102 protein-coding genes and 9 pseudogenes (1 of these 111 cut by a window edge) are annotated in these 111,748 nt (G+C 71.5%); 55 read left to right on the top strand and 56 right to left on the bottom strand.

The features are described 5' to 3' along the window. Positions 1-1,138, bottom strand: the 5' portion of a protein-coding gene (locus tag ACZ4UV_RS20465; RefSeq protein ID WP_451019612.1) for an alpha-N-arabinofuranosidase. 386 nt of this gene lie to the left of the window's left edge; the window shows 1,138 of its 1,524 coding nt (coding positions 1-1,138); the start codon lies at positions 1,136-1,138; the stop codon falls past the left edge of the window. A 180-nt stretch (positions 1,139-1,318) separates the two neighbouring features. Beyond that, positions 1,319-2,764 (bottom strand): glyceraldehyde-3-phosphate dehydrogenase, encoded by a 1,446-nt coding sequence (locus tag ACZ4UV_RS20460; protein ID WP_451019613.1) that lies wholly within the window; start codon positions 2,762-2,764, stop codon positions 1,319-1,321. A 176-nt stretch (positions 2,765-2,940) separates the two neighbouring features. On the opposite strand from ACZ4UV_RS20460, the gene ACZ4UV_RS20455 reads away from it, so the two are divergent. Continuing rightward, entirely contained in the window at positions 2,941-4,134 is a 1,194-nt protein-coding gene (locus tag ACZ4UV_RS20455) for a hypothetical protein (protein ID WP_451019614.1), read from the top strand. On the opposite strand, the gene ACZ4UV_RS20450 is transcribed toward ACZ4UV_RS20455, so the two are convergent. Beyond that, positions 4,123-5,058, bottom strand: coding sequence for a LysR family transcriptional regulator (locus ACZ4UV_RS20450; protein WP_467839565.1), 936 nt, complete (start codon positions 5,056-5,058; stop codon positions 4,123-4,125). The two genes, ACZ4UV_RS20455 and ACZ4UV_RS20450, sit on opposite strands and share 12 nt — an antisense overlap. A 111-nt stretch (positions 5,059-5,169) precedes the next feature. Between ACZ4UV_RS20450 and ACZ4UV_RS20445 the strand changes: the two genes are divergently transcribed. Further along, positions 5,170-5,799, top strand: a complete 630-nt coding sequence (locus ACZ4UV_RS20445; protein WP_467839562.1) for a LysE family translocator — start codon at positions 5,170-5,172, stop codon at positions 5,797-5,799. Positions 5,800-5,922: 123 nt separating this feature from the next. Here the strand turns inward: ACZ4UV_RS20445 and ACZ4UV_RS20440 are convergent, their stop codons facing one another. The 3 genes from ACZ4UV_RS20440 to ACZ4UV_RS20430 all read right to left on the bottom strand — a co-directional run bounded on the left by ACZ4UV_RS20440 (position 5,923) and on the right by ACZ4UV_RS20430 (position 7,253). Continuing rightward, a complete protein-coding gene (locus ACZ4UV_RS20440) occupies positions 5,923-6,237 on the bottom strand; it encodes a hypothetical protein (RefSeq protein WP_451017871.1) in 315 nt (104 codons plus the stop codon). A 203-nt stretch (positions 6,238-6,440) separates the two neighbouring features. Then, a complete protein-coding gene (locus ACZ4UV_RS20435; RefSeq protein ID WP_467839559.1) occupies positions 6,441-6,629 on the bottom strand; it encodes a hypothetical protein in 189 nt (62 codons plus the stop codon). Positions 6,630-6,866: 237 nt separating this feature from the next. Next, positions 6,867-7,253: an FG-GAP repeat domain-containing protein gene (locus ACZ4UV_RS20430; RefSeq protein ID WP_467840688.1), complete on the bottom strand. Its 387-nt coding sequence runs from the start codon at positions 7,251-7,253 to the stop codon at positions 6,867-6,869. Positions 7,254-7,678: 425 nt separating this feature from the next. On the opposite strand from ACZ4UV_RS20430, the gene ACZ4UV_RS20425 reads away from it, so the two are divergent. From ACZ4UV_RS20425 to ACZ4UV_RS20405, 5 genes are read left to right on the top strand one after another with little or no spacing between them, the layout of a single operon-like run. Further along, positions 7,679-8,875 carry an exo-beta-N-acetylmuramidase NamZ family protein gene (locus ACZ4UV_RS20425; protein WP_467839556.1) on the top strand — a complete coding sequence of 399 codons (1,197 nt, stop codon included), beginning with the start codon at positions 7,679-7,681 and terminating at the stop codon, positions 8,873-8,875. 55 nt (positions 8,876-8,930) lie between these two features. Then, entirely contained in the window at positions 8,931-9,920 is a 990-nt protein-coding gene (locus ACZ4UV_RS20420; protein ID WP_451017874.1) for a GNAT family N-acetyltransferase, read from the top strand. Continuing rightward, positions 9,917-11,242: an ABC transporter substrate-binding protein gene (locus ACZ4UV_RS20415; protein ID WP_467839553.1), complete on the top strand. Its 1,326-nt coding sequence runs from the start codon at positions 9,917-9,919 to the stop codon at positions 11,240-11,242. The genes ACZ4UV_RS20420 and ACZ4UV_RS20415 overlap by 4 nt, the downstream gene beginning before the upstream one ends. Next, positions 11,236-12,198 (top strand): carbohydrate ABC transporter permease, encoded by a 963-nt coding sequence (locus ACZ4UV_RS20410; protein WP_390044795.1) that lies wholly within the window; start codon positions 11,236-11,238, stop codon positions 12,196-12,198. Before ACZ4UV_RS20415 ends, ACZ4UV_RS20410 begins: the two co-directional genes overlap by 7 nt. Then, positions 12,195-13,064 carry a carbohydrate ABC transporter permease gene (locus ACZ4UV_RS20405; protein WP_451017876.1) on the top strand — a complete coding sequence of 290 codons (870 nt, stop codon included), beginning with the start codon at positions 12,195-12,197 and terminating at the stop codon, positions 13,062-13,064. The genes ACZ4UV_RS20410 and ACZ4UV_RS20405 overlap by 4 nt, the downstream gene beginning before the upstream one ends. Here ACZ4UV_RS20405 and ACZ4UV_RS20400 read toward each other — a convergent pair. Continuing rightward, entirely contained in the window at positions 13,057-14,109 is a 1,053-nt protein-coding gene (locus ACZ4UV_RS20400; protein WP_467839548.1) for a Glu/Leu/Phe/Val dehydrogenase dimerization domain-containing protein, read from the bottom strand. The two genes, ACZ4UV_RS20405 and ACZ4UV_RS20400, sit on opposite strands and share 8 nt — an antisense overlap. Positions 14,110-14,188: 79 nt before the next feature. On the opposite strand from ACZ4UV_RS20400, the gene ACZ4UV_RS20395 reads away from it, so the two are divergent. Further along, positions 14,189-14,665, top strand: a complete 477-nt coding sequence (locus tag ACZ4UV_RS20395; RefSeq protein WP_451017879.1) for an Lrp/AsnC family transcriptional regulator — start codon at positions 14,189-14,191, stop codon at positions 14,663-14,665. A 54-nt stretch (positions 14,666-14,719) separates the two neighbouring features. On the opposite strand, the gene dmpG is transcribed toward ACZ4UV_RS20395, so the two are convergent. Genes dmpG through ACZ4UV_RS20380 form a run of 3 tightly spaced genes read right to left on the bottom strand, consistent with a single transcriptional unit; the run spans position 14,720 to position 17,510 of the window. After that, complete coding sequence (gene dmpG / locus ACZ4UV_RS20390; RefSeq protein ID WP_467839544.1) at positions 14,720-15,739, bottom strand: 4-hydroxy-2-oxovalerate aldolase; 1,020 nt, start codon at positions 15,737-15,739, stop codon at positions 14,720-14,722. Continuing rightward, positions 15,736-16,677, bottom strand: a complete 942-nt coding sequence (locus ACZ4UV_RS20385; RefSeq protein WP_467839541.1) for an acetaldehyde dehydrogenase (acetylating) — start codon at positions 16,675-16,677, stop codon at positions 15,736-15,738. Before ACZ4UV_RS20385 ends, dmpG begins: the two co-directional genes overlap by 4 nt. After that, positions 16,674-17,510, bottom strand: coding sequence for a 2-keto-4-pentenoate hydratase (locus ACZ4UV_RS20380; protein WP_467839538.1), 837 nt, complete (start codon positions 17,508-17,510; stop codon positions 16,674-16,676). The genes ACZ4UV_RS20385 and ACZ4UV_RS20380 overlap by 4 nt, the downstream gene beginning before the upstream one ends. 105 nt (positions 17,511-17,615) lie before the next feature. Between ACZ4UV_RS20380 and ACZ4UV_RS20375 the strand changes: the two genes are divergently transcribed. Further along, complete coding sequence (locus tag ACZ4UV_RS20375; RefSeq protein ID WP_451017894.1) at positions 17,616-18,350, top strand: IclR family transcriptional regulator; 735 nt, start codon at positions 17,616-17,618, stop codon at positions 18,348-18,350. 25 nt (positions 18,351-18,375) lie between these two features. On the opposite strand, the gene ACZ4UV_RS20370 is transcribed toward ACZ4UV_RS20375, so the two are convergent. Both ACZ4UV_RS20370 and ACZ4UV_RS20365 read right to left on the bottom strand, forming a co-directional pair. After that, entirely contained in the window at positions 18,376-19,425 is a 1,050-nt protein-coding gene (locus tag ACZ4UV_RS20370) for an amidohydrolase family protein (protein ID WP_467839535.1), read from the bottom strand. A 233-nt stretch (positions 19,426-19,658) separates the two neighbouring features. Further along, positions 19,659-20,327, bottom strand: coding sequence for a TetR/AcrR family transcriptional regulator (locus ACZ4UV_RS20365; protein WP_451017884.1), 669 nt, complete (start codon positions 20,325-20,327; stop codon positions 19,659-19,661). Positions 20,328-20,451: 124 nt separating this feature from the next. On the opposite strand from ACZ4UV_RS20365, the gene ACZ4UV_RS20360 reads away from it, so the two are divergent. From ACZ4UV_RS20360 to ACZ4UV_RS20340, 5 genes are all read left to right on the top strand, one after another. Further along, complete coding sequence (locus ACZ4UV_RS20360) at positions 20,452-22,038, top strand: bifunctional 3-(3-hydroxy-phenyl)propionate/3-hydroxycinnamic acid hydroxylase (RefSeq protein ID WP_451017885.1); 1,587 nt, start codon at positions 20,452-20,454, stop codon at positions 22,036-22,038. An 8-nt stretch (positions 22,039-22,046) separates the two neighbouring features. Next, positions 22,047-22,910 carry an alpha/beta fold hydrolase gene (locus tag ACZ4UV_RS20355; RefSeq protein ID WP_451017886.1) on the top strand — a complete coding sequence of 288 codons (864 nt, stop codon included), beginning with the start codon at positions 22,047-22,049 and terminating at the stop codon, positions 22,908-22,910. Beyond that, on the top strand, positions 22,907-23,920 hold the full coding sequence (locus ACZ4UV_RS20350; protein ID WP_451017887.1) for a VOC family protein: 1,014 nt from the start codon (positions 22,907-22,909) through the stop codon (positions 23,918-23,920). The genes ACZ4UV_RS20355 and ACZ4UV_RS20350 overlap by 4 nt, the downstream gene beginning before the upstream one ends. 286 nt (positions 23,921-24,206) lie before the next feature. After that, on the top strand, positions 24,207-24,746 hold the full coding sequence (locus ACZ4UV_RS20345) for an AMIN-like domain-containing (lipo)protein (protein ID WP_451017888.1): 540 nt from the start codon (positions 24,207-24,209) through the stop codon (positions 24,744-24,746). A 129-nt stretch (positions 24,747-24,875) separates the two neighbouring features. Then, positions 24,876-26,027, top strand: a complete 1,152-nt coding sequence (locus ACZ4UV_RS20340) for an MFS transporter (protein WP_451017895.1) — start codon at positions 24,876-24,878, stop codon at positions 26,025-26,027. 12 nt (positions 26,028-26,039) lie between these two features. On the opposite strand, the gene ACZ4UV_RS20335 is transcribed toward ACZ4UV_RS20340, so the two are convergent. Both ACZ4UV_RS20335 and ACZ4UV_RS20330 read right to left on the bottom strand, forming a co-directional pair. Then, positions 26,040-26,660, bottom strand: coding sequence for a DedA family protein (locus ACZ4UV_RS20335; protein WP_451017889.1), 621 nt, complete (start codon positions 26,658-26,660; stop codon positions 26,040-26,042). 70 nt (positions 26,661-26,730) lie between these two features. Next, positions 26,731-27,336: a GOLPH3/VPS74 family protein gene (locus ACZ4UV_RS20330; RefSeq protein ID WP_467839529.1), complete on the bottom strand. Its 606-nt coding sequence runs from the start codon at positions 27,334-27,336 to the stop codon at positions 26,731-26,733. A 287-nt stretch (positions 27,337-27,623) separates the two neighbouring features. On the opposite strand from ACZ4UV_RS20330, the gene ACZ4UV_RS20325 reads away from it, so the two are divergent. After that, complete coding sequence (locus ACZ4UV_RS20325; RefSeq protein WP_451017891.1) at positions 27,624-28,478, top strand: PaaX family transcriptional regulator; 855 nt, start codon at positions 27,624-27,626, stop codon at positions 28,476-28,478. Positions 28,479-28,540: 62 nt separating this feature from the next. Here the strand turns inward: ACZ4UV_RS20325 and ACZ4UV_RS20320 are convergent, their stop codons facing one another. From ACZ4UV_RS20320 to ACZ4UV_RS20310, 3 genes are all read right to left on the bottom strand, one after another. After that, positions 28,541-29,863: a DUF3500 domain-containing protein gene (locus ACZ4UV_RS20320; protein WP_467839526.1), complete on the bottom strand. Its 1,323-nt coding sequence runs from the start codon at positions 29,861-29,863 to the stop codon at positions 28,541-28,543. Between the two features lie 147 nt (positions 29,864-30,010). Continuing rightward, a complete protein-coding gene (locus tag ACZ4UV_RS20315; RefSeq protein WP_467839523.1) occupies positions 30,011-31,504 on the bottom strand; it encodes a sensor histidine kinase in 1,494 nt (497 codons plus the stop codon). Further along, positions 31,501-32,226 (bottom strand): response regulator transcription factor, encoded by a 726-nt coding sequence (locus tag ACZ4UV_RS20310; RefSeq protein WP_351495953.1) that lies wholly within the window; start codon positions 32,224-32,226, stop codon positions 31,501-31,503. Before ACZ4UV_RS20310 ends, ACZ4UV_RS20315 begins: the two co-directional genes overlap by 4 nt. A 392-nt stretch (positions 32,227-32,618) precedes the next feature. Between ACZ4UV_RS20310 and ACZ4UV_RS20305 the strand changes: the two genes are divergently transcribed. After that, positions 32,619-33,140: a transglycosylase SLT domain-containing protein gene (locus tag ACZ4UV_RS20305; RefSeq protein WP_390044767.1), complete on the top strand. Its 522-nt coding sequence runs from the start codon at positions 32,619-32,621 to the stop codon at positions 33,138-33,140. Positions 33,141-33,262: 122 nt separating this feature from the next. On the opposite strand, the gene ACZ4UV_RS20300 is transcribed toward ACZ4UV_RS20305, so the two are convergent. Then, positions 33,263-34,714, bottom strand: coding sequence for a purine-cytosine permease family protein (locus ACZ4UV_RS20300; RefSeq protein ID WP_451017867.1), 1,452 nt, complete (start codon positions 34,712-34,714; stop codon positions 33,263-33,265). A gap of 288 nt (positions 34,715-35,002) precedes the next feature. Here ACZ4UV_RS20300 and ACZ4UV_RS20295 point away from each other — a divergent pair, with 288 nt between their 5' ends. Next, a complete protein-coding gene (locus ACZ4UV_RS20295; RefSeq protein ID WP_467839519.1) occupies positions 35,003-35,806 on the top strand; it encodes a serine hydrolase in 804 nt (267 codons plus the stop codon). 86 nt (positions 35,807-35,892) lie between these two features. Continuing rightward, complete coding sequence (locus tag ACZ4UV_RS20290) at positions 35,893-37,071, top strand: AI-2E family transporter (RefSeq protein ID WP_467839516.1); 1,179 nt, start codon at positions 35,893-35,895, stop codon at positions 37,069-37,071. Between the two features lie 16 nt (positions 37,072-37,087). Here the strand turns inward: ACZ4UV_RS20290 and ACZ4UV_RS20285 are convergent, their stop codons facing one another. The 3 genes from ACZ4UV_RS20285 to ACZ4UV_RS20275 form a co-directional block, all read right to left on the bottom strand. Further along, positions 37,088-39,394, bottom strand: coding sequence for a nitrate- and nitrite sensing domain-containing protein (locus ACZ4UV_RS20285; protein ID WP_467839513.1), 2,307 nt, complete (start codon positions 39,392-39,394; stop codon positions 37,088-37,090). Positions 39,395-39,668: 274 nt separating this feature from the next. Beyond that, a complete protein-coding gene (locus ACZ4UV_RS20280) occupies positions 39,669-40,154 on the bottom strand; it encodes a DUF5990 family protein (protein WP_467840684.1) in 486 nt (161 codons plus the stop codon). Between the two features lie 89 nt (positions 40,155-40,243). Continuing rightward, positions 40,244-41,581: a jacalin-like lectin gene (locus ACZ4UV_RS20275; RefSeq protein WP_451018428.1), complete on the bottom strand. Its 1,338-nt coding sequence runs from the start codon at positions 41,579-41,581 to the stop codon at positions 40,244-40,246. 494 nt (positions 41,582-42,075) lie between these two features. On the opposite strand from ACZ4UV_RS20275, the gene ACZ4UV_RS20270 reads away from it, so the two are divergent. Continuing rightward, positions 42,076-42,756 (top strand): lamin tail domain-containing protein, encoded by a 681-nt coding sequence (locus ACZ4UV_RS20270; protein ID WP_467839509.1) that lies wholly within the window; start codon positions 42,076-42,078, stop codon positions 42,754-42,756. Between the two features lie 71 nt (positions 42,757-42,827). Here the strand turns inward: ACZ4UV_RS20270 and ACZ4UV_RS20265 are convergent, their stop codons facing one another. Continuing rightward, the gene (locus tag ACZ4UV_RS20265; RefSeq protein WP_451018430.1) at positions 42,828-43,784 is read right to left on the bottom strand and encodes a ScbA/BarX family gamma-butyrolactone biosynthesis protein; all 957 of its coding nucleotides are present in this window, start codon (positions 43,782-43,784) and stop codon (positions 42,828-42,830) included. Between the two features lie 393 nt (positions 43,785-44,177). Here ACZ4UV_RS20265 and ACZ4UV_RS20260 point away from each other — a divergent pair, with 393 nt between their 5' ends. The 5 genes from ACZ4UV_RS20260 to ACZ4UV_RS20240 all read left to right on the top strand — a co-directional run bounded on the left by ACZ4UV_RS20260 (position 44,178) and on the right by ACZ4UV_RS20240 (position 47,726). Next, the gene (locus ACZ4UV_RS20260; protein ID WP_451018431.1) at positions 44,178-44,909 is read left to right on the top strand and encodes an HAD family phosphatase; all 732 of its coding nucleotides are present in this window, start codon (positions 44,178-44,180) and stop codon (positions 44,907-44,909) included. Positions 44,910-44,934: 25 nt separating this feature from the next. Next, on the top strand, positions 44,935-45,117 hold the full coding sequence (locus ACZ4UV_RS20255; protein ID WP_451018432.1) for a hypothetical protein: 183 nt from the start codon (positions 44,935-44,937) through the stop codon (positions 45,115-45,117). Positions 45,118-45,282: 165 nt separating this feature from the next. Further along, on the top strand, positions 45,283-45,948 hold the full coding sequence (locus ACZ4UV_RS20250; protein ID WP_351497159.1) for a ScbR family autoregulator-binding transcription factor: 666 nt from the start codon (positions 45,283-45,285) through the stop codon (positions 45,946-45,948). A 213-nt stretch (positions 45,949-46,161) separates the two neighbouring features. Then, positions 46,162-46,842, top strand: a complete 681-nt coding sequence (locus tag ACZ4UV_RS20245; protein ID WP_467839504.1) for a ScbR family autoregulator-binding transcription factor — start codon at positions 46,162-46,164, stop codon at positions 46,840-46,842. Between the two features lie 59 nt (positions 46,843-46,901). Further along, positions 46,902-47,726 (top strand): AfsR/SARP family transcriptional regulator, encoded by an 825-nt coding sequence (locus tag ACZ4UV_RS20240; RefSeq protein ID WP_467839502.1) that lies wholly within the window; start codon positions 46,902-46,904, stop codon positions 47,724-47,726. A gap of 30 nt (positions 47,727-47,756) precedes the next feature. Here ACZ4UV_RS20240 and ACZ4UV_RS20235 read toward each other — a convergent pair whose 3' ends face one another. Next, the gene (locus tag ACZ4UV_RS20235; RefSeq protein WP_451018435.1) at positions 47,757-49,028 is read right to left on the bottom strand and encodes an FAD-dependent oxidoreductase; all 1,272 of its coding nucleotides are present in this window, start codon (positions 49,026-49,028) and stop codon (positions 47,757-47,759) included. 584 nt (positions 49,029-49,612) lie between these two features. Here ACZ4UV_RS20235 and ACZ4UV_RS20230 point away from each other — a divergent pair. The 8 genes from ACZ4UV_RS20230 to ACZ4UV_RS20195 all read left to right on the top strand — a co-directional run bounded on the left by ACZ4UV_RS20230 (position 49,613) and on the right by ACZ4UV_RS20195 (position 58,826). Next, the gene (locus ACZ4UV_RS20230; RefSeq protein WP_451018436.1) at positions 49,613-50,551 is read left to right on the top strand and encodes a DMT family transporter; all 939 of its coding nucleotides are present in this window, start codon (positions 49,613-49,615) and stop codon (positions 50,549-50,551) included. 290 nt (positions 50,552-50,841) lie between these two features. Then, a complete protein-coding gene (locus ACZ4UV_RS20225) occupies positions 50,842-51,699 on the top strand; it encodes an AfsR/SARP family transcriptional regulator (RefSeq protein ID WP_451018448.1) in 858 nt (285 codons plus the stop codon). Positions 51,700-51,949: 250 nt separating this feature from the next. Then, positions 51,950-53,158 (top strand): ROK family transcriptional regulator, encoded by a 1,209-nt coding sequence (locus ACZ4UV_RS20220; RefSeq protein ID WP_451018437.1) that lies wholly within the window; start codon positions 51,950-51,952, stop codon positions 53,156-53,158. A 150-nt stretch (positions 53,159-53,308) separates the two neighbouring features. After that, complete coding sequence (locus tag ACZ4UV_RS20215) at positions 53,309-54,634, top strand: ABC transporter substrate-binding protein (protein ID WP_451018438.1); 1,326 nt, start codon at positions 53,309-53,311, stop codon at positions 54,632-54,634. 2 nt (positions 54,635-54,636) lie between these two features. Then, positions 54,637-55,635 carry a carbohydrate ABC transporter permease gene (locus ACZ4UV_RS20210; RefSeq protein WP_451018439.1) on the top strand — a complete coding sequence of 333 codons (999 nt, stop codon included), beginning with the start codon at positions 54,637-54,639 and terminating at the stop codon, positions 55,633-55,635. Continuing rightward, on the top strand, positions 55,632-56,489 hold the full coding sequence (locus ACZ4UV_RS20205; RefSeq protein WP_467839496.1) for a carbohydrate ABC transporter permease: 858 nt from the start codon (positions 55,632-55,634) through the stop codon (positions 56,487-56,489). The genes ACZ4UV_RS20210 and ACZ4UV_RS20205 overlap by 4 nt, the downstream gene beginning before the upstream one ends. A gap of 59 nt (positions 56,490-56,548) precedes the next feature. Continuing rightward, the gene (locus tag ACZ4UV_RS20200) at positions 56,549-57,832 is read left to right on the top strand and encodes a 6-phospho-beta-glucosidase (protein WP_451018441.1); all 1,284 of its coding nucleotides are present in this window, start codon (positions 56,549-56,551) and stop codon (positions 57,830-57,832) included. Then, on the top strand, positions 57,825-58,826 hold the full coding sequence (locus ACZ4UV_RS20195; protein WP_451018442.1) for an N-acetylglucosamine kinase: 1,002 nt from the start codon (positions 57,825-57,827) through the stop codon (positions 58,824-58,826). Before ACZ4UV_RS20200 ends, ACZ4UV_RS20195 begins: the two co-directional genes overlap by 8 nt. Positions 58,827-59,063: 237 nt before the next feature. Here the strand turns inward: ACZ4UV_RS20195 and ACZ4UV_RS20190 are convergent, their stop codons facing one another. Together ACZ4UV_RS20190 and ACZ4UV_RS20185 are read right to left on the bottom strand one after the other, a co-directional pair. After that, complete coding sequence (locus ACZ4UV_RS20190; protein ID WP_451018443.1) at positions 59,064-60,986, bottom strand: glycoside hydrolase family 5 protein; 1,923 nt, start codon at positions 60,984-60,986, stop codon at positions 59,064-59,066. Positions 60,987-61,059: 73 nt separating this feature from the next. Continuing rightward, complete coding sequence (locus ACZ4UV_RS20185) at positions 61,060-61,764, bottom strand: alpha/beta fold hydrolase (RefSeq protein ID WP_451018444.1); 705 nt, start codon at positions 61,762-61,764, stop codon at positions 61,060-61,062. 159 nt (positions 61,765-61,923) lie between these two features. Here ACZ4UV_RS20185 and ACZ4UV_RS20180 point away from each other — a divergent pair, with 159 nt between their 5' ends. Then, on the top strand, positions 61,924-62,613 hold the full coding sequence (locus ACZ4UV_RS20180; RefSeq protein WP_451018445.1) for a DUF6215 domain-containing protein: 690 nt from the start codon (positions 61,924-61,926) through the stop codon (positions 62,611-62,613). A gap of 90 nt (positions 62,614-62,703) precedes the next feature. Here the strand turns inward: ACZ4UV_RS20180 and ACZ4UV_RS20175 are convergent, their stop codons facing one another. After that, positions 62,704-63,303: a hypothetical protein gene (locus ACZ4UV_RS20175; protein ID WP_451018446.1), complete on the bottom strand. Its 600-nt coding sequence runs from the start codon at positions 63,301-63,303 to the stop codon at positions 62,704-62,706. A gap of 495 nt (positions 63,304-63,798) precedes the next feature. Here ACZ4UV_RS20175 and ACZ4UV_RS20170 point away from each other — a divergent pair, with 495 nt between their 5' ends. Further along, positions 63,799-64,383 (top strand): TetR/AcrR family transcriptional regulator, encoded by a 585-nt coding sequence (locus ACZ4UV_RS20170; RefSeq protein ID WP_451023372.1) that lies wholly within the window; start codon positions 63,799-63,801, stop codon positions 64,381-64,383. A 117-nt stretch (positions 64,384-64,500) separates the two neighbouring features. After that, a complete protein-coding gene (locus ACZ4UV_RS20165; protein WP_451023371.1) occupies positions 64,501-64,965 on the top strand; it encodes a PaaI family thioesterase in 465 nt (154 codons plus the stop codon). Positions 64,966-65,046: 81 nt separating this feature from the next. Here the strand turns inward: ACZ4UV_RS20165 and ACZ4UV_RS20160 are convergent, their stop codons facing one another. The 3 genes from ACZ4UV_RS20160 to ACZ4UV_RS20150 form a co-directional block, all read right to left on the bottom strand. Next, a complete protein-coding gene (locus ACZ4UV_RS20160; RefSeq protein ID WP_467840681.1) occupies positions 65,047-67,077 on the bottom strand; it encodes an NAD(+) synthase in 2,031 nt (676 codons plus the stop codon). A gap of 183 nt (positions 67,078-67,260) precedes the next feature. Next, positions 67,261-68,097 carry a PaaX family transcriptional regulator gene (locus ACZ4UV_RS20155; RefSeq protein ID WP_467839490.1) on the bottom strand — a complete coding sequence of 279 codons (837 nt, stop codon included), beginning with the start codon at positions 68,095-68,097 and terminating at the stop codon, positions 67,261-67,263. A gap of 153 nt (positions 68,098-68,250) precedes the next feature. Then, positions 68,251-69,243, bottom strand: coding sequence for a phospholipase D-like domain-containing protein (locus ACZ4UV_RS20150; RefSeq protein WP_351497125.1), 993 nt, complete (start codon positions 69,241-69,243; stop codon positions 68,251-68,253). A 425-nt stretch (positions 69,244-69,668) separates the two neighbouring features. Between ACZ4UV_RS20150 and ACZ4UV_RS20145 the strand changes: the two genes are divergently transcribed. Both ACZ4UV_RS20145 and ACZ4UV_RS20140 read left to right on the top strand, forming a co-directional pair. Further along, a complete protein-coding gene (locus ACZ4UV_RS20145; protein ID WP_451019722.1) occupies positions 69,669-72,053 on the top strand; it encodes an ATP-binding cassette domain-containing protein in 2,385 nt (794 codons plus the stop codon). A 91-nt stretch (positions 72,054-72,144) separates the two neighbouring features. Next, positions 72,145-72,651 (top strand): MarR family winged helix-turn-helix transcriptional regulator, encoded by a 507-nt coding sequence (locus ACZ4UV_RS20140; protein WP_451019723.1) that lies wholly within the window; start codon positions 72,145-72,147, stop codon positions 72,649-72,651. A gap of 103 nt (positions 72,652-72,754) precedes the next feature. On the opposite strand, the gene ACZ4UV_RS20135 is transcribed toward ACZ4UV_RS20140, so the two are convergent. The 6 genes from ACZ4UV_RS20135 to ACZ4UV_RS20110 all read right to left on the bottom strand — a co-directional run bounded on the left by ACZ4UV_RS20135 (position 72,755) and on the right by ACZ4UV_RS20110 (position 76,743). After that, entirely contained in the window at positions 72,755-73,192 is a 438-nt protein-coding gene (locus ACZ4UV_RS20135) for a universal stress protein (protein WP_351497119.1), read from the bottom strand. 240 nt (positions 73,193-73,432) lie between these two features. After that, positions 73,433-74,290 (bottom strand): DMT family transporter, encoded by an 858-nt coding sequence (locus tag ACZ4UV_RS20130; RefSeq protein ID WP_390044707.1) that lies wholly within the window; start codon positions 74,288-74,290, stop codon positions 73,433-73,435. A 71-nt stretch (positions 74,291-74,361) separates the two neighbouring features. Continuing rightward, positions 74,362-75,282, bottom strand: coding sequence for an NADP-dependent oxidoreductase (locus tag ACZ4UV_RS20125; protein ID WP_451019725.1), 921 nt, complete (start codon positions 75,280-75,282; stop codon positions 74,362-74,364). Between the two features lie 149 nt (positions 75,283-75,431). After that, a complete protein-coding gene (locus ACZ4UV_RS20120) occupies positions 75,432-75,791 on the bottom strand; it encodes a PfkB family carbohydrate kinase (protein WP_451019726.1) in 360 nt (119 codons plus the stop codon). Next, positions 75,788-76,396: a PfkB family carbohydrate kinase gene (locus tag ACZ4UV_RS20115; RefSeq protein ID WP_451019727.1), complete on the bottom strand. Its 609-nt coding sequence runs from the start codon at positions 76,394-76,396 to the stop codon at positions 75,788-75,790. The genes ACZ4UV_RS20120 and ACZ4UV_RS20115 overlap by 4 nt, the downstream gene beginning before the upstream one ends. Continuing rightward, positions 76,393-76,743: a hypothetical protein gene (locus ACZ4UV_RS20110; RefSeq protein ID WP_467839482.1), complete on the bottom strand. Its 351-nt coding sequence runs from the start codon at positions 76,741-76,743 to the stop codon at positions 76,393-76,395. The genes ACZ4UV_RS20115 and ACZ4UV_RS20110 overlap by 4 nt, the downstream gene beginning before the upstream one ends. A 571-nt stretch (positions 76,744-77,314) precedes the next feature. Between ACZ4UV_RS20110 and ACZ4UV_RS20105 the strand changes: the two genes are divergently transcribed. Together ACZ4UV_RS20105 and ACZ4UV_RS20100 are read left to right on the top strand one after the other, a co-directional pair. Next, positions 77,315-78,550 (top strand): MFS transporter, encoded by a 1,236-nt coding sequence (locus tag ACZ4UV_RS20105; RefSeq protein ID WP_451019729.1) that lies wholly within the window; start codon positions 77,315-77,317, stop codon positions 78,548-78,550. A 203-nt stretch (positions 78,551-78,753) separates the two neighbouring features. Beyond that, positions 78,754-79,236, top strand: a complete 483-nt coding sequence (locus ACZ4UV_RS20100; protein WP_467839479.1) for a hemerythrin domain-containing protein — start codon at positions 78,754-78,756, stop codon at positions 79,234-79,236. A gap of 38 nt (positions 79,237-79,274) precedes the next feature. Here ACZ4UV_RS20100 and ACZ4UV_RS20095 read toward each other — a convergent pair whose 3' ends face one another. The 5 genes from ACZ4UV_RS20095 to ACZ4UV_RS20075 all read right to left on the bottom strand — a co-directional run bounded on the left by ACZ4UV_RS20095 (position 79,275) and on the right by ACZ4UV_RS20075 (position 84,441). Continuing rightward, complete coding sequence (locus tag ACZ4UV_RS20095; RefSeq protein ID WP_451019731.1) at positions 79,275-80,252, bottom strand: hypothetical protein; 978 nt, start codon at positions 80,250-80,252, stop codon at positions 79,275-79,277. A 103-nt stretch (positions 80,253-80,355) separates the two neighbouring features. Beyond that, entirely contained in the window at positions 80,356-82,077 is a 1,722-nt protein-coding gene (locus tag ACZ4UV_RS20090) for an MFS transporter (protein ID WP_451019732.1), read from the bottom strand. An 83-nt stretch (positions 82,078-82,160) separates the two neighbouring features. Next, positions 82,161-82,565: a MarR family winged helix-turn-helix transcriptional regulator gene (locus tag ACZ4UV_RS20085; protein ID WP_467840678.1), complete on the bottom strand. Its 405-nt coding sequence runs from the start codon at positions 82,563-82,565 to the stop codon at positions 82,161-82,163. Between the two features lie 161 nt (positions 82,566-82,726). Further along, positions 82,727-83,683 (bottom strand): ornithine cyclodeaminase family protein, encoded by a 957-nt coding sequence (locus tag ACZ4UV_RS20080; protein ID WP_467839475.1) that lies wholly within the window; start codon positions 83,681-83,683, stop codon positions 82,727-82,729. Beyond that, a complete protein-coding gene (locus ACZ4UV_RS20075; RefSeq protein WP_451019734.1) occupies positions 83,680-84,441 on the bottom strand; it encodes an IclR family transcriptional regulator in 762 nt (253 codons plus the stop codon). Before ACZ4UV_RS20075 ends, ACZ4UV_RS20080 begins: the two co-directional genes overlap by 4 nt. A gap of 182 nt (positions 84,442-84,623) precedes the next feature. On the opposite strand from ACZ4UV_RS20075, the gene ACZ4UV_RS20070 reads away from it, so the two are divergent. The 3 genes from ACZ4UV_RS20070 to ACZ4UV_RS20060 are packed head-to-tail and all read left to right on the top strand — an operon-like array spanning position 84,624 to position 86,331. After that, positions 84,624-85,937 (top strand): amidohydrolase family protein, encoded by a 1,314-nt coding sequence (locus ACZ4UV_RS20070; RefSeq protein WP_467839471.1) that lies wholly within the window; start codon positions 84,624-84,626, stop codon positions 85,935-85,937. Continuing rightward, complete coding sequence (locus ACZ4UV_RS20065) at positions 85,934-86,056, top strand: hypothetical protein (RefSeq protein WP_451018937.1); 123 nt, start codon at positions 85,934-85,936, stop codon at positions 86,054-86,056. The genes ACZ4UV_RS20070 and ACZ4UV_RS20065 overlap by 4 nt, the downstream gene beginning before the upstream one ends. 5 nt (positions 86,057-86,061) lie before the next feature. Then, a complete protein-coding gene (locus ACZ4UV_RS20060) occupies positions 86,062-86,331 on the top strand; it encodes a hypothetical protein (protein WP_451018936.1) in 270 nt (89 codons plus the stop codon). 123 nt (positions 86,332-86,454) lie between these two features. On the opposite strand, the pseudogene ACZ4UV_RS20055 reads toward ACZ4UV_RS20060, so the two are convergent. Continuing rightward, positions 86,455-86,847, bottom strand: a pseudogene (locus ACZ4UV_RS20055) (TraM recognition domain-containing protein); the annotation flags it as partial. Between the two features lie 376 nt (positions 86,848-87,223). On the opposite strand from ACZ4UV_RS20055, the pseudogene ACZ4UV_RS20050 reads away from it, so the two are divergent. From ACZ4UV_RS20050 to ACZ4UV_RS20030, 5 genes and pseudogenes are all read left to right on the top strand, one after another. Continuing rightward, a pseudogene (locus tag ACZ4UV_RS20050) lies at positions 87,224-87,505 on the top strand (DUF5994 family protein); the annotation flags it as partial. Positions 87,506-87,651: 146 nt separating this feature from the next. After that, entirely contained in the window at positions 87,652-88,626 is a 975-nt protein-coding gene (locus ACZ4UV_RS20045) for a magnesium transporter CorA family protein (RefSeq protein ID WP_451018934.1), read from the top strand. Between the two features lie 1,379 nt (positions 88,627-90,005). Next, positions 90,006-91,007 (top strand): acyl-CoA desaturase, encoded by a 1,002-nt coding sequence (locus tag ACZ4UV_RS20040; RefSeq protein ID WP_467839466.1) that lies wholly within the window; start codon positions 90,006-90,008, stop codon positions 91,005-91,007. Positions 91,008-91,040: 33 nt separating this feature from the next. Next, complete coding sequence (locus ACZ4UV_RS20035; RefSeq protein ID WP_451018932.1) at positions 91,041-91,478, top strand: DUF5994 family protein; 438 nt, start codon at positions 91,041-91,043, stop codon at positions 91,476-91,478. A gap of 709 nt (positions 91,479-92,187) precedes the next feature. After that, a complete protein-coding gene (locus ACZ4UV_RS20030) occupies positions 92,188-93,168 on the top strand; it encodes a slipin family protein (protein WP_451018931.1) in 981 nt (326 codons plus the stop codon). 125 nt (positions 93,169-93,293) lie between these two features. Here ACZ4UV_RS20030 and ACZ4UV_RS20025 read toward each other — a convergent pair. The 5 genes and pseudogenes from ACZ4UV_RS20025 to ACZ4UV_RS20005 all read right to left on the bottom strand — a co-directional run. Further along, positions 93,294-93,601 (bottom strand): annotated as a pseudogene (locus ACZ4UV_RS20025) (phosphoketolase family protein); the annotation flags it as partial. Positions 93,602-93,888: 287 nt separating this feature from the next. Beyond that, positions 93,889-95,067: an AI-2E family transporter gene (locus tag ACZ4UV_RS20020; protein ID WP_451018930.1), complete on the bottom strand. Its 1,179-nt coding sequence runs from the start codon at positions 95,065-95,067 to the stop codon at positions 93,889-93,891. Positions 95,068-95,270: 203 nt separating this feature from the next. Continuing rightward, positions 95,271-96,234: pseudogene (locus ACZ4UV_RS20015) on the bottom strand (iron-containing redox enzyme family protein); the annotation flags it as partial. Next, positions 96,231-96,404 (bottom strand): CDGSH iron-sulfur domain-containing protein, encoded by a 174-nt coding sequence (locus tag ACZ4UV_RS20010; protein WP_451018940.1) that lies wholly within the window; start codon positions 96,402-96,404, stop codon positions 96,231-96,233. The pseudogene ACZ4UV_RS20015 and the gene ACZ4UV_RS20010, both read right to left, overlap by 4 nt. A gap of 19 nt (positions 96,405-96,423) precedes the next feature. Beyond that, positions 96,424-97,111, bottom strand: a pseudogene (locus ACZ4UV_RS20005) (HemK2/MTQ2 family protein methyltransferase). 256 nt (positions 97,112-97,367) lie between these two features. Here ACZ4UV_RS20005 and ACZ4UV_RS20000 point away from each other — a divergent pair. Beyond that, positions 97,368-97,856, top strand: a complete 489-nt coding sequence (locus ACZ4UV_RS20000) for a flavin reductase family protein (protein WP_467839461.1) — start codon at positions 97,368-97,370, stop codon at positions 97,854-97,856. A 467-nt stretch (positions 97,857-98,323) separates the two neighbouring features. Here ACZ4UV_RS20000 and ACZ4UV_RS19995 read toward each other — a convergent pair. The 5 genes and pseudogenes from ACZ4UV_RS19995 to ACZ4UV_RS19975 form a co-directional block, all read right to left on the bottom strand. Next, positions 98,324-98,527, bottom strand: a pseudogene (locus ACZ4UV_RS19995) (PRC-barrel domain containing protein); the annotation flags it as partial. Between the two features lie 192 nt (positions 98,528-98,719). Continuing rightward, positions 98,720-98,881, bottom strand: a complete 162-nt coding sequence (locus ACZ4UV_RS19990) for a hydrophobic protein (RefSeq protein ID WP_451018929.1) — start codon at positions 98,879-98,881, stop codon at positions 98,720-98,722. Positions 98,882-99,199: 318 nt separating this feature from the next. Continuing rightward, positions 99,200-99,958, bottom strand: a complete 759-nt coding sequence (locus ACZ4UV_RS19985) for an ANTAR domain-containing protein (protein ID WP_390044675.1) — start codon at positions 99,956-99,958, stop codon at positions 99,200-99,202. Between the two features lie 5 nt (positions 99,959-99,963). Beyond that, on the bottom strand, positions 99,964-100,689 hold the full coding sequence (locus ACZ4UV_RS19980) for a GAF and ANTAR domain-containing protein (RefSeq protein ID WP_451018928.1): 726 nt from the start codon (positions 100,687-100,689) through the stop codon (positions 99,964-99,966). Then, complete coding sequence (locus ACZ4UV_RS19975; RefSeq protein WP_467839457.1) at positions 100,686-101,012, bottom strand: STAS domain-containing protein; 327 nt, start codon at positions 101,010-101,012, stop codon at positions 100,686-100,688. Before ACZ4UV_RS19975 ends, ACZ4UV_RS19980 begins: the two co-directional genes overlap by 4 nt. Before the next feature lie 657 nt (positions 101,013-101,669). On the opposite strand from ACZ4UV_RS19975, the pseudogene ACZ4UV_RS19970 reads away from it, so the two are divergent. After that, a pseudogene (locus ACZ4UV_RS19970) lies at positions 101,670-101,909 on the top strand (hemerythrin domain-containing protein); the annotation flags it as partial. 122 nt (positions 101,910-102,031) lie between these two features. On the opposite strand, the pseudogene ACZ4UV_RS19965 reads toward ACZ4UV_RS19970, so the two are convergent. Then, positions 102,032-102,348 (bottom strand): annotated as a pseudogene (locus tag ACZ4UV_RS19965) (MFS transporter); the annotation flags it as partial. Between ACZ4UV_RS19965 and ACZ4UV_RS19960 the strand changes: the two are divergent. Then, positions 102,326-102,733: pseudogene (locus ACZ4UV_RS19960) on the top strand (helix-turn-helix transcriptional regulator); the annotation flags it as partial. The pseudogenes ACZ4UV_RS19965 and ACZ4UV_RS19960 sit on opposite strands and share 23 nt — an antisense overlap. Positions 102,734-102,803: 70 nt before the next feature. Here the strand turns inward: ACZ4UV_RS19960 and ACZ4UV_RS19955 are convergent. Then, positions 102,804-104,213, bottom strand: coding sequence for an RICIN domain-containing protein (locus ACZ4UV_RS19955; RefSeq protein ID WP_467839454.1), 1,410 nt, complete (start codon positions 104,211-104,213; stop codon positions 102,804-102,806). Between the two features lie 161 nt (positions 104,214-104,374). Here ACZ4UV_RS19955 and ACZ4UV_RS19950 point away from each other — a divergent pair, with 161 nt between their 5' ends. Further along, a complete protein-coding gene (locus ACZ4UV_RS19950) occupies positions 104,375-105,289 on the top strand; it encodes an amidohydrolase family protein (RefSeq protein ID WP_390044669.1) in 915 nt (304 codons plus the stop codon). Between the two features lie 43 nt (positions 105,290-105,332). Here the strand turns inward: ACZ4UV_RS19950 and ACZ4UV_RS19945 are convergent, their stop codons facing one another. Genes ACZ4UV_RS19945 through ACZ4UV_RS19935 form a run of 3 tightly spaced genes read right to left on the bottom strand, consistent with a single transcriptional unit; the run spans position 105,333 to position 107,247 of the window. After that, the gene (locus ACZ4UV_RS19945) at positions 105,333-105,857 is read right to left on the bottom strand and encodes a hypothetical protein (protein WP_467839451.1); all 525 of its coding nucleotides are present in this window, start codon (positions 105,855-105,857) and stop codon (positions 105,333-105,335) included. Positions 105,858-105,901: 44 nt separating this feature from the next. Next, on the bottom strand, positions 105,902-106,567 hold the full coding sequence (locus ACZ4UV_RS19940; RefSeq protein ID WP_467839448.1) for a nitroreductase: 666 nt from the start codon (positions 106,565-106,567) through the stop codon (positions 105,902-105,904). Positions 106,568-106,617: 50 nt separating this feature from the next. Continuing rightward, positions 106,618-107,247, bottom strand: a complete 630-nt coding sequence (locus ACZ4UV_RS19935) for a TetR/AcrR family transcriptional regulator (RefSeq protein WP_390044663.1) — start codon at positions 107,245-107,247, stop codon at positions 106,618-106,620. Between the two features lie 83 nt (positions 107,248-107,330). Here ACZ4UV_RS19935 and ACZ4UV_RS19930 point away from each other — a divergent pair, with 83 nt between their 5' ends. From ACZ4UV_RS19930 to ACZ4UV_RS19915, 4 genes are all read left to right on the top strand, one after another. Next, positions 107,331-108,128: a sugar phosphate isomerase/epimerase family protein gene (locus ACZ4UV_RS19930; RefSeq protein ID WP_467839445.1), complete on the top strand. Its 798-nt coding sequence runs from the start codon at positions 107,331-107,333 to the stop codon at positions 108,126-108,128. Continuing rightward, a complete protein-coding gene (locus ACZ4UV_RS19925) occupies positions 108,128-109,246 on the top strand; it encodes a Gfo/Idh/MocA family protein (protein ID WP_467839442.1) in 1,119 nt (372 codons plus the stop codon). Before ACZ4UV_RS19930 ends, ACZ4UV_RS19925 begins: the two co-directional genes overlap by 1 nt. Positions 109,247-109,462: 216 nt before the next feature. Then, the gene (locus ACZ4UV_RS19920; RefSeq protein WP_390044657.1) at positions 109,463-110,191 is read left to right on the top strand and encodes a FadR/GntR family transcriptional regulator; all 729 of its coding nucleotides are present in this window, start codon (positions 109,463-109,465) and stop codon (positions 110,189-110,191) included. Positions 110,192-110,428: 237 nt separating this feature from the next. Then, complete coding sequence (locus ACZ4UV_RS19915; RefSeq protein ID WP_467839439.1) at positions 110,429-111,589, top strand: DUF3103 family protein; 1,161 nt, start codon at positions 110,429-110,431, stop codon at positions 111,587-111,589. Positions 111,590-111,748: the final 159 nt, after the last annotated feature.

The raw sequence follows: 111,748 nt of genomic DNA, 5'->3' as shown, positions 1-111,748 counted from the left end.
AGACGTGGTAGGTCGGGGTCAGGACCAGGGCGTCGCCGTCGGTGAGGATCATGGCCTGGAGCACGTTGACGGTCTGGGCGATGTTCGCCATGTGCAGGCGGGCCGCGTGCCTGTGGAAGATGTCGAAGTGGGTGCTCGCCACCAGCGCGTCGCGCAGGGTGTTCTGCTGGAAGAGGAAGCCGGGGTTGGTGCCGGGTTCCACGTCCCACCAGGTGCCCCACTCGTCCAGGACGAGGCCGACGGTACGCCCCGGGTCGTAGACGTCCATGACCGTCGAGTGGCCGGTGAGGATGCGGTCGATGCGGTGGGCCGACAGCATCGTGCGGTAGTAGTCCTCGGCGTCGAACTCCGTGGCGCTGCCCTTGGCCTCCCAGGGGCCCGCGAGGGTGTAGTAGTGGACGGACAGGCCCTGGAAGAAGTTCTTCGGGGTGGCCTCGCAGCCGAAGCAGCTGATCTGCTGCATCAGGGTCTCGGTCCACTTGTAGTCCGCGTCGGAGGCGCCCGAGGCGATCCGGTACAGCTTGTTGTCGCCGTGGTCGCGGCAGTAGGTGGCGTACTGGCGGGCCAGGTCGGCGGAGTACTCGGCGCGCATGTTGCCGCCGCAGCCCCAGGTCTCGTTGCCGATGCCCCAGTACTTCACCCGCCACGGCTCCTCGCGGCCGTTCTCCTTGCGCAGCCGCACCATCGGGCTGTCGCCGTCCCGGGTCAGGTACTCCACCCACTCGCTCATCTCGCGGACCGTGCCGGAGCCGACGTTGCCGCTGATGTAGGGCTCGGCGCCGAGGAGTTCGCACAGGGCCATGAACTCGTGGGTGCCGAAGTGGTTGTTCTCCTCGACGTTGCCCCAGTGCGTGTTGACCATCCGGGGCCGCTGCGCGCGCGGTCCGACGCCGTCCTGCCAGTGGTACTCGTCGGCGAAGCAGCCGCCCGGCCAGCGCAGGTTGGGGATGTCCAGGGCGCGCAGGGCCGCCACGACGTCGAGGCGGATGCCGCCCTCGTTGGGGACGGGGGAGTCCTCGCCGACCCAGAAGCCGCCGTAGACGCAGCGGCCGAGGTGTTCGGCGAAGTGGCCGTAGAGATGGCGGCTGATCGTCGGGCCCTCGATGTCGAGGTTGATGATCGCGGTGGCGGTGGGCACGCGGGGCACTCCTGTCCGTGAAGCCAACTGTTCGATATATGGAACGTCGTTCGTCGAGTCGATCGTGCGAACGCCTTTTGTATCGATAAAAAGCTGCCATCGGGCCGTGATCACGTCAAGAGGGCGGACAGCCCGGTTCCCTGTGGGCACAGGGAACCGGGCTGCCGGAGGCGAGGGGTGTCAGACCGCCGGGGACGGGAACGTCGGGTACTCCACGCCCGAGACGTGCTGGACGACCCGGACCACCTGGCAGGAGTAGCCGAACTCGTTGTCGTACCAGAGGTAGAGGATCGCGTTGTCGCCCTCCACCTTCAGGGCGCCGGCGTCGACGATCGACGCGTGGCGCGAGCCGATGAAGTCGCTGGAGACCGCGTCCGGGGCGGTGATGAAGTCGATCTGGCGCTTCAGCGGTGAGGTCAGCGACACCTCGCGGAGGTAGTCGAGGACCTCCTCGCGGGAGGCCTCGCGGGCCAGCTGGAGGTTGAGGATCGCGATCGACACGTCCGGGACCGGGACCCGGATCGAGCTGCCGGTGATCCGTGCCTTGAGGTCGGGCAGCGCCTTCGCCACGGCGGAGGCGGCGCCGGTCTCGGTGATCACCATGTTGAGCGGCGCGGACCGGCCGCGGCGCTCGGACTTGTGGTAGTTGTCCAGCAGGTTCTGGTCGTTGGTGAACGAGTGGACCGTCTCCACGTGGCCGCGCAGCACCCCGTACTCGTCGGCCATCGCCTTCAGCGGCGGCACGATCGCGTTGGTGGTGCAGGAGGCGCAGGACAGGATCTGCTCGTCCGGCTTGATGGTGTCGTGGTTGACGCCGTGCACGATGTTCGGGACGTCGCCCTTGCCCGGCGCGGTCAGGACGACCTTCTCGATACCGGGGCGCAGGTGCTTCGACAGACCCTCGCGGTCCCGCCACTTGCCCGTGTTGTCGATGAGGATCGCGTCCCGGATGCCGTACTCGGTGTAGTCCACGGCGCTCGGGTCGTCGGCGTAGATCACCTTGATCTCGTTGCCGTTGGCGAGGATCGTGCTGCTCTCCTCGTCCACGGTGATCGTGCCCTGGAACTGGCCGTGGATGGAGTCGCGGCGCAACAGCGAGGCGCGCTTCACGATGTCCTCGCCGCCCGCGCCGCGCACCACGATGGCCCGCAGGCGCAGGCCGTTGCCCGAGCCGGCCTTCTCGATGAGCAGCCGGGCGACCAGGCGGCCGATGCGGCCGAAGCCGTACAGGACGACGTCCCGCGGCTCACGCTGCTCGATCTTGTTGGCCCCGGTGGCCCCGGCGACCGCCTCCGCGGTGAACGCCTCGACGCTCAGACCCCGGTCGTCGGCCTTGTGGGTCGCGGCGAGCATGCCGATGTCGATCTGGGAGGGGCCGAGGTCGAGGGCGGTGAGCGCCCGCAGGAACGGCATCGTCTCGGTGACCGACAGCTCGGCACCGTCGATCTGGCGGGCGAAGCGGTGGGTCTTGAGGATGCTGACCACCGACTTGTTCACCAGGGAGCGGCTGTGGAGGAGGACCGTCACGTCCCGCTCCCGGTGCAGCTTCCCGATGAGCGGGATCATCGACTCCGCGATCTCCTCGCGGTTCTTCCAGTTGGTGAACGAGTCCTCGTTGACAGTCACAGACCTGAATCTCTCGATCGAGCTGGGTGGCGCTCATATGCTAAACCGACCGGTGAATGATCGATCAAGGGGGTCCGGGTGTGATGCGGGTCGCGAAGTTCTGAACCCGGGCGGAAGACCGTAAGAAGCCTCCGTGTCGTGTTGCGCCGTCGCGGGCCGCTGCCGAAGGTCGGAGCGTGAGCACGTCCTCCGTCCCGCGGCCCGAGTCCGCCGCGCAGACCGGTCCCGCCCGCCCCGCACCCGCCCGCCGCACCCCGTCCGGCCTGCTGCCCGTCCTCGTCCTGTTCACGGTCGTTCGGCTCGCCGGAGTCGCCGCCGTCGCCGCGGCGAACCACGCCATGGGGCGCCCCCTGGTCAGGAACCTGGCCCACGCGTGGGACGCCCGCTGGTACCTGCACATCGCCACCCACGGCTACGGCGACCTCATCGAGATCACCCGCAGGGGAGCCGTGCAGACCGACTGGGCGTTCTTCCCGCTGTACCCGGGGCTCATCCGCGCCGTGACGACGGTCCTGCCCCTCACCCCCGGCGAGGCCGCGCTGGCCCTCGCCTGGACCGCCGCCGTCGTGGCAGCGTGGGGCATCCACCGGATCGGCTGCCACCTGTACGGCCGGGCCGTCGCCGCCGCGCTCGTCGTCCTGTGGGCCGTACTGCCCCAGTCGGTCGAACTCACCATCGCGTACACCGAGTCCCTCTTCTCGGCCCTCGCGGCCTGGTCCCTGTACCGCGTGCTCAAGGGCCGCTGGCTGTGGGCCGGCTGCCTGGCCGCACTCGCCGGGCTGTCCCGCCCCAGCGGCTTCGCGGTCGCGGCCGCCGTCCTGGCCGCGGGCGCGTACGAAGCGGTACGGCGGCGAGGCCGCGTGCCGCTCGCCCTGTGGGCCGGCTGCCTGCTCGCCCCGCTCGGCTGGCTCGGCTACGTCCTGTGGGTCGGGTGGCGCACCGGAAACCTTCTGCACGGCTACTTCGAGGTGCAGCGCGCCTGGAGCTCGCGCTTCGACTTCGGCGCGGGTTCCCTGCGCTTCCTCAAGGGCCTGCTGCTGCACGGCGGCGGCTTCGTCTACGCGGCGGACCTGGTGATCGTCGCCGGGGGTCTGCTGCTCTTCTGCCTCCTCTGCCTGGACCGGGCCCCGCTGGTCCTGGTGGTCTTCGCGGGCGTCCTGGTCCTGGTGGTCGTGGGCGGCTCGGGCTCCTTCTCCTCCAAGCCCCGCTTCCTGCTCCCGGCCTTCCCTCTCCTGATCCCGCTCGCCCGCGCCCTGGTCGGCAGCCGCCGCGTGCGTCCCGCCCAGGCGGTTCTCGTCGTCGGCGCCCTCACCGCGGTCTCGCTGCTGTTCGGGGCCTACGTGATGACGGTCGCCCGCTCACCCCTGTGAGGTCCAGGCCCCCCTCAGGTCGGTGGCCACGTCGAGGAGCAGGGTCCGGAAGACGCCCGCCAGCGGGGTCAGCGTGGTGTCGGACCGGGTCACGGCGTGCAGGTCGCGGTGGAGCGGCGGGTCGGCCAGCGGGCGGTGCGTGGTGCCCGGGACCCGGGTGAGGGCCAGCCGGGAGACGAGCGCGACGCCGTAGCCGGTGCCGACGAGTGCCTGGGCCAGGTCGTACGACGCCGTCTGGAACCGGATCCTCGGCGTGAAGCCGGCCCCGATCGCCGCCCGGTCGAGCTGTTCGCGGGCGGCGTGTCCGGCCAGGATGGTCACCCAGGACTCGTCGCGGAGCTGCTCCAGCCGCAGCGGTGTGCCGTCGGGTGACCCGGTGACCAGGGGGTGGTCGTCGGGCAGGACGATGACCATGGGGTCCCGCAGCAGCGTGTGCGCGGTGATGTGCGGGGGCGGCTCCGGGGGCAGTGCCCAGGAGGCGATCACCGCGACGTCGAGTTCGCCCGCCGCGACCCGCTCGACGCCGCGGTCGGAGAGCAGGTCCTCCACCGACACGTCGGCGTTCGGATACCGGTGGCGCAGCGCGGTCAGGGCGGGCGGGAGCAGATGCAGGGCGGCGGCCAGGAACGCGCCCACCCGCAGTCGCAGCGACAGGTGGCCGAGGAGCGCGGCGAGCCGTTCGCCGGCCTGTTCCGTCTGCTCGTCGACGACCCGTCCGTGCTCCGCGAGCAGCGCCCCGGCCGCCGTGAGCGCCGCGCCGCGCGGCCCGCGCACCACCAGCGGCACCTTCCAGTCCCGCTCCGCCCGGGCCACCTGCTGGGTCACCGCGGCCGGCGTCACGCCGAGGGCGTGGGCGGCACCGGTGAGCGAACCGTGCCGGTCGATCATGGCGAGCAGGCGCAGCTGCCCCGGATCCGAGCTCATCACTCAATTAACTTAACGCTGGCCGCCATGGTGCTTACTTCTCTTCATGCATCCGTCGCGTCAGCCTGGTGACGGACCATCCGCCCCCTACCCGTGAGAAGGCCGCGACACGTGCCCGTCCATCTGCCCCTCTTCGTGCTCACCACCTGGCTGCTGGCCATGCTCCCGGGCGCCGGGCAGGCGCTGATGATCCGGCAGATCCTCGCGTTCGGCCCTCGGCCCGCCCGGGCCACCATCGCGGGCAACGCCACCGGGCTGCTCGTCTGGTCGACCGCCGCCGCCGTGGGCCTCTCCGCGGTGCTCCTGGCCAACCCGCACGCGTATCTGGTGGTACGTGTCGCCGGCGGGGCGGTGCTGTTCGCGCTGGGGCTCGGCACCCTCAGGGCGGCGGCGAAGGAGGGCGCCGCGGCGATCGGTCCGGACGGCGGGAGCGCCGGTCCCGGCGGGCTCCGGAGCGCGTACGGTGCCGGCCTGGGCACCACGCTGGGCAATCCCAAGGCCGGGGTGTTCGCCGTGTCGGTGCTGCCCCAGTTCGTCACGGCCGACGGTCCCGTCCTGCTGAGCAGCGTCGCGCTCGGCGTCCTGTGGGCCGTCGTCAACGCCTGCTGGTACCTGCTCTTCACCTGGGCCGTCGGCCGGGGCCGGGCCCTGGTCTCCCGGCCGGCGGTGCGACGCGCCCTGGACCTCGTCACCGGCGTGGTGCTGTGCGGGCTCGGTGTGGCGGTGGCCGGGGGAGTCTGACCGGAGCCGGTGGGCGTCGTACCGGAGAGCGCCGCCCGACGCGGGCGCCGAGAGGCGCACAAACCGGTGGCGCCGATCACCACGACGTGGTCGGCGCCACCGGAGGGCTGAACGGGCCGCGGTCTAGCGGGGGTTGAAGACCACGCTGGCGAAGCGCACGGTGCCGGCGGCCGAGTGCCCGGGGGCGACCCGGTGCGCGGTGCCCTTGCACTTGGGCTTGCTGTAGACGACGAGCGCCTTCTTCGTGGCGTTCTGCGGCCCGCGCGCCTCCTGCGCCATGTCGAGGCACTTGCGGTCCGGCGGGTTCTGGATGGCGTACGCCTTGCCCTGCGGCCCCACCCAGACGAACGTCCCTTGGGCGGCGGCCGCCGGACCCACGGTGATGACGGTGAGGGCAAGCCCGCCGAGAGCGACGGCGAGCGGACGGAGCAGACGCATCGTGAAATCCTTCGTGAAGTTCAACGGTGACAACGGTGACAACGGTGACAACGGTGACAAGGAGTCGCGGTGACGCCTGGGCACCGCGACATCACACACCGTCACCCCACCCGGACGGCCCGGCGACACGCATACGTCCCACGTCCGAGCGACACCCGTCGGCCTGCCGTGACGCCGGGTCCGGCCGGTGGGGGCGGGAGGGCTCACACGAAGGCCACCACCAGGGCGACCGCGACGGTGAGCGCCGACAGGCCGACCATCGCGGTCCGCCACACGAAACCCGGCGCCGGGCCCGGGGGCGGCGGATCCGGTACGCGCCCGTCCGGATGGCGACGGTCCGGCCGGCAGGCGTCCGACAGCTGGGCGGAGGGGGGAGTGTCGCTGAGGCCCATGTCTGTTCAAACGTCCCCGAGGCGCAAGGGAGTCGGCGTGACCGGTGTCGTCACACCATCGGGGCAACGGGTTCCCCGGACGGGCGCTCCCACGGGCTGGGCAGCGGCCGCGGCGAGGTCTGCCGGTCACGACCCGAAAGGCCATGACCGGCATCTTCAGCTGCCGCTACCTCCTCGCCCCGGCGGTTCCCGTGCTGATCCCGCTGCTGTTCCGCCACGGGGACCGGAAGGGGCGGCTCAGAACAACGCGTTGTAGCCGAAACCGCCGTCGTTGACCAGCACCCTGGGGCCGAACGTGCCCTTCCCGGTGCCGTTCTGCCGGTACAGGCGGTTGGCCGCGTCCCGGGCGACCAGGTCGGCCTTGCCGTCTCCGGTGACGTCCCCGACCCCGAGGACCACGTTGTACGAGGCGCCCCAGTCGGAGGCGATCTTCACCCGCGCGGAGAAGGTGCCGTTGCCCTTGCCGTAGTAGCGGTACAGGTTGTTCGACCTGTACCGGGCCAGCAGGTCGCCGATGCCGTCGCCGTTGAGGTCCCCGGCGCCGACGACCACGTCGTTGCAGCCGTCACCGCTCAGGTCGCCCATGGCCACGGGCCTGGCGGTGGTGGGCCGGCCGCTGCCCATCTGCCACACGTGGTTCAGCGTGCCGTAGTGGAGCCAGGTCCGGCCGTGGGCGTCGAGGGCGAGCAGGTCGCCGCCGCCGTCCGGCAGGCCGCCGGATCCGTCTCCGTAGACGTGGAAAGCCCCGTGCCCCCGAGGGCGAGTGAGACGGCGACCAGCGTCGTGGGGCCGCTGCGCGCAGGCGGCCCGACGGCATGGCAGATCTGCCCATGTGTGAGTTCCCTCCCCGTGGGGGCGTTTGCCCTGGTGCGCAGCTTAGGAGGTAAGTGGGGCAACAGTGACGGCAGTTGATCAGGCGGCGGGCGCGTGCGGGCGGGTGACACACGGGGCGCGTGAGCCGTCGGCGATTCATGGCCGGAATTACGGGACATAAGAGTAAATTCCTGGCTATTGCTTGAGAGAGGTGTCACCGGCAGACGGGGCAAGGGATGAGCACGGACGACCGCGTCACGGTGACGACCGGGATCGCACGGCTGCACGCGGCGCCCGCACTCGCCGGGCCCGGCCGCTTCGGGCTGGTGACCAACCACACCGGCGTCCTGCCCGGCCTGCGCCCGGCCGCACCCGCGCTGCTCGCGGCCGGCGCGCCGCTGGTCGCCCTGTTCGGTCCCGAACACGGACTGCACGGGACCGGTCAGGCCGGTGAGGGCGAGACCGCCCGGACCGACCCCGACACCGGGCTGCCGGTCCACGACACCTACCGGTGCGACGGCGAACGGCTCGACAAGCTGCTGATCGACAGCGGGGTCGACGCCCTGGTCCACGACCTCCAGGACATCGGCGCCCGGTACTACACCTACGTGTGGACCATGTTCGACCTGATGGTCTCGGCGGCCCGCACCGGCATCCGGTTCGTGGTCGCCGACCGGCCCAATCCGCTCGGCGGACTCGTCAGCGAGGGCCCACTGCTCGAACCGGCGTGGGCCAGCTTCGTCGGCCGCGCCCCGATCCCCGTTCGGCACGGTCTCACCTGCGGCGAACTCGCCCGGTACCTCAACGCCTCGGCCGTGCCCCGGGCGGCGGGCCGCGCGGCCGACCTGACGGTGATCCAGGCCCTCGGCTGGCGGCGCGCCATGGACACCGCCGCCACCGGGCTGCCCTGGATCGCGCCCTCGCCGAACATCCCGACACCCGCCACCGCCACCGTGTACCCCGGCACCTGCCTCTTCGAGGGCACCAACCTCTCCGAGGGCCGGGGCACCACCCAGCCCTTCGAGATGGTCGGCGCCCCCTATCTCGACGCCCGCTTCGCCCCCGCCCTCGCCGAACTCGGTCTGCCCGGCGTGCACTTCCGCGACCTGCGGTTCGTACCGGCCTTCCACAAACACGCCGGACGACCGCTGCGCGGGGTCCAGCTCCACGTCACCGACCGTGCGGCGTTCGCCCCCGTACGCACCGCCGTCGCGATGCTCGCCACGCTGCGGCGGCTGTACCCGGACGACTTCGCGTGGCACACCACGGACGGCGGCGCCGAGCGGACCGGCCACCGTCACCTCGTCGACCTGCTGTGGGGTTCCGACCGGCTGCGGCGCGCCGTCGACGCCGGCGACGACCCGCTGCCGCTGTGCGACCCGCCGGCCCCGCCCGGCCGCTGGGCCGGCGACGACGTGCTGCTCTACCCCTGACTCCCGCCGCTCCCTCCCCGACAGCCGCCGCCCCGCTCGGAAGGACACCCCGTCGATGACCGATCTCACGACTCTCACGACGACGACCCGGGCCGGGATCCGCGGCTTCCGCGCGGGCGACGGACCGCGGCTGGTGGAGACGTGGCGGCGGAGCGCGCCCGCCGACCCCGTCACCGCGGACCGGTTCCGCTCCCTGGTGCTCCTCGACCCCAACTTCGACCCGGACGGCCTACGGGTCGCCGTCGACGGCGAACGTGTCGTCGGCGCCGCCTACGCGGTGCGCCGGCTGACCCCGATGGCCGGCACCGACCTGGAGCCCGAACAGGGCTGGATCCCGTTCTTCTTCGTCGACCCGGACGCCCGCGGTCTCGGCCTCGGCCGCCGGCTGCTGACCGAGGCCCTCGAGTGGCTGCACGGCCACGGTCGTACCCGGGTGGACTTCTCCTCGTACACCCCGAACTACGTCTTCCCCGGCCTGGACGCGGAGGCCTACCCGGAGGCGGCCGGGCTTCTCGACTCCCTGGGCTTTCGCACCCTGTACGAGGCGGCGGCGATGGACCGCGTCCTGGTCGGCTACCGCCTCCCGGCGGACGTCGCGCTCCGGGTGGCCGAACTCACCGCGCGGGGCTACCGGTTCGGCACCCCGGCCGACGACGACCTGGTGGACCTGCTCGCGCTCGCCGGGGGCCACTTCGGGCCGGACTGGGCGGCCACGATCCGGGCGTGCCTGACCGCGGGCACGCCGCTCGACCGGATCGTCGTGGCCCGCGACCCCGGGGGCCGCATGGCCGGCTGGGCCATGCACGGCGCGTTCGACTCGGTCGACGAGCGGTTCGGCCCGATCGGCGTGCTGGAGGAACTGCGCGGCACCGGTCTCGGAGAGGTCCTGCTCCACCTGGTCCTGGAGCGGATGCGGGCGCTCCGCGCGCACTCCGCGTGGTTCCTGTGGACCGGCGCGCAGTCGCCGGCGGGCCACCTCTACCGCAAGAGCGGCTTCACCACCACCCGGGTGTTCCGGGTGATGCGCCGGGAGGCCGCCCGGTGACACCGTCACCGAGCCGGTCACCGGGCCGGTCGCTGAGCCGGCGTGGCTTCGCGCTCGGGCTGCCCTCGGCGCTCCTCGCGTCCGGGTGCGCCGCCCCGCACGAGGGGACCGGGCGGGCCGGTGATCCGGTCGTCCTCACCCTGCTCTCCCACTACGCGAGCGGGGAGCTGAAGAAGGCCCTACAGGGCCCGGTGGACGAGTGGAACGCCCTGCACGACCGGGTCAAGGTGCGGACGAAAGCCGTCGAGTTCACCGACCTGCTGACCACCTTCATGGTCCGGCAGGCCGCGGGCCAGGGCACGGACATCCTGCACCCGTACTGCCTGTGGAACGGCCAGCTCGTCCGGGCCGGAGTGCTGCGGCCCGCGCCGCCCGAGCACGCCGAGGAGATCCACCGCGGCTACGGCGCCGCCGCGGTCGGCTCCGCGTCGGTCGACGGCACGGTGTACGGCTACCCCACCGAGATGCAGACGTACGCCCTCTACTACAACAGGCGACTGCTGCGCGAGGCCGGCGTCGACGGCCCGCCGCGCACCTGGCCGGAGCTGGAGCAGACCGCGTACCGCACCGCCCGGCAGGACCGCTACGGCAACACGCTCGTCCAGGGGTTCGGCCTGTCGACCTTCGACGACTCCACGACCGTCGGCCAGACCCTCGCCCTGCTCAACGCGGCCGGCGGGCGGTTCGTGTCGGCGGACGGCAGGAGCACCGCCATCGACTCGCCGGCCGGCCGCGCCGTCCTCGACCTGGAGCGCCGCCTCGTGGACCGGCACGCGAGCGCCCCCGCCGTCAACGTCTACCAGGCGTTCGCCTCCGGCCAGGTCGCCATGGTGATCAGCGCCGGCTGGTGGACCGCGAACCTGAAGGCGCTGATGGGCACCGCCTACCGTGACGTCGGAGTCGCTCCCGTACCCCTGCCCGCAGCGGACGGCAGGCGCGCCACGCTCTCCACCGGCTTCATGCTCGGCGTCAACACGGCCAGCCGGCACCCGCGCGAGGCCTGGGAGTTCCTGCGCTGGCTCAACACCGAGAAGGTGCGCGGCACGACCCGGATGAGCGCCCTGCAGGCATCGGTCGGCTCCCTCACCGGCCGCGCCGACGACATGCGGAGACTCCTCGGCTCGGGCGGCGACCCGAACCTGCACCCGTTCCTGGACGCGCTGGCGTACGCCGTACCCGAACCGAACGTGCCGGGCGCGCAGCAGGCCAAGTCACTGCTGCGCAAGAACGTCGAGGCCCTGTGGACCGGTCAGCAGACGGTCGACGAGGCCTTGCGCTCCACCCGCCGCCAGGTCGACCAGGAGGTGTCGCGGTCATGGTGAACGCCACCCTGGCACCGGAGCCGACCGAACGGGCGGCGCGCGAGAGGTCCGCCGCCGACGGAGTCCGCGTCCGCGCCCGGAACCGGCGCCGCCAGGCCGTCGTCGCCTACCTCTTCCTGGCCCCGACGCTCCTGTTCTACGCCGTCTTCCTCGCCCTCCCGCTCGGCTTCGCGGTGCTGCTGTCGACGTCCCGGTGGGCCGGGTTCGACCTCGGTGACATCGACCCGGTCGGCCTGGACAACTTCGCCGGCCTGTTCACCGCCGGCTCGACGTTCCTGACGCCGGTCCTCACCAACACGCTGCTGTTCGCCCTGGGCACGGTGGTCCTCGCGCTCGCCGGCTCCGTGCTCGTCGCCACCTGCATCGACAAGCTACGGTTCCAGGGGCTGTGGCGCACCCTGTACTTCCTGCCGATCGTCACCACCGTCGTCGCCGTAGGCAACGTCTGGAAGTACATGTACCAGCCGGGCGGCCTCGTCAACGGTGTCCTCAACGCCGCCGGGCTCGGCTCGGTGGCCTTCCTCCAGGACCCGGACACCGCGCTGCCCTCGGTGGTGGTCGTCCAGGCCTGGGCCTCCGTCGGCTCGGCGATCCTCGTCCTGACCGCCGGGCTGAAGTCCATCCCCGAGTCGTACTACGAGGCCGCCGCGCTCGACGGCGCCGGGCCCGTGACCGTCTTCTGGCGGATCACGCTGCCGTTGCTGCGGCCGTCCCTGCTGTTCGTGTGCGTCACCCAGTTCCTCACCGGTCTCCAGTCCTTCGCGCTGATCATCGTGATGACCAAGGGCGGACCCGGGGACGCCACCGACGTGGCCGCCCTCGAGATGTACCGGCAGGCCTTCTCCTACGGTGACTGGGGCACCGCGAGCGCCGCCGCCTTCGTGCTGTTCACGGTCGTCCTCGCGGTCACGCTGGTGCAGTTGTGGCTCTTCCGGCGCAAAGGGGAGGACGCATGATCCGCCGCCGAGTCCCGTGGCTGTCGTATCTGCTGGTCGGCGCCGGCGCGGTGCTCACGGTGGTGCCGTTCGCCGACATGCTGATGACCTCCTTCAAGGGACCGGACGAGGCCGGCACGCTGCCGTACCGGTTCCTGCCGAAGGCGTTCGACCTGTCCAACTACCGGGCGGCGATCCAGCAGCTCGACCTTCCGGTGCTCTTCCGCAACAGCGTCGTCGCCACCGCCACGATCACCGGTTCGGTGCTGCTCACGTCGTCGCTCGCCGGCTACGCGCTCGCCAAACTCCGGTTTCCCGGCCGGGCCTTCGTCTTCCGTCTCGTGCTGTCGACGATGATGTTCCCGCCGTTCCTCTTCTTCATCCCGCACTTCCTGATCCTGGTGCACTGGCCGCTGGCCGGCGGCAACGACCTCCTCGGGCGCGGCGGCGCCGGACTGACCGTCAGCATCGTGGCGCTCGCCATGCCGTTCCTCGTCAGCAGCTTCGGGATCTTCCTGACCCGCCAGTTCATGGTCTCGATCCCGGACGAGGTCCTGGAGGCCGCGCGCATCGACGGCGCCGGCGAGTTCACCGTCTGGTGGCGGATCGTCGTCCCGCAGACCAAGCCGGTCCTGGTCACCCTCGGCCTGCTGACCTTCGTCGACGCCTGGAACGAGTACATCTGGGCCCTGCTCGTCTCGACCGCCAACCCCGACGTGATGACCCTGCCCGTCGGCATCCAGTTCCTCCAGGACTACGTCGACCCGACCCGCACCCTGCCCATCGTCATGGCCGGCCTGGTCCTGAGCGTCCTGCCGGTCCTGGTCCTCTTCCTGCTGCTCCAGAAGTACTACATCAGGGGTGTCATGCTCAGCGGCCTCAAGTAACGGGTGAGGCGGCGGCAGTGAGCCGGGCCCCGGCGATCTGCCGGGCGGCCCGCTGCGGGGTGACGCCGGTCGCACGCGCCAGGTCGAGAACACGGCCGACGGTGTCGCCGATGCCCTCCACCCGCCGGAGGGCGGCCTCGTGGCCGTGGTTCTCCGATTCCCGGCCGAGCGCGTAGACGATGCCTCCGGCACCGGCGACGTAGTCGGGGATCCAGACCACGCCGTGTGCCGCGAGGGCGTCGGCGACGGACTCGTCGGTGAGCTGGTTGTTGGCCGGGCCGACGACCAGGGGCGCGGCCAGCAGGGGGACGGTCGCCTCGCCGAGGACGCCGCCGACGGCCGCGGGAACGAAGATGTCGGCGGGTGCGGACAGCGCCCGGTCCGGCTCCGCCCATCCGTAACCGCTCGTCAGGGCGATGTCCTTGCGGGACGCGTCCACGTCCGACACCACGACGTGCGCACCCTCGGCGGCCAGGCCGGCCGCGATACGGCTGCCGACCGACCCGAATCCGCTGATCACCACCGTACGGCCGGCGCAGGAGGCGTCACCGAACACATGCCGGGCACCGGCGCGCAGCGCCGCCAGCACGCCGGTGGCGGTGGGACCGCCGGAATCGCCGGTCCCGCCGTGCTCCTCGGGCGCGCAGTACGCGTACGGCGAGAAGCGCTTCAGGACCACCATGTCGTCCGGGCCCGTGCCGATGTCGGGGCCGGTCCGGTACGACCCTTCCAGGGAGGCGATCAGCTCGCCCAGGTCCTCCAGGGCGGCCTGGCGCAGTTGCGCGGTGAGTTCGGTGTCCTTGCCGAGGGCGATCACGCTCTTGCCGCCGCCGAAGTCCAGACCGGCCACCGCGGCCTTGTAGGTCATGGCCTCCGACAGCCGCAGGGCGTCCGTCAGCCCGTCCTGCCAGCTCTCGTAGCGGCGCAGCCGGCACCCGCCGACCGCAGGGCCCAGAACCCGGGAGTGGACGGCGACGATCAGCGGCAGCCCCGAGCGGCTGCCGCGACGGATGACGACCTCTTCATGCGTACATGCTTGGCTCATACGCCTGAAGTTAGGGTGATGCACGGACCATATGGCGCTGCGCCGAACCAAATTCGGCGCTGGGGGCATGGAGGCAGTCGTGGACGAAGTTGATTCGGCGATCGTGCGCCATTTGCAGGTGGACGGTCGGCTCTCCAACCGCGCGCTCGCCGAGAAGCTCGGCATCGCACCGTCCACCTGCCTCGAACGCACCAGGCTGCTGCACAGGCGCGGCATCATCCAGGGGTACCGGGCCCAGGTCTCCCTGCGCGCGCTCAACCGCTCGGTACAGGCCATGGTGGCCACGCAGATCCGGCCGCTGCGCCGGGACGTCGTGGCGGCCTTCGAACAGTCGGTGACCCGGCTGCCGGAAGTCGTCTCCGTCTACACGATGGCCGGCAGCGACGACTTCCTCGTCCACGTCACGGCCCAGGACATCGACCACCTGCACGCCTTCCTCCTGGACCAGTTCACCGACCGCCGCGAGATCGTCAGCTTCCGCACGTCGATCATCTACCAGCACCTCACCAACCCGGTCCTCGACCCGCTGCCTCCCGTCGAGGAGCAACAGGCCTGAGATTCCCACCGGCACCCTCCTTTCTGACCGGAGAAAGGCCGGGCACCGGCCGGTTCACGCCGTGGCCTCCGCTCGTGCCACCAGGTCCAGCGCGATGTCGGTGATCATGTCCTCCTGGCCGCCCACCATGCCGCGTCGGCCGACCTCGACCAGGATGGTGCGGGTGTCGAGGCCGTAGCGGGCCGCGGCGGTCTCGGCGTGGCGCAGGAAGCTGGAGTAGACGCCGGCGTAGCCGAGGCTGAGGGTTTCGCGGTCGACCCGTACCTCGCGGTCCTGCAGCGGCCGTACGAGATCGTCGGCGGCGTCCATGAGCGGGAACAGATCGCAGGCGTGCTTCCAGCCCATCAGGTCGGCGACCGCGACGAACGCCTCCAGCGGGCAGTTGCCGGCGCCCGCGCCCTGTCCGGCGAGCGAGGCGTCGACGCGTACGGCGCCGTTCTCGACGGCGATCACGCTGTTGGCGACGCCGAGGGCGAGGTTGTGGTGGGCGTGGATGCCCAGCTCGGTGGCCGGGTCGAGGACGTCCCGGTAAGCGCGGAAGCGGTCGCGGACGCCGTCCATGGTGAGGCGGCCGCCGGAGTCGGTGACGTAGACGCAGTGCGCGCCGTAGGACTCCATGAGCTTGGCGTTCCGGGCGAGTTCGGCCGGTTCGGCCATGTGGGACATCATCAGGAAGCCGGCGACGTCCATACCCAGGTCGCGGGCGGCGGCGATGTGCTGGGCGGAGATGTCGGCCTCGGTGCAGTGGGTGGCGATGCGGACCGAGCGGATGCCCAGGGTGTGGGCCTGCCTGAGGTCGTGCAGGGTGCCGATGCCGGGCAGCAGCAGCGTGGTGGGCACCGCGTGGTGCGTGGCGTCGGTGACGGCCTCGATCCACTCCCAGTCGGTGTGGGCGCCGACGCCGTAGTTGATGCTGGAGCCGGCCAGTCCGTCGCCGTGGGCGATCTCGATGGCGGTCACACCGGCGGCGTCCAGGGCGGCGGCGATGGCGCGGGCCTGGGCGACGGTGTAGCGGTGCCGGACGGCGTGCATGCCGTCCCGCAGGGTCACGTCCTGGATGTACAGACGGGTCATCGCGCGGCCCTCTCGGCGGAGCGGTGGGCGGCCATGCGTTCCGCGGTGCGCAGCGCGGCCGAGGTCATGATGTCGAGGTTTCCGGCGTAGGCGGGCAGGTAGTGGGCGGCGCCCTCGACCTCCAGGAAGACCGACACCTTGAGGGGCTCGTCGGTGCCGGGGGCGAGGGTGCGCAGCGGGTCGTCGGCGGCGACCTTCTCGTACTGCACCTTCTGCTTGAGCCGGTATCCGGGCACGTACGCCTGGACGCGGCCGACCATCTCCTCGATCGACGCGGTGACGTCCTCAGTGGCGCAGTCGGCGACCAGGCAGTGCACGGTGTCCCGCATGATCAGCGGTGGTTCGGCCGGGTTGAGGACGATGATCGCCTTGCCGCGCGCGGCGCCGCCGACCTTCTCGACGGCCGAGGAGGTGGTCTCGGTGAACTCGTCGATGTTGGCGCGGGTGCCGGGGCCGGCCGAGCGGGAGGCGATGGACGCGACGATCTCCCCGTAGTGGACCGGGGTGACCGCGTTCAGCGCGGCGACGACCGGGATGGTGGCCTGGCCGCCGCAGGTGACCATGTTGACGTTGGGGGCGTCGAGGTGGGCGGTTCCGTTGACCGGCGGGACGACGTACGGGCCGATCGCGGCGGGGGTGAGGTCGACGAGGGTGCGGCCCAGGGGGCGCAGGATCTCGTCGTGGTGGCGGTGGGCGCCGGCCGAGGTGGCGTCGAAGACGATCTCCACATCGGCGAACTCGTCCAGTTCCACGAGCCCTTCGACGCCCTCGTGGGTCGTGGTCACTTTCAGCCGGCGGGCGCGGGCCAGGCCGTCGGAGTCCGGGTCGATGCCGGCCATCGCGGCGATCTCCAGGCTCTCCGACAGCCGCAGGATCTTGATCATCAGGTCGGTGCCGATGTTGCCCGAGCCGATGACGGCGACCTTCGTCCTGCTCACCGCTGGTCTCCTTCCTCGGCGAACCCGACCCGCACGGAGCCCAGGTCCGGAATGCGGGCCTCGAACGTGTCGCCCGGGGCAGCGGGGGCCATCGGGCCCAGCGCACCGGTCAGTACGAGGTCGCCGGCGCGCAGGGGGTCGCCGCGCTCGGCGAGGGCGGACGCCAGCCAGACCGCCGCATTCAGCGGGCTGCCGAGGCAGGCGGCGCCGGTGCCCTCGGAGGCGGCCTCGCCGTTGCGCTCCATCGTCATCGTCACGGCGCGCAGATCGACCCGGTCCAGCGGCACGGGAGTGCCACCGAGGACGTACAGACCGCAGGAGGCGTTGTCGGCGACCGTGTCGACGAGCGAGATGTCCCAGCCGGCGACCCGGCTGTCGACGATCTCCAGGGCGGGCAGCGCGAAGTCGACGGCGCGCAGGACGTCCACCAGGGTGCACTCGCGTTCCGGCAGGTCCCGCCCGAGGACGAGGGCGACCTCCGCCTCCACCTTGGGCTGCAACAGCCGCCCCGCGGGCACCTGGCCGCCGTCCGGCACGGCCATGTCGGCGAACAGGGCGCCGAAGTCGGGCTGGTCGACCCCGAGCTGGCGCTGGACGGCCGGCGAGGTGAGGCCGATCTTGCGGCCGACGATCCGGCGGCCCGCCTGCTGCCCCCGTCGGACGTTGACCTGCTGCACGGCGTAGGCGGTCTCCATGTCGCCCCCGCCGTCGAACAGGTGGCGCACGGGCGGGCAGGCGGCCCCGGAGCGGGCGGCCTCCGCCAGCAGGTCGGCGGCCTTGACCACGGCCGGGGGGACGGCGTCCGGACGAACGCCGTCGGTTGCGGTCGGCACGGATTACCTCCTGGAAGGAAGGGCGGCGGGTTGACATCGATATAGACAGGGTCTTCGAAAAGCGACAAACTCTGTTCCGTGACACGGAACAACGTGAGCGGCAGCATGCTGGAAAAGGCCGCGGTCATCCTGGATTGCTTCAGTCCGAGTGGCGGTCCATTCCGGTTGTCGGAACTTTCCGTGCTCACCGGTCTGCCCAAGCCCACCGTGCACCGGCTGGCGGCGGACCTGATCGGGCTGGGCTGGCTGGAGCGGTCCGGCAACCGGTACCGGCTCGGTGCGAAGCTGTTCGAGCTCGGCTCGTTGGTCCCGCACCGGCGTGATCTGCGTGAGACGGCGCTGCCGTTCCTCCAGGACCTGTTCGAGGCCACCCGCGAGACCGTCCACCTCGGCGTCCGCCAGGGCATGGACGTCGTCTATCTGGAGCGCATCCACGGCCACGAGGCGCTCCGGCTGCCGTCCCGCATCGGCGGCAGCCTGCCGCTGAGCTGCACCGGCGTCGGCAAGGCCCTGCTCGCCTTCTCCGGTGCCGAGCTGGCCGAGGAGGTGCTGTCCCGGCCGCTGCCGAGCCTCACGCCGTACTCGGTCACCGACCCGGCGCGGCTGCGCCTGGCCCTGGAGAAGATCCAGGTCTCGGGCCTCGCCTACGAGGAACAGGAGGCCGCTGTGGGCGTCAGCTGCATCGCTGCTCCGGTGTTCTCCGGCGGGAGCATGGTGGCGGCCCTCTCGGTGGCCGTGCCCTGCGCACGCTTCGGCCCGGCCCGGCTGGCCCCCGCGGTGCGGACGGCGGCGCTGGGCCTGTCGCGGGTCCTGCGCGGGGGCGGCACCGGCCCGCACTGAGGAGCCCGTGCACATCGCAAGTGGCTCAGTCGGTGCCGGGCTGGACGAGCTTGAAGAAGAGGCGGGCGCCGGCCCGCTGCGCGGATTGCCGCAGCCGCTCCGGGAGCGGACGCGTGGCGCGAGCGGTTGCGGGGGTGTCGGCCAGACGGGGGAAGAGGGCTTCGGCGTTGGCGCGGTTGACGGCGTGCCGGACGTCCGGGGTGAGCTCGGCGTCGAGCCCGTTGGCGAAGTACTGACCGGCGGCCGTGGGGGCGAACGGCCAGTCGCTGCCGAACAGGACGTGCCCGGGGCGGGCGAAGGCGAGCAGGGTGGGCAGGGCGGCGGGGCTGGAGGACAGGGCGGTGTCGAAGTAGAAGCCGCGGAGGTCGTCGAGGATGTCGAGCGGGCTGCGCCCGGTGTCGGCGGCGAGGGCGACGGCCATGCGGTGGGAGGCGTAGGGGACGAAGCCGCCCGCGTGGCTGAGGATGAAACGGATGCCGGGGTATCGGCGCACGATGCCGTTGCGGACCAGGAGGTGGGCGGCGCGCGTGGTGTCGAGGAGGAAGTCGGCGGCGAACGGGGGGATGCCGTCGACGGCGGGAGCGGGTAGCTCGGCCGGGTGGACGAAAACGACGGCACCGTGCGTGTCGAGGGTCCGCCACAGGGCGTCCTGGCCTTCGGCGCCCAGATAGGTGGCCTGGTTGTTGGCGAGCAGGGTGACCCCGTCGGCGCCGAGTTCGGTCAGGGCCCGCTCTGCTTCCTCCGCCGACGCGTCGGCGTCGGGCATGGGCAGGGTGGCGAACCAGCCGAAGCGGCCGGGGTGGTCGAGGGGGAGTCCCGCGCAGAAGTCGTTCAGACGGCGGGCCAGGCCGGCGGCCTCGGCCCGGTCGGCGAGGAAGCCCGTGCCGGGGGTGGACACGGAGAGGATCGCCGTCTCGGTGCCCAGCAGGTCCATCACCTCAAGGGCGGCCTCGGGGCTCCAGTCGGGCAGGACCCGGCCGCCCGCCTCGGCGATGCCGGACTTGGCCAGGGCATCGCGGTACAGGGCTGGGACCAGGTGCTGGTGGACATCGATGCGGCGGCGCGCGGTGGTCATGGGGCGACTTCTTTCGGGTGGGCGGAACGAGCGCCCCGTCGGTGGGGCGTCTTGCCGTGCGGTGGGTCGGAGGCGACACCCGGGCGTCGGATCACCTCGGGCATCGGGTCGGAGCTGCTGCAAACGATCGGCCGGGAGCCGGGAGCCGGGAGCCGGGAGCCGGGAGCCGGGAGCCGAGTCCGGGTCCGGTGGGTACCGGGGGCGCTGCCAGGACCGGGCGGATCGGACGAACGTCACCGACACGGGGCCGAGGGGGTCGGAGCGGGCCTCGACCCGCCGGCTCCCCGAAGCAGACGGGCCGCCGCGTCGAACACCGATCGTGCGTGCAGCTCGAACAGCGCCGGCAGGTCGACCGCGTCACCATGGATCTCCCGGTGGGTGAAGAGGCCGTCGGCGCCGGCGACCGCGTATGTGGTGAGGGTCCCCACGGCGTCCTCGCCCAGATCCGGGAACAGGCTCCTGATCACGTCCCCGACCCTTCCCAGGGAGACCTCGCGGACCTGGAGGAAGACCCTGCGGCCCAGCGGCTCGGTGGGGCGCCGCTCCAGAGCGAGCATCAGACCCAGGCGGAGGAAGTCCGGTGCGTCGACCAGCGACTTCGCGACGTCGGCGGCCATGATCAGGACGCGTTCCAGCGGAGTGCCGGTGCTGTCGTCGGGGAGTTCGAGGGTGTCGACCCAGGCATCGAAGCTGCGTTCGATGACAGCGGCGATCAGGTCGTCCTTGTCCTTGAAGTGCCAGTAGATCGAGCTGGCGGGCAGCCCGCATTTGGCGCTGACCGCGGCTATGGACGTGCCCTCGTATCCGCGCTCACCGGCGATCTCCACCGCCGCGTCGAGGATGCGCTGCCGCGACTCCACGCCGTTCGCGCGCTTCTTCGGCGCTGTCCGCGGCCTGGTCATGGAATCCGCCTCTGCCCTCGTCGTCGGCGCTTGACCGCCTTCTTCATCCAACCTACCGTAGCGGTTGCTCCAATTGGAGTAAACGCTACATCAAGAGCCGCGACAGGGACGGTGAGGTGGTCCGGTGAGCGAAATCAGGGCCGAGGACGACGCGTACGACGTGGCGGTGATCGGCTACGGGCCGACCGGTGTGACCGCGGCGAACCTGCTGGGGGCGACGGGCCTCAGAGTCGTCGTGGTGGAGCGGGACGCCGAGGTCTACTCCCGGGCGCGGGCGATCTCCACCGACGAGGAGGTCATCCGGATCTGGCAGCGCGTCGGGCTGGCCGACCGGCTCAAGCAGGACATGCTCGCCGAGCGCCCGCTGGACTTCGTCGACGCGCGGGGGCGTACGTTCCTCAGCGCCTGCCCCAGTCCGCGCGGCCATGGTCATCCGCCGCAGATGTTCATCTACCAGCCGGCCCTGGAGCAGGTCCTGCGCGAGGGCGTCGACCGGTACCCGAACGTGAAGGTGCTGCTGCGGCACGAGTGCCTGCGGCTGCGTCAGGACGCGGAGGGCGTCGAGCTGACGGTCGTGGGCGCCGACGACTCGGTACGACGGCTGCGCGCGAAGTACGTGATCGCGGCCGACGGCGGCTCCAGCCTCACCCGCGCGCAGCTGAACGTCGGCTACGAGGGGCGGACGTACGAGGACCGCTGGGTGGTCATCGACACGAAGATGCTCAAGCCGTGGCCGGACCACGACCGGCTGCGCTTCCGCTGCGACCCGGCGCGGCCGGCGGTCGACTGCCCGACCCCGCTCGGGCATCACCGCTGGGAGTTCCCGATCCTGCCCGGTGACGACGAGAAGCACCTGACCACCGACGACGCGATCCACGCGATGGTGTCCGAGTACGGGATCGGCCGGGACCAGATCAAGATCCTGCGCGCCACCGTGTACAGCCATCATGTCCGCTTCGCCGCCCGCTTCCGGGTGGGCAGGGTCTTCCTCGCCGGCGACGCCGCGCACGCGATGCCGCCGTGGATCGGGCAGGGCATGGCCGCCGGCGTGCGCGACGCGGCCAACCTGTGCTGGAAGCTCGCCGCCGTGCTGCGCGGCGAGCTGCCCGAGAACCTCCTCGACTCCTACGAGGCCGAACGCAAGCCGCACGTCAAGGAGGTCACCCGGCGTGCGGTGTCCGTCGGCCGGATCATCACCGAACGACGGCTCCCCGTGGCCCGCGCCCGGGACACCACGTTGCGCGCGCTGCTGCGGGCGACCGGCCTCAACTCCCGGCTGGTGGACTCCCACTGGATACCGGTCGCCCACTACGCCAGGGGGTTCCAGGCCGGCCCGCGCACCAAAGCCGTCGGGAAGCAGCTCCCGCAGCCCTGGGTCACCGACCCTTCCGGAACCCGCGTGCGCCTGGACGACGTGCTCGCCGGCCGCTGGCTGCTGCTGCACGTCGGACTGTCCCGCCCGCAGGTGCCGTGGGATCGCGCCGGTGTGTCCTCGCTGGCCGTGCTGCCGGCCGGCTCCCGCCCGGCCGAGGGCGCGGTCGTCGACAGCGAGGGGGTGCTGCTGCCCTGGCTGACCGGACACGGTGCGGCCACCGTCGCCCTGCGCCCCGACGCCTACGTCTACGCCGCCGCCGGACCGGGCTCCCCCCTCCCGCAGCCGCCCACCGGGTTCGCGCCGCTTGCGGGCGCGACCGTCCCGACCCTTTCGTGAGGACCGCCATGACCACACACGCGGCACCGCCCCCGATGCAGGAGTCGCTGCTCGACGTCGGCGGCAGGAAGATCTTCGTCGCGGAGACCGGTGACGGCCCGCCCGTCCTGCTGCTGCACGGCGGCGGCCCCGGCGCTTCCGGGGTCTCCAACTACTCGCGCAACATCGCCGAGCTGGCGAAGGAGTTCCGGGTCATCGTCCCCGACCTGCCCGGCTACGGTCGCAGCACCAAGGGTATCGACCTCACCGACCCGTTCGGGGCCCTCGCCACCGGCATCCGCGGCCTGCTGGACCGTCTCGGCCTGGACAAGGCGCACCTGGTGGGCAACTCCTACGGTGGCGCCTGCGCCCTGCGGCTCGCCCTGGACACCCCCGACCGGGTCGACCGCATGGTCCTGATGGGCCCCGGCGGCATCGGCACCACCCGCGCCCTGCCCACGCCGGGGCTGAACGCCCTGTTGAACTACTACACCGGGGACGGGCCCTCGCGGCTGAAGCTGGAGCGGTTCGTCCGCGACTACCTGGTCTTCAACGCGGCCCAGGTGCCCGAGTCGGTCATCGACGCGCGCTACCGGGACAGCATCGATCCGGAGGTCGTCGCCGACCCACCCCTGCGGCGCCCCAAGTCGGCGGCCGCCCTGTGGAAGATGGACTTCACCCGTGACAAGCGGCTGAGCCGGCTGGCCGTTCCCACGCTGGTCCTGTGGGGTGGCGCCGACAAGGTCAACCGGCCCACCGGCGGTCGGATGCTGGCCGGCCGCATGCCCGACTGCGACCTCTACGAGGTGGCCAACACCGGCCACTGGGTCCAGTGGGAGCGCGCCGACCTCTTCAACCACCTCTGCGCCGGCTTCCTGGCGGGCCGCCGGTGAACGACTACGACGCGTCCTCGGTCTTCGGTGCGGTCCACCTGGGTCACATCGTCATCGAGACCAACCGCTTCGCCGACTGGCGCCGCTTCGGTGAGGACGCCATCGGCATGCACTGCGACCAACTCGACATCGGCTTGATGCGGTTCCGCCTCGACGAGCAGGAGTGCCGCTTCCTGCTGCGGCGTGGACCGGCCGAGGACGTGGTCGCTACCGGCTGGCACGTCGACGACCACACCACCTTCGAGCGGATCGAGGCCCGCGTCCGCGCCCACGGCGTCCCCGTCGTGGCGGGCAGCGCCGAAGAGGCACGGCAGCGCGGTGTCGAACGTCTGCTGCGCTTCCAGGGCCCCAAGGGGATCGTCCAGGAGATCTGCACGACCCCGGTCACCTCGGCCGAACCCCTGCGGATGCTCTCGTCCGGATGGGTCACCGGAGACTCCGGCATGGGGCACGTCGCGATCACCTCGGCCAGACCGGCCCTGATGCGGGGCTACTTCAACACGGTCTTCGACGCCCGGCTGACCGACTACATCGACGAGACCATCAGCGGCGTCAAGCTCAAGATCCGCTTCCTGCGGGTCAACGAGCGCCACCACTCGGTGGCGATCGCCTCGGTCCGGGGCCTGCCGATCGACCCGATCCGCACCCGGGTGCAGCACCTGAACATCCAGGCGGCCGGCCTGGACGACGTCGCCCAGAGCTATGAACGGGTGCACCGGCTCGGCTTCGACATGGCCCTGTCCGTGGGACAGCACACCAACGACAAGGAGCTCTCCTACTACGCCCGCACCCCCTCGGGCTTCGAGTGGGAGGTCGGCTGGAACCCGATCGTCGTCGACGAAACCACCTGGGAGCCCTCCACCCACCAGGGCATCAGCATCTGGGGCCACAAGCCGGTCGGCCAGACCATCGTCGACAAGCTCGACCAGTTCCGCCTCGGCGCCCGCTCTCTGGCCCGCCCCGAGCGGACCGTTCCCGCGCTCAGCGGCGCCGGCATCCCCGACGACTGACCTTCCGGGCCGGACCGTTCCCGTTCCCGTCACCGGTCCGGCCCGGCCGTGTCATGCCGCGCCGCCTTCCGGCCGGAGTCGTCGTCACGCAATTCTGATGAGTTCATCATTTCTCCGGGTGGCGGCACGGCTCCTGATGGCAGCACGCTCGAAGTTCCGTACCTGCCGGCCGAGTACGACCTCGTACTGGAACCGGGCTGAAAAGGACTTCTCCGCCACGTACAACCTTTCGGAGGGCCGCCGGTCTGAACAGACACACACCTACGCGAGCTGCTGGGGGGTAGCCATGCGACGAATAGGTACTGCACTGGCCGCGATGATGCTGGCGGGCGGCGGGCTGTTGGCCGGCGCGGTTCCGGCGACGGCCGCGCCGACGGCCGTCGACTGTGCCGTGACGTGGGGAAGCCTGGACAAGACCGGTGACGCTGTCGCCTCCAGGCGGCTGACCGACGTGCGGACCGGACAGCACGAGTGCTTCGACCGGCTGGTCTTCGACGCCCAGGGCACGTCGGCCGACCCGATCGGCTACACCGTCCGCTACGTCGACGTACTGCACCAGGACCCGTCCGACGCCGTGGTGCCGATCAAGGGCGGAGCCATTCTGGAGATCTCGCTGTTCGCTCCGCGCTACGACCCGGCGACCGGAGTGCCCTACCCGCCGCTTCCGGCCGTCGACGTCACCGGGTACCGGACGTTCCGGGAGTTCAAGGTCACGGGTGGCTCGGAGGGGTACACCCAGGCGGGCCTGGGCGTCCGTGCCCGGCTGCCGTTCCGGGTCTTCCAGACGGCCAACCACCTCGTGGTGGACGTGGCTCACACCTGGTGACCCCGTACGGGCGGGGAGCGATCTCCCCCGGGTACGTTGGTCGGCGGGACGCAGGTGCTGGAAGCGGGTGAGGCCGGAGTGCAGACACCGGAGGTGGCGGTGACCGCGCGGCCCGCGCCGGAGCGGCAGATGTGGCCGCTGTACGCCGCGGGGTTCACCACCGCCTTCGGGGCGCACGGCATCGCCGCGAGCCTCGGCGGCGAGGCGCACATCTCGCTGCTGGTGCTGGGCGGGCTGCTCGCGCTGTACGACGGCGCCGAGGTGCTGCTGAAGCCGGTGTTCGGCACCCTCGCCGACCGGATCGGCGCCCGTCCGGTCCTGCTCGGCGGGCTGGTGTCCTTCGCCGTCGCGTCCGCGCTGTACGTCGCCGCCGACAGCCCCGGCTGGCTCTGGGCCGCGCGCCTCGGGCAGGGGGCCGCGGCCTCCGCCTTCTCGCCGTCGGCCTCCGCCCTGGTCGCCCGCCTCAACCCGGCCGCCAAGCACGGCCGTGCCTTCGGCGGTTACGGCTTCTACAAGTCCATCGGCTACACCCTCGGCCCGCTGCTCGGCGGAGTGCTGGTCCGGGTCGGCGGACTGCGACTGCTGTTCGCCGTCCTCGCGGTGCTGGGGGCGGCGGTCGCCGTATGGGCCGCGCTCGCCGTACCCGCCGTACCGCCGCTGTCCAAAGCCCGCCAGACGGTCCTCGACCTGGCCCGTCGGCTCGCCGACCCGGCGTTCCTCGCCCCCACCTCCGCGCTGGCCGCCGCCACCGCGGCACTCTCGGTCGGGGTCGGCTTCCTGCCCGTCTCCGGCCGCGCCGCCGGGCTGGACACGGTCGCCACCGGCGCCGCCGTCTCGCTGCTCGCCGCGACCGCCGCAGTGGTCCAGCCACGCGCCGGACGCGCCCTGGACGACGGGCGCCTGACCACGCGCACCGGCCTCGCCGCGGGACTGTCGGTCACCGCCGTGGGGCTGGCCTGCGCGATGCTGCCGGGACTGACCGGCATCCTCGTCGGGGCCGCCCTGATCGGCGCCGGTACCGGGCTGATCACCCCGCTCGGCTTCGCCGCGCTGGCCGCGAGCACTCCCGCCGAACGACTGGGGCAGACCATGGGTGCCGCCGAGCTTGGCCGCGAACTCGGCGACGCGGGGGGCCCGTTGCTCGTCGCCGCGGTCGCCTGGCTCGCCTCGCTCACCTACGGCTACGGGGCGCTCGCGGTCCTGACCGGGCTGGGCGCGGTGGTCGCGCTCGTCCGCCGTCGGACGGTGCCGGCCGTACCCGGGGGCGAGCCGGAAAGGTGAACGGTCTCCCGGTCAGTCCAGGCGCCGGCGGCGCAGGAGGTGCCGCAGGACGAGCGCGGCGACGAGCACGCCGAGGGCGATGAGCGCGTACAGCTGGTAGCGGCTGATCGTGTCGTAGACGGCGGTGATGTGGGTGCCCGTCACATAGGCGAGGCTCGCCCACAGGCCGACCCACAGTGCCGCGCCGAGGGCGTTGAAGACCAGGAAACGGCGCCAGGGCATACCGCTGGTGCCCGCGATGATGCCGTTGACCTGGCGGAGCCCTTCCACGAAGCGGGCCACCGCGACGATCTTGCCGCCATGGCGGGTGAAGAACTGCTCGGCCGTCCGGAAGCGCTCCGGGGTCAGGAACACATAGCGTCCCCAGCGGTGCACGAAGGCCCGGCCGCCGGTGTGGCCGATCAGATAGCCGATGTTGTCCCCGGCCACGGCGGCGGCGAACGCGATGACCGCGACGGCCACGCTGTTCAGTTGTCCGGCCCCCGCGTAGATGCCCGCGGCGATCAGGATGGTCTCCCCCGGGGCGGGGACTCCGAAGTCCTCCACCAGGACCACGGCACCGACGGCCCAGTAGCCGTAGTGGGTGAGCAGCGGGGCCAGATGAGCCAGCGGGCCCGGGAGCGGCGGCGCCATGCCCCCACCGTACGCGGCCGACGCGGTCGGAAGGTCCGGGCAGGAACCCCGGGGAGCCGGAGGGCTGCCGTTACAGGCCGCGCCAGACGTTGTCGAAGGCCGCGTCCTCGATCTCCCTGCGCTGGCGTACGGCGGCCAGTTCCGTCACGGCGTCGTCCACGGCGGCCACCACCGTCACGATCGCGTCGGAGACCGCACTCGCGAGGTCCTTGGCCGCCTCGTCCCGGATCCCCACCGCGGCCGCGAGGGCGGCGAGCACCGGCTCACCCGACGCCCAGCGCTCGTGCGCCTGCGCGCGCTCGGGCGAGTCGGCGGCCTCCGTCCGCCCGGTCGGCAGCGGCAGCCAGCGCCGCCGCTGCTGGGCCACGGTCCCGTCCGCCTCCAGGGCGTCCAGATAGGCGGCGCCCAGGCCGCGGCCCCGCCGCCACAGCCAGTCCTCGACCGACTCGTACGGCGTCTCCCGCCGCAGCGCCGCCGCAGCCTCGTCGAGGAGCCGGTCGACCGTCCCGCCCGCCGGTGCGGGCACGATGAGCTCGCCGTCGAGCGTGACCGCCCCGGCGTCGATGAGATCGACCAGTTCGGCTCCCGCGAGCGCCAGCGAGAGGTCACCCTGCTCGACGGGCCGCGCGGCGGCGTCGTACACGGTGACGAGGAACAGGTCCCGGGGTGTGGTCATGACGGACTCCCCAACAGAGGCGACGAAGGCACCAGAGCTATCTGAAGCACTAGAGGTATCAGAGGTATCTAGAGGTGTCAGGGACAACGACCGCGCCGGTGGACACGATGCCCGGCCGGACGCCCCCGCCCGTGCCGTACCACCACCATGTGCCGTCGGCAGCCGACCCGCAGCACGACGTGCGGGGCAGGGCCCGAGGCAGGGAGCCGCACCGCGGCTGCGGCTCCCGCACGCGCGGTAGGCTGCTGCGCGATCAGAAGGGTGACTTCGGCCGGAGGCGGGTGGGCGTGACAGCGCAGGTCGAGCCGTCGTCGGCCGTCGGCACGGGTGGCCGGGACAGCCGGCTGGGCCCGCTCATCGTCACCCTCTTCGCGCTGTATGCCCGGGGCGAGCACAACTGGCTCTCCGTCGCCGCCGTGATACGCCTGATGGCCGACCTCGGCGTGGAGGGCCAGGCCGTACGCTCGGCGGTCTCCCGGCTGAAGCGGCGCGGGGTGCTGCGTGGTGAGCGCCACGAGGGCGCCGCCGGGTACGCCGTCTCCGCGGGCACGCCGGAGGTGCTGGAGGACGGGGACGTGCGCGTGTTCGAACGGAACCGGGCCGCGGCCGGCGACGGCTGGCTCGTCGTCGTGTTCTCCGTGCCGGAGTCCGAGCGCGACAAGCGCCACGCCCTGCGCACCGCCCTGACCCGGCTGGGCTTCGGCACCGCGGCCCCCGGCGTGTGGGTGGCGCCCGGCATCCTGGCCGACGAGACCCGCCGCACCCTGCAACGCCTCGGGCTGACGCCGTACGTGGACATCTTCACCGGCGAGCACTTCGCCTTCGGTGACCTGTCGGCGAAGGTCCGCGAGTGGTGGGACCTCGACGGGCTCACCACGCTCTACGCGGACTTCCTGGAGCGGTACCGGCCGGTGCGCGAGCGCGCGGCGGCGGGCGCGATCCCGGCCCGGGAGGCGTTCGGGATCCATCTGCCGATGCTCACCGAGTGGCGCCGGCTCCCGTACCGTGATCCCGGGCTCCCGCTGTCCCTGCTGCCGCCGGGCTGGACCGGCGACACCGCCGGCGCGCTCGTCGAGGAGCTGGACAGGACCCTCCGGGGGCCCGCAGGCGCCCACGCCCTGTCGGTCGTCCACACCTGTTAGGGCGCACGGCGCCCGCGCCGACCTGGAGCGTCCACCTGCGGTGGAAGCCCGCGGGGGAGGGCCTACCGGTGGTGCGGTGACGTCAGGTAGTGCTGGCGGAGCAGTTCCTTTCCGTAGTCGTTGCCGTTGGGCGTGCGGATGATCGAGTGCACGTGCATCTGGGTCGGGACGCCCTCGGTGCCGCCGTAGGCGCCGCGCAGCGGGCCGGGCGCCTGGCAGTCGACCTCGACCCAGACCACCGGGCTGTGCACCCGGACGTAGAACGCGTCGTCCGCGCCCGTGCCGCCGGCCCACGTCACGTACGTGTCGTCGAGATGCGCCCGCACCTCGGCCATCCGCACCTTCGCCGCGTCCGCCCTGGCCCGGTCGACGAACGCCTCGACGATGCCGAGGAGCTTCTGCTTCTGCGCGCCGCCGAGGGCGTTGCCGCGCAGGCCCTCGTAGGCCTGGACCGCGTTGTCGGAGAAGGCGCCGGCCTTCATCGACTCGCTGGTCTTGGTCGCGGAGACGATCGCGACCGCCTGCTGGTCGGCGGTGAGCGAGCCGACGAACGCGAGGCTCGCCAGCACCTCCTCGTGGCAGACGGTGACCGTCTCGCCGTCGATCTCCATGGAGGTCGGCTCGGAGCCCCAGAAGCAGGGGCTCATGACGACCTGGTCACCGAGGACGAAGTAGTTGACGACGCAGTGGTGGCCGTCGAACTGGAAGCCCCAGGGCTCGCTGTCCGAGGGGGTGCCCATCAGGGTCCAGTAGTAGGCGTCCTCGTTGAACGAGGCGGTGTTGCCGATCGCCTCGCCGGCCGCCTGGTTGATCTTCCGTATCCTCTCCGTGGTCTCCAGGCCGTCCGCGCTGAGCGCGGCCTTCAGCAGGGCCGTCCCCAGGTCCTTCTGCGTGTCGGTGAGGTCCGCGAGCGACACGCCCTGCCGGCTGTAGGAGTCGACGTTGCTCCACAGCCGCCACTCGGTGGAGTGGACCGTGAACTGGGTCGCGGTCTTCTGGGTGTCGGTCAGCCCGGCCAGGAAGGCGTTCGCGGCGCTGATGACGGGGGCCGTGTCGACCCTGGTCGAGTGGACCGTGAACAGGTCGTCGATCCGCTTGCCGTCCGTCGTCAGACCGAAGAACTCCTCCGTCAGCGACTGGTTGCCCGGACCCCCGGCGCCCCCGCCCGGACCGCCGCTCGGCGCACCGCTGGGGGAGGGGCTCGCCGAGGCGTCGGCGGTGCCCGTGCCGTCGTCGGCGAGCGCTGTCCAGGCCCCCGCGCTGCCCATCGTCACGAGGGCCGTCGCCCCGGACGCGAAGAACACCTTGCGCATGAAGTTGCGGCGACTCGCCTCGGGCTGCTCCGGTACCCGCTCCGGACCCCCACCGGCGTCGATCTCGGGCATGCGGCTCCCTTCGTCATGGGCGCGTCCCGCGTGGACGGCCACCGGACGACCAGCCTGCTGCGCCTAACTGAGGCTGCGCTGAACCGAGTTGCCCACACGGGCCCGGAGGAGATCGTCGACCTGGGGTTATGTGAGGAAGCTGAGGATTCAGGAAGGCTTCAGGGAGATGTGCGCGGCGACGGCGTCCGCGAGCGGCAGTGTGACGGTGAACTCGGTGCGGCCGGGTGCGCTGTCCACCTCCACGCGGCCGCCGTGCGCCTGGGTGATCGCGGCCGCGATGGCCAGCCCGAGACCCGCCCCGCCCGCGGCGCCGGGGGCGCGGGAGCGGGAGGCGTCGCCCCGGGTGAAGCGGTCGAAGACCGTCGGCAGGAGATCGGCCGGGACACCCGGGCCGTCGTCGCGCACCCGGATCGCACAGTGCCCGTCGGCCGTCTCCGCGGTGACGGTGATCCGGGTCCCGGCGGGGGTGTGCACCCGGGCGTTGGCCAGCAGGTTGGCCACCACCTGGTGCAGCCGGGACGGGTCGCCGGTCACCGTGGCGGGCGCGTCCAGGCAGAGCACCAGCTGCCAGTGTTGGTCCGCCCCTGCCGCGCGGGCGTCCCACACCGCGTCCCCGACCAGGGTCGCCAGGTTCACCTCGGCGGCCTCCAGCGGTCTGCCCTCCTCCAGCCGGGCGAGCAGCAGCAGGTCCTCCACCAGCCCCGTCATCCGCGCCGACTGGTCCGAGACCCGGCGCCAGGCCAGCTCGGGTTCGATCTTCCGGGAGTCCACGCCCGTCAGCATCAGCTCGGCGTATCCGGCGATCGAGGCGAGCGGGGTGCGCAGCTCGTGGCTGGCATCGGCGAGGAAGCGCCGCATGTGCTCCTCGGCGCGCTGCCGTTCCGACAGGGACCACTCCACGTGGTCGATCAGCCGGTTCAGCGCGACGCCGACCTGGCCGACCTCGGTGCCCGGATCGGTGTCCGGCGCCGGCACCCGGGTGAGCCCGCTCACCTCGCCCCGGTCGAGCGGTGCGTGCGAGACCTCCACGGCGGTGGCGGCGACCCGCCGCAGCGGCCGCAGCTGACGCCGGACCGCCACGGCCGACACGGAACCCGCCAGTACCAGCCCGACCCCGGCGATGCCGGCCTCGATCACGACCAGGGAGTCGATCATCCGCTGCACGCCGTCCACGGGCAGCCCGGCCAGCATGGTGGTGCCGTCCTCGCTGACCGCCGTCAGCCGGTAGCTGCCCAGGCCCGGGACGGTCCGGGTACGCAGGGTCCCGTCGGCCGGGATGCCGTCGAGGGCGGCACACTGGGCCGCGGTCAGGGAGCGCGGGCCGTCGTCGGTCACCACCTCGGCCGTGGCGATCTTCTCGCCGTCCATCAGCGCGGCCAGGGTGCCGGTGTGCTGGCCGCGCTCGTTGAGGAAGCCGAGGTTCGCACCGGCCGGTGCGTGCTCCCGGCCGCCCTGGCTGTGCTCGGCGGCGTCGGTGACCCGCTGGTCCAGGTCCCTGATCAGGTAGTAGCGCTGGACGAGCACGGTCGCCACGGCCATCGCCGTGCACACGGCGGCCAGGGTGAGGGAGTGGACGAGGACCATCCGGGCCCGCAGCGAGCGCCCGCGCAGCCGGGCCAGGGCCCGTCCGACGGCGGTCATCCCTCGTCGTCCGCCGCTCTGATGACGTACCCGGCGCCGCGCACGGTGTGGATCATCGGCCGGCGCTCCTTGTCGATCTTCGCGCGCAGGCCGTAGACGTACACCTCCACCAGGTTCCCGCCGCCGTCGAACGAGCTGTTCCACACGTGGTCGAGGATCTGCGTCTTGCTGAGCACCTGGCGGGGGTGGTCCATCAGGAACCGCAGCAGGTCGAACTCCTTCGCGGTGAGCGAGATCGGCGTGCCGCCCCGGCGCACCTCGCGGGTCCGCTCACCCAGCACCAGGTCGCCGAGGACCCGTACCCCCTCCTCCGCGGCGACCTCGCCCGCCCCGGAGCGGCGCAGCAGCCCGCGCAGCCGGAGCATCACCTCCTCCAGGGAGAAGGGCTTGGTCACGTAGTCGTCGGCGCCGGTGGCGAGCCCGTCGAGGCGGTGCTCCACCGCGTCCCGGGCGGTCAGCATCAGCACCGGCAGCCTGGCGTTCTCGTACCGGAGCCGGCGCAGCACCTGGATCCCGTCCAGGTCGGGCAGCATGCCGTCCAGCACGACGGCGTGCGGTCCGCAGGCACGGGCGGTGCGCAGCGCGCCGTACCCGTTGCGGGCCACGTACGGCTGCCAGCCCGCCGCGCTGACCGCGACCGAGAGCAGTTCGGTCAGCTCGGGCTCGTCGTCGACGATCAGCACCCGGATCGCGCCCGGTGCCGGTGTGGGGGTGTCAGGCATGGACGGATGCTCTCGCGGCGGCCTGTACGAGAGCTGTGGAGCCCGCGGCGACCGTGCCGCGGACCCCGCGAAAGGGCCCCGGACGCGTGACACCCCCCATAGGAGCCAGATCACATCCTATCCGCCGTCGTAGGAACGGAGCGCCCTGAACTGGCGAAAAGATGCCCAAAAGGGGCATTGCGTTCATTAGTTCTTAAGTCGGGTAGTACGTCACATCATTGCGGCCCGCTCCGCCGACCGCTAACCATTGCTGTCGTCGCCGGGAGACGGGCGACGGGCCGAGCGGATCACGCCGGGCCCGCCCACTCCCGCCGGTAGTACGGGCTCCGCCCACCGCCGCCGCCCACCGCGGCCGGCGCCGACGCCGTCCCCCACCGGAGAGTTGCTTTCACATGACCACGATCAACCGCACCCGCATCGCCCGCCTGCGCACCATCGGCCTCACCGGCCTCGTCACGACGGGTGCCGCGGCCGCCGCCCTCACCCTGATGCCGGCGAACGCACAGGCTGCCGAGATGACGCAGGCGCACACCTCGACCGCGGTCACGGCCTCCTCCGGCGACAGCAGCCGCACCGCCTCGCAGACCGGTTCCGCCCACAACCTCGACGGCTGGATCAAGCAGTCCCTGCAGATCATGAAGTCCAAGGGCATCCCGGGCAGCTACGAGGGCCTCAAGCGCAACATCATGCGCGAGTCCGGCGGCAACCCGAGCGCCCAGAACAACTGGGACGTCAACGCCAAGAAGGGCACCCCCTCCAAGGGGCTGCTCCAGGTCATCGACCCCACCTTCAACGCGTACCACGTCGCCGGCACCTCGGGCAGCGTCACCGACCCGGTCGCCAACATCACCGCCGCGGCCAACTACGCCGCCCACCGGTACGGCTCCATCGACAACGTCAACTCCGCGTACTGACCCGGCCGTCGTGCCGTAGCAGGAACGAGTCGACGAGGGGGTCGGCAGACCCCTCGTCCGCCGGACCGGCCGACACCGGCACGCGGGAGCGGAGCGGACCCCGCCGCTGACGCCCGCCGCGGTCACGGCTCGCGGTGCTCGTGTGCCGCCTGTTCCAGGGCGGCGGCCTCCGCCTCGGCGATGCGGGTCTCCTCCTCGACGTCGATCGAGCGGGTCAGCCACCAGTACAGCAGCGCCGAGACCGGCAACCCGATGAACAGGGAGATGTCGGCGCCGTCGAGAGCCTTGGCGGCGGGACCGACATAGAGCGTGCCGACCGAGAAGAACGGGATCATGGCGGCGAACCCGACCAGGTACGAGACGATCCCCTGCCAGCCCCAGCGGCCGTAGATGCCGTTCGGCTTGAAGATCTCGGCGATCGCGTAGTGGCCCCGGCGCACCACGTAGTAGTCCATCAGGTTCACGGACGTCCACGGGATGAACAGGTAGAGCACCAGCAACAGGAAGTTGTTGAAGTTCGTCAGGAAGTTCGACGTCGCCGCCAGGGCGCCGATCAGGGAGAGCGCCGCGGTCACCACGAGGGTGACCAGACGCACGCCCAGGGTCGGCCGCACCCGTCGGAACGAGTCGATGGCGCTGATCAGCGTCAGCGAACCGCCGTACATGTTCAGGGCCGTGACGGAGATCAGGCCCAGCGCCGAGAACAGCAGCACGATCGCGCCGAAGCCGTCGAAGACCTTGTCGCCGGCGGCGTTGATCGACGGGATCGTGTCGAAGCTGTCACCCGCCCAGCCGGCCAGCAGCGTCCCCAGCACCATCAGCCAGATGCCGCCGAGCGCCGAGCCGAAGTAGGTCCAGTAGAAGGTCTTGCGGACGGTGACGTCCGGCGGCAGATAGCGCGAGTAGTCCGAGACGTAGATGGCCCAGCTGATCTGGTAGCCGGCGACCACGCCGAACTGCGCCAGGAACGGGGTGGCCTTGAAGGCGCCGAGGTCGAAGGAGCCCGCCGGGTAGTGCAGCGTCACCAGGACACCGACGGTGAAGATCCCGAAGACGACCAGGAACGTGTAGGTCAGGAACCGCTCGGCCTTGTGGATGACGTCGTACCCCACCAGCGCCACGACCAGCCCGATCACCGTGACCACGACCACCCACAGCTTCACCCCGCCGTGGATCGTGGTGTCCAGGGCCTGCCCGGCCAGGATGGTGTTGAACACGTTGAAGCCCGCGTACTGCACGTACGCGAACAGCCACACCAGCAGCGCCCCGACGTAACCGAACTGCGGGCGGGACTGGATCATCTGCGGCAGTCCCAGCTGCGGCCCCTGCGCCGAGTGGAACGCCATGAAGAACGTACCGATCAGCGTGCCCGCGACGATCGCCAGCAGCGACCAGATCAGGTTGCCGCCCTCCGTGATGCTGATCAGCCCCACCGCCAGGGTGGCGATCTGCGCGTTGGACATGAACCACAGCGGACCCAGATGCCACAGCTTGCCGTGCCGCTCGTCCAGCGGCACGTAGTCGATGGACCGGACCTCCAGACCGCTCACCCGCGGTTCCGCCGATGTGCTCATGGCACCTCCCAGGCCCAGGTCCGTCGCTCTGACCTCATTCTTCCCCCGGACCGATACGGATGAGGCCTGCGGAATCCGTGTTCCGTACACCGGAAGGCCCGTCTATCGCGCGGACCTGTCGTCCTGCCCGCACACGGCCTTGTCGCCCTGCTCACAGCCAGCCCTGTTGCCCTGCTCACAATCGGCCCCGAACCGCTCCAGGCGTGGCGGCGGTCATGTCGCAGGACGGACATTTTGTCTACGTTCGCAGGTCTGTGTCCCCCGACCCGAACTGCGAAGGTTCCCGCCATGCTCAACCGAACCCTGTCCGTCGTGGCCACGGTGGTGACCCTGCTCGCCGGAGCCGCGCCGGCGGCCATGGCGGCCGACACCGGATCCGGCACCACCGACTTCCGCACCGCCGTCCAGGCGCAGGGCCCGGCCCGCGTGACCGCCGCCGTCCTCGACCTGGACGGCGTCGGCGGGGAACCCGCCGTCTACGGCGACGACACGCCGTACGACACGGCGAGCATCGTCAAGGTCGACATCCTCGCCGCCATGCTCCTCCACGCGCGGGACCACCGGCGCGCCCTCACCGCCCGGGAGAGCGCCGAGGCGGAGGTGATGATCCGCGACAGCGACAACACCGCGGCCACCGCACTGTGGCGGGCCATCGGCGAGGCCCCCGGCCTGGCGTCGGCCAACGAACGGCTCGGACTGACCTCGACCCAGGGCGGCCCCGGTGGCCTGTGGGGACTCACCCGGACCACCGCCGCCGATCAGATACGACTGCTGCGCGCGATCTTCGGCACCGGCGCCACGCCCCTCGACACGGCGTCCCGGAACCGTATCGGCACCCTGATGACCGAGATCGCCACCGACCAGTCCTGGGGCGTCTCCGCCGCCGCCGACGCCGGGTGGGCGCTGAAGAACGGCTGGCTCATGCGCACCACGACCGGCCGGTGGGACATCAACAGCATCGGGCGCATCACGAGGGGCGGTCATCACTACCTCGTCGCGGTCCTCTCCGACGGCAACGCGTCCATGCCGGACGGCGTGAACCTGGTGGAACGAGCCGTCCGCACCGCCGTCTCCGAGACGGCCGCGCCCTGACCCCCTTGGCCCACCGCAACCCGCCCGCCGCCCGAAATACCCCTAACGTGCACTAGAGGCGACGGAGGCGGGCAACGGGAGGCAGGGTGGCGGGTGCGGGCGGGCCGACGGCCGGGCGGGGCCGCACGCGCCGGTGCCGCGGCGCGGCACCGTACAGCCGGGCCGCACGCGCGATCCGGATCCCGAAACGGGCCCGCGACCCGCGCGCCTCCGCCTCCGCCAGCGCGGTCGTGGTCCCCGCCCTGCGGATCGCAGCCGCCTACGCCTGGCGGCTCATCGTGGTCGGCATCGTCGTCTACGGCGTCTTCGTCGTCCTCGGCCGCTTCCAGCTGATCGCCGGCGCCGTGTTCCTGGCCCTGGTCATCACCTCGGTACTGCGCCCCCTCGCCGACCTGCTGGCCCGGTGGCTCCCCAGGCCGCTGTCCGTGGCGGTGAGCCTGGTCGGCAGCATCTGCCTGTTCTTCGGCCTGCTGGCCCTGGTGGGCAACGCGGTCGCGCAGGAGTCGGCGACGCTGGCCGACGAGTTCCGCGGCGGCATCCACCGCATCGAGGTATGGCTGCAGCGACCGCCCTTCCGGCTCGGCCCGGGCGCCCTGTCGCACCTCCAGCAGCAGATCGTCGACTACATCCAGGCCCACCGCTCCAACCTGGCGAGCAGGGCGCTCAGCGGCTTCGGCACCCTCGTCGAACTGGTCACCGGAGGCGCGCTCGCGCTCTTCACCTCGGTCTTCTTCATCCACTCCGGCGAACGGCTGTGGGCCTGGACGAGCAGCGAACTGCTGCCCGTCGGCGCCCGCGGCGCCTGGGACCGGGCGGGGCACGCGGCCTGGCGGACGTTCGCCGGATACACCCGCGGCATCATCATCGTGGCCGCCACCAACGCCGTCCTCGTCGGCATCGCCCTGCTCGTCCTGCGGGTGCCGCTCGCGCTGCCGCTCACCCTGCTGGAGTTCTTCGCCACGTTCGTCCCGCTGGTCGGCTCACCGGTCGCGCTGAGCGTGGCCACGGTGGTGGCGCTGGCCGGGCGCGGCCCGCTCACGGCCGCCGCCGTCCTCGTGCTCATCGTCGTCATCGGCCAGCTGGAGGGGCATGTGCTGCATCCGCTGGTGATGAGCTGGGCGGTACGGCTGCACCCCCTCGTCGTCGCCGTCTCCGTCATCGCGGGCAGCATCGTCGCGGGGGTGATCGGCGCCGTCGTGGCCGTGCCGTTCATCTCCGTCGTCTGGTCGGTGGCGCGGGCCCTGCGCCCGGTGCCGCCGCCCTGACCCGGGAGCCGGAAACTCAGCCCTCCTTGGCGGGGCGACGGCCGCGCTTCGACCCGCGCCGGGTACGACCGGACGGCGCGGAGGCGCCGGACGCGCCGGGGACGTCGGGCGCTGAGGCGAACTCGGATGCGGCCGGAGTGGCGGAGGGGCCGGGAACCCCGGCCGCGGCGGGCGCAGCGGACGGCACGGCAGGGCGGGGTGCCGGCATGCCGTCGTCCCAGGCCTCGTGCGCGCCGAAGGGATCGGCCGGCCCGTCCGCGAGCAGCGCCGCCAGCTCGGGCGTGGCGCGTGCCCTGACGGTCGCGAGCGCCAGCGTGTCGGCGTCGGACTCGGTGCCGCTGCGCCAGGTGACGGTGCCCGGGAGCATGACGAGGGAGGTCGTGCCGGACTCTGCGGCGGACGGCCGCAGCTGGACCCGGATGCCGTGCCGGTCGGCGAGTCTGCCCACCACGAACAGGCCCATGTACTGGTAGACGTCGGCGTCGGCGGTCGGGGGGTTCGCGAGCTTGTGGTTGATCAGCGCGAAGTCCTCGGGCGCGAGGCCGATGCCCTGGTCATGGATCTCGACCATGATCCGGGTGTCGGGCAGCCGGGTCGCCGTGACCCGGACCGTCGAGCGCGGCGAGGAGAACGAGGTGGCGTTCTCCAGCAGCTCGGCGAGCAGATGCACCAGGTCGGTGACGGCGCGGCCGTGGATCTCGGCCTCCGGGATGCCCTCCAGCTGGATCCGCTCGTACTGCTCCACCTCGGAGGCCGCCGCCCGGATGACGTCGACCAGCGGCAGCGGGTGGTCCCACTGCTGGGTGGGGCGCTCGCCGCCCAGCACCAGCAGGTTCTCGCCGTTGCGGCGCACCCGCGTGGCCAGGTGGTCCAGCCTGAACAGGTTCGCCAGCTGCTCGGGGTCGGCCTCGCGCTCCTCCAGGTCGGTGATCAGGGCGAGCTGGCGCTCGATCAGCGACTGGTTGCGGCGGGAGAGGTTGGTGAAGATCGTGTTGACGTTGCCGCGCAGCAGGGCCTGCTCGGCGGCCAGCCGGACCGCCTCCCGGTGCACATGGTCGAAGGCGCGGGCGACCTCGCCGATCTCGTCGGTGGTGGTGATCGGGATTGGCGTGACCCTGGTGTCCACCTGGCCGGGCACGGCCTGCGACAGCTGGGTGATCACCGCGGGCAGCCGCTGCTCGGCGATCTCCATCGCCGAGGCGCTGAGCCTGCGCATGCCCCGGCTCATCGAGCGCGCCACCCAGGCGGCGAGGAGAACGGCCGCGAGTACGGCGCCGAGGGCGACGGAGCCGTTGGTGATCGCGTCCCGTCTGGCGTCGGCGGCGATGCTGCGGGCAGCGGCGAGGGCGGTGTCGGTGAGACGCACCTCGATGCCCCGGTAGGCGTCGAAGGCGAGCGCGGAGGCGGCGAAGAACGACTCGGGTGTGATGCCCTCGGCGGCCAGCTGCTCGGTCGTCCGCCCGGCGGCGATCTCGCTGATCATCTTCGTCAGGGCCGGCGGCATGACGAAGTCCTGCCCGGCGGCCTTGGCCTTCCGGGCGGCCTCGGCCGTCTGCTGTGCACCCTTCTTCTGCGCGTCCGCCAGCGCCGCCCGCAGCCGGGTCATGTCCCCGGCGGTGCCGGCGCCCGCGTACTCCTGGAGGCCCACCTGCTCCAGGTAGGCGTAGGAGCTGAACGAGCCGAGCTGGGTCTGCAGTTCGCCCCCGGCGAGCGCGTCGCGGTTCTCCACCAGCAGGTGCGTGCCGATACTGCGGACCAGGGACTCCGCCGCCTGGGTCAGGGAGATGGCGTACAGGGTCCGCCCGAAGCTCGCCTGGTTGTTGCTGCCGAAGCCCAGTTCGTTCGAGAGCTCCATCAGCGGGTGCTGGACGGCGTGGTAGCTCTCCTCCGTCTGCACCCCCGACGACTTGGCCGTGAACGCGTTGGCCCGCACCGCCGCCAGCTGTTTCTCGCCCGCCCGCACCAGCTCGATCCGCCGGGTGAGTCCCGCGGTCTTCGGTGCCCGGGCCACCGCCGCGTCGAACGCCTTCGCGTCGGCGTCGGTGACCTTGCGGGCCGCCACCACGGCGGGGGCGTCCCGCTTGCCCTGCAGGAGCGGGATGACCGAGACGTCGCGCTCGTTGATCGCGTCACTGGCGTAGGCGTTCGCCGCCTGCACCAACTCCGCCACGTGCACCGCGTCGTTGGCGTCCCGCAGCGTGTCGATCGAGTTCTTCACCCGGAGGCCGCCTAGGCCGAGCGCCACGAGCACCGGGATCAGCAGGATGGCCTGGAGGCGTCTTGCGACGCGCCAATTGCCGGTCAGAGGTCTGGACTTGGACAAGATCGTCCCATTTCACAACAGGGATGGCGTGCAGGGCTGTGCGCAGCCCGACGTTCTGTGGCCAATTTCTAACACCCAGCGATCGGAATCGGCCGGTGTTTGCGTGAAGCGGTTTCTCCGAAATGGTACAAAGCTCAACCAAAACCATCGATGGTCAACGCACGGACCATGGGCCGAGCGGCCTGCGCCCTCGGTCTGTCCGGCGGGTTGAACGGGTAGCGCTTGCCGGGACGCTGCGCAGCCGGGCCTCCTTCGGAGGGCCCGCCCTCGCCGACTACCGCGAGGCACCCGGCCGAGGACCGCTCCGGGCACTCCAGACGACGGTCGGCGGTACGACCCGTGCGCACAGCGGCATGCCCCGGGCGTCGGTCAGCCCGAGGCGTCCGACCAGCAGCCCGTCCCGGGCCGCCGCCTCGGCCACCGGGCCGGGGACGGCGCCGAGCATCAGCTTGGCCCTGCGGAACATCGTGAAGGCGCCCCCGGCGTCCGCGGTCACCCAGGACAGGTAGACGAACCGGCCGCCGGGACCGCCCTGGACGTACGGTCCGGTGAAGTCGACGCCGGTGGCCGAGACCGCCGTCGTGCAGGGCAGGTTCCAGGTCGCGGAGGCGGCGTCGCCGGGCTGCGGGTCGAGTAGCTCGGCTGGGCGGTTGCGGCGCTGTACGGCGACATGGATGCCGCCGTAGCGGGAGAAACCGCTGTCTCCGGGCGCCGGGCAGGAGCGGCCGGGCAGGTCGGTGGCGTCGATGCGGAGGTCCATGGCGGCCATGCGGCAATCATCGCCGATGTGCCCCTCGCCCCGGCCGGGCGGCGGACGCGATGAGCGGTCCGCCGGCCGGCCGGGCGTGGTCAGCGCTTCGTGTAGATGAAGCCGACCTTGTCCAGCTCGTCACCGGAGCGGCCGTGGAAGCCGGCGATCTGCCAGCCCGACGGCGCGGTGCGGGTCACGCAGTCCGAGGTCGTCGCACCACCGGCGAGGGTGCGGCCCAGGTTGGTGGTGAACTTCGCGTAGAAGATGCGGGTGGTGTTGTTGTACTTGCCCTCGCACAGGTACGCCGTCGTCACGTACTCGCTGCTGCCCAGCGTCAGCGAGGACGCAGTCCCGCCGGTGCCGCCGTGGGTCAGCGTCGTGCCGTCGGCGAGGGTGACGCCGACCTGGTCGACACGGGAGCCCGAGCGCAGCGAGATGCTGGTGGCGCGGGCGCCCGCGGCCACCTTGTCGATGTCCTGGTAGTAGTCGCCGTGCGGACCGCCGAACTGGTCGCTCAGCTGGAAGTCGGCGTTCTGCGACCAGGAGAAGCCGACCGTGACCGGGTCGTGGTCGGAGAGCATCAGGCCGTCGCTCGTCAGGAACTTGGCGTGCTCGTTGTTGTACGAGGTCGCGTTCAGGTTCACCAGCTTGCTGCTGCGGTACAGGACCTTGTCGACGACCTCGCAGGTGTTGGGGACGGTCGCCGCGGTGTCGTCGCAGACCAGCGCGTCGCTGCCCTTGGCCGGCGCGCTGCCGCCGCGGACCAGCTGCACCCAGGCGTCGGTGAGCCCGTTGTTCGAGGCGAACTCCGCGATCGTGTCGGCGGAGCGCGTGTACCGGGTGTTGGTGTCACCCATCACCACGACGGCGTTGCCCGCCGAGTGGGTGCTGATGAAGTCGGTCAGCTGGCTGAGGTTGTCCGCCCGGGAGGTCTCGTCGCCGTCGTTCGTGCCCGCGTTGGTGTGCAGGTTGTAGAAGTCGACGTAGACGCCCTCGGCGAGTCGCTCGCGCATGAAGGTGAAGCCCTTCGGCGTGAGGCAGTCGCCGGAGTCGAGCTGGCAGGAGTTCCAGCCGACGCGCTCGAAGTCGTCGCCGTCCCAGGCGTAGTTCGAGACGGTGTTGAGCCCGCTGCCGATGCCCGCGCCCCCGCTGGTGGCGGTGCGGTAGGGGTGCGTGTCGGTGGCGTACAGGTACGCGTGGTAGTTGAAGTCCTCCTGGACGTTGACGATGTCGTACGGCGCGATGCGCTTGCCGATCTCCGTGGTGCTGGTGTCGCGCGGGGTGGGTGCGCTCGACAGGCCTTCCGGAAGTCCGGCGACGTTGTACGTGAGCACGCTGAACGTGCCCGAGCCGGCCGCCGCGGCCGGAGTGGCCGTCGCCGTGAGCCCGCCGAGAGCGGCGACCGCGGCCGCCAGACAGGCAACGAGTCTGCGCATGGGGTGTCTCCTACGGGGAGGGTGTGCGCTGAGGGTTGTGGGCATGCCAATGAGGCACGCCAAAACGTAGCGGCAAACGCTTTCTCCCGAACCCCCCTTGTTACTAACCAGTTTGGAAATTCCTCATGACGCGCGGAAGATCCGCTTCTGCCGTGGAGCCGATCGGGCGCTGCCTGTTACTCACTTTCGGGTGAGCCGGGCGCTGTTCGTCCAGGGGGCCGGTGGCGGCCGAGGCCGTTGCCTGCGGGGCGGAAGGGAGTTAAAGGGTGTCAAATCCGTCCATTCAACTAATAAATGGACGTTACATCCGAGAGTCATAGGAAAGCGAAGGATCTGTAATAGGCGCCGTGTGCCGCCCGGTCTGCCCCCGGCGGGGGCGCAGGGTGTGGCTGCGCGGCCGACCGGTCGCCACCTCGCCCCACACACCCCTCGCGGCCTGCGGCTTCGCGCCGCACGCGGCTGGAGTGTGCTCGAACCCCGTGAAGGGGGAACACGTGTCCGTTTCCGTTTCCGCGACCGCCCGCCGTCTCGGTTCCGCCGCAGTCGTGGCGGCTGCCCTGGTGGGCGTCACGGCCCTGCCGGCCGCGGCGACCGCCGCCCGACCCGCGGTGCCGCACCGCGACGCGGTCGTCATCAGTGCCGTACAGCACGACCTGCAGGGCCGCGCGGTCTTCTCCGGCCGTGCCCTGAACCGGGAGTGGGTGGACGTCACCAACACCTCGCGCCGGGAGGTGAACCTCAGCGACTGGTCGCTGTCGGACGCCGAGGGCCACAGCTACACCTTCCGCCACTACCGCCTGGCGGGCGGCGCCACGGTCCGCGTCCACACCGGGGAGGGCCGGGACACCAGGACGGACCTGTACCAGGACCGCCGCTCCTCCGTGTGGAACCGCGACGCCGACACCGCCACCCTGCGCAACGACCGCGGGCGCTACGTCGACTCCGCCTCCTGGGGCCTGCACCACCGCCGCGACGCGGACGAGCGGCACGCTTTCGCCCACCGTCCTGGTGACGAGCGGCACGCCTTTGCCCACCGTCCCGGTGACGAGCGGCACGCCTTTGCCCACCGTCCCGGCGACGAGCGGCACGGCTTCACCCACCGTCCCGGTGACGAGCGGCACGCCGTCGCCCACCCGGCCGTGGAGGACCCGCACGCCTTCAGCCACCGTCGCTGACCCGTGAGACATCCGCCGCCGGCCCCGTCGAGGGGCCCGGCGGCGGATGTGTGTGGCTGCGGCGCCCCTTGTCAGGCCTGGACGACCGGCCCGCTCACCGTGGACGTGAAGACGACCTCGCCGTCCTGTACGCCGACGACGTCGACGGTCGCCGTGCCGTCGCCCCTGGACGTCACCTCCGTGACGTCGATCCAGCAGGGGCTGTCGAGTTCGACGTAGCGGTTGAACGACGTGGACGTGCTCGCCGGGATCAGCGCGCGGGGCGCCAGCCGGGCGCAGGCGGCCTGCCGGGCGCCCTCCATCAGGACCATGCCGGGCAGGTGGTCGCCGTCGTGGTCGAACAGGATCGGGTGGTCCAGGTCCGGGGTGAGCAGCCAGCGGTCCGGCGTGTCCGTGGCCGTCAGTACCACGTCGGCGGGGGAGGTGCGGCCGACGGCCGCCGGTGACATCGGGTCGGCCGCGACGGCCGGGTCGGCCGAAGCGGCCTGATTCTCCGGCCGGTTGGCACGCAGTCGGGCGTAGACCGGCGGTGTGACGACGGAGTACCGACCCTCCCCGCGGGCCACGGGGACGCCGTCCCGGCGCAGGGTGAACCCGATGCCCATCCGGCGCGCGGACGCCCGGCCGTGCGGTGCGGAGTCCGGGCAGGCCACGTCGAGCTGGAAGTCGGTGGGGCGGGAGGCGATCCGCAGCCGCTCCAGATCGGTGTGGCAACTGAGCGACCACAGCACGAAGTGATGGCCGAGCGGTACGCCGTGCTCCGCGTGCGTCACGAACATGCCGGCCTGCCGAAAGGTCTCCGCGGCCTGGAGCGGGTCATGACTCGAACCGTCGGCGCTGTTGAAGAACGTGTGGGCGCGGGGCCACTGTCCGGTGAGGGAGAACCGCCTCCCGTCGGCCTGGGCGGTACAGCCGGTGAGGAACACCTCGGCGAGGGACGCCCGGTGGACGTACTCCTTGGGGACCGTGGTGGTCAGCCGAGGCAGTACGGGCAGACCGACTCCGATCTCGCTGGCGGACAGACTCATCGATGACCCCCCGTCGGAAAGCTCTTCGTTGGCTTGAAGCTCTGTTCGACGCCTATAAGATACGGACCTACCGGTTTTCTCGGGTCGGCCACTAGGTAAAGGATTCACCAAGCGTGGTTCGACTCGATCCATGCATGACTCCGCTCAGTGGTGGTTTGGCCAAGTATTTTTGCGCTCAACCACGCCGAAGGCACGGCGAAAAGCGGACTAACTGGCGGATGTCGACGGCTTGTTGTCGTGGGATGCGGGGTCCCTGTCGCCCCCTGAAAACCCGGTCGACGGTCTCTTTCGGCCAAGATCCAGGGAGTTGGCCCGCCCCTCGCGGTACCCGAGCCCCACCTCGCCTCCACAGCCCCTGCATGATGGTCGAACGGCCTGCGAGAGGGAGACCCGATGGAATCATTGCGCACCCTGCGCCTCGCCGCCGTCAACATAGACGGCGTCCTGCTCAACGACAGCTTCAGCCCCGTCCTGCACCGGCTCGTCCTCAAGTACGGCGGCACGTACACCCGGGAGCTGGAGCAGCGGCTCTTCTCGCAGTCCCGGCTCGCGGCCGCGAAGGTGCTGATCGAGGAGACCGGCGCCGGAGTGAGCGAGCAGGAGGCCATCGCCGACTACTTCGCGGAGCGCGAGCGGTACGTGCGCGACCACCCCGTCCACACCCTCGACGGTGCCGAGGAACTCCTGCACCGCCTGCGCGCCCTGGGCCTGGACGTCATCTGCTACGGCGGTCTCGACGACACCCACTTCCGCCGTCATCTCGGCGCCTGGGAGCACCTGTTCACCGCCCCCCACTACATCTGCACCAACGACTTCCGCCCCGGCATCCGGGAGATCGTCCGGGACCGCTTCGGCCTCGACTACCACCAGACGGTCTTCATCGACGACGTCGCCCGCTTCGCCGGCCACGCCAAGGAGCTGGACGTGCCCTTCGTCGGCCACCCCAGCACCTTCGAACACGGCTTCCAGCGCGAGCTGATGCGCGAACTGGGCGTCCGGCACCTGGTCGGCGGCCTCGCCGAGATCGACGAGGAACGCCTGCGCACCCTCGACCGCGAGGCCGGGCTCGGCACCGTCTGGCAGGACGCCGGCTCCCTCTCCGGCGCACGTGAGGTGACCGGATGACCGCGGGGGAGGGCGCCGCTCGGAGATGATCGACGACTGGTTCGCCAGGTCCCCGAGATCGAGGGTGCGCGCCCACCGCTCCGCCCCGCAGGCCCGTGCCGTCGATCCGGAGGAGGCCGCGGAGCCCGCCGCCCGGCGGTGCGGTGACAAGGTGAGCTTCGTCGCGAGTGTCACACTTACCGTGGACGGTGGGCGCACCGCCTGGTGAACTGCCCGGCACGTCGCCCGAGCCGACGCTCCGGCCCCGGCGCGGGACCGGGACCGGACGGCGACGGGACCGGCCGGGAACGGGCCCTGCGCGGCCGAAATGCCGACCCCCGATTGGGGTAAGGTACGTCACGTCCGGTTTTGTTTTGACCGAGGAGGGGTCCCCATGGCGCGTCAGGAGCGTGCGATTCGGACCCGGCGCGCTGTTGTCGAGGCCGCCGCCGCGGTCTTCGCCGAGCGTGGGTACACGGCGGCGACGATCGCCGAGATCCTCGAGCGGGCCGGAGTCACCAAGGGCGCCCTGTACTTCCACTTCGACTCCAAGGAAGCCCTCGCACGGGGTGTGATCAACGCCCAGATCAGCGACGACTACTGGGTGCCGCGCGAGCTGAAGCTCCAGGAGTGGGTGGACATCGGCATGACGCTGGCCCACCGGATCCCCAAGGAGGTCATCCTCCTCGCCGGCATACGGCTCTCCGCCGACCTCCAGGGGCGCTCCCTGTTCGGCAGTGCCTGGCCCGCCTGGACCGAGCTGGTGACGGACAAGCTCGTGGAGGCCAAGGAACGCGGGGAGGTGCTGCCGCACGTCACGCCGCGCGAGACCGCGGAGTGCTTCCTCGGGGCCTGGATCGGGACCCAGTTCATGTCCGAGGTGGTCTCCGACTGGACCGACCTCAACGACCGGATCTCCGTCCTCTACAACCACGTACTGCCGGCCATAGCCACCCCCGCGGCCCTGATCCGGCTGGACACCGCGCCGGACCGGGGCGCCCGGGTCGTCGAGGAAGTCGAGCGCCACCGGCAGGAATCGCCCGTGCCCACCGAGGCCTGACCAGCCTCGAACCAAACCGCCTGCCTGGTTTGTCACGTGCCGGGCCGATGCCTCCGGGGCGCGCGAGTACGGCCGTAGTCGCCCGGCCGGGCCTCGAACGCCGACAACCAACCAATCGTGCTGTTTACTGAGGTTCTCGAAGCGCAATGTTGCAGGCCCAGGGGGAATCGGACCGTCCAATTCCGGATTCGCCCGGAACAACAGGGGGACGCGATGGTCAAGCAGCTCCGGGCGGCCCGAACCCGGCAGGCCCTCGTTCTGGCCGCCGCCGAGATCTTCGCCACCGACGGGTACGCGCTGTCCTCGCTGCCCGCGATCAGCCGGCGGGCCGGGGTGAGCGCCGGAGCGCTGCACTTCCACTTTCCCAGCAAGGAAGCTCTCGCGGGCGAGGTGGAGAGCGCGGCCCGGCGGGCCGTCGAGCAACTGGTCGCCGACCGGCGGCCGTCGACCGCCTCCGCGCTGGATCTGCTGGTCACGGTGGTGCGGGAGGTCCTGGCCGCGGTCGCCGCCGACGTCGTCGTCCGTGCCGGATTCAAGCTGAGTGTCGATCCCTCCCGTAAGAACGGCATGGGTTTTGGCTGCTGGTGGCGTGCCTGGGTGTGCGAAGAGCTGCTGCGGGCGCAGCGCGCCGGGCAGCTGGCCGACGGGGTGTCACCGGACCGGGTGGCCGCGGTGATAGTCGCCGCGACCCTCGGCTTCGAGGTGCTCGGCTCGGAGGACCGCGACCGGATCCCAGCCCGGCACGTCGAACAGTTCTGGTCCCTGGTGCTGCCCCAACTCGCCGCGCACGGCGACCAGTTCGCGAGTGTTGCGCTCCCCGGCTCCTCGGCCCCGGGCCAAGAGCATGCCGACCGGCCGGAGTTCGGTTTGACAAACCGCCCGCGCCGTTTTTGACTCGGGGGCCCGGGAACCGCCCCGCACCACCCACGGTGGCGGACGAGCAGGGGGACGGCATGGACATCGGCATACTCGGCGTTCTCGACGTGCGGGAGAGCGGCGTCTCCGTCGTCCCGACCGCATCCAAGCCGCGCCAGGTGCTCGCCGTGCTCGCGCTCCACGCCGACCAGGCGGTCGCCGTCGGCACACTGACCGAGGAGCTCTGGGGACGACGGCCCCCGCGCAGTGCCCGCCCCACCCTGCAGACGTACATCATGCACCTGCGCGACCTCATCGCCCCGGCGCTGCAAGGAGCCCCCGACGGGGCGGGCAAGCGCACCGCCAAACAGGTCCTGCGCACCGTACCCGGCGGCTATCTGCTCGACAGCGGCGAAGGCACCAGCGACGTAAGGGAGTTCGAGCGGATCGCCGGAACCGGATACCGGACGAGGGAGGCAGGTGACCAGCGCGAGGCGGCCCGGCTGCTGCGCGCCGCGCTCGGCCTGTGGCGGGGGCCGGCCCTGGCCGACATCACCGCGGGGGAGTACCTGCGCACCCGGATCCGGGCGCTGGAGGAGAGCCGGCTGTGCGCGCTGGACCAGCGCATCGAGGCCGACCTGCGGCTCGGCCGGCACCGTGAGCTGATCCCCGAACTCACCGTACTGGCCGACCGGCACCCCACCCACGAGAGCCTGTGCGGCCAGCTCATGCTCGCCCTGCACCGCTCGGGCCGCCGGAGCGACGCCCTGGACGCCTACCGGCGACTGCGCACCACTCTGGTGCGCGACCAGGGCCTGGAACCCTCGGCCGCGCTGGGCCGGATACGGCAGTGGGTGCTGTCGGCCCCCACCGACGACACCCCGGCACCCGGCGCGGCGGACCCGCTCGCCAGGATGTGCTGACGGGCCCGCCGGGATCGGCCGGCGGGTTCCTCAGCCGGCCGCGACGTGCCGGGAGATGCGGACGGCGGCGAACTCCGTGCCCGCCACGAACCGCATCATCGGCCCGAACATCGGCGCCGCGAGCGAACCGGTGAAGTACAGGCCGGGCACCGACGACTCGAACGTCCCCCGCAGCGCGGGCGCCTTCGAACCCGGCACGTACGCCAGGTCGCGCCGCACCGTGGGCGACAGGAACGGCAGTGCGTCCAGGTCCAGCCGGTAACCGGTGGCCGCCAGCACGTGGTCGACCGTGAGGGACTCGCGCTCGCCCCCGGGGCCCGCGACGTCCAGACACACCTCCGGCCCGTGGACCACGGCACCCGTGACCCGGCGCGAGGTGTGCACCGGTACGACACCTACCACCCGGTCCCGCAGCCACCAGCCGCCCGAGGGGCCGAGCGCCCGCCGGAACAGCAGCAGCCGGGCCGCCGCGGGCAGCCACCGCACGCCACCGGGTGACGCGCAGACACCCGCCAGGATCCAGCCCGTGCCGAGGGGCGAGGCCGGTTTGGCCACCCGCTGCGTCCAGGGCCGGGCCAGGTCGGGCGTCATGCCCCACAGCACCGTCCGCTCACGGACCAGGACCTGCGTCTCGGCACCGGCCTCGTGCAGCAGCGCGGCGCTCTCCAGCGCGGACTGACCCCCGCCGATGACGGCCACCCGCCGTCCCGCGTACACGGACAGATCCGTGTGGTGGCTGGTGTGCGACACACGGGCCCGCGGGCCCGGCCCCTCGGGCGCGAGGTGCCGCAACTCGTCCGGGACATGGGCGAGACCGTTCAGTCCGGTCGCCACCACGACGGCCGAGGCCGCCATCTCCGTCCCGTCGTCCAGCCGGACGACGAAGCCGGGTCCGGCCGCCGCCCGGTCGACGGCCGTCACCCGGGTCGGCTCGACCCCACCGACGTACCGCTTCTGGAACCACTGTCCGTACCGGACGAAGACGTCGCACGGGATCGGTGTCAGCTCGGTCAGTTCCGGCTCGCCGTGCTCGCGCCGGAAGTCCGCCAGGCGGCCGCCTGGCTCCGGCGCCGACAGGTCGGTCGCGGCCGGCGTCGATTTCAGGTACATCCCGGTGGCCATGGCGTGCCGCCAACTGCCCATCACGTCACCGAAGACGCGCACCGGCACCTCCGCCGCCCGCAAGTGGGCGGCCACCGACAGCCCGTAGGGTCCCGCGCCGATCACGACAACGGGTGGCCGCCCGTTCCCGGCGCCGGCCTGCTCCTGGGCAGGGCGCTGCCCCGGAAGCGACTGCGTCATGCATTCCTCCGCTGGTCTTCTCGCCGCCTTCCCCTGGGCGACGCGACACTGCGGGATGGCACGTCCGGCGTGAAACGGACGTGCTCGTCCCCCCTCCGCGGGTGAGTCTGTCCCACGGGCAGGCGCTGGGAAACGATATCGACGCACGTTGGCCAAAACTTGGTCGAACTATACGACAAGTGACGTTGGGCATGTCATCGACGTGCGAGGGACGGACGCCGACGATCACGGAAGCGACAGGATCGATCTTCACGCCGGCCGGTGCCGAGGACGGCGAGCCGCCGCGCCGACCGCGGCGGACCCCCGGTTCGCCCGCTGGCCGGAGACCGCGGCCACCAGGCCCCGGCGGCCGCCCCTGTACGATCAGCCCGTGAGCACCTACTGGCACGTCGTTCTGCCGCCGCTCTGCGCCTGACGGGCGCACACGCCGACGGATCGAACCCAAGCTCCCGGCCCTGCCTTCGAGGCGGCCCGGTGCCTGTGTGGTGCGCCCGTATCGAAACCAGTCCGCAGACGGTATTCGACGACGGAAGTTCACGACTGTGCCGAACGACACCTCATCCCACTCTTCCCGCTCTTCCAGCGTGCCGGACGGCGCGGCCGCCGCGCGCCCGCGTCCCCGCCGCACCGGCCCGCTTGCCGGACCGCTCCCGATCCTCGCCGCCGCCGTGCTGTGGGGCACCACCGGGACCGCCAGTTCCCTCGCCCCCTCCGGAGTACCGGCCGCCGCCATCGGCGCCGCCGGCCTGGCCCTCGGCGGCCTGCTGCTGTTCCTGACCGCACCCGGCAGTCGCTCCCTGGCCGGGGTCTGCAACGGCGGCGAACGCCGGCTGCTCGCCGTGGGCAGCCTCGCGGTGGCCGGCTACCCGCTCACCTTCTATCCCGCCGTCGCGCGTACCGGGGTGGCCGTGGCCACCGTGATCGCGCTCGGCGGCGCCCCCGTCCTCGCCGGTCTCCTCGCCTGGTTCACCCGCCGGTCCCGGCCCTCGGCCCGCTGGGCCGCCGCGACCGCGGCGGCCGTCCTCGGCTGCACGGTGCTCGTCCTCGGCCCCGGACTCGCCGGTGACGGCGCCCCCGTGGACGCCCGCGGTGTGCTGCTGGCGGGGCTCGCGGGCCTGTCGTACGCGGTGTACGCCCTGGTCGGCGGGCAGCTCATCGCCCGCGGGCACGCCTCCGGCGCCGTACTGGGCGTGATGTTCGCGGGAGCGGCACTGCTCGTGCTGCCGGTGGCGCTGTGGGGCGGCGCCGGCGGCCTGCTGGCGGCGCGGGGAGCGGCGGTCGTCCTGTATCTGGGGGCGGTCACCACCTTCCTCTGCTACCGCCTGTTCGGGCACGGCCTCGGTCACACCACCCCCCAGGTCGCGACGACCCTGACGCTGGCCGAGCCGGCCGTGGCCGCGGTCCTGGGAGTCACGGTCCTGGGCGAGCGCCTGCCGGGCGTCTCCTGGTGCGGACTGGCGGTTCTGGCCCTCGGTATCGTGCTGCTCGCCGTCCCCGGCGGCACCGGCGGGCGAGACACCTGACCCGAGCGGGCAATTAACCGACCGGATGGTCTCTTTTTGGCTGTCCCCGAGGGCGAGATCGCGCCGGATTCCTTCGCCGATCCGAGGGATCGCCACGGTGGCAAGCCACCTGTATGTCGCCGAAATAGCCGCTCTGCACTGCTATTTCGGCGACCGGCCGGAGGGAAGCGCACTCCTGCGGCCGGTCTCCTCCGGTTCGCCGGAAACAGTCCGGCCGAACGCGTGTTGACAGACCGTTCATGCTGTTTTCTACTGGCGGGGTGTCAGATCAGAAGGTCAGGGAGACGCGTGTGGACATCGGGCTGCTGGGTGCACTGAACGTGAGGGAGAACGGGACCTCCATCGCCCCGACCGCGCCGAAGCCCCGTCAGCTGCTGGCCCTGCTGGCACTGCGCGCCGACCAGGTGGTGCCGGTCCGGACCCTGATCGAGGAACTCTGGGCGGGCACTCCGCCGCGCAGCGCCCGCACCACCCTGCAGACCTATGTGCTCCAGCTCAGGGACCTCATCGCGGCGGCGCTGTGCCGGGGCGCGGATTCCGGGGCCGTGGCCGCCCCGTCCGCGAAGGACGTGCTGATGACCCTGCCGGGCGGCTACCTGCTCGCTGCGGGAGGCGGAAGCAGCGACATCCGGGAGTTCGAGCGGCTGTGCCGACAGGGCTGTCGCGCCATGGACGACGGGAACCTCACAGGCGCCTCGGGCACTCTGCGCCGGGCGCTGGACCTGTGGACCGGGCCGCCCTTCGCCGACGTATCCACCGGGGCCCATCTGGCCGTGGAGGCGCGGCGGCTGGAGGAGAGCCGGCTGTGCGCCCTGGACCAGCGCATCGAGGCCGATCTCCGGCTGGGCCGACACCGCGAACTGCTCGCCGAACTCACCGTCCTGACCAGCCGCTACCGCACCCACGAGAACCTGCACGCCCAGTTCATGCTCGCCCTCTACCGCTCCGGGCGCCGCGGCGAGGCCCTCCTCGTCTACCAGCAGCTGCGCACCCTCCTCGTCAGGGACCTGGGACTGGAACCGTCGGCCCGCCTGCGCCGCCTCCAGCAGTCCATCCTCACGGCCGCCGCCGACAACCCCGGCACCCCGTCACACCACGACGACCTGGCGGCACCGGCGCAGGGCGGGGGACTGGCTCGCGCGCTGTGAACCGGTAGCTCCTGGCCGATCGGTTCGGGAACCCGCTGTGAGCCTCATGCGCTGCCCGGCGCGGTGCGCGACGTCAAGGCTGCGGAAACCGTGATGCGGCACCATCCGCACTGGCTTGTCACGCCCGCCCGGGAGGTCGCGCCCGAAGGGTTGATTCCGGCCAGGTCCGAGCGTATAAATAAGCAACTTTCTTTCTTACAAGCGCGTGCAGGCCTTTCCCGGAGGCCGTCGACGGCGAGATGGGGGCACCGTGACCCGCCGTTATCCAGCAGGTCCGCAGGGGTTGCTGCGTTCGCTCAACGGCCGTGCCGTCCTGGAGGCGATCGACGAGGCAGGCCCCGTCACGACCACCGACCTGGCGGGCCGGATCCCGCTCTCCCGGCCGACGGTTGCCGCCGCGGTCGGCCTGCTGCTGGAGCGCGGGGTCATCACCGAGGTGGGCCCGGCGACCGGCCGCAAGGGTCCGGCACCGGCTCAGTACCGGGTGAACGCCGACTGTGCCTTCGCGATCGGCGTGGACGTCGGACACCGCAGGATCCGTGCCGCGGTCGCCGACGTCACGGGCCGGGTGCGGGCGCGCGCCGAGGCCGAGCAGCACGGGGAGCGGGGCGCCGAGGCGTTCGTCGGGCAGATCCTGCACATGTGTGTGGACCTGGCCGGACAGGTCGGACGGGAGCTCGGGGAGATCACCCAGGTCGTCGCCGGGCTGCCGGCCGCGGTCGGCCCCGACGGACGTCAACTGTCGTACACCACCGGGCTGCCCGACGCGGGGAGCGGACTGGGCGAGGCGCTCGGCCGGGCGATCCCCGTCCCCCTGGTCCTGGAGAACGACGTCAATCTCGCTGCCTTGGCCGAGCGCACCCATGGCCTCGGCACCGAGACCGACGACTTCGTCCTGGTCAGCCTCGGCGTCGGGCTCGGTCTCGGGCTGGTGGTGGACGGCAAGGTCCGGCGGGGCGCAACGGGTGTCGCGGGCGAGGCCGGCTATCTGCCCAGCGACCGCATGATCGCGCCGGTGGGGCAGCGCCGCGACCTGGTGCAGGAACACCTGGGCGCCCGCTACATCAGCGCCGAGGCCCGCCGGCTGGGCCTGCCGGGCGACGGCAGCCCGCTCACCGTCTTCGAACTGGCCCGCGCCGGCGACCCCGGCGCGCTGGAGATCGTGGACGACACCGCCCGCAGCGTCGCCTATGTGGTGGCCTGTGTCGTACCCCTGATCGACCCGGCGCTGATCGTGCTGGGCGGCGCCATCGGCGCCAACGGCGATCTGCTGCTCGAACCCGTCGCCCGCCACCTGGCCGATTTCAGTACGTTCCGGCCGCCCATCGTCGCCTCCGGGCTCGGCCAGGACGCCGTGCTCACCGGAGCGACCACCATGTCGGCGAAGCTGGCCCGCGAGGCCGCCTTCGCCGCCGCCACCACCCCCGTCCCCCAGGCCGAGCCCTCGGCTCTGACCTGAGAGACAACGCGGCGACGCCGTCTTGCCGGACAGCGCCGCCGCTCAAGGTCACCGGGCATTGCCGTGCCCGTCGACCGACGACCGATCCGTCACCCAGGGAATCCCGTCTCCGAGGAAGGACGATCAGTGTTCAAACCTATCACCGGGGCCGTGTCCGCCACGGCCGCCGGAGTGCTGCTGCTGGCCGGCTGCACGTCCACCGGGCCCTCGTCGTCAGAACCCGACACCGCCATCTCCGCGGGCGCCTCGCACCAGCCCACCACCGTCACCGTCTGGACCTTCAACCACCTCCCCAACGAGGTGGCCGCTTTCAAGGCGACCCTGAACCGGCTGCACACCAAGTACCCGTGGCTGACCGTGAAGTTCGTGCCGAACAAGGACGACGCCGCCTACGCCAAAGCGGTCGCTGCGGGCGATCCCCCGGACGTCTTCATCAGCTCCGCGCCCGACAACGTGGCGAAGTTCTGTTACAACGGCACGGTCGCCGACATCGGCCCCTACCTCACCTCCGCCAAGATCGACACGGCGAAGACCTTCCCGGCCGCGACCCTCGCCTACACCCGCTACCAGGGCAAGCAGTGCGCGCTCCCGCTGCTGACCGACGCCTTCGCGCTCTACTACAACAAGCAGATGTTCAAGGCGGCCGGTATCACCAAGCCGCCCACCACCCTCGCCGAACTCACCGCCGACGCCAAGAAGCTGACCGTCAAGAACGCCGACGGCTCGATCAAGACGTACGGCTTCGTGCCCCGCTCCGACTACGACGTCAACCGCTACCTGTTCACCGGCGCGCACAGCGGCACCGAGTTCTACGGCAAGGACGGCAGGACCACCTTCGCCTCCGACGCCAAGTGGCAGCAACTGCTGAGCTGGGACAAGGAGTTGATCGGCTACTACGGCGAGGCGAACGTCCAGAGGTTCGTGGGCCGTTACCAGCCGCACGCCGACGACGCGGGCAACCCGCTGCTGACCGGGGCAGCGGCCATGGAGTACGACGGCGAGTGGCACGTCGGCGAGATCGCCTCGGAGAAGAAGGACTTCGACTACGGCGTGGTGCCGATGCCGGTCCTGGACGGCTCGTCGGGCACCTACGGCGCGGGCAGCACGCTCGGCACGGTCGCCTATCTGTCCGCCGGGTCGCAGCACAAGCAGGAGGCGTTCTTCGCGCTCCAGCAACTCACCACCGACACGGCCTTCCTGAACACCCTCGCGGACACGGTCTACAACATCCCGACCACGTTCGCCGCGCTCAAGGCCTGGGACAAGCGGGACGACCCGCACTGGAAGCCGTTCGTCGACGTCTTCGAGAACAAGAACTCCACCTACAAGACGCTCACCCCGGCCGGCATCGAGGACATGGACACCTGGCGGGCGTTCCTCCTCGACTACGAGCAGGGCAAGGTGAGCAGCGCCGCGAGCGGTCTCGCCGGGGTCGGGAAGAAGATCGACGACCTCAACTCCGAGAGCGGGCAGTAGAGATGACGACCGTTCTCGCCCCAGTCGGCGAGGCCCCGGGCACCGCGCGCACGCGCGCCGCCCGGGGCGGGCGGCGGCGCGCGAGCGGGGCCCGCTGGTGGGTCGTGCTCGCCTTCCTGTCCCCGTTCGTCATCGGGTTCTGCGTCTTCGTGCTCTACCCGGTGGCCGCCACGCTCTACTACTCGCTCACCGACTTCCAGGCCGGCTCCTACCGCCCGGTGCAGTTCGTCGGACTGCGCAACTACCGCGCCCTGTTCACCCAGTCCGACACGTTCTGGACGGCCGTGCGCAACACCTTGTGGATGGTCGTCGTCATGGTGCCGCTGCGCACCGCCTGGGCCATGTTCACCGCCTGGGTGATCATCCGGGTCAAGCGCGGCCGGGCCGTGTACCGCACGCTGTTCTTCCTGCCGTCGATGGTGCCCGTGGTGGCCGCCGCCCTGTCGTTCATCGTGCTGCTCAACCCGGTCGGCCCGCTCAACCGGATGCTGAGCTGGGTGGGCATCGACGGCCCCGGCTGGTTCTCCGACCCCGCCTGGTCCAAGCCCAGCCTCGTGCTGATGGCGCTGTGGGCGAGCGGCAACGTCATGGTGATCTTCTCCGCCGCCATGCTGGACGTGCCCCGTGAGCTGTACGAGGCCGCCGAACTCGACGGTGCGGGCCCGCTGCAGAAGTTCCGCAGCGTCACCCTCCCGGCGATCTCCCCGGTGATCTTCTTCGCGCTGCTCACCGGGATGATCTACACCTTCCAGTACTTCACCGAGGCGTTCGTCGCCTCCAGCTCCGCGAACGCCACCTCGTCCAGCAACGACCTGATCGGCTACCCCGCCAACTCGCTGCTGTTCTACTCGACCGAGCTGTACCGGCAGGGCTTCGCGTACTTCAAGACCGGCTACGCCTCGGCCATGGCCTGGCTGCTGTTCCTCGTCATCTTCGCGGCGACCGTGGTCTTCATCCGCGCCTCGCGCCGTTTCGTGCACTACTCGGGCGGTGGCCGATGAGCGCTGTTCCCCTGACCAGGCCCCGTGCCGGGCGCCGAGCGCTGCACGTGCTCGCCGAGCACGCGCCCGCCGTCGCCGTCGCCCTCTGCTTCCTGCTCCCGCTGACGATCGGCGTGCTCACCGCGTTCATGACCCAGCACCAGGCCGGCACGGGCTCGCTGTGGCCCTCGCCCTGGGAGTTCGGCAACTTCGGCGAGGTCTTCAAGGCCATGCCGTTCGGCCGCGACCTGCTCAACACCATGCTCTACGCCGGGCTGTCCACGATCGGCGTGGTCGTCTCCTCGGTGCCGGTGGCCTACGCGCTGGCCCGGCTGAAGTGGCGCGGCCGGGAGGCGGTCTTCCTGGTCGTCCTCGCCGCGATGATGATCCCGGCCCAGGTCACCAGCCTGCCGCTGTACGTCATGTACGCGCACGCCGGCTGGATCGGTACCCTCAAGCCGCTCATCGTGCCGTCGTTCTTCGGCGACGCGTTCAGCATCTTCCTGCTGCGCCAGTTCTTCCTCACGATCCCGGACGAGTTCACCGAGGCGGCCCGGGTGGACGGCGCGGGCGAACTGCGCATCCTGTGGCGGGTGCTGATCCCGATGGCCCGCCCGGCGATCGCCGCGGTCGGCCTGTTCGCCTTCCTCTACGCCTGGAACGACTTCTACAACCCGCTGCTGTACACGGGCAACAGCGACACCGGCCAGACCCTCGCGGTGGCCCTCAGCCAGCTCGCCAAGAACGGGCACCAGAACGCCTATCAACTGCAGATGGCGGCCTCGCTCATGTTCCTGCTGCCGGTCCTGGTGCTGTTCTTCCTGGCGCAGAAGGTCTTCGTCGAGGGCATCGCGCTGACCGGCGTCAAGGGCTGAGCCCTCCGGGGCCGACCTCCCGGGGCCGAGCCGCCCCCACATCTCCCACAGGAGTACGAGTGAAGATCACCGTTGTCGGCGGTGGCAGTACCTACACGCCCGAACTCATCGAGGGCTTCGCCCGGCGCGCCGACGTGCTGCCGGTCGACGAACTCGTCCTGCACGACATCGACGCCGGACGCCTCACCGTCATCGGCGGCCTGGCCCGCCGTATCCTCGCCCGCCAGGGCTTCCCCGGCCGGCTGACCATGACGACCGACCTCACCGAGGCGGTCGACGGAGCGGCCGCGGTCCTGATCCAGCTGCGGGTGGGCGGCCAGGCCGCCCGGCTGGTCGACGAGACCCTGCCGAACCGGTTCGGCCTGCTCGGCCAGGAGACCACCGGCCCCGGCGGCTTCGCCAAGGCCCTGCGCACGGTGCCGGTGGTGCTCGACATCGCGGAGGAGGTACGCCGCCGGGCCCTGCCCGGCGCCTGGATCGTCGACTTCACCAACCCGGTCGGCATCGTCACCCGAGCCCTGCTCGACGCGGGTCATCGTGCGGTCGGCCTGTGCAACGTGGCGATCAAGTTCCAGCGTCAGCTGGCCGCCCGGCTCGGCACCGACCCCGACCGGGTGCGCCTCGGCCACGCGGGCCTCAACCACCTGTCCTGGATCCGCACGGTCACCGTCGACGGCGTGGACCGCCTGCCGGAACTGCTGGGCGGGCCCGCCCTCGACGAGCTCGCCGCGGAGATCCGCGTCCCCGCCGGGGTCCTGCGCGACCTCGGCGCGATCCCCTCCTACTACCTCCACTACTTCTACTGCACGGAACAGGAGGTCCAGGCCCAGCGAGCGGGCGGCCACCGGGCCGAGCGGGTCCTCGCCATCGAGAAGGAACTGCTCACCCTCTACGCCGACCCCGGCCTGGACCACAAGCCCGACCTGCTGGAGCAGCGCGGCGGGGCCTACTACAGCGAGGCCGCGGCCGCCCTGGTCACCAGCCTGCTCACCGGCGACGGCGCCCATCACTACGTCAACGTCCGCAACGACGGACTGCTGGCCGGGCTGCCCGACCAGGCCGTGGTCGAAGTGGCCGCCGACGTCGACGCCGACGGGCCGCACCCGGTGCCCGTGCCGCCGTTGCCGCCCGAGATGCTCGGGCTGGTCCAGGCGGTCACCGCGTACGAGACGCTCGCGATCGAGGCCGCCCTGACCGGGGACCGCGCGGTGGCCCGGAGGGCACTGGTGGCCAACCCCCTCGTCCGCGAATGGGGGCTCGCCGCCGAGCTCCTCGACGCCCTGCTGGAGGCCAACCGCGCCCATCTGCCCCGGTTCTTCGCGAGCGAGGCCGCCGATGCCTGAGCTGGTGGTGGGCGTCGACGGCGGGAACTCCAAGACCGACCTCGTCCTCGCGGACACCGAGGGCCGGCTGCTGTCCTGGGTGCGCGGTGCGGGCACCCGCCCGCACACCGAGGGCATGGAGACCACCACCGAACGGCTCGCCCGCCTCGGCCGGCACGCGCTCGCTGAGGCGGGCCTGCCCGCCACGACCCCGGTCCAGGTCGGCGCGTACTTCCTCGCGAACGTCGACCGCCGGGCCCAGGAACGGCTGGCGCTGGGGCAGTTGAGCGCGCTGGGCGTGGCGGATCAGGTCCTGGTCCGCAACGACACCCTCGCCGTCCTGCGGGCCGGCGCGCCGGACGGCTGGGGAGTGGCGGTGGTGTCCGGCGCCGGCATCAACGCGGCCGCCGTCCACCCTGACGGCCGCACGGCCCGGTTCCTCTCCCTCGGCGACATCACCGGAGACTGGGGCGGCGGGCTCGCGGTGGCCCGGGCCGGCCTGGGCGCGGCGGTGCGCGCGGGCGACGGACGTGGGCCGGCCACCCGGCTCCGCAAGGAGCTGCCGGCACGCTTCGGCCTGGACAGCGTCGAGGCCGTCGCGCTGGCCGTGAGCGCCGGTGAGCTCCCGGTGACAGCCCTGCACGGCCTGGCGCCCGTGGTCTTCGCGACCGCCGAGAGCGGCGACGCCGTGGCACGGGGCATCGTGGAACGCCTCGGCGACGAGATCGTCGCCATGGTCACCGCGCTGCTCCGCCGCCTGCGACTGCTGCGCACCCCGACCCCGGTGGTCCTGGGCGGCGGCACCCTTCAGAACGACCAGCTGCTGCTCCGGGACCACATCGGCGCCCGCCTGGCCGACGAGGCCCCGCTGGCCCGCCCCCGGGTCCTCGACGTGGCCCCGGTCGCGGGCGCGGTGGCGCAGGCACTGGTGACCGCCGACGCCCCCATCGACGCGCAGGACCGCCTCCGCAAGACCATCGCCGCCCGAAGACCACCGGCCGTCTGCGCCGGCTGACCGCCCGGAAAGCGGGAGGCGAGCCGTCCTGGCCGTGCCCGCAGCGGCGGCCGGCAGCCTTGCCGTCGTCGGACGGCTGTTGCTTGCCCCATGACCGCCGCGCACGCGGGCACGGACACGACGGGCGGTGCCAACCGGCGGCGCTTCGGCTGCGTTGACCGCTCTCGCCCCAGCAGTCGCGGACCCGTGCGTCCTTCGAAGCGCCACCGGACAACCTCGCCGGAACAGGACCTTCTTTCAGGACGGCAGCGGGACGCACAGCACGGCGGCCGGCCCCTGGGCGCTGCTCACCCGGGTGGTGAAGGCGACGCCCGCGATGAACTCGCCTGCGGCACACTGGCCCTTGTAGGCGCCGTACGCGAAATCGTCGCCCGCTCCGTCGGCGGGCCGGTTGTCGGAGCGGTCGAACCACACGGTCCGGCCGCTCGCGCCCAGCGCTGCGGACGCGGGTGCGCACAGCACCGCTGACACCCGCTCCCCGCGGCGGCTGTAGCCGATGACGAACTGGCCCGCCGGGCACTGCAGTTTGGTGTAGCCGGACGCCCAGTCGCCGCCTGCCGGGAGGTACCGTTCGTCCGTGACCACCGTCTGGGCGCTGCCCGTGGCGCGCAGGTCGCCGGCGGTCGCGTCGGTGCACAGACCGCGGCCGCCGGAGTGCGCGAGACCGATCAGCCGCAGCCCGTCCGGGCAGACCGCCTTGTAGGCGCCAGAGTCCCAGTCGCCGCCCGCCCGCACGCGCAGGGACTCCACCTGGTCGCCGTGGTCCGTGGACAGCATGCGCCAGGTCGTCCCCGGCTCGACGTACCCGGTGCGGCCGGCGGAGCTCATGAGGTGGTTCCAGGCGGTGGCCCGCCAGTCGCCTCCGTCCAGGATGCCGGACCGGTGCCCGGAGCTGTCGTAGCTCAGCAGCGCCCAGTCGTCGTGGCCCGCCCAGCCGACCAGCGGCCAGTAGGCGAAGTCGGCGTCCTGGTCGGCGAAGTAGTCGGTGATGTTGCCGAACCAGGTGCGGGCGGCCGTGCCCGTCTCGTTCGCACCGATGCCGAACTCGCTGATCCAGACCGGCGCCGTGTAGTGCTTCCCCTGGGTGGTGACGAAGAAGGCCTCGTCGGCGAGGGCCTGGTACAGCTCGTCGCGGGTCAGGTCCTGATAGCGGGGGTCGCTGGTCTCGCCGATGCCGGTGGCGCCGCTGTGACGGGGGCCGGTGTAGCCGTAGAAGTGGGCCGAGTAGACCAGCTTGTGGGCGTCGACGAGGGTGTTGGAGAGGGTGCGGACGGGGGTGAGCATGGGGCGGCCGTGGGGGAGTCCGTCGACCGGCAGGCCGGTCCAGTTGATGCCCTCGACGACGATGAGGAGGTTCGGGTTCGCCTCGGTGAGGATGCGGTCGCCGGCGAGCTGGGCGGCCGCGTACCAGTCGTGGCCGTCGCCCAGGCCCCAGTTGGGGTCGTCGAGCACGTCCCGGCGTACCTCGTTGTAGAGATCGGCGCCCACGACACGGGAGTTCGCGGCGTAACGGCGGGCCATGAAGACCCAGTCGTCGGCCCACTGCTGGGTCGACTGGCTGCTGTTCCAGCGCTCGTTGCCGTCGACTCCGCAGCACCAACGGGAGGTGTTGGTGTGGTTGTTGAGGATGACGGCGAAGCCCGCCCCGGTGAGGGCGGCTACGACGGCGTCGTAGACCTCCAGCGGGGTCCTGCCGCGCAGCTGCGGATTGGCGGTGACCGCGGCGTCCGGCACCGGGGTCGTCGTGTGGATCATCTCGTTCGAGAACGGCAGCCGGATGCTGTTGATGCCGAGTGCCTGGAAGTCCGAGACGAGCTGGGACAGGGGCGCGCGGTCCAGGCCGAGGGGGATGCCGTAGGAGTCCTGGCCGGCGTGGTGGTTCGCGGGATCGGCGCTGCTGCCGCTGCCCGTCCAGGAGCCCTGTGCGCCGTCCCAGTTGGCGGCCTTGAGGCGGAAGCGGTTGCCGGCGGCGTCGACGATGTAGCGGCCCCGGGTGGACAGCGGGGGCTGCCAGGTGCCGGTGGCCGGTGCCTGCGCGGCGGACTGTGCGGACTGCGCGGACTGCGGTCCGGCAGCGGCCGGGGCGGTGCCGGAGAGGGCGAGAACCAGGAGCGTGACTGTCAGGTACGTGACAATCCGGAAGGATCGTGCGATCGGCATCGGCAGTCCTCTGGGTGGATGTCCCGTGCGGGTGGATGTCCCATGGGGGCGAGGCACCCTACCAGGGCGCGGATCAGCGCAGAAGCGGCCCGTCCGCCGCGCAGGCCTCGGCCGTCCATCCGTCGAGGTCGCGTTCGGGGCGCAGCAACCGCCTGATGGCGGCCGCCGAGGCGCGGTGCCAGTCACGGCTGCGGCGGAGCATCGCGTGCTCGCCGCCTCTGAGCAGCACCATCCCCGCCTGCGCACCGGCGCCGCGGGCCTGCCGTACGTACGCGGCCGAGTCCGAGGGAGCTGTGGTCCGGTCACGGTCCCCGTGCAGGACGACGATCCTCGTCCCGGTGAGATCGTCGACCGGGTCGCCGGACGGGCACCAGGGGGCCAGCGCGAGCACCCCGCGCACCGCGGGATCGGCCGCCGCGCGCAGCGCCGCCCGGCCGCCCATGGAGTGGCCGACCAGCACCACGGACGCGTCGCCGGCCAGACCACGCAGCTCGTCGAGCGCGCGCAGCGTGTCCTGGAGCGGGTCGGCGGCGTCGTTCCAGCCCTGATAGCGGTAACACACCTGACCGATCAGCACGTCACGGGGCGAGGAGACCGAGGCGGCGGCACTGACGAACGGGCGCATGCGCAGCGCGGCCGGCTGCCAGGAGCGCGCCGGGCGGAGTCCGTTCTCCTGCCCGCCGTGCAGGACGAGCACCGCGGCACGGGTCTGCTCCCGCGGCCTGCGACGCACCACCAGCGCGCTCCCGCCCGCCTCGACGCCCCGTCCGTCGGTCACCGCGTCCCCCCTGCTTCCTCCGGCTTGCAGCGTGCTCCCGCCATCAAACACTCCCGGAGGAATCCCCTGCCACCGAGAGGCATGTGCGGCGCGTGCCTTCCCCGTGAACATCAGTTAGGCTCCACCGCGCACAGGGGACGCACAGCGGGGGTGGGGGACATGACCGAGGGCTTCGCCGAGCCCGAAAAGGACGGCAGACCGGGGCTTCAGGCCCTCGCGGCAGTGGCGTTGTTCGCCGTCGTGGTGGGCGCTCTGTGGGCGCAGAAGGAGTTCGTCCACCCGAAGGACACGGCGAGCGAGCCGGCCGCCTGCTCGAAGCCGGACGACCACCTGCCGGCCCGCTATGTCTCCGGTGGCCGGTTGTGCAGGGCGCTCAACCGCCCGGACCTGCCCGCCCTGTTGGGGACCTCGCACGAGCACGCCGAGACCGCCGACGGCAGCGGGGAGTGGCTCACGCTCGCCGGGGGCACGAAGATCGCCGAACCCGAGGCGACGGTGACCCTGGAGACGTACTCCGTGAAGCTGACGGCGTCGTACGACCACATGACCGTCTCCACGGCGGGCGACCTGATGGGCGACGCCCGCAGGACGACCGTCCTCGGGCACCCCGCCGTCCTCTACTCCAGCCCGACCATCTCCATCGGATTCAACCTCGGTGGCGGCAAGGCGAGCACGGGCCCCGGCGGCACCGCGCGGTGCCTCCTGGTCTCCAAACACGGCAAGGACGACGGCGGGGGCACGTTCGAGGTCGCGCTCTGGCGGCAGGACGACGTACCCCCGGACGACACCGCCCTGGTCCGGGTCGCGGAGCAGGTCCTGCCGACCGTCCCCGGCTGGAACGGGCACTGACGGTCTCGGGAGGAAGCGGGCGCGCCGCCGGGCCGCCCGGATCTCGGTGCGGCCCGGCGGCGGAGGCCGCACCGACGCCGTGTCAGGTCCTCACGGCGCGACGGTCGTCGTGGAGGCGAGGCTGCCCGCCGAGGGCAGCGACGGCAGCGCGGGTACGGCGCCGAGCAGGCCGGTGACCGCGTCGAGGATGGGGGCCAGCAGCCCGGTGACGGCGCCCAGCACCCCGCCGAGGTCGAGCGAGGTCAGCGAGCCGAGCAGGCTGTCGACGGCGGCCTGGATCGCGTTCACCAGGTCCGAGACGGGGTCGGCGGCCCGGTGCGCGCGGTCGGTGGCGCCCGCGTCCAGGCGCCGCAGCCGCTCCTGGACCGTGTTGCTCCACTCCTGCAGCGCCTTCGCATAGGCGGCGGCCTGCGCCGGGGCGATGGGCGTGCCCTCCGTCGCGGCGAGACCGGGCAGCGCGTCCAGCAGGGGTGTCAGGGCACGGTCGTACTTGGTCGAGTCGATCGCGTCGATCCGGTCGAGGAGCGTGGCGAGGTCGGTGCCGGGCCGCGGAGCCGTCTGCGCGACACCGGGTTCCGTCGCTTCTCGGCCGGCGTCGGCGGCGGCAGCGGAGGCGGCCGCCGGGCCGAGAACCAGGGCGGCACAGACCAGGGGGGAGACGAGGAGGCCGCGGGAGGCTAGGGCGCGCATGGGGTTCCTTTCGAGAACTGCTGTCTTTCGCCCACCGTGGAAAGCGGGGTGCGGCCCCGCAACCGGTCACCCACCGTGCCGCGCGGCGACCATGCCAAGGCGAACGCTCTGACCAGGTGGTTTGCCCCGGTACCGGGCGCCGTCCGGATGTTCGGCCGTCAGAGTGCGCCGGGCCGCCGGCGCGGGCCGCACACGCGAAGAGCCCCGTCCCTGATTCGTCAGGGACGGGGCTCTTCGAGCGGAGCGCCGGGCAGGCCTTGCACCTGCATTTCCCCGCAGGAAGCGGGGCGTCTTTCCTTGGACCACCAACGCGTCGCGTGCCACCCGGAATTGGGCGCCTCGCTCAAGATCAAGCCTACCCCGGCCGGGGCGCCGGCCACAAACCGGGCCGGGTGCTCCCTCGTCTCCACTCTTGCATGTTCTATGGCACACACCATAAGTTACTCTTGCGTAGGGACGTGATGTGTCTCCACGGGAACGAAGGGCGGTGGTCGCATGAGTCCGCGCAGGAGCGACAGCCGGGAACGGATGCTGCGTGGCGCCGCCGACCTGCTGCGCGAGTACGGAGCCGGAGCCACCAGCATCGACCGGGTCCTCGCCCGCACCGGCGCTCCCCGGGGCTCCGTCTACCACCACTTCCCCGGCGGCCGTGCACAGCTGGTCGAGGAGGCGGTGAACCGGTCCGGCGACCACATGGCGAGGCGGATCGACGCGGCCATGGAGGCCGACGACCCCGTGGCGGCGGTCGACTCCTTCGTCGCACTGTGGCGGGAGCGGCTGACGGAGAGCGGCTACCGCGTCGGCTGCCCGGTCGTGGCCGTGGCCGCGGAGACCAACGACGAGGCACCCCAGCTGGCCCGCTCGGCCGCCGCCGTCTTCGCCCGCTGGCAGCAGGCACTGGCCGCGCACTTCTGCCGGCACGGTCTCCCGCAGCCGCGCAGCACCCGGCTGGCCGCCTTCGTCATCGCCGCCCTCGAAGGCGCCGTGATCATGTGCCGTGCCGAGCAGACCACCGCACCGCTGGACGCGGCCGCCGCCGAACTGCGCGACCTGCTGACCCACGCCTTCAGCGACCGGTGACGACCTGCCGACCCACGCCTGCCACCACCGGTGACGACACCTGACGACCACTGCGGCCCGCTGCCCGGAGAGCGGCGGACCGGCCCGCACCCCCACCAGCACACCGAGGAGCCACCCGTGTCCACCACCGACCTCGCCGCCCTGTCCGGCCTCGAACTGATGCGCTGGATACAGTCCGCGCGGCCGACCGACACCGCGCCCCCTTCGATCGGCAGGCTGCTCGGCATGCGCTTCGACGAGGTGGAGCACGGCCGTATGGTCATGTCGCTCGACACCCGCCCCGACTTCGCCAACCCCCTCGGCACCGTCCACGGCGGCATCGCGGCCACCCTCCTCGACTCCGTGATGGGCTGCGCCGTCCACAGCACCCTGCCCGCAGGCGTCGGCTACACCACCCTCGAACTCAAGGTCAACTACATCCGCGCCGCCCACACCGGAGGCCAGACCCTCAGGGCCGAGGGGAACGTCATCCATGTCGGCCGCACCACCGCCACGGCCGAAGGAAAGGTGCTCGACGAGCGCGGGAAACTGATCGCCCACGCGACCACCACCTGCCTCGTCATGCGACCGGCCGGCGACTGACGGCGGACCGGACCCACGCGCGGAGCCCCGCACCCGGCGGATCGGGTGCGGGGCTCCGCGCGTGGCAGGCCGATCCGGCGGCTACTCGGGGACGCGGGCCAGGTCGTGCAGCCAGGCCTTCGCCGAACTGTCCGACGGAGCACGCCAGTCGCCGCGCGGGGAGAGTGAACCGCCCGCCGAGACCTTCGGTCCGTTCGGCATCGCCGAGCGCTTGAACTGGGCGAAGGCGAAGAAGCGGCGGCAGAAGTAGTCGAGCCAGTGCCGGATCTCCGCCAGGTCGTACGCCTTGCGCTCGCCCTCGGGGAAGCCGGGCGGCCAGGCGCCCGCCTTCCGGTCGTGCCAGGCGTGCCAGGCCAGGAAGGCGATCTTCGACGGCCGGAACCCGTGCCGCAGCACCTGGTAGAGGGTGAAGTCGTGCAGCGCGTACGGGCCGATCTTCGACTCGGTGGACTGCAGTTCCTCACCCGGCACCAGCTCCGGGCTGATCTCGGTGTCGAGGATCGCCGCGAGGGTCCTGCCGGTCTCCGCGTCGAACTGCTCGCTGCTGATGACCCAGCGGATCAGGTGCTGGATCAGCGTCTTCGGCACCCCGGAGTTGACGTTGTAGTGGCTCATCTGGTCGCCGACGCCGTACGTCGACCAGCCCAGCGCCAGCTCCGACAGGTCCCCGGTGCCGAGGACGATGCCACCGCGCTGGTTGGCCAGCCGGAACAGGTAGTCGGTGCGCAGCCCGGCCTGCACGTTCTCGAAGGTCACGTCGTAGACCGGCTCGCCGGCGGCGAACGGGTGGCCCATCTCCTCCAGCATCAGTCGCGCGGTCGGCGTGATGTCCAGCTCGGCCGCCGTCACGCCGAGCGAGTTCATCAGCCGGTGGGCGTTGCCCTTGGTGTGCTCGCCGGTCGCGAAGCCCGGCAGGGTGAAGGCCAGGATGTCGCTGCGCGGGCGGCCCGCGCGGTCCATGGCACGGGCGGCGACGATCAGCGCGTGCGTGGAGTCGAGGCCGCCGGACACGCCGATGACGATCTTCGGGCCGCCGATCGCCGCCAGCCGCTGCTGGAGCGCGGCGACCTGGATGTTGTACGCCTCGTAGCAGTCCTGGGCCAGCCGCTGCGGGTCGGCCGGGACGAAGGGGAAGCGCTCCACCCGGCGCCGCAGCCCGAGGTCGGCCGCCGGCGGGTCGAGCCGGAAGGCAACGGTCCGGAAGCCGCCGGTGCGGGCCGCGTGGGTACGGCGGTTGTCGTCGAACGAGCCCATCCGGGCCCGCTCCTGCCGCAGCAGGTCCAGGTCGACGTCGGCCACCGCGTACTGGTCGTCGAGCGGGAACCGGTCCGTCTCGGCCAGCAGCGCGCCGTTCTCGTAGATCATGGTCTGGCCGTCCCAGGACAGGTCCGTCGACGACTCGCCGAGCCCGGCCGCCGCGTAGACGTACGCGGCGAGGCAGCGCTGCGACGCGGAGCGGCACAGCAGCTTCCGGTCCTCCGCGCGGCCGACCGTGATGGGGCTGCCGGAGAGGTTGACCAGCACGGTCGCGCCGGCCAGCGCCGCCTCCGCGCTCGGCGGCACCGGCACCCACATGTCCTCACAGATCTCGGCGTGCAGCACGAGACCGGGGACGTCCTCCGCCTCGAAGAGCAGGTCCACCCCGAACGGCACGCTCTCGCCGCCGATCCGGATGGTGCCGCCCCGCTCGTCGTCGCCGGCGGCGATCTGGCGCCGCTCGTAGAACTCCCGGTAGTTCGGCGGGTACGACTTGGGCGCGACCCCGAGGATCCGGCCGCGGTGCACGAAGACCGCGCAGTTGTAGACGCGGTTGCGGTGCCGCAGCGGGGCGCCGACGACGAGGACCGGCAGCAGCCCGGCGGAACCGGCCCGCACCGACTCGACGGCCTCCTCGACCTGGTCGAGCACCGCGTCCTGGAGCAGCAGGTCCTCGATCGAGTAACCGGTCAGGCCGAGCTCCGGGAAGACCGCCACCGCGACGCCCTCCTCGGCGCAACGGCGGGCCTGTCGCAGCACCGCGTCGGCGTTGGCGCGCGGGTCGGCGATGACGGTGTGGCCCGTGCACGAGGCGACGCGCGCGAAACCATGCTCATAGATCGACCAGAAGTTCAACGGGGCTTCCTCGGGAGAGACGGACACGGTGCGGATGCCGGACAGGGAGCGTCGCCGTACCCCGGCACCCTCTCCATCGACGGTCTGGCGAACCACCTGCCCCCAGCAGCATAGATCGCCGCGCCATCCGGGCTGATCAGGGATTCCGCGCAGACCGCGCGCCCGTTCTCCGCACACGGCGGGTCACAGGGGCGTGGTCTCCAGCAGGGCCGCGGCCATCCGGCGGGCCGGGGCCTCGGTCTCGGCCGCGACGTGGTGGAACGCCGTCTCCGCCTCGTGGGCCGGCCAGTCGGCGGGCAGGTGCCGGACCGGCAGCCGGGGATCGGTGCGGATGATGCCCAGCCACTCGCTGACCAGCCGCAGCCGGGTGACCACGGCGTCGCCATCGGGGCCGGCCCGCCAGGCCTCCCAGCGGGTGCGGAAGTCCTCGTACCGGGCCGCGACGGACTCCAGGTCCCAGGTGTCGCGGATCATGAGGTCGATGTCCGTGGCCTCGTCGGCCAGCGCGTGAAAGATCTTCACGTGGGCGGAGAGCCCGAGTTCGGCGACGACGCCGGAGACGTCCACCCGGCCGGGCGCGATCCACAGGCCGCTGTAGAGCGGACCGAACCCCGACCAGCCGAGCTGGGAGCGCAGATCGTGCCGCTGGCGCTGCCAGGACTCCGGCAGCGAGAACCCCAGCAGGGTCCAGGATCCGTCCCAGTCGTCGTTGACGGCGCCCGTCTCCCAGATGCGGCGCCGGCCGTCATGGAGGATCTGTGTGGCCGACGGCGTCAGGCCGAAGTACATCTTGCGGCCCTGCCGTTGGCGTTGCAGCAGGTTCCGGTTGACCATGCGGGTCAGCGTGGAGCGTACGGCCTGCTCGCCGACGCCCGCCCGGCCCAGGACCGTGATGATGCTGCCCGAGTAGACGGCCAGCGGGCCCTGCTCCAGTACGTGGTTGCCGAAGAAGGCGAGCAGGAGCGACTGCGGCCGGGGCTGCGGGCCGTCCAGGGGGTCCGGGGCGATCTCGGCGTTCACGTGCGCAAGATTACGGCCAGGTGGCGGACGTACAGGGCGCGGGTGGCCTGCCGGACAGCGGCCGACCTGCACCGGGCTCCGTGCCGCACCACGGGCGGTGCCCGCCCCGGCCGTGGTGCGGCACGGCCGGGGCGGGCCGGCGGAATCCGGTCGCTACGCGGCTGTGCCGCCCGAGTAGTCGCTGTTGAACGTGGTCTCGACGGTCGTGGCCACCGACTGCGCCACCCCGGTGCCCGTGAGGATGATGCCCAGCTCACGGTTGTTGGAGAGGGAGTTGCTGCTGATGTTCATGGAGCCGGCCTCCACCTCCTGGGTGGACAGGCCGTAGTCGGCGACCATGGCCTTGGCGTGGATGTAGAAGCCGTTGGGGTCGGAGTAGCCGACGACCGTGCCGCCGGCGGCCTTCACCGCGGAGACCTCGCTGGAGTAGTCGCCGGGCGTCTCCAGCACGACCCGCACCTTCACGCCCGCCTTGGCCCTCGCCACGATGGCGTTGACCACCGTGCTGTCGCTGAACTCCAGTTCCTCGACGTCGAGCGTCTTGGTGGCGGCGTTGACCACGGTCAGCAGGCGGCTGCGCGAGTCGGTGGGGGACCAGAGCAGGTGGTCGCCGTCGGTGGGGGTGACGGAGGTTCCGGCGTAGTCGGCGTTGAAGACCTTCTCGATCGCCGCGACGTCCCTGGTGTCGTCGGTGAAGACGCCGTAGTCCCGGCCGGTCGAGTAGTACTGAGAGGTCAGGTTGCCGGTCAGGACGAGCGACTTGGTGCCGTCGACCGTGATGGTCTTCTGGTGCGTGTAGACGAAGCTGGACGGCGACCAGACCACACCCACGCCCGCGTTCGTGAGGGAGGTGTAGGCGGAGTTGTTGGCGCTCTTGTGCGCCTGGTCCAGGACGACCCGCACGGTGACGCCCTTGTTCTCCAGGGCTATGAGGTCGTTGACGGCCGTGGTGTCCTCCAGCTCGTACATCGTCATGTCGAGCGAGCTGGTGGCCGAGTTGATGAAGTCGTAGATCGTGGGCTCGCTGCTGCTGAGCGAGAAGGCGAACGCGGAGTAGCTCGCGGCGTTCGCGGGGACCGCGGTGGCGACCACGGCCGCAGTGGCCGCCAGGGCGACACCCGCGCGAACGAGAAGCTTCGACAGCATGTGCGTGACTCCTAGTCGAGTAGACGCTCACGTGGGGGGTGGGTGAGCGTGGGCATGACACCACGCGCGTAGACTGTCGAGGAAGGGAAGCCGGGTGAACTCACCGTTACCTGTGGGGCGTACGGGCGGACATAGCGGACTCGGCGCAGGTGGGGGCCGGTTCATGGGTGTCCCGCGAGAACGCAAAATCTTCGTAGCCGCTCGCGCTCGACCCGTCTGCCCGCGTCGTCGTCCCCAGCGGGTGTCGATCACCCGGTGGTTCGGCTGAGCCCCCGCACATCCGCCGGGCAGCGGGCGGGGCACCCGGGCGTCGCCCCCGGTGCACGCGAACCGGTCAGGAATGGAGAAGCGTTAGGCTTCTGACCCCGGCTAGCGTGGCGGCGATCGACCAGGACCCCGCGCAGCAGACGGAGACGGGTTTGAGCATGGCCACAGAAACCGAGAAGACGACGTCCACGCCGCACGTGGCCGACAGCCACGGCCTGATCCGCGTACACGGCGCGCGGGAGAACAACCTCAAGGACGTCAGCATCGAGATCCCGAAGCGCCGGCTGACGGTCTTCACCGGAGTCTCCGGCTCGGGCAAGAGCTCGCTGGTGTTCGACACCATCGCCGCCGAGTCGCAGCGGCTGATCAACGAGACCTACCCCGCCTTCGTCCAGGGCTTCATGCCCAACCTGGCCCGCCCCGAGGTCGACGTCCTCGAAGGACTGACCACCGCGATCATCGTCGACCAGCAGCGGATGGGCGGCGACCCGCGCTCCACCGTCGGCACCGCCACCGACGCCAACGCCCTGCTGCGCATCCTCTTCAGCCGCCTCGGCAAGCCGCACATCGGCTCGCCCAAGGCGTTCTCCTTCAACATCGCCTCCATCAGCGGGGCCGGCGCCGTCACCGTCGAACGCGCCGGCCAGAAGGTGAAGGAGCGGCGCAGCTTCAGCATCACCGGCGGCATGTGCCCGCGCTGCGAGGGCCGGGGCGCCGTCACCGACCTCGACCTCGCCCAGCTCTACGACGAGACCCTGTCCCTCAACGAGGGCGCGATCACCGTCCCCGGCTACAAGGGCGGCGGCTGGAACTCCCGCCTCTACATCGAGTCCGGCTTCTTCGACCCGGACAAGCCCATCAGCAAGTTCACCAAGAAGGAGCTGCAGGACTTCCTGCACCGCGAGCCGACCCGGATGAAGATCGCGGGCATCAACATGACCTACGAAGGTCTGATCCCGCGCATCCAGAAGTCGATGCTCTCCAAGGACAAGGAGTCGATGCAGCCGCACATCCGCGAGTTCGTGGAGCGCGCGGTCACCTTCGCCACCTGCCCCGACTGCGACGGCACCCGGCTCAGCGAGGGCGCCCGCTCCTCGAAGATCGACGGGATCAGCATCGCCGACGCCTGCGCGATGCAGATCAGCGACCTGGCGGCCTGGGTGCGCGGCCTCGACGAACCGTCGGTGGCACCGCTCCTCGCCACGCTCCGGCACACCCTCGAATCGTTCGTGGAGATCGGCCTCGGCTATCTCTCCCTCGACCGCCCCGCCGGCACCCTCTCCGGCGGCGAGGCCCAGCGCACCAAGATGATCCGCCACCTCGGCTCCTCGCTCACCGACGTCACCTACGTCTTCGACGAGCCCACCACCGGCCTGCACCCGCACGACATCCAGCGCATGAACGGCCTGCTGCTGCGGCTGCGCGACAAGGGCAACACGGTCCTCGTCGTGGAGCACAAGCCGGAGGTCATCGCCATCGCCGACCACGTCGTCGACCTCGGCCCCGGCGCCGGGGCGGGGGGCGGCACGGTCTGCTTCGAGGGCACCGTCGAGGCCCTGCGCACCGGCGGCACCATCACCGGCCGCCACTTCGACGACCGGGCCGCCCTCAAGGACACGGTCCGCAAGCCCACCGGCACGCTGGAGATCCGCGGCGCGAGCACCCACAACCTCCAGGGCGTCGACGTCGACATCCCGCTCGGCGTCCTCGCCGTCGTGACCGGTGTCGCGGGCTCCGGCAAGAGCTCCCTGGTGCACGGCTCGATCCCGGCCGGCGCCGGGGTGATCTCCGTCGACCAGGGCGCCATCCGCGGCTCCCGGCGCAGCAACCCGGCGACGTACACCGGACTGCTCGACCCGATCCGCAAGGCCTTCGCCAAGGAGAACGGCGTCAAGCCGGCCCTCTTCAGCTCGAACTCCGAGGGTGCCTGCCCCACCTGCAACGGCGCCGGCGTGATCTACACCGACCTGGCGATGATGGCCGGCGTGGCCACCACCTGCGAGGACTGCGACGGGAAGCGGTTCGAGGCGTCCGTCCTCGACTACCGCCTCGGCGGCCGGGACATCAGCGAGGTGCTCGCGATGCCGGTGACCGAGGCCGAGGAGTTCTTCGCCGCGGGCGAGGCGCACACCCCGGCCGCCCACCGCATCCTCCAGCGGCTCACGGACGTCGGCCTCGGCTACCTCACCATCGGCCAGCCCCTCACCACCCTGTCCGGCGGCGAGCGCCAGCGCCTCAAGCTGGCCACGCACATGGCCGACAAGGGCGGCGTGTACGTCCTCGACGAGCCGACCGCGGGCCTGCACCTCGCCGACGTCGAGCAGCTTCTCGGACTGCTGGACCGGCTGGTCGACACCGGCAAGTCGGTCATCGTCGTCGAGCACCACCAGGCGGTCATGGCCCACGCCGACTGGATCATCGACCTCGGCCCGGGCGCCGGCCACGACGGCGGCCGGATCGTCTTCGAGGGCACCCCGGCCGACCTGGTGGCGGCCCGCTCCACGCTCACCGCGCAGCACCTTGCGGAGTACGTCGGAGCCTGACCCGGGCCGCCCCGAGGAGACGGGATCCCCTCGGGGCGGCCCGCCCCGCGCGAGGTTTGAATGCTCAAACGTTGATGGTTAGGCTGCGCCCATGACCACGACGCCACGCTGGCTGAACCCCGAGGAACGACGGGCGTGGCTCGCCTACGTCCAGTTCTCCACGCACCTGTCGGACCACCTGAACCGCCAGCTGCGGCGCGACGCGGGGATGACCCACGCCGACTACACACTCCTCGCCAATCTGTCCTCGGTCGAGGACCACAGCCTGACCATGTCCGAGCTGGCCGAACGACTGAAGATCACCCGGAGCCGGCTCACCCACGCCGTGACCCGCCTCCAGGAGGCGGGCTACGTCGACCGCCGCGAGGACCCCGTCAACCGCCGCAACCAGCACGCCGTCCTCACCACGGCCGGCATGAGCCTCCTGGAGCGTGCGGCCCCCGGCCATGTCGAGGCGGTACGCCGAGCCGTCTTCGACGCCCTCACCCCCGAGCAGGTCACCCGGTTCGCCGAGATCGGCGAGGCCGTCAACGCCGCCCTGCAACGCATGGACGCCGACAGCGGCGAACAGGATGCACTGCCCTGGCGGCGCCGCTGACGCCGCGCCCACCGCTCCACGGCCCGACGGCCCCGGGGCCCGCCGCGGACGACGAATCCGCAGCGGGCCCCGGGGCCGGTGGCCGGTGTCGGCCGGTGGCCGGTCAGACCTCGTCGTGGCCGTCCGGGGCCAGCAGGATCGCGGTGTTGGTGCGGTGCGCGACGGCGTCGCTGACCCGCGGGTCGAACAGCGCCTCGACGGAGCTCCGGTGGTGGGGGCTCAGGACGATGAGATCGGCCCCGAACTCCTCGGCGGTGTCGGCGATGGCGGTCGCGACCTGCGTGGTAAGCCCCCTGATCAAGGTCCCTTCAGCCTTGACGTCCTGCTCGCGCAGGGCCGTCAGCGCCTCGTCGAGGACCGCCTTGGCCTCGGCGTCCTCCTCCAGGGGCACGATCGCGGCGACGGAGGCGGCGGAGGCGATGACGTGTACGACGCGGACCTCGGCGTTCGTCAGCTTGGCCAGCTCGCCGGCCAGCCGCACGGCGGAGCGGCGGGCGGGGCTGGGATCGACGGCGACCAGGATGCGCTGGAACACGGACACTCTGTTTCCCCTTCCGGGGGCGTGGAAGGTCTACTCGGTGGTCAGGGACGCCGGATCACGGCGTGACGGGTCGGCGCGTCCGGCGCCGAACGAGTTCTTCCAACCCCACCATGTGATCATCTCACCAGTCGTCGGCGCGAGGGACGGCGGCCCGTGTAACAGCCACTGAACTGCCGAGAGCCGGGCGGTATCGGCCGGGATCGACCGGTCGGCCGAACCCGCGGTGGTCCTGCGGTCGCCTCATTGCATGACATCGACGAGGTGAGGCACGACCCGGGTCAGCCGGGTCACGCCCCACAGGATCAGACCGGCCCCGGCCACCTCGGGCAGCAGCCACCACCCGGTGCGGACCGACTCGTCGAAGAGGGTGACGCCCAGCAGCAGACTCACCGCCGCGTCGCCGATCGTCAGCGCCGGCTGGGAGGCGACGAGCGGACCGGCCTGCAGCGAGTTCTCCAGGAGCAGCAGCGCCGCGATCCCGGTGACCGCGAAGCCGTAGGTCTGCCAGGCGGTGAGAAACGCGGCCAGTCCGTCGTCGGCGAGACGGCCGGTGGCCGACTTCATGAGCGCGGCGGTCAGCGCGTTCCCGATCGCCGCACCCGTGGCCAGGGCCGCCGCGCGGAACAGCGGCGACGACGAGGACCGTACGAGCAGCACGGTGACGGCGATGGCGCCCAGGGTGAGAGCGAGGACCGGGATCCAGCGCTGCATGGACGCCTGCTGCCGGCCCCCGGACGGGGCCGCCGAGGCGAGCAGCAGGGCCAGGCCGGCCACCACCACGGCGATCGTCCGCCATCCCTCCGGACTCGGCCTGCGATGCATCAGCGGCACGGCGATCAGCAGCGCGAACGGCAGTTCCAGCATGAACAGCGGCTGGACCAGCGCCATCGGCCCGTTGACCAGGGCGAGCGCCTGGAAGACCGCGGCCCCCGCCACTCCGGCGATACCGACGGCCCAGGCCGGCCGCCGCATGAGCACCAGCAGCAGGCGCACTCCACTGCGGCCGGGCACGGTGGAGGCGGCCTTGCGCTGGAAGGCCGTGCCCGCCGCGTTGCTGACGGCACCCAGGACGGCGAAGAGCACGGCGATCACCACCATGGTTCCAGCATGCCCGCTGCGCCCCGCCCGCTCAGCCCGGGAGCGCCCGCCGCCGCCGGTACGGAGCGGGACTACGGCCGGAGCACGATCTTGCCCTGGGCGTGTCCCCGTTCCAGGTCGCGGAAGGCGTCCCGCACCTGTTCCAGCGGGTAGACGCGGGCGACGGGGACGTCCAGCTCGCCCCGGGCGGCGAGCCGCGCGAGTTCACCGACGACGACCGCGGCCGCCGCCGAGCCCTCCCCGTAGGTCCGGGCGCCGACGCGCGCCGCGGCCGACCAGTCACGGATCGTGTTGATCCGTTCGGGCCGTACGCCCAGGTCCACGGCCATGTCCACGTAGCCGTCGCCGAAGGTGTCGATGAACGCGTCGACGTCCCTGCCCCCGGCGGCCTTCCGGATCCGCTCGGCCGCCCCCTCCCCGTAGACGACCGGGACGACGCCGTGGGCCGCCAGCCAGGCGTGGTTCGCCTCGCTCGCCAGCCCGACGACGGTGGCACCGCGCCGCCGCGCGAGCTGTACGGCGAGTGCCCCCACGCCGCCGGCCGCGCCGGACACCACGACGGTCTCCTCCGGCCGGGGGTCCACCGCGAACACGGTCGCGTACGCGGTGGTGCCGGCCACGTACAGCGATCCGGCCACCTCCCAGGGCAGTCCTTCGGGACGGGACACCAGGTTGACGTCCTCGGCCACGACGTACTCTGCGTGGCTCGCCCTGCCGTGGGTGAAGCCGAGGACCTCGTCGCCCACCGCGAAGCCGCGCACCTCGGGCCCGGCCGCCACCACGACGCCGGCCAGATCGCTGCCCTGCCCGGAGGGGAACGTCGCGGGCCAGCGCCCGTGCCGGGCACCCTCGCGGATCATCACCTCGCCGGGCTGGATCCCGGCCGCGCGGACCTCGACCAGCACCTGCCCGGGGCCCGGCACCGGCCGCTCGACCTCCTCCACCCGCAGCACATCGATCCCGCCGTACGCGTGGAACCGCACCGCCTTCATCGCGTGATCACCGTTCTTCCTCGCTGGGAGAAGCCCTGGCCGACGAGCCGCCGTCCGGCCACACACCGCCCGCGGCTTGGCGTTCAACGACCCGACGGCGCGACTCTCTTCCCGGAACCGGACGCGAAGTTCGCCAAGGCCCTGGCAATTCAGGCGAGTTGCCCGGCGAGCGGGTCGCCGGCCAGGAACACGGCCAGCTCTGCCCGGTCGGGCGCCGTGGCCGGGCCGCGACGGGTCACCGAGAGGGCCACCGCCGCGTTGGCCCCGCGCGCGGCCGTCAGCGCGTCGAACCCCTGGCCGAGCAGGGCGAGAAACGCCCCGACGTGCGCGTCGCCCGCGCCGTTGCCGTCCACGGCGGTGACCGGGAAACCCGGTACGTGCACGGGCTGCTGCCCGGGGGCGGCCGGCCAGCAGCCGTCCCTGTCGGCCCGGACGAGCGCTCCCGCCCCGGGGGCCGGCCGCTGCCCGAGGGCCGCCGCCGCGGTACGGGGATCCTCGTGCCCGGTCATGATGCGGCGTCGCGGGCGTTCGCGCTGAGCCAGTCGGTGCGGGCCAGGACGGGGGCGAGGACGCTCTCGGGGATGTCGGCGACCAGGGGGCCCGGATCGAGGCAGAGGATGCTGTCGGCGGGCACCGCGGCGGTGAGGCCGGACAGCAGTGGGCCGTTGCCCGGCACGGCCAGCCCGTAGCCGGAGAGCTGGACGAGGTCGCCCGGACGCAGCTGGGCCCCGATCGCGGCCACGTCGGCCGGCGCCGGCGTGGCCTCGGCTCCGAAGCTGGTCACGAAGGTGCGCTCGCCGCCTGAGTCCACCAGGGCCACCGTGAAGCCGGTGCCGCCGTCCGCGCGGGCGGCCAGCAGCGTCCCGATGTCCTCGGCGGCCAGTGCCGCGCGGACCAGATCGCCGTGCGGTCGGGTCCCGTGCAGACCGGCGTAGACCGCCTCCGCGCCCAGCCGGCGGGCCGCCACCAGCGTGTTGAAACCGCCGCCCGCGGTCGTCACGGTACGGGTGCCGACGACGTCACCACCGCGTTCGTGCAGCGCGGGGATCTCGATCACCACGTCGGCGATCACGTTCCCGGCGAGCACGATCCGCCGGCTCGTCGACCGGTTCATCGGCCGGCTTCCTGGAGGCGGGTGGCGGCGGGTTCACCGCTGTCAAACCGGGCGGGTGTGCCGCGCCTGCCGCACAGGGTGTACACCGCCGCGGCGACGGCCGTCGAGGCCGCCCAGCCGAGGCCGTTGACACCGCACCAGGTGTCGCTGAGGGGCCCCGCGAACCAGACGTCGTCCGCACTGGTCGAGGCCTTGGTGAGGAGCAGGCCGGCGACGATGGCGAGCGCCCAGCCGAGCACCGCGGGCAGCCGGAAGCCGCCCGAGCACCAGTAGGCGTTGGAACGGGTGGTGTCCATCAGGGCCTGAGGGTCGTAGGCGCGGCCGCGCAGCGAGTCCACCGCGATCACTCGGATCCAGGCCGGGATGCTCCACGGCGGCCGGCCTCGAGACACGCATCGGCACGGACCGGGCCGAGGCCGGCGGACTCTCCCGGCAGGGCCTGTACGACGTGCTGGAAGACCTGACCAAGGGCCCAGCTGGTCCGCTGCATCGAGCCCGCCGGTTCACCCACCCGGTACGAACTGCGCGTCGGCGACAACCACCATCTCGTCTGCCGCCGGTGCGGCCTGATCGAGGACGTCGACTGCAGCGTCGGCGCGGCACCGTGCCTCACCTCCGACGAGGACAAGGGATTCGCCGTCGACGAGGCCGAGATCACCTGGTGGGGACTGTGCGCGGAGTGCCGGCAGGCCGCCGCACAGCAGTAGGCCCAGCCGACACTCCCTCGCGTGACGCAGGTCACCCCGTCGCGTGGGCCCATCCAGGAATGCGCGCTCGCCGTATTCCGCTGCAACGTTCTCGGGGGTGGACTGGGCAAGGGCGCTCGGTGCGGTCGGCCACGGAAGGTGAAGAAACCATTCGCTTCCGTCCGGCCACCCCTCCCGGACCCGCCGTCCCCGAAAGGTTCCCCCGCTCATCATGCCTCTGGCTCTGCTGGCCCTTGCCGTCGTCACCTTCGGCATCGGCACCACCGAGTTCGCCACCATGGGCCTGCTGCCCCAGATCGCGGACGGCGTCGGAGTGTCGGTGCCGCACGCCGGCAACCTCGTCTCGGCCTATGCCCTCGGTGTCGTCGTCGGCGCCCCCCTGCTGACCGGCATCGGCGCCCGCGTGCCCCACAAGCGGCTGCTGCTCCTGCTGACCGGGCTCTTCGTGGTGGGCAACACGGCGTCCGCGCTCGCCCCGAACTTCGGCCTGCTGTTCGCCGCCCGCTTCCTGGCCGGACTGCCACACGGCGCCCTCTTCGGCGTGGGCGCCGTCGTCGCCTCCCGGCTGGTGGCCTCCGACCGCGCGGCACGCGCCGTCTCCCGGGTCTTCCTCGGCCTCACCATCGCCAACATCGTCGGCGTCCCCGCCGGCACCGCCCTCGGCCAGCACCTGGGCTGGCGGTACGCCTACTGCGCGGTCGCCGTCATCGGCCTCGTGGCGCTCCTCGCCCTCGCCCTGCTCGTACCCCACCAGCCGCGCGGCCCGCAGGCGGGCATCCGGCAGGAACTGCGTGCGATGGGCAACCGGCAGGTCTTCATCGGCCTGGCCACCGCCGTCGTCGGGTTCGGCGGCTTCTTCGCCGTCTACAGCTATCTCGTCCCCATGCTGACGCACCTGACGGGCCTCTCCGACTCGTCGACCACCTGGGTCCTCGCCCTCTACGGCGTCGGTATGACCGTCGGCACCCTGGTCGCCGGCCCCCTCACCGACCGCGCCCTGCGCCCCACTCTGTACGCAGGGATCATCCTGCTGGGCGCCGCGCTGGTGACGTTCTACTTCACCGTCCACAGCACGGTGCCGGCCCTGGTGACGGTCACCTTCATCGGCGCGATGGGCGCGCTCATCACCACCCCCGTCCAGATGCTGCTGATGATCAACGCGAAGGACGCCCCGACGATGGCGGCGGCCTCCAACCACTCCGCCTTCAACATGGCCAACGCGGCCGGCGCCTGGCTCGGCGGCCTGGTCATCTCGGCGGGCTGGGGCTGGGCGGCACCCAACCTGGTCGGCGCGCTCCTCGCCGCGGCCGGCCTCGGCCTGGCCGTCACCGGCGGCCTCCTGGACCGCGGCAACCGCCCCTCCAAGGTGGTCACCGGCCAGGAAACCGCGGAGCCGGCCCGGCCCGCCGCACCCACCCAGGGCGTGACCGGGCCGAACCGGGGCTGACCTTCTCGTCCGAGGCGGTCCGGCAGCACGGCGGCCTGACGGCCCGCACCCACGTGTGTCGCCCGCGCCGTCACGGCGCTGCCGCTGGAACGGCAATCGTGCTTGCCGTTCCACCGCGTCGCATGATCGTATGGCGGCAGCATCGCGTGCCGGTGACGGTCTGCGTCAGGCATGGAGGTGCGGAAGCGAAGGGGCCGCCTTCCGTGGCTTCCCGTGACGGCGACCGCGCGGTCGCCCTGAGCCGGCAACTTGCGCGAGCGCATGAAGAACTGCGTCGCCAGATCCGTGAGATCAGGACAGGCCTGGGACACCGTCGTTCGGGTGACGACGTGCTGCTCACTCATTGCCTGGCTTTCTGCAACGCGTTGTCCTCGCACCATGAGGGGGAGGACAACGGGATGTTCTCCCAACTGCTCCGAGAACGCCCGGATCTTGCCGCGACGGTCGCGCATCTCGTCGAGGACCATGGACTGATCGCCTCGATCCTGTCCCGGGTGAGGGAACTCGCCGACGGGGCTGCCGAACCGCGTGGTTCAACCCTGGAGGCGATCGGGCGCGAACTCGACGGATTGGCGGCGATCATGGAATCCCACTTCCGGTACGAGGAGCGGACGATCACTGAGGCGCTCGACGGCCGAACGCCTGACACCGACTGGCCCGACATGGTGTTCGGGTTCGGTATGTGATGACTCCACGCCGGACCGGGGAACCCACCCGGGCTTGGTCAGCCGGCCTCCGCCTCTGAGACCAGCACATCGATCGCCCCACGCAAAGCGGCCAGTTCGGCCGGTGCGGGATCGGCAGGCTCGTGCGGCACCTGCGCGGCGGGGTTCACCACGGAGGTGGTGCCCTCAGGGCCGGGGGCACCCGCGGCGCGGGCAAGAAGTGCGCTCACGTCGGGCAGCGGGGCTCCGAAGCAGTCGCCGAGCCCCCGCAGTGCGGTCGCGAGCGGAGGCGCCGGGAAGGGGAAGTCCGCGGGGAGCAGCCCGGCCTGGAGGGTGTGGTCGTCGCCGCGGAAGTCCAGGACCCAGTCCTCCCAGCGCGGCAACGGCCAGTCGTGAACGCCGGCCACGGTCTGCACCGCCCACAGTGAGACGGTGCGGGCCTGCGGGTCGAAATGGACACCGCCGTGCGGCATGTCCGTGAGCGCAGGAGTGGCTGACGACGCGGCGACCAGGTCGACCAGGCGGGGGCCGCCGGCGAGGTGCTCGACGGGCTCCCAGTCGCTGCCCCACGCGCGGACGCTTCCGTCGGGCAGCCGCAGGGAGACGACGGAGGAGGGCTCGGTGTACTCGCTGGCCGCGAACCCGGAAGGCTCGAAGGTCTCGAACCAGCCCGGCGTACGGGTCAGGTCCCTGCCGAGGCCCAGGTGGTGGGTCAGGTCACCCATGCCGTCGTGCGCGAAGCGGACGTCCCAGCCGGGCCATGTCCGCGCCAGTACGGAGCGGGCGGCGCGGTGGTCGGCCCAGTCGCCCGCGTAGGCGAACCAGAGCAGGATCCGGCGGTCGTGGTCGACGAGTGCCGCACCCTCGCACCACACGTCGTCGAGCCATTCGTCGATCTCCCGGTTGGCGCGGAAGCAGCGGGTCGCCGCGGCCGGGCCGGGCAGCAGATCCTGGACCACCCGGTTGGCGGCCCAGTGTGAGTAGTACCGCTGCCAGGCGCCGTTCTCGACCACCACGTACTGCGCTCGTGCTCCCATGAGCAGCGAGGCTAGCTCCGCTGCAGGACGGGCGCCGAACGAATTTCGGGCGACCGGCTCAACCGCACGCCTTCCTGCGACAGTACGGTCGGCCGCCCCCGGATCAGGCGGGCCGTTCGCGGAGTTCGACGAGCGTCGACGCGGTCAGCGGAAGCGGCGCGTCGGCCGGGTCGACCAGGACGACCGTGCAGGTCGCGGCGTGGGCGAGCGCGGTGGTGAGGCTGCCGTCGGCGAACTGGGCGAGCGGTCCGCGCGGTGAGCGGCCGACGGCGACGGCGCGGGCGTGGACCTCGGCCGCATGCCGGGCGAGGACCCGGCCTGCGGCGGCGTGGTCGCCGACGCTGTCCAGGATCTGGCCGGTGGCGGCGAACCCCTGGGCGGCGAGCCGGTCGAGATGGGCGACGACCGCGGCCCGGGCCTCGTCGGGGGTCTCGGTGTCCGCCGCCAACTCCTCCACGACGGCGGTCCGCTGGACGTGCACCACCTCCAACGGACTGCCGGTGTCCCGTGCGAGCCGGGCGGCGGCGTCCACGACGGCCGCGGCCCGCCCGTGGGCGCCGACGGCCACGACGACCGGGGCCGTGCCGGGCGCGGTCTGCCGCCCGACGGGCGTGAGCGCGGGGACGGCCGGCTCGCCTCCGGCCAGGCGGGCCTCCGCGTCCCGCAGCAGCCGGTGCCCGCTGGCCAGCACCGGGATCGCGAGCAGGAAGGTGCCGGCGCCCAGGTAGAACGGCACGCTCAGGTCGGTCGCGTCGGCCAGCTTCCCGGCGACGTAAGGGGCCAGGCCGCCGCCGATGAACCGCAGGAAGCCGTAGGCGGAGGAGGCGACGGGACGCTCGACCGGCGAGACGACCATCACCGCCTGGGTGGTGAGCGTGTTGTTGACGCCGATGAAGATGCCGCTGACGATCACCGCGACGATCACGACCGTCGGCGTGCCGACGCCCGCGGCGATGACGGCCATCACCGCGCCGAGGCCGACGAGGTTGGCGTACAGCACGGGTGCGGTGCCGAAGCGGGCCTGCAGCCGCGGCGCGAAGAAGACGCTGAACGCGGCCACCAGCAGCCCCCAGCCGGTGAAGACGAGCCCCAGCTGATGGGCGCTCAGCTCCATCGGATACGGCGCGTAGCCGAGCATCGTGAAGAAGCCCCAGTTGTACAGCAGGGCCATGATGCCCATGGTCAGCAGGCCACGGTGACGCAACGCCGTGATCGGCGCCAGCGGCGAGGTACGGCGTTCCGGCCTGGGCAGCGCCGGCACGAAGGCCAGCGTCGCGACGAGCGCGATCGCCATCAGGACGGCGACACCGAAGAACGGCCCCCGCCAGCTGATGCCGCCCAACTCGCCGCCCAGCAGCGGGCCGACGGCTATACCGAGGCCGAGGGCGGTCTCGTAGAGGATGATCGCCCCGGCGAAACCGCCGCTGGCCGAGGCGACGATGACGGCCAGCGAGGTGGCGATGAACAGGGCGTTGCCCAGCCCCCACCCGGCCCGGAAACCGACGATGCCGTTGATCGAGCCGGAGGCGCCGGCCAGCGCGGCGAAGACGACGATGATCGCGAGACCGGTGACGAGGGTGCGCTTGGCGCCGATCCGGCTGGACACCCAGCCGACGATCAGCATCGCGACCGCGGTCACGATCAGGTAGCTGCTGAACAGCAGCGATACCTGACTGGGCGAGGCGTGCAGGCTGTCGGCCAGCGCGGGCAGGATCGGGTCCACCAGGCCGATGCCCATGAACGAGATCACGCAGGCGAACGCCACGGCCCACACGGCCTTCGGCTGCCTGAAGGGGCTCGCGGCCCTCTGGTGCGGTGCACTCATCAACGGTCCTCTCTCCGGATGCGGACGGACGGGACGGAGGCGGAAGGGTGTCTCTGCTGGAGGCGCGCAGGTCAGGTTGCGCCTCAGCCGCGTGCCCGGCGCTCCTCGATCACGCGGGCCAGGGCGGGCAGGGCGAGCCGTACGGCCCGTTGTTCGGGCCCGGTCAGTTCCTCGACCAGTTCCTGAAGGGCGTGGGTGCGCTCGGCGCGGCGCTGCCGGAAGACGTCGAGGCCGGTCGCGGTGATCTCCACGAGGACCCCCCGGCCGTCGGTGCTGTGGGCGTTGCGCGCCACCAGCCCCGCGCGCTCCAGCCGGCCGATGAGCTGGGTCATCCCCGGCTGCGAGACGCCTTCGGCGCGGGCCAGTTCGGTCAGTCGCAGCGGACCCTCCCGGCCCAGCCGGGCCAGCGCCGAGGAGGCGGCGGTGCTCAGGCCGCCGGCGGTGGCGCTGTGCCGTACATGCCGTACCAACTGCTCGACGGCGGCCATCAGCTGCTCCGGTGCCCCGGCGAGACCCGCCTCGCCGCCCGGTCGGCCGTCGGCGGCCCGCTCCTCGACCTGGTCGTCCATAACCACATTATGCATCTAGATGTACTGCGAAACAAAGGGTGGGGGAGGGGCTTCTCCCGGCAGGGCGGTCCCGGTGACCGTCACAGGTCGACGCGTACCCCCAACCCCCGTGCCCTTGCCGCGTCGTAGGCCACCCGGACCGCCGCCACATCCAGCGCGGCGTGCCCGGTGGACTTGAAGACCGTGAGCGCCCCGGTGTCACCGTCCCGCCCCGGGTGGTCGCCGGCGAGGACGGAGCCGAGGAGGGCGAGGGACCGCCCCGGGGGCAGGTCCTGGAGTTCGTGCGCGCCCGCCGGCGGCGGCGATGCGGCCGCGCCGGTCCACTCGGCGAACAGGGCCGCGTCCCGGACCGTGCCGGGATCCAGTTCGGGGCCCTGCGAGCCGCCGACCGAGGAGACATGGGCGCCGGGGGAGAGCCACTCCCTGCGGACGACGGGAGCGGTGGCGCCGGTGCAACAGAACACCACGTCGGCCGTGCGCACGGCGTCCTCGATGCCCGTGGCGACCCGCGCACCCGGGAACAGCACGGCCGCCTCACCCGCCCGCACCGGGTCGCGGCCCGCCACGGCGACCTCCGCCTGCGGCCGGACGGCGGCGAGGAGCGCCAACTGGGCCCGCGCCTGCGCCCCCGTCCCCACCACCGCCACCCGGCCGAGACCGGGCCGTGCGCCCAGGGCCAGCGCACTGTGTGTGGCGGACGCGGCCGTCCGGACTTCGGTGAGCGCCTCGGCGTCCACGAGTGCGAGAGCCCGCCCGTCATGCTCGTCGAACAGGACCACGAGCCCGCGGTGGAAACTCCGTCCGGGGTGCTCCGGATCGGCGGTCACGGTCACCAGCTTCGCGGCCAGGCCCAGCCCGCCGACGTACCCGGGCATCGCGCCGAGCAGGCCGGCCGGCGTCAGGGCGGCGATCCGCGGCGGAACGGAGACCTCGCCACGGGCGACGGCGACGAGCGCCCGGCCCACCGCGTCGAGCGCGGCGGCCGGCTCCAGCGCCGCGGCCGTCTGCCGGCGGTCCAGCACCAGCACACCGCTCATCGGCCCGCCTCCGTTCCGTCGGCGGTCAGCGCCGCCACCAGTTCATCGGAAGCCACGGTCAACTCCCGTTCCACGGCGGCCAGTTTCGGGCCGTCGAACTCGGCCTCCGGCCCCACGACCGTCAGCGCGCACACCGGCGCCCCAGAGGCGGGCACGACCGCGCGGCTGACGGAAGCCACCAGTTTGTCGTTACGGCCGTGCTCGACGGCGATACCCGTCCGCGCGACCTCGGCCAACTCCCGCGTGAGGTCGGCGTCGTCATCGGGCAGCCTGCCCAACCACCGCTTCCGCGCCTCCGGTTCGAGCGCGGCGACCAGGGCCAGTGGCCCGGCGAACCGTCGTACGGGCAGCAGTTCGCCCCGCAGATGGCTGATCATGGCGAGCCGTTCGGGTCTGACCACGTCGATCACCCGGCCGCCGCCCTCCTCCAGCACCTGGAGGTTCACCATCATCGAGGTCGTGGCCGACAACCGCTCCAGCACCGGACGGGCCAGCGCGGTCAGCGAGTTGCCCGCGGCCGACGCGGACATCCGCAGCACGGCGGCGCCCGGCAGGTACCGGTCGCCGGCCCGCAGCACCCAGCCCCGCCGGACCAGGTCGAGCAGGATCCGGTACGCGGTGGCGCGGTGCAGCCCGACCTCGGCCGCGAGATCGGTCAGCCGCACGGGCTGCGGCGCGCGCGAGACGGCCTCGACCAGGTCGAGGGCCTTGTCCACGGCCGACCGGGGCGGCCCCGGGGCGACGGGTGCGTCGGGCATGACGGCGGCTCTTCCCTCTCGGCCCCGGTGCCGCGCTGCGCGGCCCGGCGCGTCCTGTCCGGTACGGGCCCTTGCGGCGGTCCACCGGCTGCAGAGTACAGTTACCTGGGTTTTCACCACACGATACAAGTGTTACGTACCGCGTAACAAACGGCACAGCCTCAGCGGACCGAAGGGTGACCATGACCGACCTGCCCCCGGGCGCCCCGACCCCCTGGGCCGCTCCGCCCGCCGGAACCGTCACGGTCTACCGCGGCGCCACCCTCTTCGACGGCACCGGCGGCCCGCTCCGGCCGAACACCACGATCGTCACCGACGGCGCCCGGCTGCACGCCGTCACCGGCGACGCCGACCCGCTGCCCCCGCACGCCGCCGACGCGCCCCAGGTCGACCTCGCCGGACGGTTCGTCCTCCCCGGCCTCATCGACACCCACCAGCACCTGGCCACCCCGCCCGACCGCCCCGTCGCCGAAGCGGTCCTCCGGCGCCTGGTGCACAGCGGGGTCACCGCCGTCCGCGACATGGCCGACGACCTGCGCCACATCGCCGACCTCGCCCGGGCCACCCTGGTCGGCGAGATCCCCGGCCCCGACATCCGCTACGCCGCCCTCATGGCCGGGCCCTCCTTCTTCGACGACCCCCGCACCCACGAGGTCTCCCGCGGCGCCGTACCCGGCGCCGTCCCCTGGATGCAGGCCGTCACCCTCGACACCGATCTGCCGATCGCCGTCGCCCTCGCCCGCGGTACCCACGCCGCCGCGATCAAGGTCTACGCCGACCTGGACGCCGCGACCGTCGCCGCCGTCACCGCCGAGGCACACCGCCAGGGCATCGCCGTCTGGGCACACGCCACCGTCTTCCCGGCCGCGCCCGGCGAGGTCGTCGCAGCGGGCGTCGACAGCGTCTCCCACGTCACCCTGCTCGCCTTCGAGGACCCCACCGAGCCGCTGAGCAGCTACAAGACCAAACCGCCGGTCGACCACGACCGCTTCGCCGCGGGCGACGACCCGAAACTGGCCGCCCTCTTCGCCGAGATGCGCCGCCGCGGCACGGTCCTGGACGCCACCGCGTCCATGTGGACCAGCGACGAACTCCGGGGCGACACCGCCGAGTCCGCGGAACGGGCCGCCCACAACGCCGAGTTGGCCGCCGCTGTCACCGCGCAGGCGTACCGCGCCGGAGTCGACGTCTGCACCGGCACCGACCACGAGACCGACCCCGCCGACCCCTTCCCCGCCCTGTACGGCGAACTCGCCTTCCTCGTCGACCGCTGCGGAGTCCCCGCCACCGACGTCCTGCGCTCGGCCACCCTCGTCGGCGCCCGCGCCGCCGGCACCGAGGCGGACATGGGCACCGTCGAACCCGGCAAGCTCGCCAACTTCGCCGTCCTGGACGAGAACCCCCTCCACGACATCGGCAACCTGCGCACCATCACGTACACCGTCAGACGCGGACACCGCTTCGACCGCGCCGAGTTCGAGAAGGACGCCCAGTGACCGACGCCGACACCGCCTCCGGCCGCCCCGTGATCGTCAACGCCCTGGGCCAGCTCGACAACAACTCGCGGTCGACGCCCGCGCGATCGCCGACGCCCACGCCCACGCCTCCGGCCTGACCGCCGTGAACATCGCCCTCGGCTACACCATGGACGACCTGCCGCCGTACGAGCACACCCTCGCCGAGATCGCCGGCTGGGACCGGTTCATCGAGGCACACCCGGCCGACCTGCTCACGGTCCGCACCACCGCCGACATCCACGGCGCCTCCATGCTGTGCGACATGAGCCGGTACACGGCGAGGGTCGGCCCCCTCGTGTGCGTCCGGGGCGGTCTCGGGCGGCAGGATGAAAATGGGCCGGTCGTGGTGCCGGCGTGTTTCTCCGGGAGATAACAAGGTGACCGTGCGAGCACCGAGAGGGAGCGCCGGTGACGGGTGGAGACGGCTGGCGCCGAATCGGCAGCGGTGCATGTGCGGGCCGAACCGAACTGGAGGCAAGTGAGGACGCGCGGTGGGTCAGGCCGCGATGTCGCAGTCGCCCTGGCGAGGCGTTTGCTTGGCGACGGCGCGTGCGGTGATGGCCTTCGTCGCGTGGGCGGAGGCGGCGGCCAGGGCGTCGGCGCCGGGTTCGAGGTACCACGTGCCCTCGGGCAGGGCGCGGATCGCGCCCGCGGGAAGGGTCCGTTCCTGCCGCATCGACGTCGAGCTGGACTTTCCCTATTCGGAGACGCAGGTGGACGTGGTTTCCGCGTCGTGGTCGCCGATGAGACGGGAGAGCCTGTCGGCGAAGTCCGGGTCATCGAAACCGCTGCCGATGGCCTTGATGGTGCTCGAGGACCACATGGCGTGCATGCCGGCGTCGCCCCGGACCTTCTGGCCCCGGCGGTATGACTGCCGGTGAGAGAGGGGCTGACGGCTGAGCGAGAAACCACCGAATGACTTGATAACTTGCAGTACCGCTTTGACGGGCCAGAAGGCGCTGCGCCCCTGGTCCTGGGCCGTCCCTGGGTACCACCTGGCACAGGTTGTGGTTGGCGTCTTGTGGGGTCCAGCTGGTCTGGGGCAGGGAGCGTTTTTGCAGGTCAGGTCCTAGTGGTCCAGGTGCGTCGACGCTGTTGGTGATACGCGTGTGATAGCAGGTGAGAGGTGAGGAACCCCCCGTCGGCCCGCTCCGGCGGGGGTTTCTGTGTGCGGGGATGGGCCTGGTCTGGTGTTCGACGCGGTCTTGGTGTGCTCCGGCGCGCCGTTCTCGCTGGGGTGTCCCTGCCGAGCGCCCCCAGGACGCGCGGAGTTGCCCGACCTCATCCACTTGCTGACCGGGCACCTCGGCCCCATCACGCGCGTCGGCCTGGACGCCACCGCATGGGATGAACTTCCCACGCGCCTGGTGGTGGTCCCGCCGCACGCGACACCCGACGCCGCCCTTGCCGCGATGGCCAGGGCCGTCCGAGCCGACGACGTCACCCATGCCGCAGAGATCCTCATCGCCACCGGCACCCATCAGGCACACCCGATCCCCGCGGAGGACCCTCGGACCGGCGAGAAACGCCACGAGCCCGAGGCATGACCTCTGGAGGTCCGGGCGCCCGGCAGGGCTGTCTTTGCCGGGCGGTGGCGCCGACTTCAAGGCGATCGAGGCGGTGCCGCCCGTCGGGGTGGAAGTTCGGTAGTGGCGTCTGCTGATGTTCCGCCTGTGCCGTTAGGGTGCGCGACATGGCCCGTACTCGGCTGTACCGCGACGGCTCCCTGGTCGAGGAGGACTTCCCGGTCCGGGACATCTCCCAGCATCTGGCGGACCCGTCCACGACCGTGTGGTTGGACCTGTACCGCCCGGACCGCCTGGAGTTCACGGCGGTCGGCGAGGAACTCGGTCTGCACGAGCTGGCTCTCGAGGACGCGCTGCACGAGGGACAGCGGGCGAAACTCGACAACTATCGCACCCATCACTTCCTCAGTGTCTACGCGGTCGCCGTCGACCCGGACGGCGCAGGACTGACGATGAGCGAGCTCGCGGTCATCCTCACGCCACAGGCGCTGATCACCGTCCGCAAGGACGCCGCGTTCGCCCTCGACGAGCTGGTCGCCCGCTGGGACCGTACCCCGGCTCTGGCGGCACACGGGGTCGCCTTTCTGCTCCACGGCCTGCTCGACCATGTCGTCGACGGGCACTTCACCGCGGTACGGCAGCTCGACGAACGTATTGAGGAACTGGACGCTCTGGTCTTCGCCGAAGGCGGCCGGCAGATCCAGACCGTACAGCGCCAGTCCTACGCCCTGCGGAAATCACTGGTCCGGCTCCGCCGCGTGGTCCTGCCCATGCGGGAGGTCGTCAACGCCCTCATGCGCCCCGACCTCGAGGTCGTCGACGGTCCCTTGCTGCCTTACTACCGAGACGTGTACGACCACGTGCTGCGTGCGGGCGAGTGGACGGAGTCGCTGCGCGACCTGGTGGCCTCGGTGATGGAGACCAACTTGTCGGTGCAGGCGAACCGGATGAACCTGATCATGAAGAAGGTGACGAGCTGGGCCGCGATCATCGCCGTGCCCACGGCGATCACTGGCTTCTACGGACAGAACCTTCCCTACCCCGGCTTCGGACACCAGTCGGGATTCATCGTTTCCAGCGCCGTCATCGTCGTTGCCTCTCTGACGCTGTACTTCGCTTTCAAGCACTGGGACTGGCTCTGACCACACGCTCCTGCGTGCTCGTCGGCAGACGGGGCTGGGAGCCGGTTCCTGGAGTCGGCTCCCAAACGGCTCCCAAGACTTCGGGCTGTGTGCCCGTGGCGCAGGATCCCCGCGTCGACGGTCTCTACGGCGTCGGCGCCCCGGAATCAGGGGCTTGGTGGCGCCTCGTTCGTCGACACCCGTGGCGGGGTGTCGACGAACGAGAAGGGTCATCCGCAGCCCCGCGGCGTGCGTCACGGAGAGTGCGAGACCCAGGACGGCTGTCGCTCTCTTCGTCGTTCACGTGCAGCGGCCGGCGGTCGTGAAGAAGGCGTTCATGACGGCTGTCTCACATGCCGATGATCAGGCGGCTGACGTCACCGGCCTTTGCCGGTGCCGAGAACGACCCGGCGTGGAAGCCGGTGTGCGAAATGCCCTAGGTGTCTCTACGCTACTCCTTCCGCCGCTCGCCGCGGTGGCCGTCGTGCCGGCAGGCCGACAGAACCAGGGCCGTCGCAGGTGATCAGACCGGTCTCGCTGCACCAGCCGAGCGCGCCGGGGCCGCCCGCCGATCGCACCCGCCCAGGGCGGCCTGACGGCTCCGCCGGCCACCTCTGTCGCCGCAGCCGGTCTGTCAGCGGGACTCCCCGGGCTGCCACACGACCGACGGCCGACGGTGTGGCTGGCGTGGGAGTCACGTCGTCGTCCCGGGAGCTGTTCATGATCGACCCGACCCGTCATCCCGTCATCGGGCGCCGGCCGATGGCTTCGGCGGACACCGCACCACTTCAGGTGTGTCGGCGCGGCTGTCCCGAGCGGCAGGAGTAAGCTGAAAAGGTCGAGGGCACGTCGCACGCCGGTGTTCAGACCGGTCTCGTCCTCGTCGCACGAGAGATGTGGGCCGCTCAGGTCCGGGCAGGTTCCGCCCTGTGACATCCGAAGCCCCCCACCGCCCATCCCGTCCCGAGGCCGCGCACGAGCCGAGTGGGCAGGGCCGGGTGGAGGTTCGCCTGGTCTCCGCCGACCCCGAAGCGGCCCGACGCGTCGCGGACGCGCTTCGGGTGCTGTTCGCCGGCGATGAGCAGCGCAGCTATCCTGCGGGCCCCCCGGGAACCGGGACGCGGTTGCACCTCACACTGGACGCCTCGCGCGCCGCCGGTCCGCTCGGCTCCTGGCTCGACTCGAGCAGACCGCCCGACGATCGCACCCACCCGGGCGAGACGGCCTGACGGCCCCGCCGCCCCCTGTCCACGTCCTCACCAGCCCAAGCCCCTGTGGCTCCCGTATCCACCGTCCGTGCGACTCGCATCCGCTCTCAGCGATGCGGTACGCAGTCACCGTCGAAGAGGCGCAGCCCAAGACCCCGGCCGCACTGTCGTCACCGAGGTCAAGGACCGCGCATGTCTCTCCATATCCCCCGTTCCCCGTCCGCCGTCCCGCCGGAAGGCTCCCCGCCGTCCCCGGAGTACGAGGGGAGGACACCCTTCCCGCGCGAGGGAACGGCTGCCGAGCGCACCGGCAGCGAGCGGCTGTCCCTGGCGATCACGGCGTTGATCGTCTTTCTCCCGTTCCTGGCAGTCGGTCTGGCCGTCTGGCTGTTGTGGGGGCGCCTGATCCATCCCGTCGATGTCCTGCTCGCCGCGCTGCTCTACACAGTCACGGGCCTGGGCGTCACGGTCGGCTTCCACCGTGGTCTGACCCACGGCAGCTACCGGGCCGTACGGCCGCTGCGCATCGCGCTCGCGGTGGCCGGGTCCATGAGCTTCCAGGGGGACGTGATCGGCTGGGTCGCCACCCATCGCCGCCATCACGCCTTCACCGACCGGCCGGGCGATCCTCACTCGCCGTATCGCTACGGCACGTCTGTGTGCGGTCACCTGCGGGGACTTGTGGATGCCCACGTCGGCTGGTTGTTCCGCAACGACCCCACGTCCGTGACGGGTTACGCTCCCGATCTGCTGGCTGACCGTGACATCCGGGCCGTGTCCCGGGCCTTCCCGGCCCTGTGTGTGCTCACCCTCGCGCTGCCCTTCGCCGTGGGGTGGCTGATCGGCGGCAGCTGGGTGTCCGCCCTGACCGCCCTGCTGTGGGCGGGACTTGTCCGCATCGCCCTGCTCCACCACGTGACGTGGAGCGTGAACTCTCTCTGCCATGTGATCGGTGAGCGCCCGTTCCGTACCCGTCGCCACGACCGCGCCACCAACCTGTGGCCCCTGGCCCTGATCTCGTTCGGCGAGAGCTGGCACAACCTGCACCACGCCGATCCCACGTGCGCCCGGCACGGCGTCGACCGCGGCCAGCTCGATCCGTCCGCCGCCTTGATCCGCTTCTTCGAATGTCTCGGTTGGGTCAGGGACGTGCGCTGGCCCACCCCGGACCGTATCGCCGCCCGCCGCGTGTGAACCCGAGCGACCGCATCCCCTTCAGGAGTTTCCATGACACTCGCCCCACCGCCCCCGCTCTCCTCGACGTCCGCCGTCCGCCTGCGCCTGGCGTCCCAGCCGGCACAGGGCCACATGGCCCGGCGCATCGACGGCGTCTGGTGGCCCCACTCGCCCGATCTGGCGTACGAACTGCCCAGGCTGCTGGGCGGCCTGCCGCACGCCTGGGGACAGATCACCAGCGCCCTTGTGGATGAGGCCGTATGGTCCGCGTTCCCGGCTCGGCTGCTCGTCGCCAACCAGGTCGTACGCCTGCGCCGGACGACCACCCAGCGCTCCCCGTCCATCGTCTGCCTGCTGGCGCCCGGCCGCGGCCGGTGGGACCTGCTGGTGGTGCCGCCCGCCGCCACGGTCGCGGAGGTCGGGCGGCTCATGGAGAGTATGTCCACCGTTGTGAAGGACAGCGTGGGCTTGGGAGTCGCAGTCCGTTGACGGTGGCCGCCGGACCGCCCCCGGGTCCGCACTCCGCGTGTCGGCCTGGGGTGTTGTCACCGGATCCCGCTGGGGAGGCTCCATGTGCCCGGTCCTGGGCCGGCCGCGCTCCCCGGACGGGGAATCTGTTCGGACCGGCGTCGGAGTATGCTGGTGTGACCGAGGGTATTTCGTGCACCGGCTTCCATGTCGCTGTCACTTTCGGCGATCTGATCACGCCGGGCCGGTTCCGGTCGGCCCGGAGCAGGGTTCGCGTCATGACTGCGACCGTTTCCCCCACGCCGATCCCCGGCAGCACGCGTTGCCTCACGTCATTCCGGATCTCTTGCGCTCCCCTCGGGTCCTCGCCGACGGCCGTGCTCGATCCGCTGTCGGCGCTGATCACCGGGGGCCCGTGCCTGCGCGCCGAAGAAGACCACGAAGTCCGCGATCCCGCGGCACGCCCGCAGATCCCGGCCGTTTCCGCTCCGCCGACGGCGAGGTGAGGGCCGTGCGCACTGCAGCGGCGGCCACCGGGGCCACAGCCGTCGGAGCCCGGACCGGCACACCGCAGACTTTTCCCGGCTGAGCCGGGCCGACACACCAGAGCCTCAACAGCAGCCCGGGACCCCGGCCGCATCTCAGACGACAGGCCGGGGTCCTCCCGTGCCGTGTGCTTCCCTGACCGCTCGGGTCCGGGACCGTCATCGACGTAAGGAATGTGAGAACCATGGGTGTTCTGATCACCGTGCTGGTGGTGTGCGCCATGGCCGGGCTGGTCCTGCTCGCCCTGAGCGTGCGCAACGTCCAGCAGTACGAGAAGGGCGTGGTGTTCCGTTTCGGGCGGCTGCTGCCGGACATCCGCGGGCCGGGCCTGCGTGTCATCCGGCCGATCGGGGACCGGATGCGGAAGGTGTCCGTGCAGACCGAGGTCCTGGGTATCCCGCCGCAGGGGTCCATCACCGCCGACAACGTGACACTCACTGTCGACGCGGTCGTCTACTTCAAGGTCATCGACCCCGTCAAAGCCCTGGTGAACGTCCGCGACTACCCCAGCGCCGTCTCCCAGATCGCCCAGACCTCGCTCCGCTCGGTCATCGGCAGGGCCGACCTGGACACACTGCTCTCCGACCGAGACCACATCAACGCGGAACTCAAGAAGGTGATGGATGCACCCACCGAGGAACCCTGGGGACTGCGCATCGAACGCGTCGAGATCAAGGACATCGCCCTTCCGGAGTCGATGATGCGCTCCATGTCCAAGCAGGCCGAGGCCGAGCGGGAACGCCGGGCCCGGGTCATCGCCGCCGACGGCGAGTTCCAGGCGTCCCAGCGGCTGACCGACGCCGCCGCGACCATGGCCGACACCCCCGGAGCACTCCAACTACGTCTGTTGCAGACCGTGGTGGACGTCTCCGCAGAGAAGAACAGCACCCTCGTGATGCCGTTCCCCGTGGAGATGCTCCGCTTCTTCGAGCACCAGAGCAGGGACAGCGACGGCGAGTCCGACGGACGGCTCGTGCGCCGGAGCGACAGGCACGCCGCGCTCTCGGCGGGGGCCGTGATCTCGGAGCCTGCCATCCCCGCACCGGCCCTCACACCGTCTGTCTCCCTGCCCGGAGAGCGGGCCTGCAGCCGTGCGGAGGTGGCCCGGGAGCGGCGGGACAACTGGCCGACGCGGCGGGACGCCGAGGAATCCCTGAGCGGTTGACCGTTCCCGGCCGCCCGAGGTGACGTGATCGTCGCGGTGCAAGGCGGTGCCGCTGCCGGCCCCGGTGACAGCGTGTCACCGGGGCCGGCAGCGGTCCGGGGTGGCTGAAGCGGCCGGCCCGCCGTTGGATGCGAGGCCGGCAACAGCCGGGCGATGTCGACGACGTTGACCCCCCCCGTACCGCGAGTTCGGGCAGGTGGCGGCGGAGTGGCGAGGCCGCGGCCAGCACTTCGAGGATGGGTACGTCGCCCGCGCAGGCGAGCACGGCGTCGGGCTCGCCGGGCTCGGACTCGGTGCCGGCCCAGGCCCAGATCCCGGCGCCGCGGGCGCAGTGCGCGCGGGCGGCGTCGAGGTCGAGCCAGTCGAAGCACGGCTGCTTGCCCGCGACGACGACGTTGACGTAGTCGCGGCGGCGCAGCACGTGATCCGCCACTCAGCGACGTCAGCGTGGTCTGTGACGCGGCCAGGCGTTGCGTATCCAGGCCTTGTTCGCCTTGGTCTGCCGGTCCAGCCGACGCAGGTGGGCCGGCGGAAGGGCTCCGTTACGACCCCGTGCCACGGCCAACCGTGCGCGAGGTCGTTGGGGCTCGCAGAGGAACAACGTGCGGGTGTGCGACGTGGTGACCTGCGAACGCAAGTCTCTGAACCCACAAGTTACTTCTCTTTGAGACCTGAGCCCAGGCGACCGCCGGGTCCAGAGACGCCCTCGACCGGCGCGCGTCAGTTCCGCTCTTTCTTGGGGAAGACGTACTCGTCGAGGACCAGCCCGACGGCGACGGCCGCCGGGATGGCGACGAGGGCGCCGATGATGCCAAGGAGCGCCCCGCCGACCAGTACCGCGAGGACGGTGACCAACGGGTGGACGTCGACGGCGAACTTCATGGCCCTCGGGACGATGAAGTAGTCCTCGGCGACCCGGAAGACGACATAGAAGACCGCGGTCGCGATCGAAATGGGCAGGGACACGGACAGCGCGACGAGACTGACGACGATGCCGGCGAGAGTCGAGCCCACGATCGGGATCAGGTCCATCAGGGCCGTGAAGACGCCCAGCGCGGCGGCGTACGGGACACCGGTGGCCGCGCACCAGCCGAAGGTCGCCACGCCGGCGATCCCCGAGGTGACGAGGTTGCCGAGCATGAACTTGCCTATCCGGTTCATGATCTCTTCGGCCACGCCCTCGACGCGCTCACGGCGGCTGGCCGCCACGAAGCGGTAGCAGAACTCCTTGATGGCCGGCAGCGCCGCCATGCAGTAGAGGGTCACGGTGATCACGATGGCCGTGGACGCGACGGTGCTCAGGACCATTTGGCCGGCGCCCAGGACGCCTCCTGCAAGGCCGGACGCTCCGCCTCCTGAACCGAACTGCTCCTTGGCCTTCTCGACCAGGTGGAAGCGGTCCTCCAGGCGGCCGATCGTGGACTGGTGGTCGTGGAGCTGCTCCAGCCATCCCGGCACCGCGTCTACCAGCGCGGTGATCTCTTTGGTCACCGGCGGAATGACCAGGGCCAGGAATCCGCCGAGTACGACGATGAACCCGGTCAGGACGATCGAGACGGCCCAGCCGCGCCGCAGCCCCCGGCGCGTGAACCAGACGACGAGCGGTTCCAGACTGATCGCGATGAACACGGCCAGCAGCAGCAAGGTCAGCATCGAGCTGACCCGCATGACGGTCTGCACGGCGAGCCACGCCAGGCTGGCCCCCAGCCCCAGAGCGAAGCCCACCGTGACCCAGGACCGCTTGCGCCCGCCGCGTGGCTCACGGCTCGGCGGCTCCTGGGGCGCTTCCCGGGGCAGCTGTGTGCCGCCCGCCGGGCCGGGGCCGGAGCCGTTCAGGCCCGCCCCGTCCAGCGCACCGTGCTCCTGCCGAGCGGACTCGGGCTCGGACTGCGCAGACATCGCGATGCCCCTCTCCTCGACTGCCTCGTATGGGCGTGGATGTCGCCGCGGGGCGCCCCTGACCGCCACTCACCCTGTGCCGTCGCCGACGAGCAGTTGGTCCGAGGCGAGGAGGGTGGCACCGTGCCCGGGTACCCAGGCACTCCGCTCGTACCGCACACGCGCAGGGTTCGCCTCTCCGGCCGATGCGCTGAAAGCGGTCGCAACGGTGTGCGCAGTGAGGTACGGCCGTTGCGCCACGCGGTGAGGAGGTGGTCGCCGAGCCGCCTCTCGGTCCATGCGGTGGCGTCGACACCGAAACCGACGTCCCCGTCGAGAGCGGGCTCCGCTTCAAGGAGGCCGCCGCCGACGTCCCGGCGGACGATCTGCTCGTGGACCGCGTCGACCCGTCGCAGCCCGTGGGCGAGGCGCCGTGAGCCGGGTGAGGAGGTGGTCTCCACGGCTGCGAAGTGGCCCACCAGTGATCCGCGCAGCGCGCGGTGGAGTCCGAGCGGGACATGAGGTTGACGCTGGTCAGCATCTCCGCACCGGTCGTGTCGACGTAACGTCCGTAGGCGGTGCCCAGTTCGAGATCGGCCATCAGGTCGGCGAACAGCTGGGCGTGGATGCGCTCGGGTCGTCCGGCGCCGAACTCGTCGTACTCCACGGCGACCATCGCGGCCTTCGCGCGTCCCGTCAGTCTCGGGATGACCCAGGCATGCGGATCGGCTTCCTTCAGGTGGTAGAGGGAGCGTTGGGCCGCGTACTCACGGAACTGCCGGAGCTCTCCTCGTTTCCTGAGGAATGGGGAGGGTACGTCGGCGTCGAAGGGTTCCACGAGGAGGTCCGCGAGAGCTTCTCCGGCCTTGCGCGGCGATCCGACGTCGGCGCGGAGCGCGGACAGAAGCGGTGCTCGATCTCCGCCCGCAGCTGTAGCAGGCCGGGCTCCCACTCCCACCCGGAGTCGACGCCGGCGAAGCCTCGGTAATGGAGTTCGTAGCACAGGTGGAGCGCGAGTTGCAGATCGTCCCCGTACGGGTCCGCGTGCACGGCTGTCACCCGCTGCGGCAGCGGCGTCCCGGCGGGACGGGTCAGGGCCCGGCGGACCGTACGGGAGAGTTCGCCCCTGCTGCGCGGCGGCGCGGGGCCGGTGGCGCCGTCGTGGGCGGCCGGTGCGGTGCTGGTCATGCGGTCCGCCTCTGCTGCCGGGCGCGGTGGCTGGTGTCACACCAGGGACAGACCCGGCTGCGTCGGCAGACGCAGAGCGCGACGGTGAACCGGTCCGAACGCGCGATGCGCCTGTCGTCGAGTACGACCTCGACCGGTCCTTCCACGAGGATCGGACCGTCGCTCGTCAGCGTGACGCGGCGCCACTGTTCAGCGGGTTCGTTCGGCGCGGATGATCACCAGCTCTTCCTTCTCCTCGCCGGCGTCGACGAGCCCCCGCTCTCGCAGCCACGCCCCGCGCGAGCGGAGCACCGGACCGAACGGCAGGAGACGCCGGTCGATCACCCGGGCTTGGAGTCCCGACCGCTCCAACGCGGCCAGGGTCGGTGCGATGCCGCACAGCGCGGAGTGCACGAGCAGTAGCACACCGCCGGGAACCAGTGACGTGTGCGCGCGGCGGCAGATCCGGTCCAGCAGGAGGCGTCCGTCGGCACCCGCATCCCACGCCACCGCGCGGTGTGGTGGCAGCGCGGGACGGACCCGGGCGCGGGGACATAGGGCGGATTGCTCACGACCAGGTCGAACCTGCGGCCGGCAACCGGGCCGAACAGATCACCGTGGAGGACTTCGACGGGCAGTCGCGTGAGCCGGGCGTTGAACCGGGTGGCAGGACCGCCCGGTAGGAACTGTCGACGGCGGTGACGTGGGCGCCCGGCCGGGCGGCGGCCAGCGCGAGGGCACCGGCACCGGCTCCCATGTCCAGGACAGCGGCCCCCGCGGAGACGTGCTCCCGGTCGAGAGCCCGGGTCGACGACACGGTGTCGTGCTGGGGGGGCGTACACCCGCCACGGGGCCAGCACCGAGTCGCCCGCGCTGTCGTTCCGGGTCGTCGTGTCAATCACATGTACATCTCGCAGCCCGCGCCCCGAGCGTGTCACCGGACTCACCCGTCGGGTGGCTCGATATGAGGGGGCGCCTCACGGGCGAGCCTCGCAGGGCACACCCGACCCATGCGTCACTGTTCCGAGTGCCCGGCGAATTGGACCTCACACGGCATAGCGGACACTTCGATGATCATCCGGGCGCCGCAGCTGCACACCGACAGGGCGCGGAGTTGCCCGATGTCCGATCTCTTGAAGCGGGAGCCAGGTACCGTGACCGATCTTGATCCCTTCACCGACCTGCTCGACTATCCGATGTACGTCGTGACCGCGGTGGCCGACGGGGAAAGAGCCGGCTGCCTGGTCGGATTCGCCTCGCAGTGCTCGATGCGGCCCGCCCGGTTCATGGTCTGGCTGTCCAAAGCCAACCGGACGTACCAGGTCGCCGAGCGTGCCGAACGTCTCGCGGTCCATCTCCTCCGCCGCGACCGGAACCGGCTGGCCCGGCTCTTCGGCGGCGAGACCGGCGACCGCACCGACAAGTTCACGCACATCCCGTGGCATCCAGGACCGGGCGGATCGCTGATCCTCGACGAGGCCCCCGCCTGGTTCGTCGGTCGCGTGGAGAACCGGATCGACGGCGGCGACCACGTCGGTTTCCTGCTCGCTCCGGAGGCGGCGGACAACCCCTCGGGCACCAGAAGCCCGCTGCTGACGCTGAACGACACCCATGACATCACCCCAGGCCACCCGGCGGACTGAGCCGGCCGAGTGTAACTGGGCGGCACCGAGTCAGATCAGCCGGCGGGCACCTGTCGACGAGCGGGTCAGTGACGCGGTTGCGGTTGCTCGGTCGGTTCGGCCACTCCGCCGCGACCAGGACCAGTCGGTCCGGCCTTTCGATGGCGGGACTGGCGTCCACGCCGGCGAGTTCAAGTTCACCGATGCCCCCTGACACTTCGGACCGGGCGGGTCTCTGGTTCTCGACGCGGCCCCGGCCTGGTAGGTCGGTCGTGTGGAGAGCCTGAGCGACGGCGGCTATAGGCGATGTGAGTGGTCTCTGTTCCAGATCCCCACGCATCGCCTGAACTTGCGCCCCCGGGCACGCGAGAGCCCCGGGGCTCGTCAAGGAGTCCCGGGGCCATGGTGCTCAGAACGGGCGTCGGATCAGACCTGCGGGCCGCCGAACAGGGCGCCACCCGTGCCGTAGTAGGTGCTCAGTTCGTCGCGGTAACCCGGGTCGCCGGGAGCATGACCTCCTTGCCGAAGATCCACACACCCGTGTCGACCACCAGGTAGGCGTCACCGACCTCGTCGGAGTGCTTGTCGACCTTGCCGATGCCGCCGTCCGTGGCCTCGACCTTGTATCCGGTGAGGTCGGCGTCGGCCGGGCGACCCGCGGTCGACTTGTAACTCCACACATTTTCAGTCACGCGAAAACAACTCCTCCGGTAAACGGAGGACGACAGGGGTTCCCGCGATCCTCCTTTTCCGTGTGTCGTACACAGCGGTTTCTTCGACCGTCTTGGTTGCCGGTGCCCCGCATCCAGGGGTACACCCCCCACAGTCAAGCCAGAATTCATAATTCTCTCCGGCCCCGTGCGGGAAATGTCCTCGCCGGTCAACTACCAGCGATACCAGCGGCCACTCCCACCCTTCGGACGTGCAACGAAGCCGACGAGCCACACGACAAGCACGACGATCGCGATCCACCACAGAATTTTCAGTGCGAAACCCGCACCGAAGAGAATCAGGGCCAGCAGTAGAACGAGAAGCAGGGGAACCATAATTTTCAACCTCCGAACCGCCGTATGCCCACCAATTCCCCGTCCACGCGTACGGGCTCGTAACGGGATCTTTTGAGGCGTCCCGGTCGGGCGTGGCTGGTGTCATGATTCGGCGGTCCGTGGTGTGTGATTACCCGGCCGAACGAAGCGTGAACGACGACTGGTGGGCGCCGACGGGACGGCACCGGGCGCGGTACGCGGCTTCACTTGGCATCTGCGGAGCGCGCCTCCGGCCGGCGTCCACCGTGCCCAGGCGAAAGCAGGCCGGCGATCGCCCCTCGGCGCGGCGGGAACGATCGGTGGACGAGCTCGGCAGGTTCAGCTGTCCGTTTGCGTTGCCCGCGGGGGAAAGGCGCGGATCGTGTCGGTGCCCTGCGTGCCGCCGGCGATGGCCCGGGCGAGTTCGGAGAGTTTGCGGTGGTGGGCGCGAGCGTACGCGCGGAAGATGCCGAACGCCTCGTCGATGGGCATCTGCCATCGCTCGGCAAGGATGCCCTTGACCTGCTCGATGACGATACGGCTGTTGAGGGCGTACTGGAGCTGGTCGCGCTCGGCCTCGCTGTGGGCGAGCGTGCGCTGTTGAAGGATGGCGATGGTCGCCACGTCGGCGAGAGCCTGGGCGAGGGAGAGGTCCTGTTCGGCCAGCGGCGCGGGCCCCGCCCTGAACAGGCTGAGCGCGCCGATGACCCGTCCGCGCAGCCGCAGCGGCAGGGCGTTGGTGGAGACGAAACCGGTGTCCTGGGCGCTGCGGGCGAACTGTGGCCACCTGGTGGTCGCCGTGGGGTCGGTGAGGCTGACGTTGATCCGCGGCAGGCCGTCGTGGTAGCAGTCGACGCAGGGGCCCTGCTCGTGCTGGAGGGCGAAAAGTTCCAGCAGCCGGGTGTGTTCGTCGGAGGCGGCGAGAACGTGGAGCTTGTCGTTCTCGTCCGCGAGCAGGATGCCGACGGCGGCGACATCCAGCAGTTCCATGCAGTGCACGGACAGCTTCTGCAGGAAGTCGATGACGTCGAAGTCGTCGATCAGGGAGTCGGCCACCTCGACGAAGACTTCGGTGAGTTGATGTTCACGGGTTGCCATCGAGATCAGTCCTCGTCTTCGTCTTCGGTGACGTTCGTCGGGTGCGGGTCGGGTTCGAGCCGCAGCCGCCTGTCCACGACGTCCCGGGCTGTGTCGGTGAGGGTGCGGCTGTTGCCGTAGGCGTAGGCACGGAGCCGCAGCAGAGCCTCCGCCAGGGTTACGGAAAGCTGGACGCTGACCATGCCGGTCGCCTGGTGGAGGACCGCCTGATGCAGTACCGGGGCAACCAGGTCCTGGTTCTCCGCGGCCGACAGCAGCGGGCTCCCGAGATCCAGGACGCGCTTCGTCAGGGCGACGGCCAGTACGTTGACATCGTCGCCCTGCAGGGGTGTCAGGTGCCCTGGGGTCCTTCTGACCAGGGTCAGCACGCCCAGTGTGATGGCACCGATGTGCAGGGGGAAGCAGAACACGGCCCGAACGTTCAGGGCGGCCCCCTCGACGAGGAGGGCGGGCCAGCGGTCCTCTCTCACGCGGCCCAGATCGGGCACGCGCACCGCGATACCGTCGGCCAGGCAGTCCGGCCCCGGTCCGTATCCGAGGGTGAGCTGCAGGTCCTCGAAGTCACGCGAGAGACTGCCCGAGGACCAGAGGATCTCCGTCCCTCCTGGTGCGTTGCCCGCGCTGACCGCAATCCCGTCCACAGCGAGCAGCTCAGCCGCATCCGCCGCCACGTCCGGCCACTCCTCGGTTTGAAGCAGCCGCAGGATCTCCGCCATCCGATCGCTGATCATGCGACTTCGCTGGACGGCTGAGCTGTCTCGGCTGGAGGCTGTTCAACGCCCGACTCCTCTTCTGCCAGGAGGAATCCCGTGCCCGTGAGGTCCAGGAGCCGACTCACGACCGGGGCTGGATGGTGCAGCCGCAGCTCGCCATCCGAGGCGGCCAGGTGCTGGGAGACTTCGAGGAAGACGTTCAGACCGCTGGCGTCGCAGAACCCGACGGCGGCGAGATCGACGTCGATCTCCGTCATCCTGTTGGCCAGACATGTCGCCAGGGCGGCGCCGACGGCAGGAACGGTGGTCCGATCGATCTCACCCTCCAGGAAGACGGTCACCCGGCCATCGCCTCGGTACCGGATCATCGTATGCACAAATTGCACAGCGCCTCGGCTTTCCCGCCCGTAACCGAAGCCACCGCAAAGGCTGCATCCGTGCAGGCGCGCTCGAAAGGTGAGCAGCGAGTTCGCCGACGGACCGGTGCTACCGCCGGGTAGGAGACCACCTGAGCACACAACAGGGAAGCTGGTCCGCTTGCCGAAGGACGACGCCGTCTGTCGACGGGGGCGCCGGGGTCAAGGACGCACCTTCAGCCTACGCCGCGTCGAGTTCGGCGCACAGCAGTTCGCTTTCACTTCGCAACCCGCGGCGTACCCGCAGCCGGGACATGGTGTGGACGTGCACTTTGACTGGTAGTGATTACGTTCAGTAACCAACTGCATTCACGACATGACCGTACGCCGCAAAAGGCGCGCTTCGGACGAGTCGGACGCACTGCCGGGCGTAACCGGAGCGTGGGAGCCGATCGGCTTTCGGTATTTCCACCAGCGAAAACACCCCGCTCTCTTGCGGGACGTCCCGGACAACGCGAAGGCGGACCCATGGACGCGATTGTGCTGCTCAAGGACGACCACCAGACGGTCGAGAAGCTGTTCAAGGATTTCGAGCAGGCCGGGGACCGTGCCTACAAGACCAAGCGAAAGATCGCCGACTAGGTGATCGAGGAGCTGACGGTCCACGCCTGGATCGAGGAGGAGATCTTCCACCCCGCCGCGCGTGCCGCCGTGCCGGACACCACCGACCACGTACTGGAGAGCGTCGAGGAACATCACGTCGTCCTGCGGATGCTCTCCGAACTGGCGGGCCCAGACCCCGAAGACGAACGGTTCGACGCCAAGATGACCGTTCTCGTCGAGAACGTGCGGCACCACGTCGAGGAGGAAGAGAAGGAGTGGTTCCCCAAGGTCCGCTCCGCTCTCGGCCACAGCCGGCTGGGCGAACTGGGCGAGCGACTCGCCGCCGCCGAGCCCGACTCTCCTCACGACCCGGGGTGCCCAGCGCGCACGAATGACCTCCACGGGGCGGCCCGGCAGCCCGGGCTCCGCAGTTCGCGCAGCACCGGCAGGCACAGCGCGGCACCGGCCAGCGCCGGTATCACCAGCAGCGGCGTCCAGTGCAGCCCGCCGCCCGCCACCACGGCACCCACCATCAGCGGGGCCAGCGCGAAGCCGATGTTGCCGCCGGTGGCGAACACCGCCATCGCACCGTGGCTGCCCCGGCTGGCGAGCCGCGCGACCCGGGCGGACTCGGGGTGGTAGGCGGCCACGCCGATCCCGGACAGCGCCATGAACACGAGGGTCAGGGCATAGAGGACGACGACAGCCCGGAACGGGCTCGCCTGCGCGCCGTCCTGCTCGACCGGCTGCGGGCCTCACCGCAGCAGCCGCTGCACCTGCCCGCCCCGACCGCACCCCTGCTCCGCGAGGTGTGCGCGATCCTGCGGGCCGACCCGGCCGACGGCCGCACCCTCAGGGAACTCGGCCGTACGGTCGGCGCCGGCGACCGCACCCTCTCCCGGCTCTTCCGCGCCGACCTCGGCATGACCTTCCCGCGGTGGCGCACCCAGCTGCGCCTTCAGCACGCCCTGGTCCTGCTCGCCGACCGGATGCCGGTGACGGCGGTGGCCCACGCCTGCGGCTGGTCGTCGGCCAGCGCCTTCATCGACGCCTTCCGCCGCATCTTCGGCCACACCCCGGGCTCCCACCGCGACGGCCCCTGAACCGGACGTGCCCGGTCCCGGCCGGGCGGGGCGGGGCGAGGGCCCACCCGCCGCCTCGCCCGGCCCGCGCTCACTGGCCGGGCGCGAGGACGTACGTGTTCAGGCTGCCCACCGTGCTCAGCGGCGTGGGCGACCCGGTGTCGTACCGGTCCACGGCCACGTAGTTGGGCTTCTTCCGGGCGGCGGGAGTGCAGAAGTTCTGCGCCCGGTTGAGGATCTTGCCGTTGTCGGTGGCGGCGGTGCCGGCGATGGGATAGTCCCGGAAGTGGTTCATCACGAACAGCGGGTGGAAGGCGGACGAGTCCGTGGTCAGCGGTCTGTCGGTGCCCCATCGGCTGTAGCAGGACCAGTCGGAGTCACCGAGGCCGCCGCCCATGGACCAGTAGTTCTCCACGGTCCACTCGCGCTGGTACATCACACCGAACGTGTCGCGGGTGGCATACCCGTTGGCGGTGTCGCTCGCCCGGGTCCGGTCGCTGAAGACCAGCAACTGCTTGCCGCGGGCCGCGAGGTCGGCCATGGTGGGCCAGCCCTTGGTGGCGACGCCCTCCTGGTCGGGCCGGTACAGCACGTCGTACAGGCCGTTGACGGAGGCGAGGGAGGACTTCAGCACGTCGGAGGAGGCGTAGTCTTCCAGGAACACGGTGGCGAACTGGCCGGGGTTGGCCTTGAGGAAGTCCACGATGCGCTGGAGGTCGGTGGCGAGCGGGACCGGGTTGCTCACGCCGGAGCAGCTGTTGTGGCACAGCACGGCCTGCCCGGAGACCGTGTAGTCGTCGAGCATGAAGCCCCGCACGCCGTCGGACAGTTGCCGGCTGATGCCGTAGTTCTGGTTGGGGAACAGGTTGACCGGGAACGACGCGAAGTTGCCGTCCGAGCCGTTGGCGAAGGCGTTGTGGGCGGTCAGGAACGTGACCTGGTCGAGGGTGCGGGTGTCGGCGGAGGGCATCGCGGTGGTGGCGTAGGAGACCGGGGTGAGGTACCAGCGGGCGAGGTCCCCGGAGGAGCCGACCTGTACGGCGCCGGAGTCCGAGGAGGAGCCGGTGAGGTACTGCGAGGTGCCGGGGACGGTGACGGAGTAGGTGCCGTCGGCGCCGGCGGTGATCGTCCAGGTGGTGCCGTCCGTTCCGCAGGCGGCGGTGACCGCGGTGGTGACGCTGCGTCCCAGGCAGGTGCCGGACTCGTCGGCGTTCTGGAGCTGGTAGCCACCGCTGACCGCGACGGCGGTCCACTGCTGGTGGTCCTCGTTGCCCTTGGGGTTGTGCGCGGCGACGGTGCCGCCGCTGTCGGCGGCGTTGAGACCGGTGACGTAGTTCTGGAGGTAGACCGAGGAGGCGGGGACCGCGGCCGACGCGGTGCCCGGGAGGAACGCGGGCGCCGACAGGGCGAGGACGGCGGAACAGCACAGGACGCGCAAGGGGCGCAGACGCACGGGATATCCCTTCGCTGTGACACGAGTTGCCGAAGGTGGCAGAGCCATGACTTACCCGCTGGTAGGTGTGGAGCGCCAGTGCTGTCGCCTGAATTCCGCATCAATCAAAGAAACTTGACGCTTCGTCACCACTGCGCCGGTCCCGGTCCGTGCCCGGCCGATGCGGCAGGGGCTGGACTCGTCGCTCCCCGGTACCGATCGTTGGCGGTATGAACGATCACCGCACGGCCCCCGCCACCTCCGCCGTCCCCGCCGAACCTGAGGCGATCCGGCTCTTCAGGGAACGGCTCGGCCTGGCCGGGCTGATCGACGTGCACACCCACTTCATGCCCGAGCGGGTCCTGCACAAGGTCTGGAACTACTTCGACGCGAACGGACCGCTGATCGGCGACCTCGCGTGGCCCATCACCTACCGGAAGGAGGAGGCGGAACGCACCGCTCTCCTCAGGGAGTTCGGCGTCCGGTCCTTCACCTCGATGCTCTACCCGCACAAGCCCGGCATGGCGGTCTGGCTGAACGCGTGGGCCGCCGACTTCGCCGGCCGTACCCCCGACTGCCTGCACACGGCGACCCTCTTCCCCGAACAGGGCGTCGAGACGTACGTCCGGGCGGCCGTCGAGGCCGGCGCCCGGGTGTTCAAGGCGCACGTGCAGGTGGGCGGGTACGACCCGGCCGACGAACTCCTCGACGGGGCCTGGGGTCTGCTGGCCGACGCCGGGATTCCCGTCGTGATCCACTGCGGCTCCGGTCCCGCCCCCGGCAAGCACACCGGTCCCGGTCCGGTCGCGCGGGTACTGGCCCGCCATCCGAGGCTGCGGCTGATCATCGCGCACATGGGGATGCCGGAGTACGAGGAGTTCGCCGGCCTCGCCGAGCGGTACGGGGAGGTGCGGCTGGACACCACGATGGCGTTCACGGACTTCACCGAGCGGTTCATGCCGTTCCCGCCCCGGGCGCTGCCCCGGATCGCCGCTCTGGGCGACCGCGTCCTGCTCGGCTCCGACTTCCCCAACATCCCGTACCCCTACGTGCACCAGCTCCACGCCCTGGAGCGGCTGGAGCTCGGTGAGGAGTGGCTGCGCGCGGTGTGCCACGACAATGCGGCACGCCTGTTCGGGCTGTGACCGTCATCCGTCCGCTGCGGGGCGCAGCGGCGGGCCGGTGCGGTCAGGCCCGCGCCGCCTTGGGCGCGGCGACGACCACGACGCCCGCCTCGTGCCTCTCGAACAGGCTCAGCAGCTCGGTCAGGGCGACCGGCCCGTCACCGTCCTCGACGCTGTGGTCGATCAGCACCACGGGCTGCTGGAAACCGTCCCGCTCGGCGGGCACGAAGTCGGTGACGGTCTCCCGGCGCACGAGGACGACACGGCCGTCGTGCAAGGGGTCGCGGGGCAGCCGGTCGAGGTGCGCACGCAGCGCGGCCGGACGTGAGACCAGGTCCTGGGCGAGTACGCCCCGGTGGGCCAGCAGGGACACGGTGAGCCGGTTCCCGGTCCGCTCGTAGCGGGCGGAAAGATCCTCCGGCAGCAGGTAGAACACGCCGGCCTCGCCCTCGTGCCCGCGGTTCAGCAGCATGCAGGCCATCCGCTCGGCCCGATCGGCGGATGTCTGGTCGAGGTCGAGAATCACTCCCCGGGCGTCCGGGTCGAGGGAGGGGATCTCGCTGATCCACATCCGGGCGGAGCCGTCCATGCCCGGCATTCAAGCACACCGCCCCACTCGGGCCGGCAAGCCCGCTAGGGCCCGATGAACCGCACCGTCTCGGCCACCTCGGCCCGGTCGGTGCGGACCCGTGGCGCGCCCTCCTCCTCGAAGCCCACCGCGACACCGCACAGCAGCACGAGCCGGTCACCGGCGCCGACCAGCCGGCTGACCGTCCGGCGGTACATCGTCCACATCACCTGCGGGCAGCTGTGCAGGCCTTCGGCTCTCAGGAGCAGCATGACCGTCTGGAGGTACATCCCGGCGTCCGCCCACTGCCCGGGACCCATCGCCCGGTCGAGGTAGCAGAACAGCACGAGGGGCGCGCCGAACGCCTGTGTGTTCAACGCGGCGATCTTCACGGGCCGTTGCGGGTCATGGCGCTCGATGCCCAGCGCCGCGTACCGCTGCGCGGCCGCGGCGGCGAAGCGCTCCGGATACGGCGCGGCCGGCTCGGCCGGGTACATCGGGTATTCCCGCTCGTCGCCCGGGTCGGCCGCCAGCGCCCTGGCCGTGGCCTGCCGCTTCAGCTCGGCCAGCGGCTCGCCGGACACCACGTACACCTGCCAGGGCTGGAGGTTCCCACTGGACGGCGCCCGCGAGGCCGCGGCCAGCACCCGGGTCAGCACCTCCCGGGGCACCGGCCGATCGCTGAACGCCCGTACGGCCCGGCGGCTGTCCACCGCCTCGTACACATCCACGCCGACTCGGCCTTTCCGGAACGTCGCAACGGGCTGGAAACCACTGGAGACTAGGGGAGTTCGACGCCGATGACGTTGCGCAGCATCCCGCGCAGGTGATCCGGCATGTCGATGGTGTCCGGGCTGAGCAGCCACTGGACCTGCAGGCCGTCGATGAACGCGACCAGATCCGCCGCCAGGTGCGAGGCGTCCACATGGGGGCGCAGCAGCCCGCGCCGTGCCAGGTCGTCGACGGCCGACTGCATCTCGCGGCGGGTGCGTTCGTAGCGTGCGGTGAAGTACGGGCGCGCCGGGTGGTCCGCCGCCGTGGCCTCACTGGACAGCACCGCGAACAGGCTCACGATGAGGGGGTTGGCCTGGTTGTGCGCGACGAGCCTGATCATCGCGGCGAAGTAGGCGAGGCCGTCCTGGCTGAGCGCGCCCGACTCGAGGAAGTGCTCGCCGTCCTGACGGTCGCGTGCCTCCAGGACCGCCTCCAGGAGCGACTCCTTGGTCGGGAAGTGGTGCAGCAGGCCCGCGCGTGAGACACCGCAGGCGGCGGCGAGCTGCACCATGCTCGCGTTGCGGTAGCCGACCTGCCCGAACGCGGTGAACGCGGCCTCGATGATCTGGGCGCGCCGCCGTTCCCCTTTGGGGTAGTTCCGCGGGGCCGCCCCCGGCCGCGCCGTTTCCCTTGCCATGAACGAGATGCTAACGACCCCTAGAAACCATCACCCCTGTCGGTATTCTGTTTCCCGGCCGTCCGCCACGAGAGGAGTCCCCCTTGTCGACACCACAGTTGTCGGTTCAGCTCTACTCCGTACGCCAGGCTCTGGAGGCAGACGAAGACGCCGCGCTCGGCCGTCTGGCCGCCTTGGGGCTGACCAACGTCGAGGTCTTCGGCTTCACGCACCGCGCGGCCGAACTCGCCGACGCGCTCGCCCGGCACGGCCTGTCCGCACGGACCGGACACGCCGGCTTCCTGTCGCCGGACGGCACGTCGGGCACCGGCCTCGACGACACGTTCCGGGCCGCCCGGCGACTGGGCGTGGAAATCCTCTTCGACCCGTTCGTGCCGGCCTCCCGGTGGGCCGACGAGAAGGAGATCGCCCGTACCGCGGCCCTCCTGAACGAGGCCGCCGAGCGTGCCGCCGGGCACGGACTCAGGGTCGGCTACCACAACCACTCCCAGGAGTTCGTGCACACCGTCGCCGGCGTCAGCGCCTTCGACCGCTTCGCCGACCTCCTGAACCCGGAAGTCGTCCTGGAGATCGACCTGTTCTGGGCCGCGGCCGGCGGCAACGACGTCGTCGCCCTCCTCGGCCGGCTGGGTTCCCGGGTGCGCGCCCTGCACGTGAAGGACGGCCCCGTCATCGACGACCCGTTCACCTCCGGCGTCCCCTTCGACCCCGCCGACACCGGGCAGGTCGCGGCGGGCCGGGGGCAGATCCCGCTGGCCGCCTCGCTGGCCGCGGCCACACACGCCGAGTATGCCGTCATCGAGTTCGACCACTACGACGGCGACGTCTTCGAGGGCATCGCGACAGGCATCACCTACCTGAAGGGGAAGGGCATCGCCTGATGACGGCACACCACCCGGTCGGCGTCGGAGTCATCGGCGCCGGCAACATCAGCGACCAGTACCTGACCAGCCTCACCCGGTACCCCGACCTGTACGTGGCCGTCGTGGGCGACCTCGACACCGCGCGGGCCGAGACCCAGGCCCGCGCGTACGGCGTCGAGGAGTGGGGAACGGCCGCGGACGTCCTCGCCCACCCGGACGTCGAGATCATCGTCAACCTGACCGTCCCCGCCGTGCATGCCGAGGTCAGTTCGGCGATTCTCGCGGCGGGCAGGCACGTCTGGTCCGAGAAGCCCATCGCCCTGGACCGCGCCGACGCACGAGCCCTGCTCGACCAGGCCGCCGCGGCCGGCCTGCGGGTCGGAGTCGCCCCGGACACGATCCTCGGCCCGGGCCTCCAGACCGCCCTGCGCGCGATCGCCCGCGGCGACATCGGAGCCCCGCTGTCCGCGCAGACCGTCATGCAGTACGCGGGACCCGACCTGTGGCACCCGAACCCGGAGTTCCTGTTCGCCAGGGGCGCCGGCCCCCTCTTCGACATGGGGCCCTACTACCTCACCGCCCTGGTCTGCCTGTTCGGGCCGGTCTCCCGGGTCGCCGCGCTCGGGTCGACCGCCCGCACAGTCCGAACGGTACGCAGCGGGGCCCGCGCGGGCACCGAGTTCACCGTCGCCGTACCCACCCATGTCTCCGCGCTCACGCAGTTCGAGGGCGGCGGCGTCGGCCAGAGTGTCTTCAGCTTCGACTCCCCGCTCACCCGCACCGGGTTCGTCGAGATCACCGGCACCGAGGGCACCCTGGTCCTGCCCGACCCCAACACCTTCGCCGGCGAGGTCAGGATCACCCGCGTGCCGCAGCGGGGCCGGGAGGCGGAGTGGGAGACCGTCCCGCCGGTCGGCGTCGAGGGCGGCCGCGGACTGGGAGTCCTGGACATGGCGCGGGCCGTCCGCGGCGGAGGACCGCACATCGCCAGTGGCGACCTCGGCTACCACGTCCTGGACACCATGGTGTCCATCGACGAGGCCGTCACCTCCGGCGAGACCGTCCGCGTCGGCAGCACGGCGCCCGCGATACCGCTCGTCCCCGAGGACCGCGACCCCTACGGAGCCACCCTGTGACCGGCCCCGGAGCCCCGGATCCCCGCCTGCGGGACGGAAGCTTTCAGTGGCGCGGACCGTGCTCAACTTCTCGGCCGTCACAGGTAATTGACGACGCGGTCGGGGGACTGCTTCACTGAGGCAGTGGCTGAGCCACTAGACCAGTAAGTCGCTGAACCAGTGGGCCGCCAGACCGGTGAGCCGCTGAACCACTGACCGAAGCCTGGGAGATCCTCCGTGGCCGTCGAGAGCATTCCGCGTCGAACCGTGGTCGACCTGCTTGAAGCACGACTGCGTGAGGACATCCTCAGCGGCACGCACGGCCCCGGATCCCTGCTGCCCCCCGAGCGGGAGCTGGCCGCCGGGTACGGGGTCACCCGTACGACGTTGAAGCACGCGCTGACGCGGCTGGAGCAGGCGGGACTGCTGAGCACCCGGCACGGCATCGGCACACGCGTCCTGGACTACCTGCGGATCGGTGGCGCCGACCTGCTTCCGATGCTGGCGGCACAGGACCCCACGTGGCTGCGGGAGGTCTTCGAGGTACGGCGGCACATCGGCACCCTGATCGCCGGCCGCGCGGCCGACCGGCGCACGGACCGGCAGGCCCGGCGGCTGGAACACCTGCTGCGTCAGGTCGCGGACGGCCCGGACGCCGACGCCGTCCAGCTCGCCGACGTGGAAGTGCACCGCGAACTGGCACGGGCGACGGGTAACCGGGTCTATCTGCTCCTCACGAACACGCTGTTCAACGCCTATCTTCCGGTACGGGCCGCGCTGCGGGCGCCGTTCGAGGACGCGGCGCGGGCGGCGGACCGCCTTGTGCCGGTGGTACGGGCCGTGGCCGGCCGGGACGTCGCGGGGGCGCGGCGCGCGGCGGAGACGTATCTGGCCGACACCGAGAAGATCATGCTCGGTTCGCTGACCAGTCCTCGCGGACGGCCGCCCGCCGACAGCCCCCGGTAGCCGCGCTCCCCAACCGCGGCTCCTTGGCGCACCGGCTGCCGCCGAGTCGAGCCGTGTGCGGCGAACCGGCCAGACCTCGGTGCAGCTCCGATCTTTCATGTCTTCCATGCGCGGATGCGCGTTCGCCCCGCGCGTACTCCGCATGTCATGTCCCGGACAAATTTGCTTCCGGGGTCATCACCCAATGACGGCCGCCCGTCCACCGTGGGCGCGGCGGCGACCGACAACACAAGGAGCATGGTGAGCAGATCAAGCAAGAGACGCGGCGTCCTCATCGGCATGATGCTGTCCGCGGTCATCGGCGGCTCCGTCCAGCCGGCGATCGCGGCGCCGGTGCGGGACGCCGGGGACCAGGCCACGACGTTCCGGAAATCTCCGGTGTGGTCGACCGAACGGGACATCGCGCGGGCCCTGTCCGCCTCGTTGCGTGACCCGCGGTGGCGCGCACAGGTCCGTGCGGCCGCCCTCGGCACCGAGGACGTGGACCTTCAGGCGCTGACAGGCCGGACCGCCTCCCCGGAGGGCAGGGACCTGTACGCCTCCGTCTCCGCCGCGGACCGTCGCATCGTGGACCTGAAGGGCCTGCCCGCGTCGACCGGGTCACTGCTGCGCGTCCGCCTGGGCGCGCCGTCCATGCGGTCGCACCTGAACGCCGAAGTCACTCCCTGGATCGCCGTCGCCGCGCCCGACGACGACGCCAAGGACATCACGGCCTACGACAGCCGCGGCCACGCCCACACGATCGGCACCGCGCACGTTCCCGACCGCCCGCTGTACATCCTGGACATCGACGTCACCAAGGCCCACCGGGCCGGCCTGAAGGTGCTGCGGAAGGCCTTCACGGACAAGGGCCTGACCTCCCTCCCGAAGAAGGCGGCGGCGAACAGCGCCGACGCCGCGAGCGCGGCGGGCTGGTGGGCGACCAAGGTCACGGCCGTCGAGGTGAACGACGACCAGGAGCCCTGGTTCAAGGGCGCCGCCGAGATGTTCTCGCTGGTGACCGGCTTCGGCCAGGACGGCACGGCGCGCGTCGACTCGGTGGACATGCCCTACCTGGACTACGACGGCACCGTCTACTACCCGAACCAGATCCTGGTCAACTGGTCCAACTACAAGTACAACCTGGCCGACGTCGTCATGATGGAGGACGACGACGGCACCAACTACCGTGCGCTGGCGCAGGCGATCACCACGGCGCTGCTCACCGTGACCGACCAGGGCACCTACATCCCGCTGGTGAACGCGGTCCTGAGCGCGATCCCCGACAGCTGGTTCACCGACGACCCCGACTACGTGGAGTCCTGGTACACCCTCGCCCAGAACTCCTCGGGCCGGCTGAACGGCGCCTCGGGCAACGGCTGGATGACCGTCGAGCCCTACTTCGTCGAGCAGTTCTAGACCTCGCGCCCGGGGGGGGGGGGGGGGGGGGGGGGGGGGGGGGGGGGGGGGGGGGGGGGGCCCCGCGGTCTTGGTGTTCCCACCCGCACCACCCGTGCGGGTTTCGTGGTCGGGTGCGGGTGGCCCCTGTGGGCCGTTCTCCCCGTCGGCGACCGCGGG

Source organism: Streptomyces sp. NPDC028289 (assembly GCF_055565975.1).
Note: the sequence above shows the minus strand (reverse complement) of the source record. Positions and strands in the feature narration are given on the sequence as shown.

Excerpts from the sequence above, each read along its gene's own strand:
- ACZ4UV_RS20450 (WP_467839565.1), bottom strand. The coding sequence starts at position 5,058 with ATGAGCTCGGATCCGGGGCAGCTGCGCCTGCTCGCCATGATCGACCGG.
- ACZ4UV_RS20440 (WP_451017871.1), bottom strand. The coding sequence starts at position 6,237 with ATGCGTCTGCTCCGTCCGCTCGCCGTCGCTCTCGGCGGGCTTGCCCTC.
- ACZ4UV_RS20435 (WP_467839559.1), bottom strand. The coding sequence starts at position 6,629 with ATGGGCCTCAGCGACACTCCCCCCTCCGCCCAGCTGTCGGACGCCTGC.
- ACZ4UV_RS20430 (WP_467840688.1), bottom strand. The coding sequence starts at position 7,253 with ATGGGCAGCGGCCGGCCCACCACCGCCAGGCCCGTGGCCATGGGCGAC.
- ACZ4UV_RS20425 (WP_467839556.1), top strand. The coding sequence starts at position 7,679 with ATGAGCACGGACGACCGCGTCACGGTGACGACCGGGATCGCACGGCTG.
- ACZ4UV_RS20420 (WP_451017874.1), top strand. The coding sequence starts at position 8,931 with ATGACCGATCTCACGACTCTCACGACGACGACCCGGGCCGGGATCCGC.
- ACZ4UV_RS20410 (WP_390044795.1), top strand. The coding sequence starts at position 11,236 with ATGGTGAACGCCACCCTGGCACCGGAGCCGACCGAACGGGCGGCGCGC.
- ACZ4UV_RS20405 (WP_451017876.1), top strand. The coding sequence starts at position 12,195 with ATGATCCGCCGCCGAGTCCCGTGGCTGTCGTATCTGCTGGTCGGCGCC.
- ACZ4UV_RS20400 (WP_467839548.1), bottom strand. The coding sequence starts at position 14,109 with ATGAGCCAAGCATGTACGCATGAAGAGGTCGTCATCCGTCGCGGCAGC.
- dmpG (WP_467839544.1), bottom strand. The coding sequence starts at position 15,739 with ATGACCCGTCTGTACATCCAGGACGTGACCCTGCGGGACGGCATGCAC.
- ACZ4UV_RS20375 (WP_451017894.1), top strand. The coding sequence starts at position 17,616 with ATGCTGGAAAAGGCCGCGGTCATCCTGGATTGCTTCAGTCCGAGTGGC.
- ACZ4UV_RS20370 (WP_467839535.1), bottom strand. The coding sequence starts at position 19,425 with ATGACCACCGCGCGCCGCCGCATCGATGTCCACCAGCACCTGGTCCCA.
- ACZ4UV_RS20365 (WP_451017884.1), bottom strand. The coding sequence starts at position 20,327 with ATGACCAGGCCGCGGACAGCGCCGAAGAAGCGCGCGAACGGCGTGGAG.
- ACZ4UV_RS20355 (WP_451017886.1), top strand. The coding sequence starts at position 22,047 with ATGACCACACACGCGGCACCGCCCCCGATGCAGGAGTCGCTGCTCGAC.
- ACZ4UV_RS20345 (WP_451017888.1), top strand. The coding sequence starts at position 24,207 with ATGCGACGAATAGGTACTGCACTGGCCGCGATGATGCTGGCGGGCGGC.
- ACZ4UV_RS20340 (WP_451017895.1), top strand. The coding sequence starts at position 24,876 with ATGTGGCCGCTGTACGCCGCGGGGTTCACCACCGCCTTCGGGGCGCAC.
- ACZ4UV_RS20335 (WP_451017889.1), bottom strand. The coding sequence starts at position 26,660 with ATGGCGCCGCCGCTCCCGGGCCCGCTGGCTCATCTGGCCCCGCTGCTC.
- ACZ4UV_RS20330 (WP_467839529.1), bottom strand. The coding sequence starts at position 27,336 with ATGACCACACCCCGGGACCTGTTCCTCGTCACCGTGTACGACGCCGCC.
- ACZ4UV_RS20320 (WP_467839526.1), bottom strand. The coding sequence starts at position 29,863 with ATGCCCGAGATCGACGCCGGTGGGGGTCCGGAGCGGGTACCGGAGCAG.
- ACZ4UV_RS20315 (WP_467839523.1), bottom strand. The coding sequence starts at position 31,504 with ATGACCGCCGTCGGACGGGCCCTGGCCCGGCTGCGCGGGCGCTCGCTG.
- ACZ4UV_RS20310 (WP_351495953.1), bottom strand. The coding sequence starts at position 32,226 with ATGCCTGACACCCCCACACCGGCACCGGGCGCGATCCGGGTGCTGATC.
- ACZ4UV_RS20305 (WP_390044767.1), top strand. The coding sequence starts at position 32,619 with ATGACCACGATCAACCGCACCCGCATCGCCCGCCTGCGCACCATCGGC.
- ACZ4UV_RS20300 (WP_451017867.1), bottom strand. The coding sequence starts at position 34,714 with ATGAGCACATCGGCGGAACCGCGGGTGAGCGGTCTGGAGGTCCGGTCC.
- ACZ4UV_RS20295 (WP_467839519.1), top strand. The coding sequence starts at position 35,003 with ATGCTCAACCGAACCCTGTCCGTCGTGGCCACGGTGGTGACCCTGCTC.
- ACZ4UV_RS20280 (WP_467840684.1), bottom strand. The coding sequence starts at position 40,154 with ATGGACCTCCGCATCGACGCCACCGACCTGCCCGGCCGCTCCTGCCCG.
- ACZ4UV_RS20275 (WP_451018428.1), bottom strand. The coding sequence starts at position 41,581 with ATGCGCAGACTCGTTGCCTGTCTGGCGGCCGCGGTCGCCGCTCTCGGC.
- ACZ4UV_RS20265 (WP_451018430.1), bottom strand. The coding sequence starts at position 43,784 with ATGAGTCTGTCCGCCAGCGAGATCGGAGTCGGTCTGCCCGTACTGCCT.
- ACZ4UV_RS20260 (WP_451018431.1), top strand. The coding sequence starts at position 44,178 with ATGGAATCATTGCGCACCCTGCGCCTCGCCGCCGTCAACATAGACGGC.
- ACZ4UV_RS20255 (WP_451018432.1), top strand. The coding sequence starts at position 44,935 with ATGATCGACGACTGGTTCGCCAGGTCCCCGAGATCGAGGGTGCGCGCC.
- ACZ4UV_RS20250 (WP_351497159.1), top strand. The coding sequence starts at position 45,283 with ATGGCGCGTCAGGAGCGTGCGATTCGGACCCGGCGCGCTGTTGTCGAG.
- ACZ4UV_RS20245 (WP_467839504.1), top strand. The coding sequence starts at position 46,162 with ATGGTCAAGCAGCTCCGGGCGGCCCGAACCCGGCAGGCCCTCGTTCTG.
- ACZ4UV_RS20240 (WP_467839502.1), top strand. The coding sequence starts at position 46,902 with ATGGACATCGGCATACTCGGCGTTCTCGACGTGCGGGAGAGCGGCGTC.
- ACZ4UV_RS20235 (WP_451018435.1), bottom strand. The coding sequence starts at position 49,028 with ATGACGCAGTCGCTTCCGGGGCAGCGCCCTGCCCAGGAGCAGGCCGGC.
- ACZ4UV_RS20210 (WP_451018439.1), top strand. The coding sequence starts at position 54,637 with ATGACGACCGTTCTCGCCCCAGTCGGCGAGGCCCCGGGCACCGCGCGC.
- ACZ4UV_RS20205 (WP_467839496.1), top strand. The coding sequence starts at position 55,632 with ATGAGCGCTGTTCCCCTGACCAGGCCCCGTGCCGGGCGCCGAGCGCTG.
- ACZ4UV_RS20195 (WP_451018442.1), top strand. The coding sequence starts at position 57,825 with ATGCCTGAGCTGGTGGTGGGCGTCGACGGCGGGAACTCCAAGACCGAC.
- ACZ4UV_RS20190 (WP_451018443.1), bottom strand. The coding sequence starts at position 60,986 with ATGCCGATCGCACGATCCTTCCGGATTGTCACGTACCTGACAGTCACG.
- ACZ4UV_RS20180 (WP_451018445.1), top strand. The coding sequence starts at position 61,924 with ATGACCGAGGGCTTCGCCGAGCCCGAAAAGGACGGCAGACCGGGGCTT.
- ACZ4UV_RS20175 (WP_451018446.1), bottom strand. The coding sequence starts at position 63,303 with ATGCGCGCCCTAGCCTCCCGCGGCCTCCTCGTCTCCCCCCTGGTCTGT.
- ACZ4UV_RS20170 (WP_451023372.1), top strand. The coding sequence starts at position 63,799 with ATGAGTCCGCGCAGGAGCGACAGCCGGGAACGGATGCTGCGTGGCGCC.
- ACZ4UV_RS20150 (WP_351497125.1), bottom strand. The coding sequence starts at position 69,243 with ATGCTGTCGAAGCTTCTCGTTCGCGCGGGTGTCGCCCTGGCGGCCACT.
- ACZ4UV_RS20145 (WP_451019722.1), top strand. The coding sequence starts at position 69,669 with ATGGCCACAGAAACCGAGAAGACGACGTCCACGCCGCACGTGGCCGAC.
- ACZ4UV_RS20140 (WP_451019723.1), top strand. The coding sequence starts at position 72,145 with ATGACCACGACGCCACGCTGGCTGAACCCCGAGGAACGACGGGCGTGG.
- ACZ4UV_RS20130 (WP_390044707.1), bottom strand. The coding sequence starts at position 74,290 with ATGGTGGTGATCGCCGTGCTCTTCGCCGTCCTGGGTGCCGTCAGCAAC.
- ACZ4UV_RS20125 (WP_451019725.1), bottom strand. The coding sequence starts at position 75,282 with ATGAAGGCGGTGCGGTTCCACGCGTACGGCGGGATCGATGTGCTGCGG.
- ACZ4UV_RS20120 (WP_451019726.1), bottom strand. The coding sequence starts at position 75,791 with ATGACCGGGCACGAGGATCCCCGTACCGCGGCGGCGGCCCTCGGGCAG.
- ACZ4UV_RS20115 (WP_451019727.1), bottom strand. The coding sequence starts at position 76,396 with ATGAACCGGTCGACGAGCCGGCGGATCGTGCTCGCCGGGAACGTGATC.
- ACZ4UV_RS20105 (WP_451019729.1), top strand. The coding sequence starts at position 77,315 with ATGCCTCTGGCTCTGCTGGCCCTTGCCGTCGTCACCTTCGGCATCGGC.
- ACZ4UV_RS20095 (WP_451019731.1), bottom strand. The coding sequence starts at position 80,252 with ATGGGAGCACGAGCGCAGTACGTGGTGGTCGAGAACGGCGCCTGGCAG.
- ACZ4UV_RS20090 (WP_451019732.1), bottom strand. The coding sequence starts at position 82,077 with ATGAGTGCACCGCACCAGAGGGCCGCGAGCCCCTTCAGGCAGCCGAAG.
- ACZ4UV_RS20085 (WP_467840678.1), bottom strand. The coding sequence starts at position 82,565 with ATGGCCGCCGTCGAGCAGTTGGTACGGCATGTACGGCACAGCGCCACC.
- ACZ4UV_RS20080 (WP_467839475.1), bottom strand. The coding sequence starts at position 83,683 with ATGAGCGGTGTGCTGGTGCTGGACCGCCGGCAGACGGCCGCGGCGCTG.
- ACZ4UV_RS20075 (WP_451019734.1), bottom strand. The coding sequence starts at position 84,441 with ATGCCCGACGCACCCGTCGCCCCGGGGCCGCCCCGGTCGGCCGTGGAC.
- ACZ4UV_RS20070 (WP_467839471.1), top strand. The coding sequence starts at position 84,624 with ATGACCGACCTGCCCCCGGGCGCCCCGACCCCCTGGGCCGCTCCGCCC.
- ACZ4UV_RS20045 (WP_451018934.1), top strand. The coding sequence starts at position 87,652 with ATGGCCCGTACTCGGCTGTACCGCGACGGCTCCCTGGTCGAGGAGGAC.
- ACZ4UV_RS20040 (WP_467839466.1), top strand. The coding sequence starts at position 90,006 with ATGTCTCTCCATATCCCCCGTTCCCCGTCCGCCGTCCCGCCGGAAGGC.
- ACZ4UV_RS20035 (WP_451018932.1), top strand. The coding sequence starts at position 91,041 with ATGACACTCGCCCCACCGCCCCCGCTCTCCTCGACGTCCGCCGTCCGC.
- ACZ4UV_RS20030 (WP_451018931.1), top strand. The coding sequence starts at position 92,188 with ATGGGTGTTCTGATCACCGTGCTGGTGGTGTGCGCCATGGCCGGGCTG.
- ACZ4UV_RS20020 (WP_451018930.1), bottom strand. The coding sequence starts at position 95,067 with ATGTCTGCGCAGTCCGAGCCCGAGTCCGCTCGGCAGGAGCACGGTGCG.
- ACZ4UV_RS19990 (WP_451018929.1), bottom strand. The coding sequence starts at position 98,881 with ATGGTTCCCCTGCTTCTCGTTCTACTGCTGGCCCTGATTCTCTTCGGT.
- ACZ4UV_RS19985 (WP_390044675.1), bottom strand. The coding sequence starts at position 99,958 with ATGGCAACCCGTGAACATCAACTCACCGAAGTCTTCGTCGAGGTGGCC.
- ACZ4UV_RS19980 (WP_451018928.1), bottom strand. The coding sequence starts at position 100,689 with ATGATCAGCGATCGGATGGCGGAGATCCTGCGGCTGCTTCAAACCGAG.
- ACZ4UV_RS19955 (WP_467839454.1), bottom strand. The coding sequence starts at position 104,213 with ATGGCTCTGCCACCTTCGGCAACTCGTGTCACAGCGAAGGGATATCCC.
- ACZ4UV_RS19950 (WP_390044669.1), top strand. The coding sequence starts at position 104,375 with ATGAACGATCACCGCACGGCCCCCGCCACCTCCGCCGTCCCCGCCGAA.
- ACZ4UV_RS19945 (WP_467839451.1), bottom strand. The coding sequence starts at position 105,857 with ATGGACGGCTCCGCCCGGATGTGGATCAGCGAGATCCCCTCCCTCGAC.
- ACZ4UV_RS19935 (WP_390044663.1), bottom strand. The coding sequence starts at position 107,247 with ATGGCAAGGGAAACGGCGCGGCCGGGGGCGGCCCCGCGGAACTACCCC.
- ACZ4UV_RS19925 (WP_467839442.1), top strand. The coding sequence starts at position 108,128 with ATGACGGCACACCACCCGGTCGGCGTCGGAGTCATCGGCGCCGGCAAC.
- ACZ4UV_RS19915 (WP_467839439.1), top strand. The coding sequence starts at position 110,429 with ATGGTGAGCAGATCAAGCAAGAGACGCGGCGTCCTCATCGGCATGATG.